General features: G+C 67.0%; 111 protein-coding genes (2 of these 111 running past the window's edge). 61 read left to right on the forward strand and 50 right to left on the reverse strand.

The features are described 5' to 3' along the window. The 5 genes in view from DWV11_RS11020 to DWV11_RS11040 are tightly spaced (at most 39 nt apart) and all read left to right on the forward strand, a layout consistent with a single transcriptional unit that may run on beyond the window. Positions 1-584: the 3' end of an NAD(P)(+) transhydrogenase (Re/Si-specific) subunit beta gene (locus DWV11_RS11020; RefSeq protein ID WP_115788931.1), read on the forward strand. 790 nt of this gene lie to the left of the window's left edge; only the last 584 of its 1374 coding nucleotides appear in the window; its start codon lies beyond the left edge, outside the window; its stop codon occupies positions 582-584. A gap of 23 nt (positions 585-607) precedes the next feature. Further along, entirely contained in the window at positions 608-955 is a 348-nt protein-coding gene (locus tag DWV11_RS11025; protein ID WP_115788932.1) for a hypothetical protein, read from the forward strand. A 30-nt stretch (positions 956-985) separates the two neighbouring features. Next, entirely contained in the window at positions 986-1690 is a 705-nt protein-coding gene (locus DWV11_RS11030) for an alanyl-tRNA editing protein (RefSeq protein WP_115788933.1), read from the forward strand. A 39-nt stretch (positions 1691-1729) separates the two neighbouring features. After that, entirely contained in the window at positions 1730-2161 is a 432-nt protein-coding gene (locus tag DWV11_RS11035; RefSeq protein WP_115788934.1) for a hypothetical protein, read from the forward strand. A 1-nt stretch (position 2162) separates the two neighbouring features. After that, positions 2163-3047, forward strand: a complete 885-nt coding sequence (locus tag DWV11_RS11040; RefSeq protein ID WP_115788935.1) for a diacylglycerol/lipid kinase family protein — start codon at positions 2163-2165, stop codon at positions 3045-3047. Positions 3048-3082: 35 nt separating this feature from the next. Here DWV11_RS11040 and DWV11_RS11045 read toward each other — a convergent pair whose 3' ends face one another. From DWV11_RS11045 to DWV11_RS20405, 12 genes are all read right to left on the reverse strand, one after another. Further along, positions 3083-3718, reverse strand: coding sequence for a hypothetical protein (locus DWV11_RS11045; protein ID WP_115788936.1), 636 nt, complete (start codon positions 3716-3718; stop codon positions 3083-3085). A 340-nt stretch (positions 3719-4058) separates the two neighbouring features. Next, positions 4059-4787: a maleate cis-trans isomerase family protein gene (locus tag DWV11_RS11050; RefSeq protein WP_115788937.1), complete on the reverse strand. Its 729-nt coding sequence runs from the start codon at positions 4785-4787 to the stop codon at positions 4059-4061. A gap of 9 nt (positions 4788-4796) precedes the next feature. Further along, positions 4797-6221: an amidohydrolase family protein gene (locus DWV11_RS11055; protein WP_115788938.1), complete on the reverse strand. Its 1425-nt coding sequence runs from the start codon at positions 6219-6221 to the stop codon at positions 4797-4799. A gap of 10 nt (positions 6222-6231) precedes the next feature. After that, a complete protein-coding gene (locus DWV11_RS11060; protein WP_115788939.1) occupies positions 6232-7035 on the reverse strand; it encodes an aspartate/glutamate racemase family protein in 804 nt (267 codons plus the stop codon). Continuing rightward, complete coding sequence (locus tag DWV11_RS11065; protein WP_245953558.1) at positions 7032-7718, reverse strand: GntR family transcriptional regulator; 687 nt, start codon at positions 7716-7718, stop codon at positions 7032-7034. Before DWV11_RS11065 ends, DWV11_RS11060 begins: the two co-directional genes overlap by 4 nt. Before the next feature lie 56 nt (positions 7719-7774). Continuing rightward, entirely contained in the window at positions 7775-9289 is a 1515-nt protein-coding gene (locus tag DWV11_RS11070) for an amidase (RefSeq protein WP_115788940.1), read from the reverse strand. 12 nt (positions 9290-9301) lie between these two features. After that, on the reverse strand, positions 9302-10717 hold the full coding sequence (locus DWV11_RS11075; protein WP_281269617.1) for an MFS transporter: 1416 nt from the start codon (positions 10715-10717) through the stop codon (positions 9302-9304). Positions 10718-10995: 278 nt separating this feature from the next. Continuing rightward, positions 10996-12342 (reverse strand): MFS transporter, encoded by a 1347-nt coding sequence (locus DWV11_RS11080; RefSeq protein ID WP_115788941.1) that lies wholly within the window; start codon positions 12340-12342, stop codon positions 10996-10998. 373 nt (positions 12343-12715) lie between these two features. Beyond that, entirely contained in the window at positions 12716-13585 is an 870-nt protein-coding gene (locus tag DWV11_RS11085; RefSeq protein WP_115788942.1) for an ACT domain-containing protein, read from the reverse strand. Positions 13586-13732: 147 nt separating this feature from the next. Then, positions 13733-14170, reverse strand: coding sequence for a large conductance mechanosensitive channel protein MscL (gene mscL / locus DWV11_RS11090; protein ID WP_115788943.1), 438 nt, complete (start codon positions 14168-14170; stop codon positions 13733-13735). Between the two features lie 169 nt (positions 14171-14339). Next, positions 14340-14678 (reverse strand): alpha/beta fold hydrolase, encoded by a 339-nt coding sequence (locus DWV11_RS20400; RefSeq protein WP_245953573.1) that lies wholly within the window; start codon positions 14676-14678, stop codon positions 14340-14342. Then, positions 14678-15127 (reverse strand): alpha/beta fold hydrolase, encoded by a 450-nt coding sequence (locus DWV11_RS20405; protein ID WP_245953559.1) that lies wholly within the window; start codon positions 15125-15127, stop codon positions 14678-14680. Before DWV11_RS20405 ends, DWV11_RS20400 begins: the two co-directional genes overlap by 1 nt. Before the next feature lie 86 nt (positions 15128-15213). On the opposite strand from DWV11_RS20405, the gene DWV11_RS11100 reads away from it, so the two are divergent. The 3 genes from DWV11_RS11100 (at position 15214) to DWV11_RS11110 (ending at position 17217) form a co-directional block, all read left to right on the forward strand. Then, complete coding sequence (locus DWV11_RS11100; RefSeq protein ID WP_115788944.1) at positions 15214-15600, forward strand: VOC family protein; 387 nt, start codon at positions 15214-15216, stop codon at positions 15598-15600. A 96-nt stretch (positions 15601-15696) separates the two neighbouring features. After that, a complete protein-coding gene (locus DWV11_RS11105) occupies positions 15697-16608 on the forward strand; it encodes a PhzF family phenazine biosynthesis protein (protein WP_115788945.1) in 912 nt (303 codons plus the stop codon). Between the two features lie 177 nt (positions 16609-16785). Next, on the forward strand, positions 16786-17217 hold the full coding sequence (locus DWV11_RS11110) for a universal stress protein (protein ID WP_115788946.1): 432 nt from the start codon (positions 16786-16788) through the stop codon (positions 17215-17217). Positions 17218-17297: 80 nt separating this feature from the next. Here the strand turns inward: DWV11_RS11110 and DWV11_RS11115 are convergent, their stop codons facing one another. From DWV11_RS11115 to DWV11_RS11135, 5 genes are all read right to left on the reverse strand, one after another. Further along, positions 17298-18326, reverse strand: coding sequence for a hydroxyacid dehydrogenase (locus DWV11_RS11115; protein WP_245953560.1), 1029 nt, complete (start codon positions 18324-18326; stop codon positions 17298-17300). Then, on the reverse strand, positions 18323-19291 hold the full coding sequence (locus tag DWV11_RS11120; protein WP_115788947.1) for a carbohydrate ABC transporter permease: 969 nt from the start codon (positions 19289-19291) through the stop codon (positions 18323-18325). The genes DWV11_RS11115 and DWV11_RS11120 overlap by 4 nt, the downstream gene beginning before the upstream one ends. Further along, positions 19288-20193, reverse strand: coding sequence for a carbohydrate ABC transporter permease (locus DWV11_RS11125; RefSeq protein ID WP_115788948.1), 906 nt, complete (start codon positions 20191-20193; stop codon positions 19288-19290). The genes DWV11_RS11120 and DWV11_RS11125 overlap by 4 nt, the downstream gene beginning before the upstream one ends. A 74-nt stretch (positions 20194-20267) precedes the next feature. Then, positions 20268-21578 (reverse strand): ABC transporter substrate-binding protein, encoded by a 1311-nt coding sequence (locus DWV11_RS11130; protein ID WP_115788949.1) that lies wholly within the window; start codon positions 21576-21578, stop codon positions 20268-20270. Positions 21579-21734: 156 nt separating this feature from the next. Next, positions 21735-22877 (reverse strand): substrate-binding domain-containing protein, encoded by a 1143-nt coding sequence (locus tag DWV11_RS11135; RefSeq protein WP_245953561.1) that lies wholly within the window; start codon positions 22875-22877, stop codon positions 21735-21737. A 32-nt stretch (positions 22878-22909) separates the two neighbouring features. On the opposite strand from DWV11_RS11135, the gene DWV11_RS11140 reads away from it, so the two are divergent. Together DWV11_RS11140 and DWV11_RS11145 are read left to right on the forward strand one after the other, a co-directional pair. After that, entirely contained in the window at positions 22910-24901 is a 1992-nt protein-coding gene (locus DWV11_RS11140; protein WP_115788951.1) for a DUF2264 domain-containing protein, read from the forward strand. A gap of 117 nt (positions 24902-25018) precedes the next feature. Further along, positions 25019-26281, forward strand: coding sequence for a hypothetical protein (locus DWV11_RS11145; protein WP_210725723.1), 1263 nt, complete (start codon positions 25019-25021; stop codon positions 26279-26281). On the opposite strand, the gene DWV11_RS11150 is transcribed toward DWV11_RS11145, so the two are convergent. Next, positions 26244-27539, reverse strand: coding sequence for an MFS transporter (locus tag DWV11_RS11150; RefSeq protein ID WP_115788952.1), 1296 nt, complete (start codon positions 27537-27539; stop codon positions 26244-26246). The two genes, DWV11_RS11145 and DWV11_RS11150, sit on opposite strands and share 38 nt — an antisense overlap. A gap of 144 nt (positions 27540-27683) precedes the next feature. Between DWV11_RS11150 and DWV11_RS11155 the strand changes: the two genes are divergently transcribed. From DWV11_RS11155 to DWV11_RS11170, 4 genes are all read left to right on the forward strand, one after another. Further along, complete coding sequence (locus DWV11_RS11155; protein WP_115788953.1) at positions 27684-28454, forward strand: IclR family transcriptional regulator; 771 nt, start codon at positions 27684-27686, stop codon at positions 28452-28454. Positions 28455-28533: 79 nt separating this feature from the next. After that, positions 28534-29718: a 4-hydroxybenzoate 3-monooxygenase gene (locus DWV11_RS11160; protein WP_115788954.1), complete on the forward strand. Its 1185-nt coding sequence runs from the start codon at positions 28534-28536 to the stop codon at positions 29716-29718. Positions 29719-29846: 128 nt separating this feature from the next. Next, positions 29847-30188, forward strand: a complete 342-nt coding sequence (locus DWV11_RS11165; protein ID WP_136017899.1) for a DUF7674 family protein — start codon at positions 29847-29849, stop codon at positions 30186-30188. Positions 30189-30222: 34 nt separating this feature from the next. Further along, complete coding sequence (locus DWV11_RS11170) at positions 30223-30645, forward strand: hypothetical protein (protein ID WP_115788956.1); 423 nt, start codon at positions 30223-30225, stop codon at positions 30643-30645. A gap of 45 nt (positions 30646-30690) precedes the next feature. Here DWV11_RS11170 and DWV11_RS11175 read toward each other — a convergent pair whose 3' ends face one another. Further along, on the reverse strand, positions 30691-32235 hold the full coding sequence (locus DWV11_RS11175) for an HNH endonuclease signature motif containing protein (RefSeq protein ID WP_115788957.1): 1545 nt from the start codon (positions 32233-32235) through the stop codon (positions 30691-30693). Between the two features lie 203 nt (positions 32236-32438). After that, positions 32439-33467, reverse strand: a complete 1029-nt coding sequence (locus DWV11_RS11180) for an ornithine cyclodeaminase (protein WP_115788958.1) — start codon at positions 33465-33467, stop codon at positions 32439-32441. 136 nt (positions 33468-33603) lie between these two features. Between DWV11_RS11180 and DWV11_RS11185 the strand changes: the two genes are divergently transcribed. Both DWV11_RS11185 and DWV11_RS11190 read left to right on the forward strand, forming a co-directional pair. After that, entirely contained in the window at positions 33604-34035 is a 432-nt protein-coding gene (locus tag DWV11_RS11185) for an Lrp/AsnC family transcriptional regulator (protein ID WP_115789087.1), read from the forward strand. 68 nt (positions 34036-34103) lie between these two features. Beyond that, entirely contained in the window at positions 34104-34997 is an 894-nt protein-coding gene (locus tag DWV11_RS11190; RefSeq protein WP_115788959.1) for an SDR family oxidoreductase, read from the forward strand. Positions 34998-35028: 31 nt separating this feature from the next. On the opposite strand, the gene DWV11_RS11195 is transcribed toward DWV11_RS11190, so the two are convergent. Continuing rightward, the gene (locus DWV11_RS11195; RefSeq protein WP_115789088.1) at positions 35029-35613 is read right to left on the reverse strand and encodes a histidine phosphatase family protein; all 585 of its coding nucleotides are present in this window, start codon (positions 35611-35613) and stop codon (positions 35029-35031) included. 105 nt (positions 35614-35718) lie between these two features. Here DWV11_RS11195 and DWV11_RS11200 point away from each other — a divergent pair, with 105 nt between their 5' ends. Then, positions 35719-36768, forward strand: coding sequence for an FUSC family protein (locus tag DWV11_RS11200; RefSeq protein ID WP_168404673.1), 1050 nt, complete (start codon positions 35719-35721; stop codon positions 36766-36768). A 177-nt stretch (positions 36769-36945) separates the two neighbouring features. Here the strand turns inward: DWV11_RS11200 and DWV11_RS11205 are convergent, their stop codons facing one another. Both DWV11_RS11205 and DWV11_RS11210 read right to left on the reverse strand, forming a co-directional pair. Further along, positions 36946-38850 (reverse strand): FAD-binding monooxygenase, encoded by a 1905-nt coding sequence (locus DWV11_RS11205; protein ID WP_115788960.1) that lies wholly within the window; start codon positions 38848-38850, stop codon positions 36946-36948. A gap of 277 nt (positions 38851-39127) precedes the next feature. Further along, positions 39128-39769, reverse strand: a complete 642-nt coding sequence (locus DWV11_RS11210; protein ID WP_115788961.1) for a DUF6226 family protein — start codon at positions 39767-39769, stop codon at positions 39128-39130. Positions 39770-40341: 572 nt separating this feature from the next. Between DWV11_RS11210 and DWV11_RS11220 the strand changes: the two genes are divergently transcribed. Both DWV11_RS11220 and DWV11_RS11225 read left to right on the forward strand, forming a co-directional pair. Beyond that, positions 40342-41190, forward strand: coding sequence for an IclR family transcriptional regulator (locus DWV11_RS11220; RefSeq protein ID WP_115788962.1), 849 nt, complete (start codon positions 40342-40344; stop codon positions 41188-41190). 244 nt (positions 41191-41434) lie between these two features. Then, positions 41435-42583: an FUSC family protein gene (locus DWV11_RS11225; RefSeq protein WP_115788963.1), complete on the forward strand. Its 1149-nt coding sequence runs from the start codon at positions 41435-41437 to the stop codon at positions 42581-42583. Between the two features lie 394 nt (positions 42584-42977). On the opposite strand, the gene DWV11_RS19930 is transcribed toward DWV11_RS11225, so the two are convergent. Next, a complete protein-coding gene (locus DWV11_RS19930; protein ID WP_136017900.1) occupies positions 42978-44228 on the reverse strand; it encodes a hypothetical protein in 1251 nt (416 codons plus the stop codon). 284 nt (positions 44229-44512) lie between these two features. Here DWV11_RS19930 and DWV11_RS11230 point away from each other — a divergent pair, with 284 nt between their 5' ends. From DWV11_RS11230 to DWV11_RS11255, 6 genes are all read left to right on the forward strand, one after another. Further along, on the forward strand, positions 44513-46006 hold the full coding sequence (locus DWV11_RS11230; RefSeq protein ID WP_115788964.1) for a fumarylacetoacetate hydrolase family protein: 1494 nt from the start codon (positions 44513-44515) through the stop codon (positions 46004-46006). After that, positions 45999-46652 carry a GntR family transcriptional regulator gene (locus DWV11_RS11235; RefSeq protein WP_115788965.1) on the forward strand — a complete coding sequence of 218 codons (654 nt, stop codon included), beginning with the start codon at positions 45999-46001 and terminating at the stop codon, positions 46650-46652. Before DWV11_RS11230 ends, DWV11_RS11235 begins: the two co-directional genes overlap by 8 nt. An 88-nt stretch (positions 46653-46740) precedes the next feature. After that, positions 46741-48255, forward strand: a complete 1515-nt coding sequence (gene hpaE / locus DWV11_RS11240; protein ID WP_115788966.1) for a 5-carboxymethyl-2-hydroxymuconate semialdehyde dehydrogenase — start codon at positions 46741-46743, stop codon at positions 48253-48255. Positions 48256-48300: 45 nt separating this feature from the next. Next, a complete protein-coding gene (hpaD, locus tag DWV11_RS11245; protein WP_115788967.1) occupies positions 48301-49404 on the forward strand; it encodes a 3,4-dihydroxyphenylacetate 2,3-dioxygenase in 1104 nt (367 codons plus the stop codon). Positions 49405-49449: 45 nt separating this feature from the next. Next, positions 49450-50235: a 2-oxo-hept-4-ene-1,7-dioate hydratase gene (hpaH, locus tag DWV11_RS11250; protein WP_115788968.1), complete on the forward strand. Its 786-nt coding sequence runs from the start codon at positions 49450-49452 to the stop codon at positions 50233-50235. Then, positions 50220-51038, forward strand: coding sequence for an HpcH/HpaI aldolase family protein (locus DWV11_RS11255; RefSeq protein ID WP_115788969.1), 819 nt, complete (start codon positions 50220-50222; stop codon positions 51036-51038). Before hpaH ends, DWV11_RS11255 begins: the two co-directional genes overlap by 16 nt. A gap of 304 nt (positions 51039-51342) precedes the next feature. Here DWV11_RS11255 and DWV11_RS11260 read toward each other — a convergent pair whose 3' ends face one another. The 7 genes from DWV11_RS11260 to purB all read right to left on the reverse strand — a co-directional run bounded on the left by DWV11_RS11260 (position 51343) and on the right by purB (position 57722). After that, positions 51343-52773, reverse strand: coding sequence for a TrkH family potassium uptake protein (locus tag DWV11_RS11260; protein WP_115788970.1), 1431 nt, complete (start codon positions 52771-52773; stop codon positions 51343-51345). A gap of 108 nt (positions 52774-52881) precedes the next feature. Beyond that, positions 52882-53241, reverse strand: coding sequence for a nuclear transport factor 2 family protein (locus tag DWV11_RS11265; RefSeq protein ID WP_168404675.1), 360 nt, complete (start codon positions 53239-53241; stop codon positions 52882-52884). A 61-nt stretch (positions 53242-53302) separates the two neighbouring features. Next, positions 53303-54184 carry a hypothetical protein gene (locus DWV11_RS11270; RefSeq protein WP_115788971.1) on the reverse strand — a complete coding sequence of 294 codons (882 nt, stop codon included), beginning with the start codon at positions 54182-54184 and terminating at the stop codon, positions 53303-53305. A 49-nt stretch (positions 54185-54233) separates the two neighbouring features. Continuing rightward, on the reverse strand, positions 54234-54668 hold the full coding sequence (locus DWV11_RS11275) for an acyl-CoA thioesterase (RefSeq protein WP_074588923.1): 435 nt from the start codon (positions 54666-54668) through the stop codon (positions 54234-54236). 68 nt (positions 54669-54736) lie between these two features. After that, positions 54737-55240: a GNAT family N-acetyltransferase gene (locus DWV11_RS11280; protein WP_115788972.1), complete on the reverse strand. Its 504-nt coding sequence runs from the start codon at positions 55238-55240 to the stop codon at positions 54737-54739. 131 nt (positions 55241-55371) lie between these two features. After that, entirely contained in the window at positions 55372-56028 is a 657-nt protein-coding gene (locus DWV11_RS11285) for a histidine phosphatase family protein (RefSeq protein ID WP_115788973.1), read from the reverse strand. Between the two features lie 254 nt (positions 56029-56282). Further along, entirely contained in the window at positions 56283-57722 is a 1440-nt protein-coding gene (gene purB, locus DWV11_RS11290; protein WP_115788974.1) for an adenylosuccinate lyase, read from the reverse strand. A 208-nt stretch (positions 57723-57930) separates the two neighbouring features. Between purB and DWV11_RS11295 the strand changes: the two genes are divergently transcribed. Both DWV11_RS11295 and DWV11_RS11300 read left to right on the forward strand, forming a co-directional pair. Beyond that, complete coding sequence (locus tag DWV11_RS11295; protein ID WP_115788976.1) at positions 57931-58236, forward strand: hypothetical protein; 306 nt, start codon at positions 57931-57933, stop codon at positions 58234-58236. Between the two features lie 14 nt (positions 58237-58250). Continuing rightward, positions 58251-59672 (forward strand): hypothetical protein, encoded by a 1422-nt coding sequence (locus DWV11_RS11300; RefSeq protein ID WP_115788977.1) that lies wholly within the window; start codon positions 58251-58253, stop codon positions 59670-59672. Positions 59673-59686: 14 nt separating this feature from the next. On the opposite strand, the gene DWV11_RS11305 is transcribed toward DWV11_RS11300, so the two are convergent. Continuing rightward, a complete protein-coding gene (locus DWV11_RS11305; protein WP_115788979.1) occupies positions 59687-60115 on the reverse strand; it encodes a phage holin family protein in 429 nt (142 codons plus the stop codon). Positions 60116-60189: 74 nt separating this feature from the next. Here DWV11_RS11305 and DWV11_RS11310 point away from each other — a divergent pair, with 74 nt between their 5' ends. From DWV11_RS11310 to DWV11_RS11325, 4 genes are all read left to right on the forward strand, one after another. After that, a complete protein-coding gene (locus DWV11_RS11310) occupies positions 60190-61308 on the forward strand; it encodes a histidinol-phosphate transaminase (protein WP_115788980.1) in 1119 nt (372 codons plus the stop codon). A gap of 144 nt (positions 61309-61452) precedes the next feature. After that, positions 61453-62649, forward strand: coding sequence for a pyruvate dehydrogenase (acetyl-transferring) E1 component subunit alpha (pdhA, locus tag DWV11_RS11315; RefSeq protein ID WP_115788982.1), 1197 nt, complete (start codon positions 61453-61455; stop codon positions 62647-62649). Next, positions 62649-63629 carry an alpha-ketoacid dehydrogenase subunit beta gene (locus DWV11_RS11320; RefSeq protein ID WP_115788983.1) on the forward strand — a complete coding sequence of 327 codons (981 nt, stop codon included), beginning with the start codon at positions 62649-62651 and terminating at the stop codon, positions 63627-63629. The genes pdhA and DWV11_RS11320 overlap by 1 nt, the downstream gene beginning before the upstream one ends. Positions 63630-63686: 57 nt before the next feature. Then, positions 63687-65210: a dihydrolipoamide acetyltransferase family protein gene (locus tag DWV11_RS11325; protein ID WP_115788985.1), complete on the forward strand. Its 1524-nt coding sequence runs from the start codon at positions 63687-63689 to the stop codon at positions 65208-65210. Positions 65211-65317: 107 nt separating this feature from the next. Here DWV11_RS11325 and DWV11_RS11330 read toward each other — a convergent pair whose 3' ends face one another. The 3 genes from DWV11_RS11330 to DWV11_RS11340 all read right to left on the reverse strand — a co-directional run bounded on the left by DWV11_RS11330 (position 65318) and on the right by DWV11_RS11340 (position 67655). Continuing rightward, positions 65318-65653 (reverse strand): hypothetical protein, encoded by a 336-nt coding sequence (locus tag DWV11_RS11330; RefSeq protein ID WP_115788986.1) that lies wholly within the window; start codon positions 65651-65653, stop codon positions 65318-65320. A gap of 263 nt (positions 65654-65916) precedes the next feature. After that, a complete protein-coding gene (locus DWV11_RS11335) occupies positions 65917-66348 on the reverse strand; it encodes a universal stress protein (protein WP_115788988.1) in 432 nt (143 codons plus the stop codon). Then, complete coding sequence (locus DWV11_RS11340; protein WP_115788990.1) at positions 66345-67655, reverse strand: aminotransferase-like domain-containing protein; 1311 nt, start codon at positions 67653-67655, stop codon at positions 66345-66347. The genes DWV11_RS11335 and DWV11_RS11340 overlap by 4 nt, the downstream gene beginning before the upstream one ends. A 244-nt stretch (positions 67656-67899) precedes the next feature. Here DWV11_RS11340 and DWV11_RS11345 point away from each other — a divergent pair, with 244 nt between their 5' ends. Together DWV11_RS11345 and DWV11_RS11350 are read left to right on the forward strand one after the other, a co-directional pair. After that, positions 67900-69006 (forward strand): hypothetical protein, encoded by a 1107-nt coding sequence (locus DWV11_RS11345; protein ID WP_245953562.1) that lies wholly within the window; start codon positions 67900-67902, stop codon positions 69004-69006. Next, positions 69003-69539 carry a hypothetical protein gene (locus DWV11_RS11350; protein WP_115788991.1) on the forward strand — a complete coding sequence of 179 codons (537 nt, stop codon included), beginning with the start codon at positions 69003-69005 and terminating at the stop codon, positions 69537-69539. The genes DWV11_RS11345 and DWV11_RS11350 overlap by 4 nt, the downstream gene beginning before the upstream one ends. Positions 69540-69608: 69 nt before the next feature. Here DWV11_RS11350 and DWV11_RS11355 read toward each other — a convergent pair whose 3' ends face one another. Both DWV11_RS11355 and DWV11_RS11360 read right to left on the reverse strand, forming a co-directional pair. Beyond that, positions 69609-70400 carry a GerMN domain-containing protein gene (locus DWV11_RS11355; RefSeq protein ID WP_115789091.1) on the reverse strand — a complete coding sequence of 264 codons (792 nt, stop codon included), beginning with the start codon at positions 70398-70400 and terminating at the stop codon, positions 69609-69611. A 327-nt stretch (positions 70401-70727) separates the two neighbouring features. Continuing rightward, a complete protein-coding gene (locus DWV11_RS11360; RefSeq protein ID WP_115788993.1) occupies positions 70728-71291 on the reverse strand; it encodes an NAD(P)H-dependent oxidoreductase in 564 nt (187 codons plus the stop codon). Between the two features lie 127 nt (positions 71292-71418). Here DWV11_RS11360 and DWV11_RS11365 point away from each other — a divergent pair, with 127 nt between their 5' ends. The 5 genes from DWV11_RS11365 to DWV11_RS11385 all read left to right on the forward strand — a co-directional run bounded on the left by DWV11_RS11365 (position 71419) and on the right by DWV11_RS11385 (position 75451). Next, on the forward strand, positions 71419-72036 hold the full coding sequence (locus DWV11_RS11365; protein WP_210725724.1) for a TetR/AcrR family transcriptional regulator: 618 nt from the start codon (positions 71419-71421) through the stop codon (positions 72034-72036). A 190-nt stretch (positions 72037-72226) separates the two neighbouring features. Beyond that, the gene (locus DWV11_RS11370; RefSeq protein WP_115788996.1) at positions 72227-73285 is read left to right on the forward strand and encodes a Gfo/Idh/MocA family protein; all 1059 of its coding nucleotides are present in this window, start codon (positions 72227-72229) and stop codon (positions 73283-73285) included. 137 nt (positions 73286-73422) lie between these two features. After that, positions 73423-74106, forward strand: coding sequence for a hypothetical protein (locus tag DWV11_RS20130; RefSeq protein ID WP_168404677.1), 684 nt, complete (start codon positions 73423-73425; stop codon positions 74104-74106). Positions 74107-74240: 134 nt separating this feature from the next. Continuing rightward, positions 74241-74792: an RNA polymerase sigma factor gene (locus DWV11_RS11380; RefSeq protein ID WP_115788998.1), complete on the forward strand. Its 552-nt coding sequence runs from the start codon at positions 74241-74243 to the stop codon at positions 74790-74792. After that, on the forward strand, positions 74789-75451 hold the full coding sequence (locus DWV11_RS11385) for a hypothetical protein (RefSeq protein WP_115789000.1): 663 nt from the start codon (positions 74789-74791) through the stop codon (positions 75449-75451). The genes DWV11_RS11380 and DWV11_RS11385 overlap by 4 nt, the downstream gene beginning before the upstream one ends. A gap of 141 nt (positions 75452-75592) precedes the next feature. Here DWV11_RS11385 and DWV11_RS11390 read toward each other — a convergent pair whose 3' ends face one another. Then, positions 75593-76255, reverse strand: a complete 663-nt coding sequence (locus DWV11_RS11390) for a 4'-phosphopantetheinyl transferase superfamily protein (protein WP_168404679.1) — start codon at positions 76253-76255, stop codon at positions 75593-75595. A gap of 42 nt (positions 76256-76297) precedes the next feature. Between DWV11_RS11390 and DWV11_RS11395 the strand changes: the two genes are divergently transcribed. From DWV11_RS11395 to DWV11_RS11445, 11 genes are all read left to right on the forward strand, one after another. Then, entirely contained in the window at positions 76298-77659 is a 1362-nt protein-coding gene (locus DWV11_RS11395) for an AMP-binding protein (RefSeq protein WP_115789002.1), read from the forward strand. Positions 77660-77662: 3 nt separating this feature from the next. After that, positions 77663-77923 carry an acyl carrier protein gene (locus tag DWV11_RS11400; RefSeq protein WP_115789004.1) on the forward strand — a complete coding sequence of 87 codons (261 nt, stop codon included), beginning with the start codon at positions 77663-77665 and terminating at the stop codon, positions 77921-77923. Positions 77924-77967: 44 nt separating this feature from the next. Further along, positions 77968-78342: an ectoine synthase gene (locus tag DWV11_RS11405; protein WP_115789005.1), complete on the forward strand. Its 375-nt coding sequence runs from the start codon at positions 77968-77970 to the stop codon at positions 78340-78342. 9 nt (positions 78343-78351) lie between these two features. Further along, positions 78352-79479: an acyl-CoA dehydrogenase family protein gene (locus DWV11_RS11410; protein ID WP_115789007.1), complete on the forward strand. Its 1128-nt coding sequence runs from the start codon at positions 78352-78354 to the stop codon at positions 79477-79479. Further along, complete coding sequence (locus DWV11_RS11415) at positions 79476-80141, forward strand: transglutaminase-like domain-containing protein (RefSeq protein ID WP_115789008.1); 666 nt, start codon at positions 79476-79478, stop codon at positions 80139-80141. Before DWV11_RS11410 ends, DWV11_RS11415 begins: the two co-directional genes overlap by 4 nt. 16 nt (positions 80142-80157) lie before the next feature. Continuing rightward, positions 80158-80931, forward strand: a complete 774-nt coding sequence (locus DWV11_RS11420; RefSeq protein WP_115789009.1) for a maleate cis-trans isomerase family protein — start codon at positions 80158-80160, stop codon at positions 80929-80931. Positions 80932-80964: 33 nt separating this feature from the next. Further along, positions 80965-81444, forward strand: coding sequence for a MarR family winged helix-turn-helix transcriptional regulator (locus DWV11_RS11425; RefSeq protein WP_245953563.1), 480 nt, complete (start codon positions 80965-80967; stop codon positions 81442-81444). 76 nt (positions 81445-81520) lie between these two features. Next, the gene (locus DWV11_RS11430; protein ID WP_115789011.1) at positions 81521-82141 is read left to right on the forward strand and encodes a DsbA family oxidoreductase; all 621 of its coding nucleotides are present in this window, start codon (positions 81521-81523) and stop codon (positions 82139-82141) included. After that, positions 82138-82605: a nucleoside deaminase gene (locus DWV11_RS11435; protein ID WP_245953564.1), complete on the forward strand. Its 468-nt coding sequence runs from the start codon at positions 82138-82140 to the stop codon at positions 82603-82605. Before DWV11_RS11430 ends, DWV11_RS11435 begins: the two co-directional genes overlap by 4 nt. Positions 82606-82652: 47 nt before the next feature. Beyond that, positions 82653-82973, forward strand: coding sequence for a DMT family transporter (locus DWV11_RS11440; protein WP_115789013.1), 321 nt, complete (start codon positions 82653-82655; stop codon positions 82971-82973). Positions 82974-82999: 26 nt separating this feature from the next. Continuing rightward, on the forward strand, positions 83000-83419 hold the full coding sequence (locus DWV11_RS11445) for a DMT family transporter (RefSeq protein ID WP_115789015.1): 420 nt from the start codon (positions 83000-83002) through the stop codon (positions 83417-83419). A 268-nt stretch (positions 83420-83687) separates the two neighbouring features. Here DWV11_RS11445 and ald read toward each other — a convergent pair whose 3' ends face one another. Then, on the reverse strand, positions 83688-84806 hold the full coding sequence (gene ald, locus DWV11_RS11450) for an alanine dehydrogenase (protein ID WP_115789017.1): 1119 nt from the start codon (positions 84804-84806) through the stop codon (positions 83688-83690). Between the two features lie 259 nt (positions 84807-85065). Beyond that, positions 85066-85320: a YegP family protein gene (locus DWV11_RS11455; RefSeq protein WP_115789018.1), complete on the reverse strand. Its 255-nt coding sequence runs from the start codon at positions 85318-85320 to the stop codon at positions 85066-85068. Positions 85321-85751: 431 nt separating this feature from the next. Between DWV11_RS11455 and DWV11_RS11460 the strand changes: the two genes are divergently transcribed. Then, complete coding sequence (locus DWV11_RS11460) at positions 85752-87479, forward strand: GAF domain-containing sensor histidine kinase (RefSeq protein WP_342767740.1); 1728 nt, start codon at positions 85752-85754, stop codon at positions 87477-87479. A 20-nt stretch (positions 87480-87499) separates the two neighbouring features. Here the strand turns inward: DWV11_RS11460 and DWV11_RS11465 are convergent, their stop codons facing one another. Continuing rightward, complete coding sequence (locus DWV11_RS11465; protein ID WP_115789019.1) at positions 87500-88189, reverse strand: response regulator; 690 nt, start codon at positions 88187-88189, stop codon at positions 87500-87502. Positions 88190-88683: 494 nt separating this feature from the next. On the opposite strand from DWV11_RS11465, the gene DWV11_RS11470 reads away from it, so the two are divergent. Together DWV11_RS11470 and DWV11_RS11475 are read left to right on the forward strand one after the other, a co-directional pair. Next, complete coding sequence (locus tag DWV11_RS11470) at positions 88684-90060, forward strand: cation:dicarboxylate symporter family transporter (RefSeq protein ID WP_115789020.1); 1377 nt, start codon at positions 88684-88686, stop codon at positions 90058-90060. 9 nt (positions 90061-90069) lie between these two features. Further along, positions 90070-91284, forward strand: coding sequence for a helix-turn-helix domain-containing protein (locus tag DWV11_RS11475; RefSeq protein ID WP_115789021.1), 1215 nt, complete (start codon positions 90070-90072; stop codon positions 91282-91284). A 36-nt stretch (positions 91285-91320) separates the two neighbouring features. Here the strand turns inward: DWV11_RS11475 and DWV11_RS11480 are convergent, their stop codons facing one another. After that, positions 91321-91542, reverse strand: coding sequence for a hypothetical protein (locus DWV11_RS11480; RefSeq protein WP_115789022.1), 222 nt, complete (start codon positions 91540-91542; stop codon positions 91321-91323). Between the two features lie 95 nt (positions 91543-91637). After that, positions 91638-92060, reverse strand: a complete 423-nt coding sequence (locus tag DWV11_RS11485) for a helix-turn-helix domain-containing protein (protein WP_115789024.1) — start codon at positions 92058-92060, stop codon at positions 91638-91640. Between the two features lie 488 nt (positions 92061-92548). On the opposite strand from DWV11_RS11485, the gene DWV11_RS11490 reads away from it, so the two are divergent. The 9 genes from DWV11_RS11490 (at position 92549) to DWV11_RS11530 (ending at position 106652) form a co-directional block, all read left to right on the forward strand. Continuing rightward, positions 92549-93565 (forward strand): substrate-binding domain-containing protein, encoded by a 1017-nt coding sequence (locus DWV11_RS11490; protein WP_115789095.1) that lies wholly within the window; start codon positions 92549-92551, stop codon positions 93563-93565. Between the two features lie 67 nt (positions 93566-93632). Next, the gene (locus DWV11_RS11495; protein ID WP_115789025.1) at positions 93633-95312 is read left to right on the forward strand and encodes an ABC transporter substrate-binding protein; all 1680 of its coding nucleotides are present in this window, start codon (positions 93633-93635) and stop codon (positions 95310-95312) included. A gap of 181 nt (positions 95313-95493) precedes the next feature. After that, complete coding sequence (locus DWV11_RS11500) at positions 95494-96471, forward strand: ABC transporter permease (protein WP_115789027.1); 978 nt, start codon at positions 95494-95496, stop codon at positions 96469-96471. Positions 96472-96479: 8 nt separating this feature from the next. Continuing rightward, complete coding sequence (locus tag DWV11_RS11505) at positions 96480-97469, forward strand: ABC transporter permease (protein WP_245953566.1); 990 nt, start codon at positions 96480-96482, stop codon at positions 97467-97469. After that, positions 97466-98464, forward strand: a complete 999-nt coding sequence (locus tag DWV11_RS11510; RefSeq protein ID WP_115789031.1) for an ABC transporter ATP-binding protein — start codon at positions 97466-97468, stop codon at positions 98462-98464. Before DWV11_RS11505 ends, DWV11_RS11510 begins: the two co-directional genes overlap by 4 nt. Beyond that, complete coding sequence (locus tag DWV11_RS11515) at positions 98461-99513, forward strand: oligopeptide/dipeptide ABC transporter ATP-binding protein (RefSeq protein WP_115789033.1); 1053 nt, start codon at positions 98461-98463, stop codon at positions 99511-99513. Before DWV11_RS11510 ends, DWV11_RS11515 begins: the two co-directional genes overlap by 4 nt. Further along, entirely contained in the window at positions 99514-101082 is a 1569-nt protein-coding gene (locus DWV11_RS11520; protein WP_115789034.1) for a glycoside hydrolase family 32 protein, read from the forward strand. A 35-nt stretch (positions 101083-101117) separates the two neighbouring features. Continuing rightward, positions 101118-104849: a glycoside hydrolase family 32 protein gene (locus DWV11_RS11525; protein WP_115789036.1), complete on the forward strand. Its 3732-nt coding sequence runs from the start codon at positions 101118-101120 to the stop codon at positions 104847-104849. A gap of 213 nt (positions 104850-105062) precedes the next feature. Next, a complete protein-coding gene (locus DWV11_RS11530) occupies positions 105063-106652 on the forward strand; it encodes a glycoside hydrolase family 32 protein (RefSeq protein WP_245953567.1) in 1590 nt (529 codons plus the stop codon). Here the strand turns inward: DWV11_RS11530 and DWV11_RS11535 are convergent. The 7 genes from DWV11_RS11535 to argH form a co-directional block, all read right to left on the reverse strand. Then, the gene (locus DWV11_RS11535; RefSeq protein WP_115789037.1) at positions 106639-108150 is read right to left on the reverse strand and encodes an MmgE/PrpD family protein; all 1512 of its coding nucleotides are present in this window, start codon (positions 108148-108150) and stop codon (positions 106639-106641) included. The genes DWV11_RS11530 and DWV11_RS11535 overlap by 14 nt on opposite strands. Further along, positions 108147-109073, reverse strand: a complete 927-nt coding sequence (locus DWV11_RS11540; protein WP_115789039.1) for a polysaccharide deacetylase family protein — start codon at positions 109071-109073, stop codon at positions 108147-108149. The genes DWV11_RS11535 and DWV11_RS11540 overlap by 4 nt, the downstream gene beginning before the upstream one ends. Beyond that, positions 109070-109915, reverse strand: coding sequence for a polysaccharide deacetylase family protein (locus DWV11_RS11545; protein ID WP_115789041.1), 846 nt, complete (start codon positions 109913-109915; stop codon positions 109070-109072). The genes DWV11_RS11540 and DWV11_RS11545 overlap by 4 nt, the downstream gene beginning before the upstream one ends. Before the next feature lie 3 nt (positions 109916-109918). Then, positions 109919-110764, reverse strand: coding sequence for an ABC transporter substrate-binding protein (locus DWV11_RS11550; protein ID WP_115789043.1), 846 nt, complete (start codon positions 110762-110764; stop codon positions 109919-109921). A gap of 65 nt (positions 110765-110829) precedes the next feature. Next, positions 110830-111606 carry an amino acid ABC transporter ATP-binding protein gene (locus DWV11_RS11555; RefSeq protein ID WP_115789045.1) on the reverse strand — a complete coding sequence of 259 codons (777 nt, stop codon included), beginning with the start codon at positions 111604-111606 and terminating at the stop codon, positions 110830-110832. Continuing rightward, positions 111603-112502 carry an amino acid ABC transporter permease gene (locus DWV11_RS11560; RefSeq protein ID WP_115789047.1) on the reverse strand — a complete coding sequence of 300 codons (900 nt, stop codon included), beginning with the start codon at positions 112500-112502 and terminating at the stop codon, positions 111603-111605. The genes DWV11_RS11555 and DWV11_RS11560 overlap by 4 nt, the downstream gene beginning before the upstream one ends. Next, a protein-coding gene (argH, locus tag DWV11_RS11565) for an argininosuccinate lyase (RefSeq protein WP_115789048.1) crosses the window boundary here: on the reverse strand, positions 112499-113310 show its 3' portion. 664 nt of this gene lie beyond the right edge of the window; 812 of the gene's 1476 nt are visible here — the last part of the coding sequence; its start codon lies off the right edge, out of view — the gene reads right to left on this strand; its stop codon occupies positions 112499-112501. The genes DWV11_RS11560 and argH overlap by 4 nt, the downstream gene beginning before the upstream one ends.

Genomic DNA, 113310 nt, shown 5'->3' on the forward strand with positions numbered 1-113310 from the left:
TCGGCGCCTTCCGGGGAGGCTCGACGGCGGGATCCACCGCCGTGAGCGAACGCCCCGTGCGCTCGTCCAGCGCTGAGGACGTGGCCGTGCTGCTTGGCTACGCGCAGCGGGTGATCATCGTCCCGGGCTACGGACTGGCCGTGGCCCAGGGGCAGCACACCGCGGCCGAACTCGCGGAGGCCCTCGAAGAGCGCGGGGTGGACGTCGACTTCGCCATCCACCCGGTGGCCGGCCGCATGCCCGGGCACATGAACGTCCTCCTGGCCGAGGCCAATGTGCCGTACGAATCGCTCAAGGAAATGGGCGAGATCAATTCCGAGTTCAAGACCGCGGACGTGGCCCTCGTGGTGGGTGCGAACGACGTGGTGAACCCGGCGGCGAAGACCACCGCAGGCTCGCCCATCTACGGGATGCCCATCCTGGAAGTCTCCCAGGCCCGGCAGGTGGTGTTCCTCAAGCGCTCCATGCGGCCGGGTTTCGCGGGGATCGAGAACGACCTCATGTACGAACCGCAGACCACCCTGCTATTCGGCGACGCCAAGGACTCCCTGGCCAAGGTGCTGGCGGCGGTCAAGGGGCTGTAAGCCAGGAACGAAGGAGTCATGCAATGACCGTGAAACTGAACAAGAAGGCCTTCGGCCACGCCAAGCGCCTGATCCGGGACGGGAAAACCGTCAAAGACGTCCGCGACGACTGGAGCGAGCACGCCCCATCCGCCGAGGATGAAAACAAGTTCCTCGAGAAGAACGGCTACGGCGAGTATTCCGAGTGGTATCTGGGTGTGGACGACGAGCATCCGGACGAGCAAAAAGGGCATTACAAATTTCCCTGCGGCGACTTCAAAAAGATCCACCGCTGCGCCGTGATCTCCGCCGAAAGCCGGGCAGCCCAGTACGACCACGACGATATCCGTGAGGCGCTGGGGCAATTGCTGGAACGCATCGACGCGGACTGAGGCACCTGCGCCACACCATAAGCTGAGTAGATGAGCACCAGCACCGCAGCCCCCGGAACCCAGCAGGAACAGGCGTACTACGGCGACACCTACCTCTTCGAAACAGCCGCCACGGTGGTGGCCACCGGAACCGACGGCACCGGTGCCTGGGCAGCGGTGAGCCCGAACATCTTCCACCCCAAGGGCGGCGGCCAGCCTTCGGACGAGGGCACCCTGAACGGTGCGCCGGTGGTTCCGTCGCGCAATGACGACGGACTGGTGATCCTGTCCGGCGGCCCGGAACTTGCCTCGCTCGAGCCGGGTATCGCCGTCGACTGCTCCATCGACGCCGCCCTCCGCAAGCGCCACGCCGCGCTGCACACGGCCGGCCATGTGCTCGGCCACCTGGGCGAGGCCCGCGGCTGGACCAGCACCGGCCACAGCCACTACCCCGGCCAGGCCCGCCTGGACTTCTCGCCCGAGGGCCTCGAAGCCGAACTCGCCACCCCGGAGCAGCGCGAGCAGGTCCGCGCCGAACTGCAGGAAGCGTTCGACGCCGTCCTGGCCCGCGGCGGTGCGGTGAGCGCCGCCACTGACGAGGCCGGGCACCGCGTGGTCACCATCGAAGGCGTCAACAGCGAACCCTGCGGCGGCACGCACGTGGCCCGGCTCGAGGACCTGGCCGGCGTCCGTGTGCTGGACCTGAAGATCAAGCGCGGCGCCCTCAAGGTCCGCTACGAGGCCGAGCATGTCTAAGCCGAGCCGTAGAGGCTCCCGAAAGGTAGGGTCGGAACCATGAGCGCACCGGAAACCGCACACGACTGGAAGCCCCTCTGGGCACGGCTCAGCGACGGCGAGGAAACGCCGCCCGCGGGCATCCTCATGACCGCCCCGCCGGGCGAGGTCAACGACGCCCCGGCCCTGGACTCCGAGTTCGGCGTGTTCGAGGCGCCGTTGGACGATTACGACGTCGTGGAGCTGGTCCGCTTCGACCGCCCCGTGGCGCGTGGCCGGGTGGCCTTCGGTGAAGGTTTCGCAGTCTTCGGCCCGGTGCGCGCAGTGGATGGCGACGAGGTTGCCGCCGATCACGAAGCCGTGGTGCTGGCCAGGCTGGCGGAGGAAGCCTTCGTCGAGGGTGCGGCCGTTGTCTACGCTCCCGTGGATGCCGCCGCCGCGGCCCGCTACGAGGCTCTGGGCTGGACCCGGGCCGGCGAGCTGGCTCCCTAGCATGCGGGCCGCCGTCGTCATCAACCCCTCCAAGCCCGCCGCGCAGGACATCCGCGAGGTTATCGCCCGGCTCGGCAGCGAGCACGGCTGGGAGGAGCCGCTGTGGCTGGAAACGACGGCGGAGGACCCGGGCGCCGGCCAGGCCCGGGAAGCGCTCGAAGCGGGGGCCGACGTCGTGATCGCCGCCGGCGGCGACGGAACCGTCCGCTGCGTGGCCGAAGTCCTGGCCGGGACCGAAACCCCGCTGGGCCTGGTCCCGCTGGGCACCGGCAACCTGCTGGCACGGAACCTCGGCGTGGACGTCACCGACGCCAAGGGGGCGGCGAAGGCGGCGCTGCTGGGGCAGGAGCGGAAGATCGACGTCGTGCGCTCCGTGCGCGACGGCGGCAGCGAACAGACTTTCCTGGTGATGGCCGGGCTCGGCTTCGACGCGAGCATCATGGCCAGCACCGATTCGGAGCTCAAGGACAAGGTCGGCTGGCTTGCCTACGTGGACGCTGCCATGCGGAACCTGCAGGGCAAGCCGGTCAAAGCGAAGATCATCGTGGACGGCAAACCGGTGGCGGACCGCCGCGTGCGCAGCGTGATGGTGGGCAACTGCGGCAGGATCCAGGGCGGCGTCGAGATCTTCCCAGGCGCCGCCATGGACGACGGCATCCTCGACCTCATGGTGGTGGCGCCCGGGAAGCTGGGCTGGCTCGGCGTGCTCGCGGGCATGATCGGCAGGGGCCGCAGCAAGGATCCCGCGGTGGAATACTTCCGGGGCACGTCAGTGGACGTCACCCTGGAGCATGCCGACGATTTCCAGCTCGACGGCGACCACGAAGGCAAGGGTTCCCGGCTCAGCGTGCGCGTGGATCCCGGGGCGCTGCTGGTCCGGGTGTAGGGCTGCCGCGGGTGTAATGCCTGCGGCCGGTGCGGTCAGGCCTTCGTCGCTGCGAACAGGCTGCGGAGCGTGAAGAAGCAGCCGAGGGCGCCGAACAGCAGGGCCATGAAGAAGTCGCCGGCGTAGGCCTTGACGAAGTCGGGGTTTGTGGCGAGGTTGTAGCCCATGAGGTCCCACGGTTCCGGGTCCAGGATCATTGCCAAAGGTGAGCCGCCGATGTAGGAGACGCCGCCGATGTAGGAGACGGCGTCCAGCCACACCCCGCCAAGGAAGGACAATAGCGTTGTGGCTGCGGTGATGGACGCGACGATCCAGACACCCTTGCGGCTGAGGGTCCCTGCCGTGCCCATGACGTAGAGCCGGGCCGCCAAGGCCGCGACGCCGAAGGTCACGAACGAGGTGATCCAGCCGAAGTTCCAGATGACCATCCAGACAATGATTCCGAGGGGCATCGCAGCCAAGGCGAAAATGGCTCCGCGGCCGATATCTTCGCCCTCGGAGGCCTGCTGCGGCCGGGGGAGCGGAGCCTGCGGGGTGGCTTCGGGGTGCCAGGCCGGGCCCCAAGCAGGAGGCTGGCCGTTGCCTTCGGGGATCCGCATGCCGTATTCGGGCCCGGTGGAGTGGTTGCTTGCGGGCTGCGGCTCGTTGGGCGCAGCGGTGTTCTCGGACAAAAATACCCCCAAATTTTGAGTGTCCTGCGACGGATGAGGCTCACATATTCGCATGGCGGCGGCGCTTTGGCCATAGGGGTTTTCCGCTGGCCGACGCTCCTTCCCTTTGTTGCGCGAACTGCCAGCACTTGCCCGTTGAATCGCGTCCAGAGGTCATCTGCTGCCGGTTCGCCCGCAAGCCACCGCGCCCCATGCCCAGACGAAAGCGGCCCGCCCCCGGCTCCAAACAGAGCACAGGGACGGGCGGCCGTTGGTCTTCCCGGATGCCCCGGCCCCGCACTCTGCATAGTGCGGGGCCGGGGCAGGTTCAGCCCGGGTGCCGGCGGGTCTGATGCGAAATTCAGTCGGCCAGCAACCGGCCCCACCTTGGGGCGAGCAAGGGGGCGCCGGCAAGCTTCAGGCAGTGCCACAGGGTCACGGCCACGGAATCGAGCACGGGCACGTCGGTGCGCGACTCCACCTCCGCCGTGATGTTGGCACCGTAGAGGTTGGTGCAGAGGTAGATCAGGGCGTCGGGTTTCAACGAGGCCAGCTCCAGGGAACCGGGCAGCATCTCCTCGTCGGTGACCCGGGCGAAGGACTCGTTGTCGCTCAGGTCCAGGTGCCGGTGGTCCACGGTCTTGATGCCCTCGCGCTCATAGGAAGCCACCACGGCCTCGTTCACATCCGCGGTGTACGGGGTGAGCATGCCGATCCGTTCGGTGCCGAACTCGGAGAACGCGGCCAGGTACGCCAGCGTGGAGGTGGTGGCGGGGATGCCCGTGGCATCGGTGATTTCCTGCACCAGTTCCTGGTCGTGGGCGGCGCCAAGCCAGGAACCGGAGGTGCCGTTCCAGGCGATGACATCCACGTCGGCCGTGGCGAGCAGTTCCGCGGCGGCGCGCATGCCGGCGGCGTCGAACTGCTTGTCCGAGGAGTCATCCAGGGCGATCCGTGTGACGTTGATGCGGGTGAAGTGCAGCGTGACGTCCGTGCGCCCGCCGAGGATCCGGTAGCTTTGCGGCTCCAGGCACGTGTTGGAGGACGGCACGATCATGCCGATGCGGACAGGGCGGTTTTCGGAAGGCAAGAGTAACTCCTAGACAGAAAGAACGGGGGAAGCGGCCAGGGCGTCGCGGTGCTCGGTGAAGCCGTTGCGGGCCACGAAGCGGCCCACGGGGCCGGGATCGTGGAAGCCTTCTTCGTCCAGCACCACGCGTCCGGCGGAGACGACGACGGCGGGCCAGCCGTTCAGTGCCTTCCCCTCGAAGGGCGAGAAGTCAGTCCCCATGTGCAGCGCGCCGCCGTCGACCTTGCGTTCGTCTGCGGGGTCGAAGATCACAAGGTCGGCGTCGAAGCCTTCGGCGATGGTGCCCTTGCGCGGTACCGCGTTGATGCGGGCGGGGCCGGCGGCGAAGACCTCCACGAAGTCCTCCACGGAGCCGCCGGACTCGGTGACGAGGGCGGTGAACGTCACGGGCATGCGGGTCTCGACGCCGGGCAGGCCGTGCGGCATGAAGCGGATGTCGTCGGTGCGTTCGCGCTTCTGCGAGAGGTCGTAGCAGGAGTGGTCCGAGGACACGGTGTGGATGGCGCCGGCGGCGAGCCGTTCCTTGAGGGCGGCCACGGTTTCCGGGGAGCGCATGGGCGGGCAGCAGGCGTACCACTCCGGAAACTCCGTGCCGTAGACGGTGTCGTCCAGGGTCAGGTAGTGCGGGCAGGTTTCCGAGTAGGCTTCCTGGCCGTCGGCCCGGGCCTCGCTGACCAGGTCCACGGCGCCGGGGGTGGACTGGTGCACGAAGTACACGGGCGCTCCGGTGTACCTGGCCAGGGCCAGGGTTTCCTTGACGGAGACTTCCTCGGCCAGCTCAGGGCGGGTGCGGTGCAGGTGCTCGATGCCGATCAGGCCGTCCGCGGCGTGCTGCTCGGTGCAGTCGGCGATGATGGCGTCGTGCTCGGCGTGGATGTAGGTGAGGCCGTCCAGGCGGACCATCTCGCGCATGACCTTCAGGATGGTGTCCCCGTCGGCCATGGTGGAGCCGCGGTTGGTGGTGTACATCTTCACGGAGCGCACGCCCTCGGCGACGAGCTGCTCCAGCTGCCACGGCACGGTCTCGTCCCAGCTGATCACGGAGCCGTGGAGGGCCACGTCGCAGCGGGATTCGGCGGCCAGGCGCTTCTTGTTGAGCACGGCCTCCAGCGGGGTTTCCTGGGCGTCCCGCGGGATGCCGAAGTCGATGATGGTGGTGGTTCCGCCCCACAGTGCGGCGGTGGAGGTAGTGGCGAAGTCGTCCAAGGTACGGAAACGGCCGGTCACCTGGGCCACGTGGCAGTGGCCGTCGATGCCGCCGGGGATCACCAGCTTGCCCTGGGCATCGATGGTGCGGGCTGCTGCCGGGACGGGCTGCGATGCGTCGATCAGTTCAGCGATGCGTCCGTCCTGCACGATGATGTGCGCTGCCTGCCGGCCGAAGCTGTTCACCACGGTGCCGTTGGCGATGACGAGTTCAGGGATGAGGGACATCGGTGTCCTCCTACTTCTGTGAAACGGGTGCGGCGGAGGCGGCGGCCTGAGCGGCGGATTGGGCGATGGCGAGGGCGGCGTCGAGCTTTTCGGAGAGGCCGCGGCGCTTCTTGGCCGGCGGCGGCGCGAACGCGCCCTGGCGGTGGAAGCCGGACTGCAGCTCCACCACGGCCTCGGTCATCCGGATACCGGCGGAGATGCCGTCCACCACAGGAACGGGGATCTGCCCCTCAAGGTCGCGGGCAAGTCCGGCGAGCGGCGCACCTGCCAGGATCACGACGTCGGCCCCGTCCTCTTCGACGGCCTGCCGGCTCAGCGCCAGGAGGGTGTCCTTGAAATCGTGCTGCACGGATCCGATGCCGTGCAGGCTTTGCTTGATGGAGCGGATGGAGGCGAGCCGGCCGCCGAGGCCGAAGTGCTCAACGCAGTCCCGGTACCAGGCGGTGATGCGGTCCGAGATGGCGATGATCGAGAAGCGCTGGCCCTGCAGTGCCGCGGCGCAGAGCGCGGCTTCGGTGATGCCGATGACCGGGACATCCACGAGTTCCTTCAGTGCCGGCATGCCGGGATCGCCGAAGGCCGCCACCACGACGCCGTCCACGCTGCTGCCCTCAGGGCTGGCGTATTCGGCGATCAGCTCGGCGACGGCGCCGGCCGCGATGAGCGATTCAAAGCGAGTTTCGATGTACTCGACCCCGTGCGGGGCGGTGCGCACGATCAGCTCGGTGTCCGGACCGGCCGAGCGCAGCGCCTCGGCCTGGATCAGTGCGGTGACGTCTTCGCTGATGTTGGGGTTGATGACCAGTAGTTTCATGTTCGTTTCCGTTGCAGGGTGAGTTCGGTGGCGGGGGAGTCTTCGGGGAACTGCTCGCGGTACTTGCCGATGTGCGACGCCGACTGGGCGGCGGCGCGCTCCGGGTCTCCGCTGGCGATTGCCGCGTAGAGCTCACGGTGTTCCTGGATCAGTTCGGGCAGGTCGCTGACATGGCGGAAGAGCCAGTGCATGCGGCCTTGGAGGGGCTCCAGTGCCGAACGGAGGAAGTTGTTGTTGGCGATGGCCGTGATGGCGTCGTGGAATTCACTGTTGGCCCGGTGCGCTTCGAGGATGGACCCCTTGGCGAGGAAGCGTTCGGCGTCGTCCAGGAGTCCGGAGAGCCGCTTGAGGTCCTCCTCTCCGGCCCGGCTCGCGGCCAGCCGGCAGGCTAGCACCTCGAGCGATTCGCGGACGTCGAACAGGTCCTCCACATCCTTGGCGCTCAGGCCTGCCACCTCGGAGCCGCGCGAGGCGCGGTCCCGGATGAGGCCTTCCTGGCGCAGCATGCGCAGGGCCTCCCGGATGGGCAGGCGCGACACGTTGAATTCGGCCGCCAGGTCACGTTCCACCAGGCGGGTGCCGGGTGCGTAGTGGCCTTCGAAGATCCGTGAACGGAGGGTGTCCCGCACGGCCTCGCGGAGGGGGCGGTCGGAGGCGGGGGTTTCTTCTGCTGCCAGCATCATTGCTCCATTCGTGGGGTTTTTAGCGACTCTACGTCCTCAGTGCTGTGCATCGCGGTTCAGTCCCGCACTGTGGTGCTGAATGACGTGGTGCTGAATGAGGTGCTGCTGAACGATGGAGGGCTGAAGCGGCCGAAGGCCTTTTCCAAGGCCTCGGCCACGGCCAGCACTTCGCGGTCGCGGTAGGGCCGGCCCACCACCTGGATCCCTACGGGCAGGCCCTCTTTGGACAGTCCGCACGGCACCACGGCCACGGGGAAGCCCAGGATGCTGATGGCCCGGCAGCAGGAGCCCAGCTCGGTCCACGGGATCTCCTTGCCTTCCACGGTGAAGCTCTGCTCCCGGGGATCGGCAGCCGGAACACAGGCCACGGGAAGCAGCAGGATGTTGTGCTCCTCCATGGCGGCCAGCACCTCGGCCCGGATGGCGTCCCGTTCCGCCGCGGCCTTGCGGTACTCCACCACGGTGGCGGGCGCTCCCAGCAGGCCGTGGAGATGGGCGCCGAGTTCGTCCTCGCGGCCCGCGGCCAGTTCCGCGACCTCCGGCATGCCCTCGGCAGTGCGCAATGCCACGAAGGCGGCGGCGGCGCGCTCCAGTCCCGGCGGGCGGCCGTGCGTCACCGGAAGGCCCAGGCCCGCAAGGGTTTCGGCGGCCGAACGCAGCACGGACACCAAGTCGGCCCGTACCGGGTGGGTGCCTTCGTCCTCGAACCAGGCGGCACTCAGGCCGTCCAGGCTCTCAAGCGGGGCGCCGACGGGCACCGGGACGGTAGAGGGGTCCACGCCGTCGGGCCCTGCGAGGATCCCCAGCAGCACGCCCAGGTCCTCCGCGCTGCGGGCCAGCCAGGCCACGCTGCCCAGCCGGTGCAGGGCGGACATCGAGTTCGGGGCGGGCAGGCTGCCGTCCGAAGGCGGGACGTACGGGAGCAGGCCGGTTTCCGGGACGAGGCCGACGGTCGGGCGCAGGCTGGTGATGCCCGTGCAATGCGCGGGCCAACGGATGGACCCGCCGAAGTCCGTGCCCAGGCCGAAGGCGCTCATCCCGGAGGCGACGGCGGCGCTGTCGCCTCCGGTGGACCCACCGGACGTCAGCGCGGTGTCCCAGGGGTTCCAGGTTTCGCCGAAAAGCGGGTTGCGGCTGTGGGTCTCCACCGCGAATTCCGAGCAGTTGGCCTTGCCGAGCAACACCGCACCTGCCTCCCGCAGGCGGCGGACCGCCGTCGCCGATTCCGCCGGGACGTAGTCCCCCAGAAGGGGACTTCCCGCCGTCGAGCGCAATCCCTTCACCGCCAGGGTGTCCTTCACGGTGAAGGGGACCCCGTGCAGGGGGCCGAGGAAGCGGCCCTCCGCTGCGGCGGCGTCGGCGGCCTCGGCCTCTTCGCGCGCCTGCGGATTGGGAGTGACGATGGCATTCAGGCCCGGATTCGCCTCGGCGATCCGCGCCTGGTGCAGTTCCAGGCACTCGACGGCGGTCAGCCGGCGCTCCCGCAGCGCCGCGGCCCACTCCACCATCGAGAGTCCGGTCAGGCCGGCCAGCCGGCTGCTGTCCACGGAAGGCAGGACGGTGTTGTTCATTGTCAGGACTTTCTATCGGGTGGCCGCGGGGGCCTTGGCGCCGGCGTCGGCCATGGCGATCTTGGAGGTCTCCTTGGCAATGAAGACGCAGTAGACCATGAGCAGCAGGGTGGCGGAGAGGTAGCCGGCCACGGAGAAGCCGGAGGTGGTGAGGGCGATGAGTTCGACGGCGATCAGCGGGGCGAAGCCACCGCCGAAGACACCCGCCAGCTGGAAGCCCACGGCCGCACCCGTGTAGCGGACCTTGGTGGGGAACAGTTCTGGGATGAAGGACGCCACCGGGGCGTACATCGCGGCCACGACCACCAGGCCGATGGCCGGGGCGATCAGCACCAGGAACGGCACCTTGGAGTCGAGCATCGCGATGAACACGAAGCTGTAGATGATGCCGCCGATGGCGCCGCCGATCATCACCGGGCGCCGGCCGACCTTGTCCGACAGTGCACCGAACAGCGGGATGGCGATCATCTGCGCGACGGCGGAAATGGTCGAGGCGGCCAGCGCCAGGCTCTTGGGGAGGCCGAGATGTTCGGTGCCGTAGACCAGGACGAACAGGGCGAAGATGTAGAACGCGATGTCGCTGCCGATGCGGGCACCGACTGCCACGGCCAGGGCCTTCTTGTAGTGCTTGAAAACGTAGAGGAGCGGGGCTTTGGTTTCGCCCTGTTTCTGTTCTTCGGCCTTCTTTTCGGCAGCTTCGAAGACGGGGGACTCAGCGAGCTTCATGCGGATGTAGAGGCCGATGGCCACCAGCAGGAAGCTGATCAGGAAGGGGATGCGCCAACCCCAGGCGAGGAAGGCGTCCTTGGCCAGGATGGATGTCATGAGCGTGAAGATGCCGGTGGCCAGCAGCAGGCCGGTGGGGGCCGCGCTCTGGACGAGGCTGCCGAAGAGCCCGCGGCGTCCGCTCTTGTCCGACTCGGTGACCATCAGGGCGGCACCGCCCCATTCGCCGCCGATGCCGATGCCCTGCAGGAAGCGCAGGGAGACCAGCAGGATCGGGGCCCAGATACCGACGTTCTGGTAGGTAGGCAGGAGGCCGACAGCGGCGCTTGCCAGGCCCATCAGGAGCAGGGTGGTGACAAGGACGTTCTTGCGGCCGATCTTGTCGCCGAAGTGGCCGAAGATCGCGGCGCCGAGCGGGCGGACCACGTAGCCGACCGCATAGGTGGCCAGGGCCAGGAGGAGGCCGGTGGCGGGATCCGAGCCGGGGAAGAACAGGGCGGGGAAGACGATGGAGGCTGCGGTGCTGTAGGCGAAGAAGTCGTAGTACTCGAGGGTGGTGCCCACGAAGCTTGCTGCGACGACCCTCTTCATTGAGTTCCCGCCGCCCTTCTTCGTGGAGCCGGGCTGGGTGGAATCGGAACTGGAGTTGCGGGTCTGCTTGCCTTGGGTCTGGCTGCCTTGGGTTTGGGAGTTGATCGACACTGGCCCTCCTGGGCGTTTTGCGACTGGCTCATCGGATGAGCGTTTACTTGCTAAAGGCGGTGGGCGAGGCGGTGGCTCTCGGTGCCCTTACATCTGCTTCCGGGTGAACGGTCCTGAAGCGTTCGCGGTGAGGAGTTCGTCCTCGAGGTGCCTGTTTGGGATCCCAAATATGACGGTAGATTCTGGCGACTCCACTGTCAATGGTTTTGGGATCCCAAACTGTGTTGCAGTGCGGAATTCCGCGGGAATTGCGGGGTTTGCTGCCCGCTGCTCCGGCCCTAGACCGGGAGGCGCTTGCCGTAGTCGAGCGTCAGGACCGAGATGCCCATGATCACGGCGGACGCCACGAAGTAGAGCAGTGCCCAGGTGTAGCCGCCGGTGGCGCCCACGATGAAGCCGACTGCGATCGGGGTGACCATGCCGGCAATGTTGCCGCTGAGGTTCATGGCGCCGCCCAGGATGCCGGCGTTGCTCCGGCCGCCCAGGGTTGCCGGAACGGCCCAGAAGAGGCCCACCCAGCGGAGGAAGAACAGCACCACGGAGAGCAGGACGACGGCAGTGATCGGGTCCGGGACCACGGTGACGCCCACGAGGCCGCCGACGACGACCACGCTGGAGATGCCCAGCAGGGTGCGCATGACCTTGTTGGCCGAAGCGCCGGACTCGCGCCACTTGTCGGCGATGGTGCCGCCGAGGATTTCGCCGATGAAGCCGGCGCCGAAGATCACGAAGGTGGACCAGCCGATGGTCTTCAGGTCGAAGTGCTTGGCCTGGGACAGGTACAGCGGACCCCAGGTGAGCAGGCCGTAGAACACGCCGTTGAAGCCGAGCCAGCCGAAGCACATGGCCCAGAAGGAGCGGAACTTCATGTAGGGGAGCAGGCCGCGGCGCGCGGTGGACGCGCCCTGGGACTGGGCAGCCTCGTCCTCGGCGCGGTGCGAGGCCTCGATGTACTCGGCCTCGGCGTCATTGACGGCCTTGTGGTCGCGGGGGTTGTCCCGGACGTACCACCAGATCGCCAGGCCGAGCACCACCGTAGCGATGCCGGCAATGATGAAAGCCATGCGCCAGCCGCCGGTGGCCGCGATCAGCCACGTGATGAGGATGCCGCCTACGCCCGCGCCGAGCGGTGCGCCGGCGTCGAGGATCGTGGCGCCGCGGCCGCGTTCCTTGGAGTGCATCCACAGGGCGTTCAGCTTGCCGCCGGCCGGCATGACGCCGGCTTCGGTGACGCCGATGGCCATGCGCGCGATGAACATGCTCAGGAATCCGCCGGCCATGCCGGAGGCGGCGGTGGCCGCACCCCAGCCGACGCAGGAGGCCGTGACGACCTTACGGGGACCGAAGCGGTCGATCAGCCAGCCGACCGGGACCTGCATCAGTGCATAGGTCCAGAAGAAGGCCGAAAGCAGCAGGCCCACAACCTCGGGGCCCAGGTTGAATTCCTTCTGGATGAGGGGCAGGGCCACCGAGATAGACCCGCGGTCGATGTAGTTGACCGCGACTAGCACCAGCAGCAGAAGGAATAGCCGCCAGCGGACGTTGGTGCGGCGTTTGCCGGCAACACTGCCTGCTTGCGGACGCTCGGCTTCCGTGGTGGTGGACGGGGAATTCTGGAGAGACACGCTTCTCCTTAGTTTGGGGGACTGGAATGCGGAGGAGTTTTGGGGATTCGCGTTCGCGATGCGGCAGGCGTTCGACTGCCGGAGGGTCGGCGGCAAGACGGCGGTTCTGCCGGGCAAGGGATCCATATCATTTGGGATCCCGATTTGGGATCCCAAAACAAAAGTAGGTGTGAGCTGTCCCACTGTCAAGGGTTTTCTGTGCGCTGCCTCACCCAACCAAATGTGACCGAAGTGCCCGCCCGCCGTTTCCCGCGAGCCGTTCGCGCTGCGTTCCCTCCCGTTTGCTTTCCGGTTCACCGGCTCCGCGCCGCGGAATTCTGCGGATCGTCGCGGCGCGTGCCCGGGGCCGCGGGCGGGCAAGCGGGAAGGAACGTCACACCGCGCCCCTGTGCCCGTGGGCCAGGATCTCGGCGAGCTCGGCCAGCCGGTGGGCCCGGGCGGACTCGGCCGGGGTGAATGGCGCGCCCGGGCGGGAAAAGACGAGCGGCCCATGCCATGCGGTGGGGATCTTCAGCAGCGTGCCGGGTTCCGGGGCTGTGCCGGAAGGCCGGACGCCGGCATCCGCCTCGGGCGCCTGTGTTGCGCTTCCAGCCAGGACCACCTGCGCGGACACTAGTTCCGCGACTGCGAGGGCCAGTTCGTCCGGGTTCCCGGCCACGCGGGCGGCGATGCTCAGCGCTTTGGTCTGGCCATCGGCCATGGCCAGCGCGGTGGTGGGCCAGACGTGGGAGTCCCGCCCGCCGCCGTCGGACAGTGCTTTCAACAGTTCCTGTTCGCCGAGCTGACCCGGCGCGGAGAGCACGAACTCATCCAGTACCTGGCCGTCCATCGGATGGACGTGGATGCTCAGGATGTTGGTGTCCAGGCGGGCCAGTTCCTGAGTGAGTTTCTGCAGGGCGCCTGGCTGGTCGTGCACCAGGGTGCGGGCCCGCCAGAGCGCCGGGGCCGAGTGCAGCCTGCGGCGGTGCCGGAGCGCGGGGGCGTGGAGCCAGCCGCGCAGCACCCGGGCGGCGGACGGCTCGGCCACCCAGATCACCAGGGCCGTGGCCGTGACGGTCAGGAGCAGCACCTTGGCTACATAGGGGAGATGGGTTTCCACGACGAGCGCGTGGACCAGCAGTTCGATGGGGAGCATCGCGGCGATCTGGGCAACTGTAACCCTCGCCTTGGGAGGTTCGGGCATTCGGCCGCAGACCTCACAGCTGAGCTCAGCGGAAGCGGACGTCTGCTGCTTGGCTCTCATGCCCCCATGGTGCACGGGCGGTGTTTCGCTTCCGTTGCCGCCCGGTCACGAATATGGGGCTTTAAGCGAAGGGGCCGGCAGCGCCCCTTGAGGGGGCTGCCGGCCTGTTCTCGCGTGATCCGTTCTGGCGTGCTCCGTTTTGGCGTGCTAGCGGGTGAGGTCCGAATCCCGGGAGGCGCGGTTGGCCGCGGCCAGCTCGCCGAGGAAGTCCCGGATTTCGACCAGCAGTTCGGTGTCCGTGGGTTCCGGAGCAGCTTCCTCTTCGCTGCCGCGGCGGTTCTTGATCATCGCGTTGAACTTGTTCATGGGTGCCACGAAGATGAAGTACACCACGCCGGCGGTGATCATGAAGGTCACGAAGGCGGTGATGACGGCCCCGAAGTTCACGAAGGTGGCGGGGTTGTCCGGCCAGATCCGGAAGCCCAGTCCGCCTGCATTCACGCCGCCTGCCGCCGCGATGACCGGGTTGACGATGTTGCTGGTGAATGCCGACACGAGCGCGGTGAAGGCGGTGCCTACCACCACGGCGATGGCCAGTTCGATCACGTTGCCGCGAAGGATGAAGTCCTTGAATCCCTTGAGCATGAAGAGTCCTCCGGTCTTATTGGGTGTTTGCGCGCCGGCTTTGGATCGGCTGCTGGATGCGGGCACTGCGGCGTGCCGGGGCGCGGACGGCGGCCCCTTGGGCGCCCCGCGCAACAGATACCAAAATATCATTTTTGCCGGGGCTTCCGGCCGGCTCTCCGCCCGGTCCTCAGGCCGATCTGGCTCCGATGAACTGGCGGACCCAGGCCACGGTTTCCGGGTGGTCCAGGTGCAGTCCGTGCCGGGCTCCAGGAACCTTCACCAGGGTGGAGCGCCGGATGGTCCGGTGCAGCAGGACGGCGTCTGCAAGGGGAGCGAGCGCATCCTCGGTGCCGTGCAGGAGCAGGGTGGGTGCCCGGATCGCGCCGAGCGAGGCCCAGGCGTCGTGTTCGCGGCTCGCCTGGAAATGCCGCGCCTTGGCCCAGGCCGACGCCGTGGTTCCGAAGAAGCCGCGGACCGCTTCGGGGTGCTCCCTGGCCCACGCCGGATCGAAGAACAGCGGAGCCATCAACACCGGGTCGCCGCCCAGCAGTGTCTTGAGGGCCGCGTCGAAGGTGCCGGCGTCCACCTTGGCATCCGCCCGCCGTCCGCCGCTGGTCGCGGCCAGCACCAGGGCCCGGACCCTGTCCCCGGGCGGTCGATCGCCAGCCATTGGGCGATCCGGCCGCCCATGGAGTGCCCGTACAGGTGGGCCGCGCCGACCCCGGCGGCATCGAGCACGGCGGCCGCGTCCTCGGCCAGCAGCCGGGTGGTGTAGCGCTCAGGATCGCCCTTCGTGCTGCCGCCCACGCCGCGGTGGTCATAGCGGATGACGCGGAAGTGGCGGGCAAGGGCGTCCGCCGTCGGCCCCCAGCCAGCCATGCCGGTTGCCTGGCCGGCGAGCAGGAGGAGCGGGTCGCCGTCGCCCGCTTCGTCCCACAGCAGTTCGGCGCCGTCCGGGGCTGCGGCAATCTTCACCCGGACACTCTAGCCGCCGGGCGCCGGGTGCGCCGTGGCGCAGCACACGCCTTGATTCGGCCCGGGCGCGATCCTAGGGTCGGGGCATGCTGATCGTTGGTTCCATTGTCATCCGCGTGGACGACCTCGCGTCCCAGATCAGGTTCTGGACGCGCGCCCTGGACTACGTCCTGCGGGAACCGCCGGAGGATGACTTTGCGCTGCTGCAGCCGCGCACCGGGCAGGGGCCGAATGTCTCGCTCGACGCCGTTCCCTCCCGCCGCGTCCTGCCGCCGCGCATCCATCTGGACCTGTACGCCGAAGACCAGGCCGCCGAGGTGCGGCGCCTGACGGGACTGGGTGCGCGCGAAGTCGAGTGGAGCCGCAAACCCGCGGACGCCGACTACGTGATCATGGAGGACCCCGAGGGCAACCGCTTCTGCGTGGTGGACGCCGCGGACTGGCCGGGCTGGGCGAGGATCCAAGCCACTTAGGGTCCACACCAGTTGGTCAAACTGGCTATGTTTTTCAAGGCCACTCTGCGCCTACTGTGAAGGCTGATCCCGATCACAAACAGGAGGAACAGCACCGTGGCCAGCTATGAATTCTCACAAGTCGACGTTTTCGCGCCCGGACCCAAGGCGGGCAACCCGGTGGCGGTGGTTCACGATGCCGACGGCCTTAGCAGCGAACAGATGCAGGCCTTCGCCAACTGGACGAACCTGTCCGAAACGACCTTCCTCCTCAAAGCTGAACACCCGGAGGCCGACTACCGGCTCCGGATCTTCACCCCGCGCAGGGAACTGCCCTTCGCCGGGCATCCCACGCTCGGTTCGGCCCACGCCTGGCTGGAAAACGGCGGCGCCGTCCGGGACGGCGAAGTGTTGGTCCAGGAATGCGGAGCCGGCCTCGTGCCGTTGCGGCGCTCTGGGGAGGGCCTGTCCTTCGAGGCGCCGCCGTTGGTGCGGTCCGGTGAGCTTGAGTCGGAGGTGCTCGCCACCGCGGTGGCGGCCTTGCGCATCGATCCGGAGCAGGTGCTCGGTAGCAACTGGATCGACAACGGGCCGGGGTGGCTCGGCATCCGTTTGCGGTCCGCCCAGGAAGTGCTGGACGTGCGGCCGGATTACGCCGGGATGGGTGAGCTCGCCGTTGCGGTCATCGGGGCGCACGACGGCGGGGCGCACGACGGCGGAGCGGCCGACGGCGGGGCGGATGGCGGCGGCACGGTTCCGGGAGGCTCCGCTGCGGGCGGCGTGCCGGCCGACTTCGAGGTCCGGGCCTTTGTGCCGGGCTTGGACGTGAATGAGGACCCGGTGACCGGCAGCGCCAACGCCGGCCTCGCGCAGTGGCTCCTCGCCGAGGGCGTCACCGACGGGAACTACACGGCCCGGCAGGGAACTGTCCTCGGCCGCGGCGGCATCATCGAGGTCAGGAACGAGTCGGGGGCCATCTGGGTGGGCGGACGCAGCCGCAGCGTCATCAAGGGCAGCGTCAGCTTCTAGCTTCCCGGCCGCAGGCGCCGCCCGATCAGTGCAAGGCACCCGAGCGCCCGACGACGGAACCCGTCGGCAGGAAACAGGAACCATGACGCTGTTCACGGTTCCGAGGGATTCCGCGTGTGCGGCCCGCCCCACGCGGTAGCTTTGGAGCGGGAACCCACCACCATGAAGGAGAAACACATGCCGGAAATCGTTGTCGTCGGAGTTGATGGAAGCGAAACCGCAGTCAAGGCGGCGCAGACCGCCAGGAACCTTGCCGCGGCCCTCGGCGCCAAGCTGCACGTGGTCACGGCGTTCGAAGGCGACCGGGTATCACTGCACGGCGCAGGCAGCGAGCGGGCAATCGTGTTCGGTGATCCGGGCCGCGAAGCCAAGGCAACGGCGAGCAAAGTGGCAGCCCTCCTGGACCAGGAAGGCGTGGAGATCGAGGCGTTTTCCGCCGTCGGCAACCCTGCCCAGGCACTGATCGCCCACGCCGAAAACCACAACGCCAGCGTGATCGTCGTGGGCAACCGTCGGATGAAGGGCCTGGCCCGGGTACTTGGCAGCGTGGCCAACACCGTGGCCCACAAAGCCCCTTGCGACGTGTACATCGCCGACACCGTCGAGTAAACACCCGCGCGAACGTACAGTTGGGGCCCTGAAGGCGCCCCCGCGAAATCGGGGCCCCAGTGTACGTTCGCGCTTGGCTTTTAGGCGGTGAATGCCAGCTCTTCGGCCGTCACCTCGAAGCGCAGGGCCTCTCCGCGGGCTGCCCGGTAGGCCTCCTCGATGGCGCTCGCGGCGAGGCGTTCGAGCTCGGTGCCGAGGGACCCGGCCAGGTGCGGGGTGAGGAGCACGTTCGGGTTCGAGTAGAAGCCCGAGTCCGCGGGCAGCACCCAGGGCGTGGTGACGTCGAGGACGGCGTACACGTCGCCTTTCTCGAGCCGGTGCAGCAGGGCGTCCTGGTCCACGAGTTCGCCTCGGGAGGTGTTGATGAAGGTGGTGCCGGGGCGCAGCCGGGCGATCAAGCCGGCGTCGAACATGTGCCGGGTGGCCGGCAGCGACGGCGCGTGCAGGGACACGACGTCGGAGGTCGCCACGAGTTCCTCCAACCCCACCAGCTTCACGCCGAGGGCGGCGGCCTGCTCCGGTGTTACGAAGGGATCGGCGAGGACCACCTCCAGTTCGTAGGACCTGAGCAGGTGGATGACGTGCCGGCCGATCTTGGATGCGCCGATGATTCCCACGCGCTTGCCGTAGTTGCCCATGTCCGGGAAGAGCCCCTCGGGGTCGACGGCGGCCCGCGCCCCGTGCAGCTCCCGCGCGATCTGCAGCACCCGCTTGTTCGCCAGCAGGATCATCGCCAGGGTGAATTCGGCCACCGGGATGGCGTTCGCGTCCGCGGCGGTGCTGACCTTGATGCCGCGGCTCCAGCATTCGGGCCCCACGTGGTGCTTCACGGATCCCCCGGCGTGCAGCACGTACCGCAGCCGCGGCGCGGCGCCGAGCACGGCGCCGTCGATCATCGGGCAGCCCCAGCCGGTAAGCAGCACGTCGGCCTCGGCCAGTAGCCGCCGGGCCTCCGGGGTGGAAAAACCGGTGATCGGCTCCGGGCTGAGCAGGCGCAGCGGCCCGGTCACCGTGGCGAGGCGCTGGGGCGGGAAGACTTTATGCCCGACGTCGGCGGCCATGGCGAGTGCGACGTTCAGCGGGCGGGCGGCCGGGTCAGCTGTGCTCACTTCACGCTCCCTGCGGTGAGGCCGGACTTCCAGAAACGCTGGAGGAGGATGAACGCGAGCAGCAGCGGGATCACCGATAGCAGGGACGCCGTGATGACCATCGGGGAGAACTCCGGTTGCGGCACGGAGTAGCCCTGCCAGATGGAGATGCCGACGCTTACGGGGAGCAGCTGCTGGTCCTGCAACATCACGAGCGGAAGCATGAAGTTGTTCCATACCCCGACGAACTGGAACAGGGCGATGGTGATGAACCCGGGCATCATCATCGGCAGGCCCAGGGAGAAGAAGGACCGGATGGGACCGGCGCCGTCCACACGGGCTGCTTCCAGGGTTTCATCTGGAACATAGGAAGAACTGTAGACCCGTGCCAGGTAGACGCCGAAGGGGTTGCACAGGACCGGGATGAGGACGGCCCAGACGGTGTTGGTGATGCCGAAGACGGAGGCGAGCAGGTACATGGGCAGCACGGTGGCGGTGTTCGGGATGAGCACCCCCAGGAGCACGAGGCCGAACCAGGTCTTCTTGCCGCGGAAGGTGAATTTGTCGAAGGCGTAGCCGGCCATCACCGAAATCAGTCCGCCGAGCACGGCCCCGAACGCCGCATACAGCACGGAATTGGCCATCCAGCGGAAGAAGATCCCGCCGTCCTGGCCGATGACGGCCCCAATGTTCCCGAGGAACGCGAAGCGGCCCAGCGAGTACGCCGGTGTGCCGTAAAGATCGGCGGTGTCCTTGGTGGCGGCGAAGAAGAGCCACAACACCGGAAGGACCATATAGGCGCAGCCCAGGACCAGCAGGGCATTGACGGTGAAGGCGCTCGCGAAGCCACCCTCGCGGGAGAGGCGGTTGCGGCCCGGACGCAAGGGGCGCGTGCCGCCGTCGTGGTTCTTGTTCTGCCGGGAACTGTTCGCGCGGGTGGCGCCGCTGCGCGGGCGGGGCGCGACACTGACGGTCTCGGTGCTCATGCTTTGTTCATCCTGGAACTGAATCGGGTGACGGCCAGCGAGAGTCCGGCGGCCAGGAGGGCGATGATGATGGACGCGGCAGCGGCCTGGTTGAGGTTGTGCCGGTTGAAAGCCGCATCGTAGGCCCACAGGTTGGGGACCCAGGTGCTGGTTACGGATGCGGTGGCCTTGGAAATGATGGAGGGTTCGGTGAAGAGCTGCAGGGTCCCGATGACCGTGAAGAGGATGATGACGCTCAGTGCGGGCAGGATGAGCGGAAACTTGATGCTCAGGGCTGCCCGGATTTCCCCGGCGCCGTCCACGCGGGCGGCTTCGAGGATTTCGCGGGGCACGGACTGGAGGGCTGTGAAGAGGATGATCACGTTGTAGCCGGTCCATTCCCAGACGGCGATGTTCACGATCGAGGGCAGCACGAGGTGGGCGTCGAGGAAGTTGAGCTGGATGCCGCCACCCTGGAGGGCCTGGACGAGCGGGCTGACGCCGGGGGTGTAGAGGTACGCCCAGATGAGGGCCGCGATCACGCCCGGCACGGCGTGCGGCAGGAACACCAGCAGCTGGAAGAGTTTGCGGGCCCGCGCCACCGTGGCGTCCAGCAGCAGGGCGAAGGCGACGGCGCCGCCCACCATGCAGGGAATGTAGATGAGGCAGTAGAGGGCCAGGCGGCCCAGGCCGCCGGTGAAGGTTTCGGACTGGAAGACCTGGACGTAGTTGTCCAGGCCGACGAAGGCGGTCTTGGTCCCGCCGAAGCCCAGGCCCGACTTTTGCTGGGCATAGAAGCTCAGCACCAGCGAGTACACCACGGGGGCGACCATCGCCACGGCGAACACTCCGAAGAACGGGACGAGGAACAGGGCGGCGGTGCGGCCGCCGGTGCCGGACGTGGAGCGGGTCTTTCTGGCCATGGGTATCTCCTGTGGGGGTGGCGGCACCGCGGGATGTTTGCCCGCGGCGCCGCCGGGATGCTGTTTACGGGCGCCTAGTCCTTGACGGACAGGCCGCTCTGCTTGAATCCGGACAAGGTGGCGTCGCTGGAGCTGTCCAGGGCGGCGTCGATCTTTCCGCCGGTGGTCAGGGCACCGAAGGAGTCCTTGAGGGCCGTGTTGGTGACGTCCCAGTTCGGGCCCCACTGCCAGCCGGGAAGGATCGTGGCGTAGGCCTTGTCGAAGACGCCGTAGATGTCGTTGCCGAAGTAGCCGGCATCGAAGGCTTTCCGGGCTTCCTTGGTGAGGCCCGGGTAGGCCAGGAAAGCCGAGCCGGTGTTGCCGCGTGCCGCGATGGCCTCGGGGCTCGTGGCAAGGAACGCGATGAACTTCGCTGCGGCCGCGGGGTTCTTGCTGCTCTTGGTGATGTTGAAGCTGGAACCGCCGTAGAACGCGCCGGCCGGGGTGCCCCAGTTGGGAGCTTCGGCCGCGATCCACTTGCCCTTTTGGCCTGCGGCTTCGGTGCGCTTCTGGATGCCGGTGGCGCTCCAGTTTGCTCCGAGCACGCCGCCCAGGGTGCCGTTGGCCAGGTCCGCGCTCCATTCATCGCTGAAGGCCTGTTCAACCTTGACGATCTTCTCATCGATCATGCGCTGCCAGAAGGAGGACACCTTCTTGGTGGCGTCGTCTTTGAGGCCCAGCTTCCAGCTGTCGCCCTCGGTGCTGAACCACTTGGCGCCGGCCTGCCAGGACAGAGCGGCCATCAGGGTGGGTTCGTTCGGGTAGAAGCTGGCCAGGTAGGACTTGGGGGATACGGCCTTGAGCTTCTTGCCGGCGGCCTCGAATTCCTCCCAGGTTTTCGGAACCTCCGCGCCCGCCTTGTCCAGCAGGTCCTTGCGGTACCACATGATCATCGGGGCGGCGTCGTAGGGCAGGCCGTAGCTCTTGCCGTCGAACTGCACCAGCCCACGGACCTGGTCGCTGAGTTTGTCCACGGTGCTGGCTTTGTCGATGTAGCCGTCCAGCGGGACCACCTGGCCGTTGCTGACGAACTGGGGCAGCTGGGCATACTCCACGGTGGAGACGTCCGGCCCGTTGCCCGCGGTGATGGCGGTGGACAGCTTGGCGTAGCCGCCGTTGCCCCCGTTGGGGATGGTTTCGAACGTGACCTTGATCTTGTCCTGGCTGGCGTTGAACCTCTCGGCAACCTTGTCCATGCCGGCCAAGGAGGACCAGAAGGTGACGGTGCCGCTGGCGTCACCGGACTGGGCGGACGGGGTGGTGGCAGGGCCGGTGCCGCAGCCGGTCAGCAGGGCCGCGCTGGTGAGCAGGCTGGCTGCGCCGAGTAGTACGTGGCGTCGCTTCATAGTGTTCTCCCTTGAATTCACGATGCGAAGGAATGCACACCATGAAATCCACAAAAGTGAACAGACTCAACGAAGTAAACAGAAGTGAACACCAAGTGCTGCGCGGGGCCGCGGACGCCCGGCCGCGGCCGCTGGGCCGCGGCCGCCCGGCCGCCCCTAGGCGCGGGTCGAGTCCCGGACCACAAGCGTGGGCGACAGGCTGACCCGCTGCAGGGCGCCTGTGCCGCCGCGGCGACCGCCGATCCGGTTCACGCACATCAGCAGGGCCTGGTACCCGACGTCGAACTTCGGCGGTGCCACCGCACTGAGCGGAACGGCCCCCAAAGCGGCGATCTCGTCGTCGTACGCCACGATCGCGAAGTCCTCCGGCACCCTGAGCCGGCGCTCCTGGCAGGCGGTGGTGAACTGCAGGGCGTCCTCGTCCGTGTGGATGACCGCAGCGGTGACGTCTTCGGCGGCGAATCGGTCCAGCAGCGATTCCACGACGGCCCGGTGTCCAGCCGGATCGGTCCGCGGCCGGGCCAGGGCCTGCACCAGGGACTCGTCCCGCGGCATGCCCGCCCGCTTCAACGCAAGGTGGTAACCCTCAATGACCGACGGCGCCGTGGGGCTGCCCTCGCGGACGCACAGCGCCACCTTCCGGTGCCCGAGCGAAAGCAGGTGGTTCACGGCGATCTCCGCCCCGCGGACATGGTCGCTGCGCACGGACTCCAGCTCGCCGTCGTCGAGGGCGTCCTCGATGGACCGTTCGACCACCACCACCGGGACCCCGGCGCCGGCCAGCAGCGCGAGCGTGTCCGTGCCCGCCAGTGCGGCCTCGCTGGGGGTGACGAGGATGCCGTCGACGCCGTTGTCCAGCAGGCGCCGCAGCTGCCGTTGCTCCTCCTGCACCGAGTAGTTCGAGACGCCCAGGACCAGCCTGACGACGGCCTCCTGCGCGGCGGCTTCGGCGCCGCGGATCACCCCCGGGAAGTAGTACGACGCCGAAGGGACCACCATGCCGATGGTCGCCAGGGGCATGCGGCGGGGGCGCGGTGCCGTGGGGGTGCGGTGCGGCCCCGGCGCGCTTTCGGGTGCGGCGACCGCGCCGCCGTGGACCCGGACCAGCAGGCCTTGGCCGGCGAGTGCTGCGAGGTCCCGGCGGACGGTCATTCCGGAGATGCCGGCCTTGGCCGCGAAGGCGGCGGCGTTGAGGGAACCGCGCATGGCCAGTTCACGAAGGATGAGCTCTTTTCGGTCCTCGGGGAGCATTGGTCCGTCCTGGAAGTGGTGTTCAGTAATGTTCAGATTGTTCACCATGAACTAGAGCGGACCTAGAGTGTGGAGTCAAGATGACTGCACACGAATCGCCCCGGAAGGCAGGCGGCCCTTTCGCGATGCCGGAACCCGACTTCGGGCTCAGCCCGATCACCGGCTGGACCCGGGACCACTGGCTCGCCTTCGCCGACCAACAGCTCCTCGCGGCCCGCCGCCACTTCACCCCCGGCAAGGCGCAGATCGTGCTTCCCGGCCGGCCGTCCTGTTCCGGCGGACTATCCGACGGCCTGGAAGGCTTTGCCCGGACTTTCATGCTGGCCGCCTTCCGCGTGGCCGGCGAACAGGGCGACGATCCTTTCGGGCATCTCCCCTTCTACCGTGCCGGCCTCCTGGAGGGAACCCGTCCCGGCAGCAGCGAGGCCTGGCCGGTCATCGTGGACCGCAGCCAGCCGATCGTGGAGGCCGCCTCCGTGGCACTGGGCCTCCAGCTGACCAAACCGTGGTTGTGGGACACATTCCCAGCAGGGGAGCAGCGGCAGGTGGCCGCGTGGCTCCAAGGCTCCTCGCGCAGCGAGGCCTGGGACAACAACTGGGTGCTCTTCCAGGTATTGATCGCCGAATTCCTGGCCGGCGCCGGCCTCGACCACAACGAGGCGCAGATCGACTATGGGCTGTCGCGGCTGGAGGACTGGTACGTAGGCGGCGGCTGGTACCGCGACGGCGACAACGACGGCACCGGCGACTTCTACGACTACTACTGCGGCTGGGCCCTGCATCTCTACCCGGTGCTCTGGGCGGGCTTCGCCGCCGGCCGGCGTCCGGAGGCCGGAACGCTCGGCGAGCGGTATGCCGGGCGGCTGGCTGCTTTCCTGCAGGACCACGCGCTGTTCTTCGGCGGGAGCGGTTCGCCCGTGTTTCAGGGACGGTCGCTGATCTACCGCTTTGCCGCCGTCGCGCCCTTGTTCTTAGGGGCGGGGTTCCTTGCCGGGTCTGGCCCGCTGACGCCCGGCCAGACCCGCCGGATCGCCAGCGGGGCGGCGAAATTCTTCCTGGACGGTGGTGCTTATCCGGAAGGGCTGCCCACGCTGGGCTGGCTGGATTCGTTCGCGCCCATGGTGCAGTCCTACTCCGGGCCGGCCTCTCCGTTCTGGACGTCCAAGGCGTTCGTGGGGCTGCTGCTGCCGGCCACGCATCCGGTATGGACCGCGGTCGAGGAGCCAGCGCCCATCGAAACCGCCGAGCAGCTCCGGCACAGCGCCGCCCCGAACTACCTGCTGCACAGCACGGCGTCGGACGGGATCGCCCGCCTGCTCAACCACGGCAGTGACAAGTACTACGCTCCCGGCCCCGATGATCCGCACTACCGCCGGCTCGCCTACTCCAGCCATACGGCACCGATGTTCACGCAGGCTCCGGTGGATAACCACTTTGCCGTCATGGATTCCCGGGGCGTGCCCAGCCGGCGGTCCCGCATCCACCGGCTGGGCGCCGACCCCGGCCCAGGTGCGTCACCGCAGGCGGCGAGCTGGCACGGTCCGGTGTGGTCCGACGTCGAAGACCAAGCCGAATCGCCCTGGCGGGTGGCGAGTGCAACGACGGCAGCCGGCGGCTATGAGCTGCGGGTGCATGTGGTGGACCGCCTTGGCGGGGTGCCCGAGGGGACGGTCCGCGAGGGCGGCTACGCGCTGGCGTCCGCCGTTCCTCCCGCTGCTGCTCCGCCCGTGGACGAGGGTGCGCTCCTCAGCACAGCCAAGCTCCATTCCGCGATCTGGCCACTGCATGGCTACTCCCGTTCGGACGTCTTCCGGGCAGAGGGGGTCTCGCCGCTGGGCAACCACGCGGCGTGCGGCATCCTGGAGGGCGGGCTGGACGGGGACCGCAGCATGTTCGCGTCCCTGGTGTACCTGGGCGGCGCGGCACCGGCGCTGCGGGCGGGACGTTTCGAGATCCACGACGCCGGCACCCGCGTCACGGCGTCGCTGGCCTTGGAAGGTTTGGCGGGAGAGCCCGGTCCGGACGGGGAGCCGGCGCGGATGCTGGAGCTTGCCTTCGACTTCCCCGGGTGACGCTCCCTCACGGTCCTCCAGTCACAATCTGCTGCCAACCGCCCCGGCGTGAGCCTTGGCGGGTGCGCGGTTTACGCTGCTCGGTGTTACGCCCCGTCGCACCCTGAAGAGCCACCAATGACGCTTGACTCTGCCCTGTCCGGGCCTGCCCGCTGCCCGAAGCAAACACGGGAACCGGACGTCCGTGAACGCGGCTTCCTTGGCACGGCGGCCGGGGCCTTGGGTGTTGCCGCGTTGTTCGGCGGCTTCGCGCTGTTGCTGGGCTTCCTTGTCGGTCATTCACCCCGGATCGGTGCGGTGTCCGAGGGCTGGGCCGCCGCCGTACCGCAGGATGCGTTCGCCGCGCTGCGCTGGTTCCTGGGCGACATGAGCGAGCCGCAGTTCTACAAGTCCGAACTCGCCTCCTTGGCGCTCCTCGCCGGCGCCGGCCTGGCCTGGTGGGCCGGCCGCCGCCGGAAGAAATGGGCGGGCGCGGCGCTTTCGTACGGGACCGGCCTGTGGCCGTGGCTGCTGGCTTCCGCCGCGCTGGGCCTGCTGGTCTCCAACCTCGCCTTCGGCTGGATGCTCGACGACGGGTGGCAGCCGACGTTCGTGCCGTTCGTTTCCGTGGCCCCGGCCGTGGTCCTGGTGTACGGGCCCGGCTGGAAGGCGTGCCTGAGCGGCGCGGTGCTGGGAGCGTTGACGACGACGCCGCTGGCCTTGCTGCTGGTTGCCGTGGTTTCCCGGCCTTTGGGCCTGCCCACGGTGGTGGCCTGCGTCCTCGCCATGGCGGCGGGCTCGGCGTTGACGTTTGCCATCGCGCGGAAGCTGCCCTGGCTGCTCCTCCCGGCGGAACCTTTCCGGGCGGACTCCTTCCAGGACGGTCGCGCGGGAGCCCGGCAGTCGCCGTCGTCCGTTCCGGGGTTCCGGAGCGACGCGCTCTGGGCCGCCCGCAGGGTCCTCTGCGACTTCAGCGAGGCGCCGTTCTTCGCCAACGAACTCGCCAGTGCCGGGCTCCTTCTGGGCGTCGCCGCGGCGTTCGTCCTCAACCCGGCGCTGCCCGCCTACGGTTCCAGGCTGCTGCCGCAGATCCTGTTCGCGCAGGCGCTGGGCTCCGCGGTCGGCGTCGTCCTCTGGCGCGGCTGGTTCCGCGACGGCGGCTGGGCGGCCACGTACGCCTCGGTCGTGTCGGTGGCGCCCGCGGCGGTGCTTGCAACCGGCGGATCCTGGACCGGGATCGTCGGCGGGGCCGTGCTGGGCGCGGTCCTCGCACCTCCCGTGGCCCGGGCCGTGGCCGCCCGGCTCCCGGCAGGGTTCCATCCGTCCATCGGCAACACGGTGGCCATGGCGGTGGCGACGGCGGTCAGCCTGCCGGTTCTCGGACTGCTTCCGGCGCGATAGCTGCCTGGGTGGTGCGGGGAACCAGCACCAAGGCGGCCAGGCCCAGCAGAGCGGCGCCGCCGAACACGTAGAACCCTGCCGGGTACGCGGTCCCCGTGGCCACCAGCGTGCCGGTCACGGCCGGGCCCACGATCGCCCCGAGCCGTCCGACGCCGGCGGCGAAACCGAGTGCGGTGCCGCGGAGCCGGGCCGGGAACAGTTGGCTCACCCAGGCGTACACGAGCACCTGGGAACTGAACACGAAGACGCCGGTGACGAACACGGCTGCGTTGAGCAGGACCTCGCTTTCGATCCGGATGCTCAGCCCGCCCAGCAACACGGCGGAGAGTCCGAACCACAACAGCACCACCCGCCGGGTTCCGTGCCGGTCGGCGAGGATCCCCGCGAGGACCAATCCGGCGACGGCGCCGAGGTTCAGCACCAGCAGCAGCGTCAGCCCGGTGCTCACCGGGTAGCCGGCGGCGGCCATGAGTTGCGGCAGCCAGGTGTTCAGGCCGTAGACCAGCAGCAGTCCCATAAAGGATGCGATCCCGATTCCGAGGGCCACCAGCGGGTAGGGCTTGTGGAGCAGCTCGCGGAAACCGGCTTTGGGTGCGGGTGTTTCGGCGGGTGCTTGCGTCCCGGTTGATCGCCCGACGGCGGAAGCGGGCTTAGTGGCCAGGCCCGGCTTCGCGGCGAGGCCGGGAAGGGATTCGGGCAGCTTCGCCCAGAGGAACGGGAGCAGGAGCAGGCCCGCCGCGCCGCCGATGATGAACATAAGCCGCCAGTTGGGCACCACCATGATGGCGAGGAACGCGGTGGCCACGGCACCGGCGTGGTAGCCGGTCATGGTCCGGGTGGTGGATTTTCCTGCGGAACCGGCCGGTGAGTAGTCGTTCATGTAGGCCAGAGCGGCGGGCAGGCAGGCGCCCAGCCCCAGTCCGGCGAGCAGGCGCAGCACGGAGAACACGGCCACGTTGGGGGCGAAGGCGATGGCGATCGTGAACAGGGAGAAGCCGGCCACGCAGGCGATGAGCAGCTTCCGCCGGCCGAACTTGTCCGACAGCGGCGCGATGAACAACGCGCCCAGCCCCACGCCCACCAGGGAGATGGTGGCCGCGAAGGTGGCTGCCACGGCGTTGAAGCCGAGGTCGCCGCTCTTGATGAGGGTGGGAATCACGGTGCCGAGCACCACCAGGTCGAAGCCGTCCAGGACCATGGCGAGCCAGCAAAGCCACACAGGCCATGGGGAGCGGCGGGAAGATGGCAACGTTGACATGGCGACCTCGGCATTGCTTGGGGGAATCCGGCCCGGCGGGCTGGCAAGAGATTTCTACCACCGCGGAGTGTGGCCTGTGACACGCCGTACCATTGAATGGAAGCCGGACCGCTGCAGGTACGGCCGGTGCAAAGGAGCGCGGCAATGGCCAATTCGGCATCCGGGGACTCGGTGGTGGACCGCGTGGTCCGGGTCATCGAAGCCTTCCCCGAGGGGGCCGACGCGCTCCCGCTGTCCGAACTGGCCGAACGCTCGGGGCTCCCCCTGTCGACCGCGCACCGCCTGGTTCGCCAGCTCGCGGGTCACGGCCTGCTGGAGCTTGGCGCCGGAGGCAACGTCCGCCTGGGCCTGCGTTTCTGGGAATTGGTCAGCCGTAACTCGCCCGCCCTCGCGCTGAGGCAGGCGGCCATGCCCTTCATGGAGGACATCCAGCAGGTCCTGAAGCAGAACGTGAACCTCGGCGTGCTGGAGGGTTGGGAGGTCTTGTTCGTGGAGCGGCTGTCACGGAGGGGCTCGGTGGCGAACCGGGCCCGGGTCGCCGGGCGCATGCCGGTGCACATTTCCTCCGCAGGACTTGCCTTGATGGCGCACCAGACCCCGGCGCTCCAGGCGGAGTACCTCACGCAGTTCCATGATCCGGCAGGGAAGGTGACGGCCGGCGTCGTGCGCCAAATGCTCGCCGAAACCCGCCGCCAGGGGTTCGCCGAACTGGCGGGGGTGGTGGACCCGGACACCTGGGGCATCGCTGTCCCGGTGCTCGACGGCGGGAGGCGGGCGGTGGCGGCCCTCGGCGTCGTGGTGCCGCTGGCGGAGGTGCGGCTGCAGGCGCTGGTGCCGGCGCTCCAAACGGCGGCGCGGGGGATCGGGCGGCAGCTCGCCGATCTGAGCGAATTCCGTTCAACGGAATCCGTGTAACGCCGCTCACCTGCTTCGGTCCACACTGTTGCCAAGCTGGGCGGCACGCCGCCGCACACCGCAACGAAGCGAGGAACACGTGGCACGTACACGCATCACCACCCAGGTGGCCATCATGGGCGCCGGACCCGCCGGGCTTATGCTCTCGCACCTGCTGGCGAAGCAGGGGATCGAGTCCGTGGTGGTGGAAATCCGCAGCCGGCAGGCCATCGAGGAGACCGTCCGGGCCGGCATCCTCGAGCACGGCACCGTGAACCTGCTGGTGGACTCGGGCGTCTCGGACCGGGTGCTGCGCGAGGGCGACCGGCACGACGGCATCGAGCTGCGCTTCAACGGCGAGAGCCACCGCATCGACTTCAAGGAACTCGTGGGCGAGTCCGTCTGGCTGTACCCGCAGACGGACGTGTTCATGGACCTCGCCGCGCGGCGAGAGGCCGACGGCGGCGACATCCGCTACGGCGTCACTGACACCAGCGTCCACGAGCTTGAGGGCAGGCCCAAGCTGTGGTTCACGGATGCCGAGGGGCAGGAGTTCGAGGTCGAGGCGGACTTCCTGGTGGGCGCGGACGGTTCGCGCAGCCACTGCCGGCGCCAGATCCCCGAAGCCGCACGGACGCAGTATTTCCACGAGTATCCCTTCGCCTGGTTCGGCATCCTGGCCGAGGCGCCGCGCAGCGCGGATGAACTGATCTACGCCAATTCCGAGCACGGCTTCGCGCTCATCAGCCAGCGCACAGAGACCGTGCAGCGAATGTACTTCCAGTGCGATCCCGCGGAGGACGTGGCCGACTGGGACGACGAACGGATCTGGGCCGAGTTCCGGAAACGGGTCAACGGCAACGGCTTCGAGCTCAAGGAAGGGCCCGTGCTGGAGAAGGTGGTGCTGCCGTTCCGCAGCTTCGTGCACGCGCCGATGCGCCACGGAAAGCTGTTCCTGGCCGGCGACGCCGCACACACCGTCCCGCCCACCGGGGCCAAGGGCCTGAACCTGGCCATCAATGACGTCCGGTTGCTGGCCGAGGGCTTCGAGTCGTTCTATGGTTCCCGTTCCAGCGTGCTGCTCGATTCCTACAGCGACCGCACCCTGGAGCGCGTATGGAAAGCCCAGCACTTCTCGTATTGGATGACTTCCATGCTGCACACCCTGCCCGGCGCCGACGATTTCAGCCGGGCCCGGCAACTGGGCGAACTGCGCTCCGTGGTGTCGTCCCGGCACGGCCAGGCGTACCTCGCGGAGGCGTACACGGGGTGGCCGGGGCGGTAAGGGGTCCCGCCTCGCGCAGACCTGCGGGGCGAGGGGGTTGAGGCTTCCGCGGAAACTTTGCCTAGCGGTAGCATGGCACCCTTCTTGCTCGGGCGTGGCCGACGAGTTGTCGTTCTTGGGGGTGCTGAATGAGTGATGCAACCGAGGAAGTGATGTTGCAGCTTGTTGGGATGTACCCGGGTTTCGGCCCCGTCCTGGCCGAGCATCTTGAAGATTTCGACGTAATGCTCCCCCACCTCGCAATGTCGGATTTCATCCGGTGGCTGGTGGAGCAGTACTACTTGAATCCAGCAATTTGTGAATCCGCCTGGACTTGGTTGGAGCAGGCATTCGACGAGGGGTCCGAGGATGTTCGAAATCTCATTGCGGTCAGCGCAGTCGAGATGATTCCTAACCCAGGGGATCCTGGCTCGGAAATGCGTGACATGCTTGGGCCCTCGCTCCGTGAAATGGATGACTGGCTCCAATGATTGCGCGCACGGACGTTCCGCAGAGGGAGCCGAGATGGAGATGATGGCGCGCTTCCTGATATTCCTTTCGATCGTCCTGATTGCCGCCTCTCTCGCCACGGCTGGCAGATTCCGTTTTCCCTTGAAGGAAGGCTCACGGACAGACCTGTTCTTTCAACGTCTGCAATTGCTGGGCATTGTCATCGCTTCTGTCGTGGAACTCGCTCTTCCGACGGCGACCGGTTGGCTGGGCCTTCCGGTCCTCGCTCATACGGCTGCGGCGCTCCACTTGGCTTCCTTGGCGGTCTATCCAGTAAAACTCCGTGCCGTTCAAGGCATCCGGCCAGGAACGACGGGTAGCCATTCAGTCAACGAACAGGACCTCCGCAGGACCCGGTGGCCGCATCAGGCCCTGTTTGCGATCGCCTACATCACGCTGCTGGTCTACATATTCACGATCTACCGGTTCTTCTTCTAGTTGCTTCGCTTGGCTCGCGGGTGCGGACGTGTAGGCACTCCGTGTTCATGTCCTCAGCGGGACGTGATGGTGGTTTCGCCGGGGAGTTTGGCGGGGGTCGACGTGGGGTGGTGGGATGAACCAGGGGACACCGGCCTTGACCGTGATTATCCACTGTTCCTTATGAATGACGTGGTGATGGTGGCTGCACAGCAGGGTGCCGTTCTCCGTGCTTGTGGCGCCGCCGTGCGACCAGTAGGTGATGTGGTGGGCTTCGCACCAGGGCGCCGGCATGGTGCAGTCGGGGAAAGCGCAGCCTTGGTCCCTCGCGGTGAGTGCTTGGCGGATGCGGGGCGGGAAAATCCGGCTGCTGCGGCCGACGTCCAGGACGCGGGAGTCTCTGCCAAGCAGGACGGGAATGATGTCCGCATCGCAGGCGATTTTGCGGATGACGTTGGGGTGAATCGGGCCTTGGAAGGTTGCTGAACCACTGCTGGTACGCGGGCTCGCAGGGGGGCTCGCGGTGGTGGATGCTTGGTTGAGCTGTTCGAGGAGGTCCCGGTAGTTGATGGTCACCATGACCTGGGGCCGAAGGCCGCCGTTTGCCGGCAGTTCGCCGGTGGTCAGGGCGACCCCGCAGGCGCCGATCAAGCCGTCCAGCAGTTTCTGTGCCCGGGAGCGGCGATCCAGTTCCGCGTCCCCGCCCGCGGTGTCCTGCAGCCGGGGGTTGGCCGCAACGTTCATGACCGTGGTGAGGGTTTCGAATTGTTCGGCGGTGGCGAAAATCTCCAGGTGGCGCAGGCCGTGCCGGGGCTTGCGGATGAAAGCGCCCTGGAGTTGCCGTAGAGCTTCCTCGCTGGGTTCCGCTCCGTCCTGGTCGATCGCGTCGGTCCAGCGCCTGGCCGTCTTCACAAGGAAATCGGGATCGGACTCGGCCGCCACGGCGGTCAGTTCCTGTTCCAGCCGGACGATCGCGTCCGCTGTGATGAGGTGGCGAACGCTATCCAGGGTGGCGCTGACGACAGCCGCGGAGCGGGACGGCACCTGCGCGGAGGTCACAGCCTCTGCGAGTAATTCGCGCCGCGGTGGAATGCCCTGGCCGGCCATGCCAGCGCTGGGCAACACGTCCGGAGCGAGCGCAAGCCGGCGCCGGGCTTCGCCGATGCTGATCCGGAGCCTTGCCCGCAGGAACTCGGCTGCGTTCCGGTACCCATCGTCGAACGTCACGGCCACCGAATGGTTTACGGGCGGCGAAGCGCCAGTACCGGCCTCGGGTTCGGTCCACCCGGTGCGCCAGCCGGGCGTCGGCGTTGGTTTCTCCTGCCGGGCCTCGTGCCAGGTCCGTTCAACGGCCTGGGCTGCGACGAGCTGCAGGTACTCCACCGCCCGTGAGAGTTCCTCGACCCTGCCCGCGAAATCCGCGGCTTCCGTGAATCCGAACAAGCGTGCTTCCGCGGCGGCGTCGAGGCGAAGGGATGTCAGTGCGTCGCCTGCCTGTTCGAGCGCATCTTCCATGTCCGGGGCCGTGCCGCCCGCGGGACGGGCGCTCAGATGCATCACCGCCGCCGACGTCGCCGTCCGCGGAGCCGTGAGCTGAGCAATCCCTTCCATGCATCAACTCTGCCAAAGGGGTCTGACAATTTAAGGTCCCCGGCGGCGTCCGGGAAACTGCCAGAACCCGCGCACTTCCGCGCATCCGGGTTTTCCGCGGGCGCTTCTGTCACGGGCGGCGCGCGCCCACGGTGCGCCCCCAAGGCGCCCCCAACGAGTGGGACCCAATGAGCGCCCTCAAGCTGCGCCCTCGCCCACCAACCTCACCCCACCGGCGCCAGCGCAGCGACCAGGCCGAACAGATCCTTGGGGTCATCGGGATTGGCCACGAGGTCGATCTCCTCGAAGAAGGCCGTACCGGCAATGGAATCCCGGACGTACCGCAGCGCGGAGAAGTCCTCGATGGCGAAGCCCACCGAGTCGAAGATGGTGATCTGCTCCGGCGAGGTCCGGCCAGGCTTGGTGCCCGCAAGGACCTCATGGAACTCGGTCACGCGGAAGTCGGCCGGGAGCTGCTGGATTTCCCCTTCGATCCGGGTCTGCGGGGTGAATTCGACGAACACCTCTCCGGCGCGCAGGATGGCCGGGTCCAGTTCGGTCTTGCCGGGGCAGTCTCCGCCGATCGCATTCAGGTGCACGCCTTCGCCGATCAGCTCCGCGGTGAGGATGGTGGCCTGGGCCTTGTCGGCCGTGCAGGTGGTAATGATGTCGGCGCCCGCCACGGCATCCGCGGCCGAAGCGGCGACCGTGACCTCGAACCCCAGCGGCCCGACGTTCCTGCGGAGCTTCGCGATGGCTGCTGGATCGGTGTCCCAGGCCCGCAGTTCGCGGATGCCCAACGCTTCACGGAATGCCAGAGCCTGGAATTCGGACTGGCTGCCGGTTCCGATCATGGCCATCACACGGGAGTCGGGGCGTGCCAGGCGGCGCGCCACCATGGCCGATGTCGCCGCCGTGCGGAGGGCGGTGAGCACGGTCATCTCGGCCAGGAACGTGGGGTAGCCGTTGTGGACGTCGGCCAGCACCCCGAAGGCCGTTACGGTCTGGAAGCCTCGCGCCGGGTTGGACGGGTGGCCGTTGACGTATTTGAAGCCGTAGCTTTCGTGGTCGGACGTGGGCATCAGTTCGATGACGCCGAACGGGGTGTGACTGGCCACGCGCGGGCACTTGTCGAACTGCTCCCAGCGCCGGAAGTCGTCCTCGATGTATTCGATCATCTCGGCAATGACCCGCCCGGGGCCGCGCTCGGCAACCCAGCGGACCATGTTCTGAACGTCGATAAAACGCGCCATGGCGTCCTCTTTCCTGTAAGCAGCACTTTGCTGCCAGCCACAGTACGGAGGGACGGTTTGCATGCTCAAGGGCGGAAATGCCGACTTTTCGACTGAAGACGATGCAAAGTGCTGACGTTGGCAATACATTGTGTTCATGGCTGAACTTGATGACCTGGATCGGCGGCTCATTTCGGCCCTCCGTGAGGACGGCCGCGCCCCGGTGGCTGCGCTGGCCCGGAAGCTTGGGGTGGCGCGGGCCACCGTGAACAGCCGGCTTGAACGGCTCGTGTCCTCGGGCGCCGTGGTGGGATTTTCGGTGCGGGTGCGCGACGAACTCGATCCGCTGACCATCCGCGCCGTCTCCCTCATCGCGGTGGAGGGCCGCTCCACGGACAAGGTGATCCGGCAGCTCCGCGGTTTCCCTGAGATCAGCGCGTTGCACACCACCAACGGCGGTTGGGACCTGGTGGCCGAGCTGCGGGTCGAAGACCTGCCCGCGTTCGACGCCGTCCTGGGCCGCATCCGCTCGATCGACGGCGTGGTGAACAGCGAAACGAGCCTGCTCCTCAGCTCGGTGCTGCGGTAGGCCGGCCCCTATCGACATACTTCCGTCCGTGCTACGACTGGAACCAGGAACAACCCCCGGGAGAAGCCATGACTGAAGAACAACCCGTCCTCGTCGTTGGAGCAACTGGATACCTCGGCGGCCAGGTGGTGGACCAACTCCTCAGCCGCGGCAAGCGGGTCCGCGCGCTGGTCCGTCCGAAGTCGGACGCCGGCACGCTGGAAGCCAAAGGCGTGGAGATCGCGCGCGGGGACATGCTCGACGCCGGGTCGCTCGTCACGGCGATGACCGGCGTCGCGGCCGTCATCTCGACGGCGGCCGGCTACACCCGGAACGACAGGAACGCCGAGGCGATCGACACCTTCGGTTACGCCAACTTCGCGTTCGCCGCGAACCTTGCCGGGGTTCCGCGCGTCGTGCTGATCAGCATCCTCACCAGCGACCGGACGCCCCAGGTACCGCACTTCTGGCACAAGAAGCTCGCCGAGGACAAGCTCGAGGAGCTCGGGGTCCCGTTCGTGGCGCTGCGGCCGGGCGCCTTCTTCGACATGGTCACGCGGATGGGCGACCCGTTCGAGAAGGGCCGCGTCATGTGGCTCGGCTCAAAAGAGACCCCGTTGAGCTTCGTCCTGACAAGCGACCTCGCCGGGTACCTGGCCGACGCCGTCGACGCCGACATCGCTTCCGGGGAGCGCATCGACATCGGTTGGAGCCGGCCGCTGAGCATTCTGGAGGCCGCGAAACTGATGTCGGCGCACACGGACAAGGACATCAAAGTCCTCGCCATGCCCACCGGCGCCCTGCAGGTGGCAGGAAAGGTCACGGGCAAATTCGCCCCGCTGACGGCCGACATGGCGGCCATGGCGGCCTGGTTCGATACCGGCAAATACGTCGCCGACACCAGTCGCCAGGCCGAGCTCTTCGGACCTCCGCCGACGCCGGAAGATGCCATTGCGCGCCTTGCCGCCAGGATGGGGCACTAGCACCAGCCCGCTGAGGCTCGGGCCGGATGAATCAGGCGTCGACGCCGGCCAACAGCGGCTCGCCGTTGAAGAGTTCCAGTTCCCAGCCGTCCACCGGGTGATGGTGGGCCAGGTTGAGCGCGGCGTTCTCGACGCTGGGGAGGGTCCGGCCCGTGGCGCGGTCCATGGCCAGGCGGATCAGCGTACCGTGCGACACCACCAGGACCCGGCGTCCGCGGTACTCCTCGGCGAGGCTTTCCAAGGCGGCCAGCCCACGGGCAGCCGTGGCCTCTTCGGTTTCGGCGCCTTCGAAGCCGCCCGGAATGCGCAGTGCGTTCAGTTCCGGGCCATCCTGCAGGCCTTCGGCCTTTCCGTAGCCGCGCTCGATCAGGCCGGGCACACGGCGCGACACGCTCAGTCCGAGGCCGGCCGCGATGAGGTCCGCCGTCTCGGCAGCGCGGCCCAGCGGCGAGGATACGACGGCGTCCCATTCGTACGCGGACAGGACGGCGACGGCGTCACGCGCCTGGCCGCGGCCGACGTCGTTCAGTGGAATATCGGTGGATCCCTGCAGCCGGCGTTGCGCATTCCAGTCGGTCTGGCCGTGGCGGACGAGGGCAAACGTCGTAAGGGTCATGCCTTCCATTCTGCCTGAGGCCCATCCCCGGGCGTAAAATCCGAGACGGACGCCAGCGCCGCCGTCGTACTTAATTGATCCTGCGAGGAAAGGCGGAGCGCCCGCGTGAAGGCCGTAGCGGAAATGTTCACCATGGCCCCTGGAAACAAGGACCACCACCCCGCCCTCCGCTGCGCCATAGGTGTCTTCGTCCCGCTCATCACGCTGACGCTGATCGGCCGCCTGGACCTGGCCGCCTTCGCTTCCTTCGGCGCGTTCACGGGGATTTACGGCCGGAACGAGCCCCACCACCTCCGTTTCCGCAGCCAGCTTCGTGCCGGCGGCCTGATGCTCCTGGTGATCCTGTCGGCCACCCTCATCGCGCGGGTGGCGCCGGCATGGGGGCTTGGGCCGGCCGGGTACTCCTGGCTCCTGGTCGCCGCCACCACTGGTGTTGCCGGGGCCTGCTCCGTGGCCATCGCGTACTGGCGGCTCCGACCCGCGGGCTCCCTGTTCCACATCTTCGGCTTCGCGGCCATCGCGTCGATTCCCGTGCAACCGCCGTTGGGTGAGGCGATGCTGACCACCGTGCTGACCACCGTGCTGTGCCTGCTGATCGGGATGTCGGCCCGGGTGGCCAAGAGCCACCGCACACCGTGGAAACGGCCTTCGCCCATCAGGCACACCGTGGCCGAGCGGCGCGCTGCCTGGCTGGAAGGCGGCGGCTACCTGGTGGCGGCCGGCCTCGCCGGAGTCCTCGCAACGGTGGTGGGCGAGCGGCTCGGCTTTGGCCACAGCTACTGGGCCATGGTGGCCGCCGTCGTCCCCTTGGTGGGACATTCAACGCGGCACCGGGTCCGCCGCGGCATTCAGAGAATCGCCGGAACGGTGATCGGGCTCGTCCTCATGGCAGGCATCCTGTGGCTGAACCCCGCGCCGTGGGCCATGGTCCTGGTGATCGCCCTGTGCCAGTTCGGCGCCGAGATGTTCATCGCCCGGCAGTACCTTGTTGCCCAGGTGTTCGTGACCCCGCTTGCCCTGATTTCGACGCTCCTGGCCGCAGCCGTCGACCCCGGCCTCCTGCTGCGGGACCGCATCGTGGAAACGGTGATCGGTGCCGCCGTCGGTGTCGCGGTGGTGGTGGCGCCGGGGCTGTGGAGGCGGCTGCGGGGGTGAGGAATCCGCCCTGCGCGCAAAGGCTCTTGAACCCGGCGACGCTCCCTCCCGCTTGCACATGGAAATGCCCGGCACGCGTGGTCCGTGTGCCGGGCATTTCCGGGCTTTGCTCCGGGTGCCTGCAGAAGCAAGCGGGAAGGAACGTCGCCTTCTGCCGGGGAACCTAACCCAGGAAAGCTAGGCCGGGAGGCGCGTGCCGCGAACCTTGTGCCCCGACAGGAGCGGCGCGAAGAACGCGGCGAGTTCCGCCGTCGCGCTCACAGGCAGCACGTTCGCCACGTACTGGTCCGGCCGGACCACCACCACGACGCCCCCGCGGTCCAGGCCGCGCAGCTCGAAGATGTCCGCCTTCGGGTCGGTGGCGTAGACCTTCTCGTAGTCGGTGAGCTTGAACGGGCCGACGCTCGGCTTGAATACCGCCGGCACCTTGCCGATGTCCACGCCGGTGTGCGGCTGCTGGTAGATCACCTTGAGGTCGAACCATGCGTCCGGGTCAGCGTCCGACGGCGTTGCGGACAGCGGCGAGTCCGGCGCCGTCGCGATCCACTCGGCGAAGTCCGCCACGGGGCCGGGCGCGCCCGCCTCCGCTGCGTCCGCGAAGACGTAGATCCGCCAGCGGCCATCCGCCTTCGCGTGGTGGCCGAGGTGCATCGGGTTGGTGTCGCAGACGCGGGCCACGGGCGCCGACTTGAAGCGCTTGCCGATGGTGAATCCGCTGGCGAGGTCCTGGTGCCTGACCTCGCCGATAATCAGCGACGGCGTGTACTGGGTCATGAAACCGGCGGGGAATTCGGCCGTGCGCACGTAGAATTCCTCGAGCTCCGAGGGGTCATCGAATTCCTCGGGCTTCTTGGCCATCATGGACGACCATTCCTTGTCGAAATCGATGAGGTTCTTCGCAACCACCTGGCGCTCCGCGGAGTAGGTGGAGAGCAGGCTTTCCGGGCTGCGGCCCTCCAGCACATGCCCGAGTTTCCAGCCGATGTTGAAGCCGTCCTGCATGGAGACGTTCATGCCCTGGCCGGCCTTGGCGCTGTGGGTGTGGCAGGCGTCGCCGGTGATGAAGACGCGCGGTGTGCGGCTGCCGAGCTCCTCGGGCAGGACGTCGTCGAAGCGGTCGGTCAGGCGGTGGCCAACTTCGTAGACGCTGTGCCACGCGACGTTGCGCACGTCCAGGGTGTACGGGTGCAGGATCTCGTTGGCCTTGGCAATGATCTGCTCGATGGTGGTCTGGCGGACGGCGTGGTCCTCGCCCGCTTCGCCCAGGTCGACGTACATGCGGAAGAGGTGGCCGCCTTCGCGGGGGATCAGCAGGATGCTGCCGCTTTCGGCCTGGATGGCGCATTTGGTGCGGATGTCCGGGAAATCGGTGACGGCCAGGGTGTCCATGACGCCCCAGGCGTGGTTGGCCTGGTCGCCGGCCATGGTGCAGCCGATCGATTCGCGGACCTTGCTGCGTGCGCCGTCGGCACCCACCACGTACTTGGCACGGACGGTTCGCTCCTGGCCCTCCAGGGGACCCGCGGTGTGGAGGAGGGTCACGGAAACGGGGTACTCGCCGTCGTCGTCGACCGTGAGGCCGCGGAACTCGTAGCCGTAGTCGGGCTTCATACGGCTGGGCGAGTTCGCCATGAATTCGGCGAAGTAGTCCAGCACGCGGGCCTGGTTCACGATCAGGTGCGGGAATTCGCTGATGCCGGTGGGGTCGTCGACGGCGCGGGCCGCGCGGTGGATGCGCGACGGGTCCGCGGGGTCCGGCTTCCAGAAGGCCATTTCGGTGATGTGGTACGCCTCGGCGGTGATCCGCTCGGCGAAGCCGAAGGCCTGGAAGGTTTCGACGCTGCGGGCCTGGATACCGTCGGCCTGGCCGATCGCGAGTCGGCCGGGGCGGCGCTCGATGACCCGGGTGATGACATCGGGAAACTGGGAGAGTTGGGCCGCGGTGAGCATGCCGGCGGGGCCGGTGCCCACGATCAGCACGTCGACCTCGTCGGGGAGGTCTTCGGGGCGGTTCAGCCCGACGCCGGCGGCCGGCTGGACCCGCGGGTCGCCTGATACGTATCCGTGGTGGTGGAACTGCACGGGAGTGCCTCACTTCTTTGTGGGTTGTTCTAATATAGAACACAAAGTTCTTTATTAGAACTCGAATCTTGCTCAAGACTGTATCGCGGTGTGACGGAGCTGACAAGATGCGGGGCCCTGGGCGCGCTTTGTGCTGGGTGGCGGAGTGGAGGCGGATTCGCGCACATTCTGCTGGATCACCTCGCGTCCAGCTCCTGAAAACTCTCGGGTTTCCGGGCCCGGCGCCGTTCTCGGCAGAGGTGATCCAGCAGAATGTTGCTGCCGTCGTTCCCGGTCGCTATTCGGCCCGGAGTGGCCACGGTGCCCAGCCGTTGGGAAGGGCAGCCAGCCGTGCCCGGGCGTTCTCGAGCCGCTCCTTGGGAATGGCGCTAACGTTGCCGCCGCCCCCGGTGTAGCCGCCGTCGAACTCCAGCCGCATGCCCGCCGTCGCATGACGTCCCACCCATTCGCTGTAGCTACCGGAGGTGACGCCCTGGATAAGGTGCTCCAACTCTTCCGCTTCGCCCTCCGCCGTTTCGTCGCAGGCATCGCAGCCGCAATCCGGGTAGATGAAGTCGTGCAGCGCGCCGGCGTGGACGGCGAGGCCGGGGAAGTCCGTGAACACGAAGGTCAGTGGCGCGGCATCGCGTTCCCGGGGCGTCACCCGGACGGCGCGCACAACCGTGATGCCCTGCCGTACCAAGTCGCCGGCATGCTCCGGCGCGGAGTCGACATCGGCGTCGAATGTCCTGGTGAGGTAATCGATGAGCGCATCGGCCACCGCGTGAAGCGGGGCGAAGCGTTCCGGATGGGTGACCGTGCTGTACGCGTCCGCCGACGGCCCGTCCGTTCCCCAGCGCTCGCCGTAAAGGATGGGCGCGCCGTCGGCGTCACGGAAAACCTGGGTCGGCAGTGCGGGGCGGACGAAGCGGGGCGTCATGGGCACAGCCTAGGCCCCGGAGTGTGCGACGCGTTGCGTCGGATTCCGCGCGATCATTCGAGGACGACGCATCAGCGCTCCCGGAAATGCGGTTTCGGAGGGTCGTTGCAAAGGAATGATGACGCGGAATCCGACGACCTTCGGGACTGTTTCAGCCGGGGGCCGGTGGCAAGAGGTCGCCTGCGCTTGGTGCAGGGAACAAGGGGGAGTATCCAGGAAGTGGTGGGCAATTGGTGCCGGAGCCATAGGCGCGGTGATCATCGCGGCCTGCGCAGCGGTGTTGCAGGTCCTCGAGTGGAATCCGCTTGCTGCGATCCCTGACGTGCGGAGCGGTGGCGCAATGGTTGGTCTCGTTTCCCGCCGGATAGGCATCGCGGACACCTTCGCCACGACTGGCGGTGACCACGCACCGTGGGGCGCCGTTCCACACGACGTGGAGGGTGCATCGACCGTCAGAACGGCTGGCCTTCCCTGTTCGGCTCTTAGGGGTCAATCGCCTGCCAACGCCTACGATAAGTGTGGCAACGAGTCGGAGCGGCCGGTCCCGGACCGGCGACGAAGCAGGAGCATAAATGGCAGCGGGACGTAGCACTGCACAGGATGAAACTGCGCCGGCCAAAACCGTGCCGGACGAGGCCGTCGGCGACGAGGAACAGGCCTCCGCGGAGCCCTTGGACCTGACCAACAAGTCCGTGGTCAAGGCGACGGTGCTGCTCAGCGAGCTCGGCCGGCACCGCCAGGGAATTACCGTCACGGAAATCGCCCAGCTGGTGGGGATGACCCGCCCCACGGCCTTCCGCCTGCTCCTGAGCCTTGAGCAGAGCGGTTTCGTGGCGCGTGTGGACAACCGCTACATGCTCGGCTGGCAGATGGCCCGCCTGGGCCGCCTGGCCGATCCCTACGCGGGCGTTGTCTCAAGGATCCAGCCGCTCCTGAACGACTTCGCCACGAAATTCAACGAGACCATCACTTTCGTTATGGTGACTGGGGAAGCCAGTTACGACGTGGTGGCCGAGGCCTCGGCGTCGCGCTTCCTGAACGCTAGCGCCATGTGGGTGGGCGGGCACTACCCGATGCATGCCAGCGCCGCCGGCAAGGTGGTCCTCGCCGAACTGAGCGACGAGAAGGTTGTGGCCGCCCTGCCGAAGCGGCTTGAATCTTTCACCCCCAAGACCATCACCAGGCGCGACGCCCTCCTCGAGGAACTGCGCCGGGTGCGGGAACAGGGTTACGCGATCCTCGACGACGAACTCGAGGAAGGCCTCTTCGTCATCGCCTGCCCGGTGCGGGATACTTCCGGGCAGTTGCTCGGCGCGCTGACCCTGAACGGGCCGACGCAGCGGATCAAGGCCGACGACCTGGGTTCCTTGGCGGCGAAGCTGCAGCAGGCGGCGGACAAAGTGGGAGACGCCCTGGCGTAGCGGCCTTTACGCACGGCCCGCTCGGCTGCGCGGCTGGTTGAGGCAGCGGCGGGCGAGGCTCTTGCGCGGCCCGGCGCGTGGAATGATCCCAACTCACTGCCACGTGGTTAACTCCGCCGCAACGTGGGCGAAATGATTCCCCGATACGTTTTTGGAGCTGCTCCTGCGCCCGCAGGGCCGGCGCGTCGGTGTCGCCGCCCCGATGTGCATCGCATGCGGGGCAAGAAGAAAGTAGCTCTTCCTCATGCTTGGCCGTTTGCTGGCTTATTTCCACACGGGATTCCACCGCTGCAAATCCTCCGCAGGTGAGGCGTTCAAGATGGCCTTCTGTGCGGTCGCCGCATACGTGTTTGCCGAGCGTGTCCTTGGGCATGCGAACCCCGTCTTCGCGGCGATCGCGGCCCTTCTCACTTTGCAGTTCTCCGCTGATTGGCGTACACGCCGGGCACTGGAGGTTGCCGTTGGTTGTGCGCTTGGTGTTGCGGCCGGCGTCTGTCTCACGGGCATGCTCGGGGCGGGGCCGGCGCAGGCGGTGCTGATCGTTTTTGTCGCCGTGCTGATCGCCAGGTTCTTGAACAAGAGCCCGGTCTTCGCAACCCAGATGGCGATCCAGGCCGCACTCGTTGCGATGATTCCTTCGTCGCCCGGCTCTTTCCTCCACACGGTCACTGACGCCTTGGTGGGTGGCGCCGTTGCCTGGCTCATTACCGCAGTTGCGCCGCAGCAGCGCCTGCGGGGGCAGCGGAAGGCCATTCGAAACCTGGCTTATGAAATCTCGGCCATCCTTTACGGTGCATCCAGGGCCCTTGATGTGAACGATTCCGCACTGGCGTGGCATGCCCTGGTCCGGGCGCGAAACAGCCATGCCGTTGTTGCGGAAGCCAATGAGGCCTTGGGGCGGGCGCTGGAAACCACCACCATCTCCCCGCTTCACTGGCGCCACCGGGAGCACATCCGGAATTCTCGGGCGGCGGTGGAGAAGCTCGACCTGGCGCTCAGGAACAGCCGGGTCTTCAGTCGGCGTCTTACCCACGCCATCAATGCCGTAGCGCTTTCGGACAGGGGCACCGTTCGATTTTCGGCGTTCTTGAAGCGAGTGGCCCGGGCGCTGACCGTTCTGGGCGACGGCTACTGGGAACGGGACCGGCAGTTGAGGGACGAGAAGGTTTCCCAGGCCCTCGGGCAATTGACACAGTTGGCTGCGGAACTTGAGCCCGGCCGCTTCGAGGCGACAACCATTGAGGGGCAGGCGCTGGTCGTGACGTTCCGGCCGCTCATGGTTGACCTGATGGAGGCTGCGGGTGCTACGCATGCGGTGGCCTTTGCCGCCCTTCCCAGTCTTCTTGCTCCCCGGCAGGGGTTGCCTGCGGCGCCGGCCGGTTGGGCTATGTGATTTAGTTCATTCCATCACGCCTTCGCCAGGAAGCCGGCCGACGGGTCGCGCCCACTCCCTCTTCGCGCCTTGAGTAAGGGCGGTATCCGAGCGTACCGTGTCGTGCGGTCCAGCTTCCCGAAGGCGATGACGGCGGTCGAATTGGAGGCGATCGCCGCTGCGTCGTCGTTGGGGTTTTCGGCGGGCGCTGGGATGCATAGGCAACGCCCCAGCGGCTGTCCGCTTTTGCGGCGTGGACTTCGGCGAGACCCGGCGATTGCGTCTGGCCTGCCGCGATGAGGTCCCGAGTCCGCCGGATTGACCCGGGTCCAGGACTGCGCTCGCCGGGGATCCCCGTGGCCGTTTGCCATTAGGGAGACGATGCCGTGGGCGGATAAATTCGTGAACGGTCTCGTTATCGCCTCCGTTCTTCGAGTCTCCAATCAGATGCATTGTTTAAGGATTCCCATTTTGAAATTTCGCGCATCATTTTTCGGCGCCTCCGCGGAGAAAATCGATCAAGCCGCCTCTCCAGTCCTTCTTCAATGTCCTTTAGTTGATGTTGCGCGAGCCCGAAGATGATCTCCTGTATCGGAAGAACTATCGGGCGAAAGGGTCCGAGAAAGGGCCCTTTGGGTGCTCGTGTTACGAGAATCGAGGTAATGCAGGCTGCATGAATCACCGAGAGGATCCCGATAATCATTATAAAAGGTGCGTACCACTCCCCTGCCGTTGCGAATATCGCTGGGAAAGCATAGGCGATGCCAGTTAGTATGCGAGATGTCCCTATGAATCCTCGTGAGTTTGCTGCGAGCGCTAGTCTCGCCGCTCCGACTCCGAGGCTTAGCATCATGGGAATGAATAGGCCAAAAATGATGGACATGAGAACAAAGATCCATCCTGCGGAGCTCCAACTCAGTCCCGCTGTCTCATCTGCTAAGGTCAGCGAAACGAAAAATGCACTTGAGGCGACTGCAGTGCTTCCCAAGTGGAGAGCCAAGCGCAGCATCGGCCGTAGCAGACGTTGTCGTGTATTTGTAAAGTTCCTGCCCCATCTTCCTGAGAACTGGTGCTCTAGTACGGTGGCGCGGTATCGCATATGCCGCAACCCCCATTCGTCTCTGGCGTCTTTGAGGCCCAGTGACGAGTCAGGTACGGCCAGTATCAGAACGAGCCACAAACCCAAGCACTGACCGGTGATAGAAATTGTCGCTCTTTCCCACCCCGGTTCTCCTGCATGAAGCACAATCCACAAGAGTCCAAAAACAGGCGCGGTCGCGGTTCCTAAAACTCCAAGGAACTGGAGAGTCTCACGGAACTCCGTTATCGCCAGTAGCCTGAAGGTGAGTGCTTTGTCTGTGAATGCGCTTCGGCCTAAATCTAGTTTATGAACGGCGAGGAGTAGGCCGCCGAATGCCACGAATCCGCCGAGTGCTGAACTGTCGAGCGCGAGTATCCTAAGAGTTCCTGCTGTAAGTTCGACAAATGCGCGCGAATCTTTGACAAGCAACTCGACTGATGTGGGGTTTACTAGGACGAGCAGCAAGAGGAAAGCGACGACGAATGGTCCGCTCAGAATTACGGCCGCTACGCCCGTGACCAATGTGCGCCGCTGCCGGAGCCCTTCCGCGTGGGCTTCATCTGGCGATGGTGCTGAAGTAATCACGGGTCGTCCTCGAGTCGGTTGCAGTCGTAGAAATATTTCCTTTGGGGGTGTGGGCGATTCAAGTCATATTGAGGAAGGTGACGAGTCTAGTCGCGTGTGTCATGCCAACCTGAATACTGCCGCAGCGTGGCCTGTAGCGGGGGTGCGCCATCCTAGCCGCGACCGCTGGACGTTCGAATGTTTTGCCATGAAGCAGGGGTTGACGCAGCTCACATCCCGCGGCATAGTTTTCGTATACGATTTCGTACCTGATAGATGCTCGACGACGAGGAGACGCTGTGTCGATGGAACCCGGAACCCCGGAACCCAGCCCGAAGCTCAGCCCGGAGCTGCTGGCCCGGACGCGCAAGGTGATCGCCGTCCACATCAACTACCCCAGCCGTGCCGCGCAGCGCGGCCGCACTCCTGAACAGCCGTCGTACTTCCTGAAGCCGGCGTCGTCCCTGGCGCTGGGTTCCGCGGACAAGCCCGGCACGGTGGAGCGTCCGGCCGGCTGCGAACTCCTCGGCTACGAAGGCGAAATCGCCCTCATCATCGGCAGGAACGCCCGTCGCGTCAGCATCGAGGACGCCTGGGGCCACGTCGAGTGGGTCACCGCCAGCAACGACCTCGGCGTCTACGACCTCCGTTACGCGGACAAGGGCTCAAACCTGCGCTCCAAGGGCGGGGACGGTTTCACCCCGGTGGGCCCGGCACTCATCCCGGCCAACGCCGTCGACCCCGCCGCGCTGCGCATCCGCACCTGGCACAACGGCGGACTCGTCCAGGACGACACCACCGCGGACCTGCTCTTCCCCTTCGCCCGCCTCGTCGCGGACCTCTCGCAGCTCCTCACCCTGGAAACCGGGGACATCATCCTCACCGGCACGCCCGCCGGCGCCTCCGTCGCGGTGCCGGGGGACGTCGTCGAGGTCGAGGTCAGCAGCGGTGACCTCAGCAGCGGCCGCCTGGCCACCGCCGTCGTGGAAGGCACGACGCCGTTCGCCACCTTCGGCGCGCAGCCCACGTCCGATGACACCCAGCGGGAGGAAGCGTACGGTTCGCGCGAAGCCGCCGGACTGGCGCCGCTGGCGAAGCCGGGGCTCGATCCCGAGCTGAAGAAGAAGCTCGAGTCGGTCGCCACGGCCACCCTGTCCTCCCAACTGCGCAAGCGCGGGCTGAACAACGTCAGCATCGACGGACTGCAGGCCACCCGCCCGGACCGCCGCGTCGTGGGCCTGGCCCGGACGCTGCGCTACGTGCCCAACCGCGAGGACCTCTTCAAGACCCATGGCGGCGGCTTCAACGCCCAGAAACGCGCCGTCGAATCCGTCAACGAGGGGGAGATCCTCGTCATGGAGGCCCGCGGCGAGAAGGGCACCGGCACCGTGGGCGACATTCTGGCCCTGCGCGCCCAAGTGCGCGGCGCCGCGGCGATCATCACCGACGGCGGCGTGCGGGACTACTCGGCCGTCGCCGGGCTGGAGATCCCCACCTACTTCGCCAGCCGGCACCCGGCCGTGCTGGGACGCCGCCATGTTCCTTGGGACACCGACGTCACCATCGCCTGCGGGGGCACCACCGTGCAGCCGGGCGACATCATCGTGGCGGATTCGGACGGGATCCTGGTGATCCCGCCGGCCATCGCCGCCGAACTGGTGGAGGAGTGCATTGCCCAGGAACGCGAGGAGGAGTTCATCTTCAAGATGGTCGAGCAGGGCCACAGCGTGGACGGGCTCTTCCCGATGAACGCCGAATGGCGAGCCAAGTACGAGGAATGGGTGAAGGACAATGACTGAAACCGTTACGGGCAGCAAGTCCGAGCAGGCCTACGCCGCGGTGAAGGCCCGGATCGTGGATGGCGCCTACACGCCGGGCTACCGGCTGGTGCTGGCCAAGATCGCCGAGGACCTGGGCTTCAGCGTGGTCCCCGTCCGGGAGGCCATCCGCCGGCTCGAGGCCGAGGGCCTGGTGACCTTCGAACGGAACGTCGGCGCTACGGTGTCCGGGATCGACCCCACCGAGTACCTGTACACGATGCAGACCCTGAGCATCATCGAAGGGGCGGCGACGGCGTTGTCCGCGCCGCTGATCGGCGCAGCGGACATCGCACGGGCGCGTGCGGTCAACGAGGAGATGCGCGACTGCCTGGAACACTTCGACCCTGTGCGCTTCACCCAACTCAACCAGGACTTCCACAGCGTCCTGTTCGAACGCTGTCCCAACCCGCACATCCTGGACCTCGTCCACCGCGGCTGGAACCGCCTCGCCTCGCTGCGGTCCTCCACCTTCCGCTTCGTCCCCGGCCGGGCCCGGGACTCCGTGGATGAGCACGAGGCCCTGCTCCGGCTCATCGAGTCCGGAGCCGACGCCGACACCATCGAAAAAGCCGCCCGCCAGCACCGCGCTGCCACCCTGGACGCGTACCTCGCCCAGACCACCTAGAACCAAGCAACGCGGGGTCACTTACGGCCCATGTCAGGCCCGATTATGGGCCGTAAGTGACCCCGCGTTGGATGAAAGGAAGACAACAATGACGTTTGCAGCCCCTGAAACCAGCACCCACTACGTCCCCGAGAACCTGCCCACCCACCTCCAGCACTACATCAACGGCGAGTTCGTCGATTCGGTGTCCGGCAAGACCTTCGACGTCCTGGACCCGGTCTCCAACAAGAACTACGCCACCGCCGCGGCAGGCCAGAAGGAAGACATCGACCTCGCCGTCGCCGCTGCCCGCGAAGCCTTCGTGAACGGTCCGTGGCCGAAGATGAAGCCGCGCGAGCGTGCCCGCGTCCTGAACCGGATCGCCGACGCCGTCGAGGCCCAGGAGGACCGCCTCGCCGAGCTCGAAACGTTCGACACCGGCCTGCCGATCACCCAGGCCAAGGGCCAGGCCCTGCGCGCGGCCGAGAACTTCCGCTTCTTCGCGGACCTGATCGTTGCCCAGTTCGACGACGCCATGAAGGTCCCCGGCTCCCAGATCAACTACGTGAACCGCAAGCCCATCGGCGTCGCTGGGCTCATCACTCCATGGAACACCCCGTTCATGCTGGAGTCCTGGAAACTCGCCCCGGCCCTGGCCACCGGCAACACCGTGGTTCTCAAGCCCGCCGAGTTCACCCCGTTGTCGGCCTCGCTCTGGGCGCAGATCTTCAAGGACGCCGGCCTGCCGGACGGTGTGTTCAACCTGGTCAACGGCCTCGGCGAAGAAGCCGGCGACGCCCTGGTGAAGCACCCGGACGTACCGCTGATCTCCTTCACCGGTGAGACCACCACGGGCCAGACGATCTTCCGCAACGCCGCGGCCAACCTCAAGGGCCTGTCCATGGAACTCGGCGGCAAGTCCCCGTGCGTGGTGTTCGCCGACGCCGACCTCGACGCCGCGATCGACTCCGCCCTGTTCGGGGTGTTCTCCCTCAACGGCGAACGCTGCACCGCCGGCTCCCGCATCCTCGTGGAACGCGCCATCTATGACGAGTTCTGCGAAAAGTACGCCGCCCGCGCCAGGAACATCGTGGTGGGCGACCCCCACGATCCCAAGACCCAAGTCGGTGCGCTCGTCCACCCGGAGCACTACGAGAAGGTGGCCTCCTACGTGGAGATCGGCAAGTCCGAAGGCCGGCTCCTGGCCGGCGGCGGCCGCCCCGAGCACCTGCCCGAAGGCAACTACATCGCACCCACCGTGTTTGCCGACGTCGCGCCCGACGCGCGGATCTTCCAGGAGGAAATCTTCGGTCCCGTCGTCGCGATCACGCCGTTCGAGAACGACGACGAGGCCCTCGCCCTGGCGAACAACACCAAGTACGGCCTGGCGGCCTACATCTGGACCCAGAACCTGACCCGGGCCCACAACTTCTCGCAGAACGTCGAAGCCGGCATGGTGTGGCTGAACAGCCACAATGTCCGCGACCTGCGCACCCCGTTCGGCGGCGTCAAGGCTTCCGGCCTGGGCCACGAAGGCGGCTACCGCTCCATCGACTTCTACACCGATCAGCAGGCCGTCCACATCACCCTCGGCTCCGTGCACACGCCCAAGTTCGGCGCCTAGGCCGGCGGCACCCAAACAGACCCCTTTCAACGAAGAGAGACCATCATGAGCAACCCCTTCACCGGCCCCATTCCGACGCCGACAGTCCCGGCCCCGGACATCGTCCGCTGCGCCTACCTCGAACTCGTGGTCACCGACCTGGCCAAGTCCCGCGCGTTCTACGTGGACCTGCTCGGCCTGCACGTCACCGAGGAAGACGAGAACACCATCTACCTGCGCTCCTTCGAGGAGTTCATCCACCACAACCTGGTGCTGCGCAAGGGCCCGGTGGCCGCAGCCGCTGCCTTCGCGTACCGGGTCCGCACTCCCGAGGATGTGGACGCCGCCGAGGCCTACTACAAGGAACTGGGCTGCCGCGTGGAGCGGCGCAAGGAAGGCTTCACCAAGGGCGTCGGCGACTCCGTCCGGGTCGAGGACCCGCTGGGCTTCCCGTACGAGTTCTTCTACGAGGTGGAGCACGTGGAGCGCCTCACCCAGCGCTACGAGCTCTACTCCGCCGGCGAACTGGTCCGCTTGGACCACTTCAACCAGGTCACCCCGGACGTCCCGCGCGGCCGCAAGTACCTGGAGGACCTCGGCTTCCGCGTCTCCGAGGACATCAAGGATTCCGACGGCGTCACGTACGCCGCGTGGATGCACCGCAAGCAGACCGTGCATGACACCGCCCTGACCGGCGGCAACGGCCCGCGCCTGCACCACATCGCCTTCTCCACGCACGAGAAGCACAACATCATCCAGATCTGCGACAAGATGGGCGCCCTGCGCATCAGCGACCGGATCGAACGCGGTCCCGGACGCCACGGCGTCTCCAACGCCTTCTACCTGTACATCCTGGACCCGGACGGCCACCGCATCGAGATCTACACCCAGGACTACTACACCGGCGACCCGGACAACCCCACCATCACCTGGGACGTCCACGACAACCAGCGCCGCGACTGGTGGGGCAACCCCGTGGTCCCGTCCTGGTACACCGAGGCCTCCCTCGTCCTGGACCTCGACGGCAACCCGCAGCCCGTCATCGAACGCACGGACGCCTCGGAAATGGCCGTCACCGTAGGCGCCGACGGCTTCTCCTACACCCGCAAGGCCGACGACGGCGCGCCGGGTCCCGGCGTCGAAGGCTTCAAGCTGGGCGCGCAGGTCTAGGCTGCCTTGCAGGCGGCGTCGGAGAGGACGGGTGAAGGGAACGGCATGCTGGATGCGACAACGATCGAGGCCATAGCGGACGAACTGGTGGAAGCCGGCCGGAACCGGACGCCGGTTCCGCGGCTCACCGCGCGCTACCCCGAGATGACGGTGGAGGATTCCTACGCCGTGCAGCAGCTCTGGCGGCGCCGGAACGAGGATGCCGGGCGGACGCTGGTGGGCCGCAAGATCGGGCTCACGTCCAAGGCCATGCAGGCCGCCACGGGCATCACCGAACCGGACTACGGCGCCATCTTCGATGACATGGTCCTCGAAACCGGGTGCTCCGTGGAGTGGGACCGCTACACGCACCCCCGGGTGGAGGTGGAACTGGCGTTCGTGCTGAAGCAGGACCTCACCGGCCCGGGCTGCACCCTCTTCGACGTCCTCAACGCCACCGACTACGTGGTCCCGGCCCTCGAGATCCTGGATTCCCGGATCGAAATGGAGGGCCGGACCATCGTGGACACCATCGCGGACAACGCCGCCATGGGGGCCATGGTGGTGGGCGGGCGCCCAGTGCGGCCGGACGCCGTCGACCTCCGCTGGGTATCGGCCATCCTGTACAAGAACCAGACGGTGGAGGAGACCGGCGTCGCGGCCGGCGTGCTGGACCACCCGGCGGCCGGCGTGCACTGGCTGGCCAACAAGATCGCCCCGCACGGTGACGGGCTCAAGGCCGGGGAGATCATCCTGGCCGGCTCCTTCACCCGCCCGCTCTGGGTGTACAAAGGGGACACCGTCCACGCCGACTACGGACCGCTGGGAGCCATCACATGCCGATTCGAGTAGAACCGACGTTCGCTGAGGTCCTTGCCACCGCGGGCCGGCCCCTGGCCGGGATGTGGGTCTGCTCCGGCAGCCCGCTGGTCGCCGAGATCTGCGCCGGGTCCGGCCTGGACTGGCTCCTGATCGACGCCGAGCACAGCCCCAACGGGATCGAGTCGATCCTCGCGCAGCTGCAGGCCGTACAGGGCTACCCGGTGCAGGCCATGGTCCGCCCGCCCGTCAACGACGCCGTCCTGATCAAGCAGTACCTCGACCTGGGCGTGCAGAACCTGCTCATCCCCATGGTCAACTCCGCGGCCGAGGCGCGTGCCGCCGTCGCCGCCGTCCGCTACCCGCCGCACGGCGTCCGCGGCGTCGGCTCCGCGCTGGCCCGCGCTTCGCGCTGGAACCGGATCCCGGACTACCTTGCCCGCGCATCGGAGACGGTCAGCGTGACGGTCCAGATCGAATCTTCCGCTGCCGTGGCGGCGGTCGAAGAGATCCTGGCGGTCGACGGCGTCGACGCGGTCTTCCTCGGACCGTCCGACCTGGCCGCCTCCATGGGACTGCTTGGCGAGCAGGAACACCCGAAGGTGCGGGCCGCCGTCGAACACTGCCTCGAAGCCGCCACAGCGGCCGGCAAGCCCGCCGGCGTCAACGCCTTCAATGAGTCGACGGCGAAGGGGTACCTCGACGCCGGTGCCTCCTTCGTGCTGGTGGGCGCCGACGTCGCGATGCTGGCCCGGGGGAGCGAGGCCCTCGCGGCGAAGTTTGTGCCGGACGAGTCGGGCGAAGAGCCCGACGGCGGGGCGCGCCCGAGTTACTGAGCCGCGCTCCCGCCGCGGTGACGTTCCTTCCCGGTTGCTTTCGGGGGCACCATCGTCGGGGCCCCGAAGACCGGGGTTCTTCGCCGACGCAGCTTGCTGCGATGCGAAGCAACTGGGCAGGAAGGTCGTGCCGGCTCGCGTACTGTCGAGGCACAACGACAGCCTGAGGGGGCAGCACCGAATGAAACGCCACACTTTTCCCATCTTGACGACGGCGCTCAGCGAAGTGAAGAGTCCGAAGGCTGGACCAAGATCCACGACAACCTGCTGGTCAGAGGCAAGTCAGCAAGCGACCGGCCAAGCCCTACCCGATGATCGGCCGCTCCTCCGGTAGCCGGAACAGCCGGGGGTGTGAGGACAAGGCCAGGGCCGAGGCCAGGGTGACCGAACCGAGACGGCCCGTGAACATGAGGACCATCAGCACCCATTGGGCACCGGCCGGCAGGTTGTACGTGATGCCGGTGCTGACGCCCACGGTGCCGAAAGCCGAAATGGCTTCGAACAGCACCTTCTCCAGGCTGTAGTCGGTCAGCATGAGCAGCAGCATGGTGCCGCCGATCACCGCCGCGACGCCGAGCAGGGCGACGGTCAGGGCCTGCCGCTGCACGGTGGGGCTGATGGAACGGTGGGCGATGGTCACCTGCTCGCGGCCCCGGATTTCGTTCCAGATGGCAAAGCCAAGGACAAAGAAGGTGGTGATCTTGATGCCGCCGGCGGTTCCGGCGCTGCCGCCGCCGATGAACATCAGGATGTCCGTGGTCATGAGCGTGTCCGACGACGCCGCCCCGTAGTCGATGCTGTTGAAGCCGGCCGTGCGCGGGAAGACGCTGCCGGCGAAGGCGCCCAGGACCTTGCCGCCGGTGCTCAGCGGTCCCAGGGTTTCCGGCCGGTTCCACTCGAAAGCTGCGAACGCCACGAAGCCGACCACCAGGAGCAGGAGAGTGCCGAAGACCGTCAGGCGGAGGTGCACGGTCCAGTCCTTGAGGCGGATGCCCTTGAAGAGCTGGATGATCACGGGGAAACCGAGGCCGCCGGCGATTACGGCCAGGCAGACCGGCACGATGATCCACGGATCCTCGGCGAAGCCCATCAGGCTATCGCTGTACAGCGCGAAGCCGGCATTGTTGAACGCGGATACCGCGTGGAAGACACCGTGCCAGAGGGCGACTCCGGGATTCTGGTCGTAGGCGAGCCAGAACCGGATGGACAGGACAACGGCGGTGGCTCCCTCGACGGTGAACATGATCCGCGCGACGCGGAACAGCACCGAACGGACATCGCCGAAGTTCAGGGTGTGGGTCTCGGACTGCGCCACCAACTGCCCGCGCAGCCCGAGGTTCTTCCTTACGACCAAGGCGAGCAGGGTCGCGAGGGTCATGATCCCGAAGCCGCCCACCTGGATGAGGCCCAGGATCACCACGTGCCCGAACGGCGTCCAGAACGTGGCCGTATCCACGGTGACCAGGCCGGTGACGCAGACAGCGGAGACCGCTGTGAACAGGGGAGCGAGACCGGCGTCGGTGCCCGGGTCCGTCCGGGCGAACGGCAGCATGAGCAAGGCCGAGCCGGCCAGGATCACCAGCAGGAACGCCAGGGGCAGTGAACGAACGGGGTGCAGGAGCGCCCGGGCGATGGCGCTCTCCCTCTTCGCACGGGGAACCAGCTCGGGTGTGGCCTCGTCCCGCGGCGGCCCGTTCCGGCGACGCCCGGATGCCGGCTTCCGTACTGTCGACATCTGCGCTTCCCTCCGTTGACACGCCAGCGCAGGTGCCCGTACCGGCGCCCGGCGCTCAGGGAGCCTACCACCGCCCGTGCCGGAGGGGACGGGGTCTTAACGAAACCTTTACGCGGGTTTCCGCGCCATGTACCACTCGGTGAATTCCGAGGCCCTGCCGTCCGGGGCGAAGCGGATCACCCAGAGGTTGTCATAGGTGGGCTGGCCATTGAAGTAAGTGGTGAGGCCCTGCACGAACGCCAGGTTGCCGTCCTGCCCCAGAAGGGTCCATTCGAAGGTCCAGGCATGCGGCATGTCGCTGGCGTCGGTCCAGCCGTCCACGATTTCGTTGTGCCCGCGCCACGGCGACTCGGTGTCCGGCCGGGTCGAGTAGACGGCATCCTCGGTGAACAGTGCCCGGATGTCATCGGGGTCGTTCGAGGTCCAGGCAGCGATGTACTTGTCCATCCACGCGTTGACGTCGTTCATGCTCCCGTTCTACGCCCCGACCGTGCAGCCATCAAGGGTTCAGCCGCCGGTCATCAAGGCATCAGCCGCCCGCCCCCGAGTAGCGCTCCAGCCATCGCCGGGCCTGCCCGGCGATGCGCCGCTTCTGCGCCGCCAGCTTCTCCGCGGACTCGGCAGTGCGGGACGCCCGGCGGGCGTCCTGTTCGGCCGTCGCCAGTGCCTCCTCGAGGGACGCGAGGCGCTCCCGGGTCTCCTTCAGGGCTGCTTGGAGTTCCCGACGCCGGTGCGTGGCCTCCGCCAGTGCCAGTTCCGCCTCCGCGAGGTCGGCTTCCGCCTGCCCGGCCGCGCGCTCCGCGTCCTCGGCCTTGGCCCGCAGGCTTTCGCGGGCGCCGGCGTCGCCGTCGTCGGCTTTCACGCCTGTCTTCAGCCTGGGCGCGGCAGGAGCGGCAGGCACCGCGCCGCCTTCAACCGCGACTGCCCCGGACAGGTCCACCGCGTCCACACCGTCGCCCGACAAGGCCCGCACCAGCAGGCCGCTCCGGACAGCCGCGGCCGCATCCATGTCACCAAGGGCAGCGCGCAGGGTACCCGTGACCTCGCTCGTCGCGGTGCTGCCCAGCCGCACCCCAAGGCCGGCGGCGATCTCATCGGCCTTCCCGACGGCGGCAGCCAGCAGATGGGGGCGTTGCTGCCCGAGTTCGCGCAGCCTGGCCGGATCCAGGTCCGTTTGGGCGTTCCGCAGCGCGGCACCGAGCCGGAGCAATTCCTCCAGTTCCGCGGCACCGCTGCGTGCCAGCATGTTGACCGCCCAGGCGGCCGCCGAGGGCTTCGGCAGCCGGCCGATCAGCGCCGCCAGCCCGGCGTCGCCGGAGCCTTTCGCTTCCTTCACGCGCGCACCGCGGGCCGCGACGAACTCGGAGGGCAGCAGCGAGTACAGTTCCACGGCCACCGTGCTCAGCTCCATGCGGGCATCTTAGCGGCACGGGCTGACAGCCGGAACGACGCCGGAGGGTTCAGTCCTGCTGCAGGGTCTGGGTCAGGTGGTGGGCCGGGATGCGGTCACGGTCGTAGGTGATCTCCGTGTAGCCGTGCGGCTGCGGGGTGCCGTCCTCGCCGAGGTTCACGAAGACGAGTTCCTCGATGGTCAGGATGCTGCGCCGGGTGATCATGTTCCGCACCTCGGCCCGCATGGTCAGGGACGTCCGGCCGAAGCGGGTTGCCGTGATCCCCAGCTCGATCAGGTCTCCCTGTACGGCCGAGCTCACGAAGTTGATCTCTGAGATGTATTTGGTGACGGCCCGGCCGTTGCCCAGTTGGATGATGGCGTAGATCGCTGCTTCCTCGTCGATCCATTTCAGCAGGCTTCCGCCAAACAGCGTGCCGTTGGCGTTCAGGTCCTCCGGGCGCACCCATTTGCGGGTCCGGAACGTGATGTCTGCTTTTTCCATAGGGCGAGATTAGCCGAGCCGCACCGGGAACACCCGTGGCTGACTGATTTGGGAAAAAGATTAAGACTTCAGGCCATGGCGGTGTGCGCGGCGCTGTGGGAATCGAGGGCCTTCGAATAGCACTGGGACTCGCTGATGCCGATGTAGGGCCCGAAATTTGGAATCGGTGCGAAGCCTGAGCTTTCGTAGAAGCTGCGTCCGTCCGTCTGCGCCGAGCCCGCCTCGGCCGTGATCACCTGGAAGCCGCGCGAATGCGCCAGGCCTTCCAGGCTGGCCAGGATGGAACTGGCCACCCGGGACCCCCGGGCGTAGGGCACGACGTAGAGGCGCTTGATCTCCACCGTGCAGTCGTCCACGATCCGCAGCCCGCCGCAGCCCAACGGCTGTCCGGAACACTTCTCATACGCCACTACGAAGACCGCGGTATCGGCCTCCGACGGCGCCGGGCCGGGTTCGTGATCGGACGTGCCGAAACGGGAATCCAGTTCAGACTGCTGGGCCGCGCGGAGGTCTGCGCCCACGGGGTTTGCCCAGCTGACCTGACGGATGTTGAGCCGCGGGTTGGTCTGCATCGCTACCTCTTTCTCCGGAGGGGGTTATGCAAATCAAGCCTAGGAATCAGCGGTTACCGCCGTGTTTCCTGTGCGTAAGGGTCCGGAGAACTGCCGGTGGACCGGCCGATGGACCTGCCGCTTGGCGCCCGCTACACGGCTTCGCCGGTGGGGTCCTCCGCCGTCGGATCGGCCAGGGCGCGGCCGCCTACGGGGATGCTGTCCCAGTGGAGGACGCTCCAGCCCGAGTCCGGGTCGCCCTCAAGCGCCACGATTCCGGTGTTGGGCAGCTGGTGGGTTTCGGCGAACAGGGTGTCGATGTCCTCGGCCCGGCGGCCCGCCCAGCAGCGGATGGCCGCGCCGTGGCTGACGATCGCCGCCGTCCCATGGCCCGCCGCGACCACCTTGTTCACGGAGGCGTCGAAACGTTCGAAGAAGTCGTGGCCCGTGAACGCGCCCGGCATGCGCAGGTCCAGGTTGCCGTCGCTCCAGGCGAAGACAGTGCCCATGTAGCGCATGTGCGATCCGTGGTCTGTCTTCTTCTCCAGCGACCCGGCTTCGATCTCGTGGACGCCGTCCAGGATTTCCGGGTCCAGGCCGAGCGCCCGGGCCAGCGGCGCCGCGGTGAGCTGGGTCCGCAGCAGGGTCGACGTGTAGATGGCCTCGATGGCTTCGTCCGCCAAGGCTTCGGGCAGCGCCGCGGCCTGGCGCTCGCCGAGCCCGGTCAGCCCAGGGCCGGGAAACGCGGTGTCCAACTGGCCCAGGACGTTGCCGGGAGTCTGGCCGTGACGGATAAGCAAAAGCCTCATGCTGGCACCTTACTAGCCGGGACGGACATTGAGGCACAGACGATGACCAGTGCAACGGACTGGCGGCGCCGGAACGGCTGCGGGGTGATGCGGCGGGGTGACGCGGCAGAATTCGGCTGCGGGGTGATGCGGCGTCCCGGGACGGCCGCCTCAACGAAAACGACGACGGCGGTCCGGGACACCCCGTCTGTGAGGCTGTGTCCCGGCCCGCCGCCGTCGTGATCTCGGTGAACGGATGGCGCTCGCGCGGCGTCCTACTTGAGGTGGTCCACCAGCTCGTCCGCGATACCGGTGTAACCGCCGGGGGTGAGTGCCAGGAGGCGGGCTTCGGCGTCGGCCGAGAGGCCCAGGCCGGAGACGAATTCCTGCATGCGGGCTGCGTCTACGCGCTGGCCGCGGGTGAGGTCCTTGAGGCGCTCGTACGGGTTTTCCATGCCGGCTACGCCGGCGATTGCCTCGGCGCGCATCACCATCTGGATAGCCTCGCCCAGGACTTCCCAGTTGGTGTCGAGGTCGCCGGCGAGGACGTCCCCGGCGACATCGAGGGCCTTCAGGCCCTTGGCGACGTTCGAAATTGCCAGCAGGGAGTGGCCGAATGCCACGCCGATGTTGCGCTGCGAGGAGGAGTCGGTGAGGTCGCGCTGCCAGCGGGAGGTCACCAGGGTGGCGGCGAGGGTGTCCAGCAGGCCGTTGGAGATTTCCAGGTTCGCCTCGGCGTTCTCGAAGCGGATGGGGTTGACCTTGTGCGGCATGGTGGACGAGCCCGTAGCGCCTGCAACCGGGATCTGGCGGAAGTAGCCAATGGAGATGTAGCTCCAAATGTCCGTGCAGACGTTGTGCAGGATCCGGTTGAAACGTGCGATATCGGAGTACAGCTCGGCCTGCCAGTCGTGGCTTTCGATCTGCGTGGTGAGCGGGTTCCAGGTGAGGCCCAGACCCTCGACGAAGGACTTGGACACGGCCTGCCAGTCGGCGCCCGGAACGGAGGCGACATGCGCGGCGTAGGTGCCGGTGGCGCCGTTGATCTTGCCCAGGTATTCGGTCTTCGCGATGCGGTCCAACTGGCGGCCCAGGCGGTGCGCGATCACCGCCAGTTCCTTACCGAGTGTGGTGGGGGTGGCCGGCTGTCCGTGGGTGCGGGAGAGCATCGGCACGGCGCGGTTTTCTTCGGCCATGGCTTCGATCTGCTGTACCAGCGCACGGGCGGCCGGCAGCCAGACGTCCTCCACGGCACCCTTGATGCCCAGGGCGTAGGACAGGTTGTTGATGTCCTCGGAGGTGCAGCCGAAGTGCACCATGGCGGTCAGGTTCTCGATGCCAATGGCCGGGAGGCGGCGGCTGATGTAGTACTCGACGGCCTTGACGTCGTGCACGGTGACGGCTTCGATCTCGGCCAGTTCGGCCACGGCGGCGGCATCGAACTCGGTGACGATGCTGCGGAGCTTGTCCTGCTGTTCGGCGGTCAGGGGGCCCGCGCCGGGCAGCACGCTGTTGCTGGTCAGGTGGATGAGCCATTCGACCTCGACGGCCACACGGTCGCGGTTGAGGGCGGCCTCGGACAAGTAATCGACCAGCGGGGCGATGGCGGACTGGTAACGGCCGTCCAGGGGGCCGAGGGCAATCTTCTCCGGCGACGCGGCAAGGGCCAGGCGTCCGGAGGGCGTACGGGTAACAGCGGCGGCGGTTTCAGGCATGGGCCAATTCTTTCATGAACTGCGGCAGGCACCTTAAGCGGACTCCGCTATGTGAATACCGCCGCGGCCTGTCCTCCACAGCGGCCCCGCAGGCCGGTTGTCCACATAGCGCCCGACGGCGGTTCCGCGCCGCGGGAGCGCGCCGTAGCTTCGGTGCATCAGGGCGGGCAGCCCGGTGCCCGTACCGCGTTGGGAGACAGGAGCTGAAATGGGCGATACGTTGTTTGCGGCGAAAACCTCGTTTGATGCGGGGCAATGGACCCGGCAGGGCGTCGAGGTCCGGCAACTGGCCACACGGATGGCCCGGTGTGCGGATGAAGCGGATGCCGCGTTGTCGCAGCTTGGTCAGGCGCAGATGAGGCAATGGCAGTCGCCGGCGGGCCGGGCCTACCGGAACGTCGTCGCCAGCCACCTGACCGAGCTGCGAAGGGCGCGCGATACCCTACGGGAGGCCTCTGCCTTGGTGATGCAGGAGGCGGCGACGGCGGCGGTTGCTGCGGGGCAGGGCTACTGATGCCCGGCGTGCGTATGCAGGACGGCGGGCTTGGGCCTGTTGACCCGCCGGCGGACGAGGTATTGAAGGTCCGTGGCGGTGTGGGTGGGATCAGTTTCCAGTTCGAGGAACTCCTGGCCGGAGCCAATGCCTTGGACGGCGTGGTCCGGATGCTGGATTCCGTTGTCCTCGAAGCCGACGCAGTCCGCCGGGACCTCTTCGTGTCGGAACTGAGCACGTTGACCGCCGGCGGCCCGGCCATCGTCACCGTCGGGGACGGTGTGCGGGCCGCTTCCGCCATTCGTGACGCGATCCGGGCCACCGCGGAACAAGTTCGGGCGAGCCATCGCGAGTATGAATACACCGAATCATGGAATGCGATCGCCACCCGCGTGGGGCTGCTGCACCCGCCTCTCCTTGAGGCGACCATGCTCCTCGGCGGGGCCAAGCCAGGAACCCACCATGGCGACCGGGACCGGGTTGAACATCTTGTGGCCCAGCTTCCCCTCATTGTGGGATCCCTTTCGCTGCCGACCTCCGTGCTGGCCGCGCTGAGCGCGGCCTTGGGAGGCCAGACGGATGTCCGGGCCATCCTCCGGACCATCGTCGAAGTGCCCGGACTGGCGTACCTGAAACCGCGGCCTGTCGCGGTGCAGAAAATGGAAACCACGGAGGAAAGTGTCGATCTGTCCCTCGCGGCCCTGCTGCGCCGGACCGAGGATCTGCATGGCGAAGGAAAGGGGGAAATCGCCGTCATCAAAGTGGAACCCCCGGGCAACAAGGTCGCCTGGGTGGTGCTCATTCCCGGTACCCAGAAGGGTGAGCCGACGGGCGGAAGCAACCCGATCGACGAAGGCGGCAACGTCGACAGCCTCGGCTATGACTCCGCCTACCTCGCCCCTGCCATCCAGGAGGCACTGCGGGAGGCGGGTGCCGAGGCCGGACAGCAGGTCGCAGCAGTCGGTCACAGCCAGGGCGGTGTCCACGCGATGAACCTCGCGGCCAACAAAGCTTTCCTGGCCGAATACGACCTCAAGTACGTTTTCACGGCCGGATCCCCGGTCGGCGGCGTGAAGCCCGAGCCCGGGATCAGCAGCCTGCATCTGGAGCACACCCAGGATATGGTTCCGGGCCTCGAAGGCGCCCCGAACGCCGACACGAAAGACCGGGTGACAGTGACGCTCGAGAACTCGGTGGAAACCCCGGCGGGTCAGGATCCCGGCCTTGGCCCAGGGCACAGGCTGGAGATGTACGCGGAAGGCGCAGAACGGGTCGCCGCAAGCCGCGACCCGTCGTTGGTGGCATCCGCGGCCGTCCTCTCGGGCGTGCTCGGGACGCGCGGGCGCACCGCACAAGTTCCAGCCAAGGTGACCAGGTTCAAACTCACCCGCCAGGCAATGCCCGGCCCACCCGAGCTGCGGCTCCCGGCGAACCGCTCCGAAGCGGGGTGGCGTTGAAAGCCCACGTGCAGTCAGCGGCGGCGCGCCCCCGGGATCCAGCTGGCCACCATCGAAATCACGCTGATGATGATCGCGGCCAGGATCGCCGTCCAGAAGAACGAGTCGATCGTCAGGTGCACCGGTGTGTAACTGCTCAACCAAGCGGTGAGGAACAGCATGGCCGCATTGATGATGATCGTGAAGAGACCCAGCGTCAGGATGGTGATAGGCAAGGACAAGAGTTTCACGAGGGGCCGGACAAAGGCGTTGACCACTCCGAAAATCAGGCCGATGAACAAGTATGCAAGGACCACGCCCAGGGTGTCGGCGCCCTGGGTGATGCCGGCATTGTTCACAGCGTTGCTGGTGGCCGTGGTGGAAATATCCAGGCCGGGAAGAATCCAGTTGGCCACCCAGAGGGCCAGGCCATTAATCAGGACACGGACAATGAATGCACCCATGCGCCCATGCTTTCACACAGTGCTTCAAGGAGTGTCCATACGGACCCAAAAAGCCGACCAGTAGGCTTGGAACCATGACTTCTTCTGACATGGCACAGGAGGGCGTCCGGCCCCGCCCGGTGGTGGACAGCCTTCCCAAATACGCCGCCGGGAAACCACCGGCGGTAATTGCGGGGCTGACCAGCTACAAGCTGTCCTCGAACGAGAACCCGCTGCCTCCGATTCCCGCGGTGCTGGAGGCAATCGCCGATCAGAGCGACATCAACCGTTACCCCGATCCACTCGCCACCAAGTTGCGGACCGCGCTCGCGGACTTTCTCGGGGTCCCGGCCGACGACGTCGTCACCGGCGCCGGGAGCCTGGGCGCCCTGAACCAGATCCTCGCCGCCTTCGCCGGCCAGAACGCCGACGGCAAGGCCGACGAGGTGATTTACGCCTGGCGCTCCTTCGAGGCCTACCCCATCTGCGTCGGACTAGCCGGGGCGGAAAGCGTGAGGATTCCGCTGCTGTCCGACGGCCGGCACGATCTCGATGCCATGGCCGCCGCTGTTACCGTGCGCACGAAGGTCATCCTGCTGTGCACCCCGAACAACCCCACCGGACCCATCCTCACTGCGCAGGAAACGGAGCGCTTCATCCAGTCCGTCCCGGCCGGCGTCGTGGTCGTCATTGACGAGGCATACCAGGAGTTCGTCCGCGATAGGGACGCGGTGGACGGCATCAAGCTGTACCGGAAGTACCCGAACGTCGTCGTCCTCCGGACGTTCTCCAAGGCGCACGGCCTCGCCGGACTCCGCGTGGGCTACAGCATCGCTGGCGCGGAAATCACCCGGCACCTCCGTGTCGCCGCCACGCCGTTCGCGGTCTCGCAGATCGCCGAACGGGCTGCCGTCACGTCCCTGGCACACTTCGACGAGGTAGTGGAACGTGTGCAGGGTCTCGTCGACGAGCGTGAACGCGTTGTGGCCGGCCTGCGGGAGCTTGGCTGGTTTGTCCCGGAAGCGCAGGGGAACTTCGTCTGGCTCAACCTCGGCGAGCACAGTGCGGAGTTCGCGGAGCTTGCCGGGGAGCACGCATTGTCCGTCCGTGCCTTCGCAAATGAAGGAGTCCGGGTCAGCATTGGAGAGGTCGAGGCCAACACCAGGTTCCTGGAACTCTGTGCTGGTTATACAAATGTGCCGCGCCCTTTGTAGGGGTTAACAAATGTCCTTGCGTCCCTTACTGAGGATAAAGTTAGGGACGCAAGCCAAATATTCCATTTGAGGAATACATTCCCCAAGCGGAATATATCAGCGAAAAAATGCTCAGCGTCGGCTGTGGCAGGCAAAGGAGACGGAATGGGCTCAACCCAATTGCCCACCCCCCGGATCAACGGGGCCGGACAGCAGTTCCTTGAGGGGACGGAGTCCGGCGACCCCGCAACGGGGATGGTCCAATTGCTCGGGCCGGATGGAACGCTCGGCACGGATCCCGTGTTTTCGGACTACGCCAAGCGACTGGAACCGGAGCAACTGCGCGGGTTCTACGCGGACATGGCCAAGATCCGGCGCTTTGACCAGGAAGCCACTGCCCTGCAGCGTCAGGGAGAACTGGCCCTTTGGGTTCCCCTCACTGGCCAGGAAGCCGCACAGATCGGCTCCGGCCGGGCCAGCCAGCCGCAGGACTACATCTTCCCGACCTACCGGGAGCACGGCGTCGCCTTGACCCGGAACGTGGACCTCTCGGAACTCCTCAAGCTCTTCCGTGGCATTTCCAACGGTGGATGGGACCCTACCGAGAACAACTTCCACCTCTACACCCTGGTGCTGGCCGCCCAGATGCCGCATGCCGTGGGTTATGCCATGGGCATCCAGCGCGACCAGAAGCTGGCAGAAGCAGCAGGGTCCAATGACCCCAAGGCGGCAGTGCTGGCCTACTTCGGCGACGGCGCCAGCTCCGAAGGCGACGTTCACGAATCCATGGTGTTCGCGGCTTCCTACAGCGCGCCGGTGGTGTTCTTCTGCCAGAACAACCACTGGGCCATCTCGGTTCCCACCGAGGTCCAGACCAAGGTCCCGCTCTTCAACCGTGCCAAGGGTTACGGTTTCCCGGGCGTCCGGGTGGACGGCAACGACGTCATCGCCGTCCATGCCGTCACTGAATGGGCCCTCGAACATGCGCGCGAGGGCCGCGGCCCCGTGCTGATCGAAGCCCACACCTACCGGCTCGGCGCCCACACGACGGCCGATGACCCCACCAAGTACCGCGGTTCGGACGAAGAAACCGAATGGCGGGGCAAGGATCCCCTGGACCGGCTGGAGAAGTACCTCCGCGCCGAGGGCCTGGCCGACGACTCCTTCTTCGACCAGGTCAAACTGGACGGGGACGAACTGGCGGCCTACGTCCGCAGGACCGCCCTCTCGCTGCAGGCGCCCGACATCCACGACGCCTTCGCCGGAGTCTACGCCGAACCGCACCCCTTGGTCGCGGAGGAGCAGGCGTGGTTCCGGACGTACGAGGCAGGTTTCGAAAGCGAAGAGGAGGCAGGTCACTGATGGCCACCATGACCGTTGCGAAAGCCATCAACGAAGGCCTCCGCGCGACCCTCAACAACAATGCCAAGTCCCTGCTCATGGGCGAGGACATCGGCGCCTTGGGCGGCGTCTACCGCGTCACGGACGGGCTCCTCAAGGACTTCGGCCCGGACCGGGTGGTGGACAGCCCGCTCGCCGAGTCCGGCATCGTCGGCACCGCGATCGGCCTGGCCCTGCGAGGCTACCGCCCCGTCTGCGAAATCCAGTTCGACGGCTTCGTCTTCCCGGCGTTCAACCAGATCACCACCCAGCTTGCCAAGATGCACTTCCGCAGCAGCGGCAAGCTCACCGTGCCCGTGGTCATCCGCATCCCGTACGGCGGCGGCATCGGCTCGATCGAACACCACTCTGAATCCCCGGAAGCCCTCTTCGCGCACACCGCGGGCTTGCGGATCATCACCCCGTCCAACGCCCACGACGCCTACTGGATGATCCAGCAGGCCGTCGAATGCACGGACCCCGTGATCTTCTTCGAGCCCAAGCGCCGCTATTGGCTCAAGGGCGAGGTCGACACCGAGAACCCGGGCCCGGCGTCGGACCCCTTCAAGGCTCACGTGCTGCGTGAAGGCAGCGATGCCACGATCGTGGCGTACGGCCCCCTCGTCCCCGTGGCCCTCGCGGCCGCCGCCGCGGCGGCCGAGGACGGGCACAGCATCGAGGTCATCGACCTGCGCTCGATCTCGCCGATCGACTTCGACACCGTCGAGGCGTCAGTACGCAAGACCGGGCGCCTGATCGTGGCCCACGAGGCTCCCACGTTCGGTGGTATCGGCGGCGAAATTGCGGCCCGGATCAGCGAACGCGCGTTCCTGCACCTGGAAGCCCCCGTCATCCGTGTGGGCGGCTTCCATATGCCCTACCCCGTGGCCAAGGTCGAGGAGGACTACTTGCCGGACATCGACAAGATCCTCGAAGCCTTGGACCGTTCGCTGGCCTACTAGCCGCTCCTGCCTGCATCGCGCCCCTGCCGGGCCGCCTGCTGAAACGTAAGGACCGAAGTGACTGTAAAGAAATTCAACCTCCCGGATGTCGGCGAGGGCCTGACCGAGGCCGAGATCGTCTCCTGGAAGGTCAAGCCGGGCGACGCCGTGGCCATTAACGATGTCATCTGCGAGATCGAGACGGCCAAGTCCCTCGTCGAGCTCCCGTCGCCGTACGCCGGCACGGTGGCCGAGCTCCTCGTGGCCGAGGGCATCACAGTGGAAGTCGGAACGCCCATCATCGGTATTTCCGACGGAGCCGAGGCAACCGCCGGTGAGGCGACCGCCCCGGCTGCTCCCGCCGTCGTCGAGCCCTCAACGCCAGAGACGCCGATGTACGGCAAGCTGCCCGAGGACACGCCCGACGGCGGTGGCTCCGACTCCGGACCGGCCGGCGGTCCTCTGGTCGGCTCCGGTCCCAAGGCCGACGCCGTCAAGCGGCGCCCGCGGCGGCATGCCCCGGTGGCGTCGGCACAGTCCGCCGCGGCCGCTGCAACCCCGGCTGCTCCCGCCGCCGTCGAGACCCCTGCGCCCGCGCGGCCTGCCGCCGCTCCGGCTCCCGCAGCCCCGGTGGAAACTCCGCAGGCTCCTGCCGCCGCAGGCCTCGGCGGGGCCCTTGGTGCAACGGTCAGCGGCATTGTCAGCCGCGTGCTCGCCAAACCGCCGGTGCGGAAGATCGCCCGCGACCTCGGCATCGACCTTGCCGACGTCACCGCCACCGGCGCCCGCGGCGAGGTGACCCGCGAGGACCTGGTCAGCTACCAGGCCCAGCGCGACGCCGAACTGGACCAGGCCGACACCTTCTGGGGCGCTTCGCGCAAGCCCCAGGACCAGCGCGTGGAGCGGATCCCGGTCAAGGGCGTGCGCAAGGCCACGGCCAAGGCCATGGTGGATTCCGCGTTCACCGCCCCGCACGTGAGCATCTTCGTGGATGTGGATGCCAGCCGCACCATGGAATTCGTCAAGCGGCTGAAGGCCTCCCGCGACTTCGAGGGCATCAAGGTTTCGCCGCTGCTGATCCTCGCCAAGGCCGTCATCTGGGCCGCCGCACGCAACCCCAGCGTCAACGCCAGCTGGGTGGAAAACGCGGACGGCAAGGGCGGCGCGGAAATCCAGGTCAAGCACTTCATGAATCTGGGCATCGCGGCCGCCACCCCGCGGGGCCTGATGGTGCCGAACATCAAGGACGCCCAGGACCTCTCCCTCAAGGAACTCGCCCTGGCCTTGAACGAGCTTGCCACCACCGCGCGCGCCGGCAAGACGCAGCCCGCGCAGATGCAGGGCGGCACCCTGACCATCACCAACATCGGCGCCCTCGGCATCGACACCGGAACGCCGATCATTAACCCGGGTGAGGTGGCGATCGTCGCCTTCGGCACCATCAAGCAGAAGCCCTGGGTGCTCGACGGCGAGGTCATCCCGCGCTGGATCACCACCCTGGGCGGATCCTTCGACCACCGCGTGGTCGACGGCGACCTGTCCGCCCGTTTCATGGCCGACGTCGCTGCCATCCTCGAGGAGCCGGCGCTGCTGCTGGACTAGTCTGCGGGCCCGGAAGGGCCCCTTAGACGGCAAGAGCCCGGCGGCGCCATCCGGCGCTGTCGGGCTCATCTGCGCGCTGGGCCCAGGCTTTCAGCGGGCCAGCGGGATCAGTACAGGGAAGTTGAGTAGGAGAGCTGGGCCAGCTGCTCGTCGCTCATGTTGCCGGTCAGTGCGATGGACGCGGCTGCAGCGAGGAGGCCGATGGCCAGCATCATTGCCGAACCCATAACCAGGGCGCGCCAGTCCGAACGCAGCACGCTGCGGAGGGTTTCCGGCATCTCCAGCAGCGGGGAAATGAGGTTCGGGGCGCTGTCAGTGGTTCCGTCGTTGAGGACGGCGACGACGCGGTCATTGCTCCGGTCGAAACGCATGGAGCTGATGAGGTTTCCGTGGCGGGCGAGGAGGATGTCGTGCCCGACGCGCTGGCGCTGCAGAGTAAGCAAGATGAGGTCCTGGAGGTCGTTGTGGTGGGCGGCTCGCGCCTTCGGGGGCCTTCCTCAATTTTATCGGCGGGGACCTTCCGGACCGGCCGAGAACGGGGTGAGAACGCCCACCACGCCGCGTGATTCGCGTCAAGGATGGCAGTGCGGCGCGTCATACCAGCACCGCGGCAGGACCTCACCGCGGCACAGAAAAAAGCCGGCCGGTTCCCGGTTTTCACCAGGGAACCGGCCGGCTCTGCGAGCACGCGGTTCGGGAACCTGCCTTAGGCGGGTTCGTCCGTCTTGGCGATGTACACATCGCAGGGGGCATTGTGCGCAACGGTGTTCGCGACGCTGCCCAGGATGCGGGCGAGGCCCTGCATGCGGCGGTTTCCGACCACGATCAGCTGGGCATCCACACGCTCGGCTTCCCTGACGAGTGCTTCGCCGGCCTTGCCGCGGACGGCGCCGTAGCTGGTCTGCAGCCGCTCGGAGGCGAGTTCCCCGGCGATGGTGCGCGCAACCTTTTCAGCGGCGTCTGCGTCGGAAAGGACCCATTTGTCGGCGCCGCTCTCGACAATCTCGACGCGGTCGCTCTCAAATGCCGTGACGACGCGCAGTTCGGCTTCCAAGGCCGTTGCCAGCCGCTTGGCCGATTCGGCCGCCCGGCGTGCCGTTTCGCTTCCGTCGACGCCGACGAGGACTACACCGCTCATAGACCTGCTCCTTTGCTGGATCTGTTTTCAATCGCTTCCGTGAGTACGTTCGAGAGTCTCCGGACGCCTTCGGCAATACTATCGGGAGGCACGGCGCTGAACGCCAAACGCAGTTTGTTTGATGGACCGTCCGACGGCGTGAAGGCCGCGCCGGGGATGAACACGACGCCGGCATCGATCGCCTTGTGGAGCAGCGGATAGGTGTCTACGCCCTGGGGCAGCGTCACCCAGACGAAGAAGCCGCCGTCGGGCCGCGTCCAGCTCAGGCCCTCGGGCATGTACTTGTCCAGAGCCGAGAGCAGGGCCGCGCACCGCTCCTGGTACAGCGTCCGGTACGTTTCGATCTGGCCACGCCAGTCATAATCGCGCAAGTAGGCCGAGATGAGCATTTGGTTGAGCGTCGGAGGGCACAACGTTACGGCCTCGGACGCCAGGTAGAAGCGCCGCTGCAGGTGTTCCGGAACGAGGGCCCAGCCGATGCGAAGCCCGGGCGCGAAGATCTTGGAGAAGGAACCCATGTAAATGACGTCGTGGGCGTTTTGGGCCCGCATCGGCGCCAGGGGCTTGCCGTCGAAACGCAGCAGGCCGTAGGGATTGTCCTCCAGCACTAGAATATTCGCCTTGCGGCATATATCGACGATCCGCTGGCGGCGCCCGGCGGCAAGGGTGATCCCGGAGGGGTTGTTGAAGTTGGGGATCGTGTAGAGGAACTTGATGTTCTTGCCCTGGGCCTGCAGCTCCGCGATACGGGATTCGAGGATCTCCGGCACCAGGCCGTCGCCGTCCATGTCCACGGCTTCAACCTGGACCTGGTACGCCTCGAAGGTGTTCAGGGCGCCGACGTACGTGGGGTTTTCCACGAGCACCACGTCGCCAGGATCGCAGAAGACCTTGGTGGCGACGTCCTGCGCCGACTGGGAGCCCGCCGTGATGACCACATTCTCCGGCCGGGCATCGGTGATGCCCTCGGCCGCCATGATCTCGCAGATCTGGGTGCGCAGTTCCTCGGTGCCCTGGCCGCCGCCGTATTGCAGGGCGGTCATGCCGTCCGTGGCGATGATCCGGGCTGCGGTTTGGCCCAGCTTTTCCAGGGGCAGGGACTGAAGGTAGGGGTTTCCGCCTGCAAGGGACACGAGGCCCGGCCGCATGGAGATGTCGAAGACGTCCCGTACGGCTGACTGCTTGATGTTGGCGGCGCGCTCCGAGAACAGTTCCTCGTGGCGGTGGGCGGCGGTGGCCGCCCTCTCGATGGCGTCGATCGCTTCGGCGGGCAGCTCCGGCCCGGCGTCCAGTGTTTCGTGGGTCACAGTGAAAAGGATACTCCCCGGAGTTGCCAATTGGGCAACAATTGTTTTCGAAAGCGCTCCGCTGGCTTGCACGAGCTGGCGGCACATGCCCTCTGGAGGCGCCACTGGGGCCATGTGCTGCCAGTTCGCGCAGCGGAACAGGGAATGGCCGACGCCGGTGCGAATGTCGGTGCCCCGGCGTAGCTTTGGCGCAAGGCAGTTTGATGGCGGACGCGAAGCGGACAAGGCACAGGATGGTGGGCTGGTGAAACGAAGCGTGCAGTTCTGGCGGATCGACACGGTGAACGGCGACGGGTTGTTCCGGCCGTTTCCCGTGCGCCGGGTGGCGGACGTGCTGCGGCAGGCAGAAGCCGACGGCGTTGACCGCCACTTCCGCTGCGCCGACGGAACCGTCCTGCTCGCCCAGGCGGCCGCCGTCGCACCCGTTCCGGTGCTGCTGCTGGACCGTGTGCGTGGCAGGGACCTGCCGAGCGTGGGGGACAGCGCGGGGCGCCGCAAAGCGCTGCCGCTCGACGCCGGCGACCGCCTCCTGGAGACCACGTACTTCGCCTTCCTGAAGCGCAATGTCGTGGCGGTGCTGGGAAGCGGAAACGGGCCTCGGGCTGCGCGGCTCGGGGAGTATCTTGGCGGGATGCTTGGAGTGGAGCCGGGCCTGGTTCCCGTTGTCCGCGAAGACGTCGAAGACATCCTTGACCGTCTGGACGTCAGCCGCTTCGAATTCTCCCTGCCGGCTGGCCGCCTGTCCGGGACATCCATGGACGGCGAATGGGCAGATGTGCTGGACAGCGCTTCGCGCCTCATGAGTGAAGGCACGTTCAGGGTGTCCCTCAGCGTCGGCCGCAGCGGCAGCGCGCGGGACAAGCAACGCATCAGGGAACGCATCCAGCACCTGATTGACGTGTTCCGGCGTGCCGGATCCATGGAGCAGTTCGACCACGTGGTGGCCGAGGGCAAGAACTCCGTCAGCGGCGACCGGGAAGTGGTGGACCTGCTCAAGGAGCGGTTCATTTCATACGTGGACGTTGACGCGGGCGCCTTCAACGATCCAGCCCGCGCCGCGGCCGAGGCCATGGATATCCTGCGCAAGCAGGCGCAGACCCACGAGGACTTCTTTGCCAGGACGCTGCCGGAGGTGACAGGAACGCCGGACAATTCCGTGGTCCCGGCCTTCGCCGCGGCCACCGCCGTGCAACTGGCAGCCGAAGCGTCAGCCAGGACGGAGCCGGTAACCGGAGCGGAGCCGGCACCTAGAGCGGAACCGGCACCAAGAGCGGAGCCGGCACCAAGAGCGGAGCCGGCGGAGCGGTTGACCGCGGAGGAGCGGGTCCTGACGGGAGGTTCCGCGCGATGAGCCTGTACAACGTCGAGATCGGCCGCCCGCGCCGCGCCGCCGCTTGGCGCTGGTTCCTCGAGCATCCCCGCGCAGACCTGCTTTGGGGGGCCTTGGCGCTGGGTGCCTGGCTGGCCGTGTCCGCCGTCTTGGCGCAACCGTTCCTGATCGAAGGTGTCGCCGAAGACCCGCGCCGGACCCTGTTCCAGACCCTGGCCACCCTGTCCGGCGCCGTCGCCGGCCTCATCCTCAGCAGCGTTTCCATGCTGGTGAACGTGCTGGGAAAGAAGGCGCCACCGGGGCAGCGGGCACTACCCTTGGAGCGGCTGGCCCCGGACCATCGGCGGCAGATCGGCGAGGCGTTCCTTTCCGTCATCCCGGTCCTGGCCGCCCTCCTCGTGGCAGCGTTGGCGGCAATCCTCGTGGAGGGCGACGGTGTCACTGGCGTCTGGCCCATTGAAGCGGTGGTGTTCGGGCTCGGCTTCGCTGCAGCGCTCGGGTTGGTGCGGATGGCCTGGGCCTTGCGGCGCCTGATTGCGATCGCCACGTCATGAGCCGCCTCCCGGAACCGGCGCCGGGGCCGGAACCGGGCCCGGGACCGGCGCGGAATCGGGCGCGTGCCGTTACCGCAGATCCAGGAGCTCGGCCAAGGGGCGCCCGTTGATCCGGATGTCCGCCCGGGATGCGCCAGTGGCCGCGATAGCGGTCTGCGTAAGCTGGGCATCGATCCTGGGACTGTCGCACACTCCGCCCTGACGCAGTTCTCCGCGGAGGTCGACCACGGCCGTGGCTCCGTCCAGTCGGCCGGAAACATAGGTCAGGCCCGAGGCGGCGAGGGCGTTGTACAGGTTTGAGCCCGCCGGAACGCTGTCAGCGCCCAGCAGCCGGGCAATCGCGACCGCCATCGGGTCCTGTGGGGTGATTGCCGAGCCGGCGGATACCTGCCTTCCGGAGGCGCCGGAGCGCACTGCGACCAGGCTGTCGTTGCAGCCGAAGCGGGCGCCGCGGCGGCCGCCGTCGTCGATTGCCACGAGGTAAATGGCGGGGCCGGTGAGCGTCGCCAGATCCTCATCCGTGCCCGGCGCGCCGGAGCCTGAACTCGCAGCAGGCGTCCCAGTGGAAGACGGCGGCACGGGCGGCGCCTGAACTGAGGCGGGCGGAACCGCAACCGGCGCCGGCGTCGCCGGAATGACGTAGCCGTCCGCGCCGGGGGAGGTGGCCCCCGGCGCGGCGGGCTCGGGAGCCGGCGGGACGGTGGACGACGTCGCCTGAACCGGAGGGGTGGGCAGCCCAGAGGGCGCGGCGACCGCGGGACTGGGCGCCGGGACAGCCTCCCGAAGGGCCGGTCCGGGTGCCAGGCTTGCGGAATGCGCACAGCCGCCAAGCCCGAAAACCAGGCTGCATGCGAGCAGCATGCCGAAAGCCGGACTGCCGAAAGCCAGGGAACCAGGCGACGAACCGGCCGACACGCCGCGTGGCGGGGCGACCGCCGTCGAGCGTCCGAATCCGCGCGTACCCACCATGACAGCCCCCGAGCTACCCGGCAGCCCCATGGTCGCTGCCCATGGTTGCCGCCCCTTGCTTCAACCGTAAGGCCGGCAAATCAGCCGCGAAATGCCCCGGCGGTGACAGTTCGGCGTCAGCTCCGTCACGGATTGGTAGCGCGCCGGAGAGCCGCAGAAGGCTCCGTTCCGCGCGGAAATCCGGCGGAACGGAGCCTTGGAGCTAAGACCTCAACAGGGTCAGGCTGCCGCCTCTTCGGCGACGGCGGTGAGGGGCTCGAAGATGGCCTTGATCTGGTCGACGATCTCGGCGTCGTCCTTCGGGTGCAGTTCGGCGAAGCGGATCATGGAACCGGGAACGGCCAGCTTGACGTCTTCCAGCACCTTGGCGCCGGCGATGCCGACGGCCTTGCGGGCCTCGTCCTGTGCCCAGACTCCGCCGTACTGGCCGAAGGCGGTCCCGACGACGGCGGTCGGCTTACCGGCGAGGGCGCCGGCGCCGAAGGGACGGGACAGCCAGTCGATGGCGTTCTTGAGCGAGGCGGGCATGGTGCCGTTGTGCTCCGGGGTGACCAGCAGCAGGGCGTCGGCCCCTGCCGCGGCGGCGCGCAGGGCGGCGGCTTCGGCCGGAACCTGGCCTTCGACGTCGATGTCTTCGTTGTAGAACGGGATGTTGCCGAGGGAGCCGTAGACCTGGACATCCACGCCCTCCGGCGCGTTCAGGGCAATGGCTTCGGCCAGCTTGCGGTTGTGGGAGTCGGCGCGAAGGCTGCCAACCAGGGCGAGAACGGTGTTCGTGGTCATGGGAAACTCCTTGCTTCTGTCCCGCGGCCGGAGCCGTCGGACGCTTGTTCTGAGGCTGGATGCCTGCCTTTCACTAGACTAAACGGACTACGGTCCGGTTTGTATTCCCGCGACTAGAATGTTTCTTGTGAGCCTCATCCCAATCCGCCCGGAGGGTTCTTCGGGGCCGCCGTCCGAGCGCAGCGACGCCGCCCGCAACCGCGAGCGTCTCCTGCAGGCTGCCAGGGAACTCGTTGCCGAGCGCGGCGTGGACGCCGTCACCATGGACATGCTCGCCTGCCGGGCGGAGGTGGGCAAAGGGACGGTCTTCCGCCGCTTCGGCAACCGCGCAGGCCTGATGATGACCTTGCTGAGCGACGCCGAAGCCGAGTTCCAGCAGCGGTTCATCTTCGGACCCCCGCCCTTGGGTCCCGGCGCGCCGCCGGTGGAACGCCTCATGGCCTTCGGCGAAGCCCGGATCAGGTACATCGACAAGTACGGCGAGCTCGCCAGGGCCGCGGAGCATTCCCCGCACAACCGCCACGCGGCCCCGCCCGCCCTGCTCTGGCACCGCCACCTCGAAATGCTGCTGCGCGAGGCCGGCGTCGACGATCCCTGGCTCATGGCATCGTTCCTGCTCTCGACCCTCGACCCGGAGCGCGTGCTCTATGCACTGCGCAGCCAAGGGGTCGAGGCTGCCCGCATCGAGGCCGGCTGGCGCGAATTTGCCGGCCGCCTCCTGGGCTGCCCGCCTGGTGCGAAGTGACTGGCTCTGACGATTGTGAACTGCCGTCATCCGTTGATAACGATCCGGACGCCAGCTGCCGCCTGACTTGGCGCAGAACCATTCTGGAACGCCGGGCCACCGAAGGATGGGGGAGCGCCGTGGGGCACATCCGAACGATCCTGGATAAGACCCGGCCCGCGTGCGGCTCCGCCGGAGTAGCCTTGGCAGCATGACGCCAGCTTCCCGCACCCCCATCCGTGCCGCCGTCGCCGGCTACGGCCTCTCCGGCAGCGTCTTCCACGCCCCGTTCCTCGCCGCGGACCCGGCCTATTCGCTGGACGTGATCGCCACTTCCGACGCCGGTCGCCGCCGGGCGGCAAGCGGGCGCTATCCGGGCGTGAAGCTTGTCGACCGGCCGGAGGACATCCTCGCGCTCGCCGGGGACCTGGACCTGATCATCCTCGGTACGCCCCCGGCAAGCCACTATCCGCTCGCGAAAGCTGCGCTGGAAGCCGGGCTCGACGTCGTCGTGGACAAACCGTTCACCGTGCACAGCGCGCAGGCGCGGGAACTGATCGGGCTGGCGGCAGGGCTCGGCCGGGTGCTCACCGTGTACCAGAACCGCCGCTGGGACGGCGACGCCCTCACCGTGAAGAAACTGCTCGACGCCGGCGTGCTGGGCCGGGTGCTGCGGTTCGAAAGTTCCATGGAGCGCTGGGCCCCGGAGATCAGCAAGGCGTGGAAGGCCGGTGCCGGCGTGGATGAGGGCGGCGGGGTCCTCTACGACCTCGGCACCCACGTGCTGGACCTCGCGCTGCGGCTGCTGGGACCTGCGACAGTCCGCTACGCGGAAATCACCGCGCGCCGCGCACAGGAACGCGCCGACGACGACGTCTTCCTGGCGCTCCGGCACGACTCCGGCGTCATCAGCCACCACGCCCTGAACCTGAGCAGCCGCCTGCACGGCCCGCGCTTCCGGATCCTGGGCAGTGACGCCGGCTTCGTCAAGTACGGAGTCGACCCGCAGGAACCGTTCATCCTGGGCGGCGGACTGCCCACGGACCCGGCCTATGGCCTGGACGCCCAGGAACACTACGGCATCCTCGAGCGCGACGGCGTGCAAACGCCGGTTCCCACCGAACGCGGCGCCTACCAGGAGTTCTACCGGATCCTCGCGGACAAGATCGCCGACGGCGGAGCCTCCTCTGCGCTGCCGCTGCCGGTGGATCCTGAGGACTCGGCCGCGGTGCTGGAGCTGATCGAACAGGCGCGGAAGATCGCCCCCTGAGAGATTTTTCCGTGAAGGAGTAACTTTTCCGGAACCGCTGGCGATGTAAGGGTCGTGCGGGCAGCGCCCCGCGCCACTGACCACCGGCAGCCGACCGTTGCTGCCGTGCCAAAGCCAGACATCTGTCGGAGGGTTCCATGTCCATGTTCACTGTCCTTGCCACCAGCAAAGTCGCCGCTGGCCTGCTCGCCGCCGGAGCCGTCACCGTGGGCGGTTCCGGCGCCGTAGCCTTCGCCGGAGTGCTTCCTGCAGACCTCCAGCAGAAGGCCCACGATCTGATCGGCGCACCCGCTCCGGCCGTTCAGGACGTCGAGGGCGAAGCCGCTGCCGCGAAGGCGAAGGCTGCCGACGCGGCCGGTCAGGCGCAGTCCAAGGCGTCCGCCGCCGTCGACGTTGCGCAGGCGAAGATTGCGGACGCTATCGAGGCTGCCAAGGCCAAGGCGGCCGACGTCGCCCTGCCCGAATCCTTCGGCCTCTGCAAGGCGCTGCTCAGCGGCGGGCTGAACGCTGATGCAAAGATTCCGGGCTACCAGTCCCTGGCGGTGGCCGCCGGCGGCGAAGGCAACGTCGGAACCCATTGCGAGCACCTCGTGGCGGGTGTGGAAGCCGAGTTTGCTGCCCGCGGTGCGGCCGACGCCGAGGCCCACGCGAGTACAAACGCTGCAACGCCGGCAGTGCCTGCAGTCCCGGCGGCGCCCGCGGTTCCAGCAGTTCCAGCAGTTCCTGCAGTGCCGGCAGCTCCTGCAGTGCCCGCCGTTCCGACGGCCCCGGCTGAGCTGCCCGGCCATGTTGACGGACCCATCGATTCCGTCCGTCCCTAGCCCCACGGCTAGGGTTTAACGACGTGGGGTTCCCTGTTTTCGGGCAGGGAGCCCCGCCACGCAACAGACGGCGGCGCCGGTCCCCGCATTATCGCAAGGACGGAACGGGCGCCGCGTGGGATGGAGGGCCGCGGGTGCTTGACCCCTTGGCTGAGGAATATGTGCAGACGGACGCGGAAGACCCCGCGCTGCTCTTCACGGCTGCCTACAACAGCTTCTCCGGCCAGGTCCTCGGATACCTGCGTGCCCGTGGCGTCAACGATCCCGAGGCGGTCACTCAGGACGTCTTCCTCGCGCTCTACCCGAAAATCCCGGCCCTCCACGGGGGACTCCAGGGGGCCAAGTCCCTGCTTTTCTCTATCGCGCACGCCCGCCTGGTGGACCACTACCGGAAGCGGGAGCGTGAGCCGGCCTTCAGCCCCTTCGAGCCGGGGCTGGACGAGCGCCGCACACCGTCGGCCGAGGCGCAGGCCTTCGGGCACGGGGACGGTCTCGGCGTAACCGAACTGCTCGACGGACTCAGGGACGACCACCGCGAGGTGCTGGCACTACGGGTCGTGGCCGACCTCTCACTGGAAGAAACGGCCGCCATCATGGGCAAGACACAAGGAGCCGTGAAACAACTGCAGCGCAGGGCCTTGCTCGCACTCCGGGAGTGCGCGCAACAAAGGAATGGCACATCATGAGCGAACACCGCCCCGACGGCAGTGCCGCGGGCATCAACCGGCTGCTGGCCGAGTCCGGCTTGGAGGACGCCGCGGACATCCGGGCTGGACTGCTGGAACTCCGCTCACTGGCGGACATCCCCCCGGAGCCTTCCGCCCAGCTCCGTGCCCTGATGGTGCCTGCCACGCCGGCCGCTGGTGACGCCGGCGGCACGGCGCCTGTCGACGAACTGGCCGCCCGCCGGAGGAAGCGCCGCCTGGCGGTGACCGCCGTCGCCGTCGCTGCTTCCCTTGCCGTGGGAGCCACCGCGGCGGCAGCGTCCGGCGGCGGCATCCCCGCTGTGTTGAGCCACCTCGGCAATGCGGTGGGCACCGCCGTCTCCCGGGTGCTCCCGAGACCGGCCGCTCCCCCCGCGGCTCCGCCGGCACTACACCGCAGCCCCCGGCCAAACGACCCGACAGACGCCCCCGCGGCAACCCCGGTTCCTTCGGTCAACGCCACGCCTGGCGCCGGGAACCTCGCCCCGGTTCCGCATCGGTCCGGCGCATCTCCCGAAGGTAGCATCCCCGGCCTCCCCGGGAACCGGACCGTCAAGCTGCCCGTGCCCGTACCTACTGTGCCGTTACCGCTTCCGGCACCAAGGCTGACGGGAGGTCCGGCAAACCCTGACAGGACCTAGTACTGCGTCTAACCGTCGCCGGGTTCTCGTCTTCAGCCGGGACCCGCCGTCGCTGGCCACAGGCTCCCTAAGGTTCGTGCGGGCACCCAAGGACCATCGGCAGCCAACCGTTGCTGCCATGCGAAGGCTGGACGCTTGTCTTTAATGGGCATTGTCGGTGTCGGTCGGCCAGGCAATCCGGAGATGCTGGTCTCCCTGCCACGACCCGCAGGTCGTGAATTCAGCGGGACCGTCACTGGAATCGGGAACCCAAGCGGACCGATGGCCTGGCAACTCGGATATGGCCATCGTCAGAATCCCCGCAGGAGTCGGTTGAAGTCCCACGCCGGCAGCTTTGCCGGCCGCTTCCTTCGCTGTCCAGATCTCGGCCAGCTCCTCAGGCCCACGCCGCGCAACCTCGGCTCGCTCGGTTTTCGAGAGTGCCCAGTCCATCAGCGCAACAGCATCGGTGGCAATTCGGCATTCGACATCAATGCCGATCGGAACCGTTGAGACCGCTAAGGCTGTCATGGATGCAGTGTGAGAGACGGAGAAGTAGGCACCGTTGAACGCGAGCGGAAACTGCCTGTTTGGACTGCGGAAATACCGGCGGGCGGATGCGCCGAGGACACGTGCCACCAGTTCGGCGCCCACATCTTTGTCCGGCCCCGATGGCGCGGTGAAGATCTCGGTCTTCATGAACGGTGGGTGACAAATTCCAAACAATTGATATTTCTCAAAATTCCGACTTGATGCATGCACATGCACTAGTTTATATTGTTGCATGTACATCAAACGACATGCGTCGGTGGGGGTGGTGTGCACCAGTCCTTGGCTACCCCTGCGCATGTCCAAAAGGGGGAATGCATGGGCTCGACAACGAAGAGCACGATCGGCACGGGCCGGTTGGCGGTGTCTGCGGGCAAGGTCGTCGACGCGGTTGCCGGGATTCGGGAAGGCCGCGCTGGAGACCGATTCGGCGTTTACAGGGCCGTCAAGAGTGGTCGACTCGTCGATGAATGTGCGGAATTGCTCAACCGCGGCGGCGTCGTGGCGCTTGTGCCCGCCGCCTCGTCAGAGTCTTATGTAGAGGCGATTGCGGAGCAAATCGAGTTTTTTGTCCGCTCACAGGCAGAGGCCGAACCGGCCGAGCGTGGCGGGATTCTTGCGCTTCCGACCTCGGGCTCGACCGGGGCGCCGAAGCTGGTGGCTCTTCCCGTTGCAGGGATCGAGCGGTTTGTCCGTTGGGGTGCGGCCTACTTCGGTTTTGGGCCCCTGACGGTCTCGCTGAGCTTGAGCCCGTGGAACTTCGATGTTTCCCTGCTTGACACGTGGGCCGTCCTCGCAGCGGGGGGCTCTGTAGTCGTGGCCGATACCGCCCGTTTGCACGATACTGCCTACCTTGCCGGACGTCTTCGTGACCACTGTCCGACGTTCGTCCAAGTGGTGCCGTCGACTCTGGACGCGTTGGTGAACGCCGCAGACGGTGCGTCGTATGCATCCGTTCGCGATGTGGTCCTTACCGGTGGTGTCGCTTCCAGAGCTAGCCGCATCTCCGCCGCCCGGATGTTCCCCAGGGCCAAGTTCCATAACGTGTACGGTGCGACCGAGATCAACGACTGTCTCATCGAGACGATGTCCGCGGTACAGTTCGCGGAAACGGAGACGCTGCCGCTGGGATCCCCGATCGATGGCTGCGAAGTCTTCTTAGACTCTGACGGCGGAACCCAGTCTGTCGGGCACCTGCATGCCGAGGCCGAAGGGGAGTTGCTGGTACGTACGCCGTGGATGGCGCTCGGCTACATTACCGACGGGGCACTCCGTCCGCTGACAGCCCCCGGCGATGACTTGTACCCCATGAAGGACCAGGCTTCTTGGTCGGACGGGCACCTTCACTATCTGGGGCGCCGGGACCGGACACTTAAACTCCGGGGCCAGCGCATCAATCTCGACGAGATCGAGCAAGCGGCACGCCGGACCGAGGCCGTCGGGATGGCCTGCGCCTGGGTCGAGGAGACGGGCGGTGCGCAGCAACTTCACCTGGCGTACACCGCGCCCGGCCCCGAACACCAGGTGCCGTCGGGACTTCGGCTCCGTCTGGCGATGAGTGCACGGCTGCCCGCCTTTGCCATGCCGAACCTTCTTCACCCCTTCACTGCGCCCTTTCCGCTCAATGGAAACGGCAAACCAGACCTGTCCAGCATCAAGTCACGCATCGAAAGCGAGTAACCCATGCCCATCCTCAATGACGTCAAGAACTACATCGTCGAAAAGTTCGCCACGGACCTCACAGCGGAAGAGCTGCCATCGGACCTGGACTTGCTGGCCACAGGAATCCTGACCAGCATCACCACAGTCCAGCTGCTCGGGTGGTGCGGGCGGACCTACCAGATCCCGATCAACTCGATCTCCATCAATCCCGATGACCTGAAGACTCCCGAAGGTATCGCGTGTTTCATCGAGGCGAACCGAAGCAACGTCGTCGCGTCCTAAGACACTCAGCCGTCAGCACCCACAAGAGAAAAAGAGAAAACCGCATGTTCACCAGGTCCAAGAACGAAGTCGCTGCCGTCGAGTGGGGCAACGGCACCAGCCACCGCCTTCTCGTTGAGGCCGACAATATGGGCTTCGCCGTTGCCCACACCCTCGTCCGTGCCGGGACAGAGTCCAAGCTTGAGTACAGGCGCAACCTCGAAGCCTGCTACTGCATCAAGGGTTCGGGCAACGTTGAGGACACCGAAGGAAACCTCTTCGCGATCACGCCCGGGGTGATCTACGCCTTGGACGGCAACGAGCCACACTTTCTTCGCGCATCCGAACACGAGGATCTTGAACTCATCAGCGTCTTCAACCCGCCCATCCGAGGCGATGAGAAGCATGTCCTCAGCGACAGCGGATTCAGCACTTATTAGGAAGCCAGAATGACGACAATAACCGAAGACCGGTGGTCCGGCTTCATCAAGGAACTCTCCAAACCGGCTCACGAGTCGGAAAGGACTCAGCCCGGGGATTTTGCTGCAGGGCTGTGGGAAGCGGCGTCGGACAGCGGGGTATTCGCCACCTTTGCCGAGGCCGGAACCCACGCCACGGGGATGAAAGCTGCCATCAGCCGGATGCGTGAGCTGGGGAGGACCAGCCCGGACCGCGGGCTGACCTTCTCAGCTGTCACACAGCTCGCCAGCACGATCTACTGCCTGCGCGCATTCGCCGACAAGGCACTCTGCGACCGCTATCTGCCAGGAGCCGAGTCTGGAACGGCAATTGGCGGGCATGCCATCACCGAGCCCGACGCCGGCTCGGACGTGATGAACATGACCAGCACCGCGACACTTTGCGGGGAGCACTATGTCCTGACCGGCGCGAAGTGCTTCATCACGAACGCGCCGGTCGCTGCGACCCTGATTGTCTACGCCAAAACCGTCGAAGACGGGGTCGACAAGGGCATCTCAGCCTTCCTGGTGGAGACCAACTGGCCAGGCGTGGACACGTCGAAGACCATGGAAACCGCCGGGCTCCGGACATCGCCCATCGGCGAAGTCACCTTCGATAATGTCCACGTACCCGTCACCCAGAGGGTGGGGCACAGCGGCGCCGGGCTCCTGATCCTGGACCAGGTCATGAAGCGCGAAATCCTCCTCGCCTTCGCCGGAAACATCGGCGAGATGGATCAGTTGGTTGCCCGCTCCGTGCATTACGTGAACAACCGCAAACAGTTCGGAACCAGCATCGGCAGCAACCAACTGGTCGCGAACCGCATCGCGGAGACCCAGATCGCCATCGAACTCGGCGCCGCGCTCCTGGACTCGGTCGCCGACCGACTCGACGGCTTCGATGACGTCACGGTCGCGATCGCCGCGGCCAAGATCTTCATCAGTGAGGCCAACGTGGACTCGGTGGTCAACGCCATGCGGGTCCACGGCGGGAACGGCTACCTGGATTCCTCGCCCTTGGGCGGGTACCTGCTCGACGCTGTTCCGGGCGCCATCTATTCGGGATCAAATGACCTGCTGCGGACCAAGATCGCCACGATGTTGGGAATCCACTCATGACCGGACACAACCCCGCCCTGACGGCAGATACACCGGTGTTCGATTACGACAACCCGGCAGTCGCCCGGTTCGTCAACGACGCCGGATGTTACCAGGCGCCGAGCATTGCCAAAGCCGTCGAGCGGCTCCATGATGCGGTCCGCGACACCATCGACTACAACGTTTTCAACGTTTCGCTGCATCCGGACCTTCGAGCCTCCGGCGTCGTCGCTGAAGCCTCCGGCTTCTGCCTGCACAAGAGCATCCTCTTTGTCGCGGGCTGCCGGAAGCTGGGCGTTCCTGCAATGCTATGTTCCGATGTCGTCACCAACCATGTCGCGGACGCCGCGATGCTCGAACTCGTTGGCGGCGAAGAATTCCTGCACTGGTATGCCCGGATCTACCTGAACGGACGATGGATCAAGGCAGCGCCGATCTTCAACGCCCTGCTGTGCGCCCTCTACAACGTCGATGTCCTTCGCTTCAACCCGAATGGGGACTCGATCGAGCAGTCCAACGGCGCCAGCACGAAGATGCTTTATCGCGGCGAGCAGCGCAGTTATCCCGAGCCGGAAATGGTCGAGTTGCTGCAAATCATCCAAGACAAGCACCCGAAGATGGTCACCGATCACGGGCGCACGCCGACCTCGATGGCCCTGAGTGCCGCGGCAATGGCACGTTAGAAAGGAAAACAGGCATATGTGGAACTACGACGGATGGGAATCCGAATTCAAACTGGGCCTCGTCACCCCGCACGCGGACATCGGCCCCGAGGCCGAAGCCCAGGCGATGCTTGACGGAATGCGCGCCACGGTCCACGGGGCGCGTGTGGATTTCAGCCCGATGCACCCTGGCGGCACCATCGATGAGAAGATCGCCCACGACCCGGTGCTCCAGTTCATCGCGCCTGAAGTCATTGACCGGACAGTCGAGAGCCTCTCAAGTTCTCCATTGGATGCCATCGGTCTGGCATTCACGAGCTCTTCGTTCAAGATCGGTCCTGCCCGGGAGCAGGAACTCCTCGCACGACTGGCCACGGTTAGCCACGGTATCCGGCTGAACACCACGGCCACCGCCGCCGCGGCCGCGGTCCGACAGTTGGACCTCGACAGGATCGCGATAATGGCTCCGTCGTGGTTCGATGATGAGCTTTGCCAGGCCGGCGAGGCCTACTTCAAGGAACTCGACCTCGACATCATTTCGGCAACCCCGAGCGGGCCCACGGGCGGACCGCTCGCGATCACCCCTGCCACAACCACCGACGCCGTCGAACATTTGGTTCGCAGCACCGGGGCACAGACGATCTTCATTGCAGGCAACGGCCAACGGGCCATCGGCGCCATCGAGACCATCGAGGAGAAGCTCGGCATTACTGTCCTGACTGCCAACCAGGTGCTCCTTTGGGCCAGCTTGGAAGGCAGCGGGCTCCGGAGCAGGATCGCCGGTTACGGGAGGCTATTCGCCGAAGGGTGACGCAAAGGACCGTCACCTGCTATGGTTATGTGCATGTACATGGAATTTTCGGAGGGCAAGGCAGAGGCCGGCGCGCGCAACCTCAGTGCATCCTGGGCCCAGGTGGTCGCAGTCGTTGCTGCCGTGGACACCACGCTCGGCAAGTGGCTTGTCGACAACTACGGCCTAGGCCTGACCGAATACCGTGCCGCACTGCTCCTGAGCAGGGCATCCGGCCGCGAACTGCGGATCACCGAGCTCGCGCAGCGCGTGGGCCTCAACCAGAGCTCCGTGACGCGCCTGGTTGGCCGCATGGAAAGTAAGAAACTGGCGTTCCGCGACACCTGCCCGGACGACAAGCGCGGCGTTTACGCGGTCATCACCGAGCATGGACTGGACACGATCAAGAGAATTCGTGAGCCCTACGAGGCGAAGATCTGCGAACTGCTTGGAAACGCGGCAAAGCAGTACCCCCAGCTTGACCTGGTCGATCTGGACCGATCCTTCGCAACCCTGAGCGGGCTTATTTCCTGAGGCTCCGCGCCTTCACGGTGTTTTTTTACCTAAGTTCATGCATGCACATACAGAATAATGGAAGGGAGTGCCACCCATGACCATCAAGGTTGACGTTTTCGTTGACTATGTTTGTCCGTTCTGCTTCCTGGCTGAAGGAGCGTTGGACGAGCTCCGGCGGGACCCCGGAGTGGAGGTGACGATCAGGCCGTTCGAACTCCGTCCGGACCCGGTTCCTACACTTCGGCCGGAGGACGAGTATCTTCCGCGGATCTGGAAGGACGCTGTCTACCCGATGGCTGAACGGCTCGGCATCGATGTGGCGTTACCAACGGTCTCGCCCCAGCCCCGCACCGAGAAGGCGTTCATCGTGCTCCAGCTGGCCCAGGAGCACGGGAAGGCAGAAGGCTACTCGGAAGCAATGTACAAGGCGTTCTTCCAGGACGACCGCGACATCGGGCAGGACGAAGTGATCCTGGATGTTGCGGCCTCCGTTGGGCTGGACTCCGCCGACGTCATGATCGCCCTGCAAAGCGTCGAGCGTCGTGCCCGGCAACGCTCCGACCAGGACTACGCCGCCAACACGGTGGGAATCACTTCGGTCCCCGGCATCGTGGTCAATGGCCAGGTCCTTCCCGGTGTTCCCAGCGCGACCCGCCTGAAGAAGGTCATCGACCAGCTCCGCGTCGAAGCAGGCACCCTCGGAGCTCTGCGGTGAATACCTCGGTTTTCCAGAACGTCATGGATGAAGCTGTAAGGAAATGCCTTGCGCATGTCCAGGCCGGAGGGCTGCCCTTTGTCGGCGTCGTCGTGGACGGTGCGGAAGTCATTTCCGGGTTCGGCGTAAACCGGGTCCGCGAGACCCGGGACCACACCGCGCACGCCGAGGTTGTCGCAATGAGGGATGCTATGGCTTCCCGGGGCCGGACCGAGCTCAGCGGAGCTACTCTCCTGGCCACGGGGGAGCCTTGCGGATTGTGCTACCGCTTCGCGCTCGACCATGGCATCGAGTCGATCCATGTCGCGGTCGACCGGGACGAGGCCGCAGCATGGGGCTTCGATTACCGCGCCAGCTACCCGGCCTTTGGGATCTCCGACACGCGACGCGCCGAGGTCTATCACCACCTCCCAACCGAGCACGGGCTCGAGCCGTTCGCCCGCTACCGCCAAACAATCATCTAATACGGGCACTGACTTCGCCGCCCGTCACCCACGAAAGGATTTTCAACATGAGTTGGCTCTACCTCGGCATTGCCGTGATCTTCGAGGTCGCCGTCGGCATCTTCGCCGGAAAAGCACAAGGGTTCACCAAGCTTTGGTGGACGATCGGCACCCTCGTCGCCGGTGCAATCGGCACGTTCTTCCTCAGCCTCGCGCTGCTGACCTTCGACGTCGGCGTCGGCTATGCCATCTGGACGTCTGTATCCGGTGTCGGGATCGTCATCGTCGGCGCACTCTTCTTCTCGCAGCGCCTGACCCTGAAGAAACTCCTCGGAATTGCCCTCATCATCGGTGGCGTAGTCGGCCTTAACCTGGCCGGAACCGCCTAACCCGATCCTGCCGCGAAAGGAACCTCATGACCACCACCACGCCCATCAAGGAAACGCCCGTTGCAGTCAGCGAAAGGAAGGCCGGCCCTTGGGCTTCCTTGCTCCTGGCCGGAACATTTGAGGTCGGCTATGCGCTCAGCGTCAATGGCAGCCGGGGATTCACCGACCTCGTCTGGTCGCTCGTTGCAATCGTGTTCTTCCTGTTCACGCTGTTCTTCCTTAGCGTTGCGCTGAAAAAGATCGATGTCGGGATCGGCTACGCCGTGTGGGCTGGCTTGGGCACGGCCGGCGCCGCCCTGCTGGGCCCAGTCTTCTTTAGCGAGACTCTCACCCTGGCCAAAGCATTCTGGCTCATCGTCATAGTCGTTGGCGTCGTATGGCTCAAGCTGGCCGACAGCCCCGTGCTTGAAAGGAAAAAGCCCGCCAAGGCGGCAGAACCTCATTAGACACACGGATTTGGTTCTTATGCCGACCCGCCCGATTACCTCGGCTTGAGTCCAAGCGGGCTGGCAAACTGTGAGACTCGAGGCCCCGCACGCCGGATGCGTGCGGGGCCTTCCATATTCTGCGCCGTGCGCTTTTCCTCGTGATCGCCACCCGAAGTCTAGCCCCGCCCCGAATACCGCGGGTCGAACACCCCGGTTAAAGCCCGACGGCGGGTTCCCGTCTTCTGCAAGCCGGGAACCCGCCGTCGGAGTCGGTACCGTGTGGAGGCTACGCGGAGACGAGCTCGTGCCAGTCGGCCACCAGGGGCAGGCCGTGGGCCTCGGACACCGAGTGGTGCGCTACGTGGCCGGCGGCGATGTTGAGGCCGGCGGCCAGGGCCGGGTCGCGGTCGAAGGCGGCCTTGACGCCCAGGTTGGCCAGGGCCACGGCGTAGCGCAGGGTGACGTTGGTGAGCGCGTAGGTGGAGGTGTTCGGAACAGCGCCGGGCATGTTGGCGACGCAGTAGAAGATCGAGTTGTGCACCTTGTAGGTGGGTTCCTGGTGCGTGGTGGGGTGGGTGTCGGCGAAGCAGCCGCCCTGATCCACGGCGATGTCCACCAGCACGGAGCCCGGCTTCATGCGGGAGACCAGTTCGTTGGAGACCAGCTTCGGTGCCTTGGCACCTGGGATCAGCACGGAGCCGATCACGAGGTCGGCATCCACCACGGCCTTTTCGATCTCGTAGGCGTTGGAGGCTACCGTCTTCAGGCGGCCTTGGTATTGGGCGTCCAGTTCGCGCAGGCGGTTGATGTTGATGTCCATGATGGTCACGTCGGCACCGAGGCCGAGGGCCATGGCGGCGGCGTTGGTGCCGGCCACGCCCGCACCGAGTACCACGACCTTGGCGGGGCGGACACCCGGGACGCCGCCCAGCAGCACGCCCTTGCCGCCGGCCGGGGCCATGAGGGAGTTGGCGCCCACCTGCACGGACAAGCGGCCGGCTACCTCGGACATCGGGGCCAGCAGCGGCAGTGCGCGGCCATCCTGCACGGTTTCGTAGGCGATGGCGGTGACGCCGGAGTTGATGAGCTCCTGGGTCAGTTCGGGCTCCGCGGCCAGGTGCAGGTAGGTGAAGAGGATCAGGCCCTTGCGGAAGCGGTGGTATTCGGCGGCAATGGGTTCCTTGACCTTCATGACCATGTCGGCGCGGGCCCACACGTCATCGGCTTCGGGAACGATCTCGGCGCCGGCGATCGAGTATTCCTCGTCGGTGATTCCCGAGCCCAGGCCTGCGCCGCGCTCCACCAGCACGGTGTGGCCGTGGGTGCGGAACTCGTGAACTCCGGCCGCAGTGATGGCTACACGGAATTCGTTGTTCTTGATCTCTTTGGGGACACCGATGATCATTCTTGGGCTCCATTTTCGAAAGGCTTGTTGGGCCTTTGGGCGGTGGGGGACTGTGATTCCAGAATAGATCCGCTGTGAGCCACCAGACAGGAAAGCGCTCGACGGCGGCGAGCGACTTCCGCGTGATTCCGGGGTTTTTGGGTTCCGTAGCTCGACAAATGTCGAGGTGGTGAGCGGCAGGTGTCGCCTGATGTTGGACTGGCGGGGGAGGGGTCCCGGTGGGCCAGCCTTCAAGCTATTGCTGGTCTGTTTACGGTCATCACTTGCCCGGACGCCCCATGATGATGCGAGCGTCCTGATGCATCGCTTCGGCAAACCCGGGATTCCGGACCGCGGTACTGTGGTCTTCGACCAGGCCGGTGCCTGCGCATTCGCGCACATCGAAGATCGCGGCAGCTACCGCCCGCTTGTCCTTGTATGGCCCGGACTCGAGCAATATGGCCCCGGTCGTTGCGATCAGGCGGAAGCGCAACTGGAGATGGTCATCGGTAAAAACTTCAAAGTGTCCAGCCATGACTACGACCTTTCAGTCCTTCGTTCGGGAGCATGCATCCCGGATTGGACCGTCCTGCGCCAATCCCGGGACCCGGCTCACTGATGGCCTGCCAGTCCCTAAGACTGGCTTGTGGACGAGGGAGTCCAACAGAAGTCAAAAGCGATTCGGAAGCACTGACAACACCAGAGCTTGCCCGGTTGTGGGTATCATTATCGGTTTTCGGAATGGATGGCTTTAGGGACCAAGGTCCTTGTCATGTGGCCCCTGACGAATGCCCAAATCGGAGACGCGGGCCCGCCACTCTTGCAGGCCGCCGGTCCGCGCATCCGCCGCTCAGAAGGCAGGCATGCAACCGGTTGACGATTCGAAGATCTCATGACTCACCGGCGTCGGAATGGGTAGCATTAACTGGAAAGATGCTGGTGGGCTTTCACTCAAGGGGACCTGGAGTGAAGCAGGCAGCCGCGGGTGAAGCTGGCCGATTATCGAGGTGCTTTCTCGTGTGGCGTGAACCGATGCGGCGGCGGAATCGCGAACTTCTGCGTGAGTTCGTGGAGCTGGCAGATGGACTCGTGCAAGCTCAGGAAAACATGGTGGGCTTGTTAGGGGCAGTCGTTTCCCTGGCGGAGGACCTGAGCCTGGAAGCGGTGCTGGACCGCCTCCTCCGGTCCGCATGCGAACTTGTCGGTGCACGGTATGGAGCGCTGGGCATCATCGGCACTGACCAGGGTCTTAGCCACTTCATCACCGTCGGTATCGACGAGGAAGGGGTCCGGAGCATTGGTGATCTTCCGTCCGGCCACGGAGTCCTCGGACAGCTGATCCGTGATCCCCGCCCGTTGCGGCTCCACGACCTCGGTGAGCACCCCATGGCCGCCGGCTTCCCGCCGGGTCATCCGCCCATGCGAACCTTCCTTGGTGTTCCGGTGCGCGTTCGGGATGAAGTGTTCGGGATCCTTTATCTGACGGAGAAGACTGGCGGCAGGGACTTCACAGAAGAGGATGAAGACCTGGCAGTTGCCCTTGCCGCTGCTGCCGGACTGGCGATCCAAAACGCGCGGGTGTTCGAGGACATTAACTGCCGCCAGCTGTGGTTGGAAGCGGGCATGGAAACCAGTGATCAGTTGAGGGCAAGCCCTCGATCTGACCTCGAAAACTTCGAGATCATTGCGGAGCGCGCCCAGCGGGTATCGGCCTCGACGTTGGCCCTCGTCGCATCACTGGCGGACGACGGGAAGGTGCGCTGCGAGGCCTGCGTGGGTGCTCAGTCACCACCGGGCGGCCAGGAAATGCCTGCTCGGGCAGTGTTGCTTGAAGTTCTCAAGAGCCGCGGACCCAAGGCTCTGCCGGACCCGCTGCAGGTGTTCGGCCCGAAGTCAGCCGAGAAGCTCGGGCCTGTGCTGATCGCACCTCTGGCGGCCAGTAACCACGGACACAGCGGGACGCTGCTCATCCTCGCCAGGCCCCCTGGCGGAACACGCTACACGCAGGCCGAGATCGAATCGAGCGCGGCCTTCGGCTCGCGGCTGGCCTTGACGCTGGATCTGCTGCGGGCAAGCCGACTTCGCGAGGAACACACATTGTTTGTCGACAGGGAAAGGATCGCGAGGGACCTCCATGATCTGGTGATACAACGGCTGTTCGCGGCGGGGCTGAACATTCAAGGTCTGCGCCAACGCACCTCGGATCCGGTTTCCCAAGAGCGGATGGACAGCGTGACATCGGAACTGGATGACTGCATCCATCAGCTGCGGGACACCGTATACGCTCTCGAGTCAAGACCCCTGGGCCAGGAGGTCCTCAGTGGCCGCATTCTCCGCGTTGTTCAGGAGGCTGCCCAAGCCGCTGGCTTCATACCGAGAATCGATTTGTCAGGCCCTGTCGATGACGTCGTGGAAGGCGACATCGCCGAACAGCTGATCCCGGTGCTGCGCGAAAGCGTCTCCAACGCCGTCCAACATTCAGGATCCCAAGAAATCCAGATCCGCCTGGCGGCCCAAGATGGCGAAGTCGTGCGCACGGTGAGCGACGACGGCCGAGGTTTTGCGAACCCCGTGAAAACCCGTGGACTGGATAGCCTGAAGAACCGGGCAGCAGGCTTGGGCGGAACCTGCACGATCGACAGCGTGCCGGGAAAAGGCACGGTCGTGACTTGGACCGTGCCCGTTATGCACTGACCAGTGGTCCGGTCTTTCTCCTATCTCCATAGGGTTAGGCTCCTGCCGGTCCGCATTGCGGGTTGCAGCTTCCGGTGGGGGCGGAATCCCAGCTTCTGCAGCACAGATGACACACGCGTATCCACCTCCGCTGCCGGGAGGTACAGATCGCGACCGATCTGCTCATTCGTCAATCCTTGAGCCATCGACGAAAGTATGGTCCGTTCCTGCCGCGTCATTGACTTCAACCACGGAGCGGAAGACACCAGCCGCAGGTTCTCGGCAACCCGCTGCCTGAGTTCCGGCTCCATGAGCGGATGCCCGGCAGCAGCAGCCCGGATCTTCTCGATCAGGCCCGCAGTGTTGCCGAGTTCCTTGCCCACGTAACCTGACGCCCCTGCAAGAACTGCGGCCCGTGCGGCGTGTTCCTCATCCCAACCAGTCAGCAGCAGGCAGTGCACCCTTGGCGCAGCCGTCCGCAGATCACGGCACACCTCGATTCCCGTGCTGTCACGAACGATGTCCTCGATCACTGCAACGGATGGTTCCAGCCCGGGGATCAGGCGCCGTGCTTCTTCGGCTGACGCACCTTCACCTGCGACCTCCAATCCATGCACTTCGCAGAGCTCCCTGAGTCCCTGCCGGAGCATCCCGTGGCCGCTCAGGATGAAAATCCGCGCAGGAAGCACGGGAAGCGAAGCCTCGTTCGAGTCTCTGACTTGTGCATCCATGACAACGCTCTCATCGGAAGGGATCCCTCGGCAGCCACTGCATCCATCCCGCGGCTGGGGGCCGGAAGGAACCCGATTTCATCTTCCAGCGCTTCCGGTCCGGCCATCAGGGCCAAAGGTCCGTTACCTGCCAGCGGCAGACGGCGACCTGGACGCGAGTACGTCCGGGTCAAGAACCTTCGTGTTGCCTTCTCCGATCGCACCCCTGGCACGTTCCGCCTGGAACGGCCCCACTGGGTTTCTTGACCGACTGGGTTTCTTGACCGCGATCAGCCCTTTCGGAACTGAACCAAGCCTCAAGGGGTCTTGGTCTGCTCCAAAGTGCAGCCACCGATGCTCCCTTGGGTACAGTGCGCGAGGGTCTCAGGCCCGCTGAGACCCGCCATCCGGGGGCTGGCCGCGCACTCGCCATTGGAACGAATGTTTCAAGAATGATTCGTCATGTGATGTTTGTGCCATATGGCTGAAACCAAGCGTCCCTATCCTCGACTTCCATGGATCCCAATGCCTCCCTGACCGCCCAATCCACCGGCCCCACTGCCTCCCAAGCCACCCGAAAACCTGCCGGCCCGGCCCGCGGAACCAAGGCTCCGCCGTCGGGCCCGTTCTACAAGTCCCTCTTCCTGCAGATCCTGCTTGCCGTGGTGGCCGGCGTACTGATCGGCCACTTCTGGCCGGATCTCGGCGCAGCGCTGCGGCCCCTCGGTGACGGCTTCATCCAGCTCATCAAGATGATCATCGCCCCGCTGATCTTCCTCGTGATCGTCACCGGAATCGCTGCCGTGGGCGACGTCAAAGCGGTGGGGCGCGTGGGCGTCAAGGCCCTCGTCTACTTCACCGCGGCAACGCTCTTCGCGCTGGCCTTCGGGCTGCTGGTGGGCAACCTGGTGCAGCCCGGCGCCGGGCTCAACATCGATCCGAACTCGCTCAGCCAGGACGCACTGAACGCCAAGACCGGCACCGCCCCGCCCAAGGACGCGGGCCAGTTCCTGCTCGGCATCATCCCCACCAGCGTGGTGGGAGCCTTCGCCAACAACAGCCTGCTCCAGGTGCTGTGCTTCTCGGTGTTCTTCGGATCCGCCGTGGTGGTGATCGGCCGGGATCGCTGCGCCCCGGTGCTGACCCTGATGGAGACCGTGCTCGAGATCTTCTTCAAGATCATGGCCTGGGTCATGAAGGTGGCGCCGGTCGGGGCGTTCGGCGCCATGGCCTTCATCATCGGCCAGTACGGTCTCGACTCCCTGGGTACCTACGCGGTGCTGATCGCCGCCTGCTACGGGGCCGCCGTCGTCTTCATCGTCCTGCTGTTCCTGGTCGCCTGGGGCGTGGCCCGCGTGCCACTGTGGCAGTTCATGAAATACACCCGCGAAGAGTTCCTGCTCGCGCTGGGCACCGCCTCCACCGAGTCGGTCATGCCGCGCATCATGGCCAAGCTGGCCAATGCCGGCTGCCCGCGCAGCACCACCGGTCTGGTCATTCCCACCGGGTACTCCTTCAACCTCGACGGCGCCGCGATCTACCTGTCCATTTCGCTGCTGTTCCTGGCCCAGGCTTTCGGGCACCACCTCGACCTCGGCCAGCAACTCGTCGCCCTCGGAATCCTCATGCTTACCTCCAAAGGCATGGCCGGCGTCCCCGGCTCGGCGTTCCTCGCCCTCTCCGCGACGGCGGGTGCGCTGGGCATCTTCCCGGTGGCCGGCGTCGCCCTCCTGCTCGGGGCCGACCGCCTGATGGATTCCATGCGCGTGGTGGTCAACCTGCTCGGCAACTGCGTGGCCACTTTCGTGGTGGCCAAGTGGGAGGGCGGCTTCGACCGCGAGGCGATGCTTCGGGCCTTCCGTGGAGAGGAAGCGGAGCTTTCCCGGCAGTAGTCTTGCAGCATGCAGCAGGACGTGGAACAGCTTGTCGAGGAAGTCGCGCTGAAGCTCGGCCGCGGCCTGTCTTTGGAAGACCTCGACGGCGTGCTGCTCGCCTACAGCTCCAACCAGTCCCACGCCGACCGTGTCCGCGTGAACTTCCTGCTCAGCAAGAAGGTCCCGGCGGACGTCAGCGCCTGGCAGCTCTCCCACGGCATCGCCACGGCGGTGCGCCCCGTGGTGGTCCCGGCCAACGACGAACTGGGCATGCTGGGCCGTGTGTGCGTCCCGCTGCTGGTGCGCGGCTTTCGGGTGGGGTACCTCTGGGTACAACAGGACGTTGAAGAGCAAAGCGCGACGGCGATCCTCGCCCAGCTGCCCGGCGTACGGAACGAACTGGACCTGCTGGCCGGGCTGCTGCTGGAATCCAACACCGCCGAATCGGAGTTCCGGCGCCGCCGGGAACGGGAGTTCCTGGCCGCCTGCGACGGCGAATCGAATGCGCTCGCCGCGGTGGCCGGCTGGAAGGAAATCCAGGGCAAAGCCCCGTGGCAGTTGGTGGTGGTGCTCGACGCCGGGGGAGGCGACGGCGTCGGCGATCCCCTCGCAGCGACCCTCATTCACCGCTCGGCCGCGCTGCAGTCCACCATCGGCGTCGACTCGGTGCTGTTCAGCGCCGGAACCGAGACGCATGCCGTGATGCTCTTTCGTGAAACCGCCGGGCGCGCCATCCACGCCCAGGTCCTGGTGCACTATCAGCTGGAACTCGCCAAGCGGGCCGGCCGCAAGGTGGAGCGGGTGATCCTCGGCATCAGCGAACCCCTGCCGGTGATCCGCGGCCTCGGCCCCGCCTACCGGCAGGCCAAGCTCGCGGCCCAGGCCGCCGCCGTCGACCCCCGCCTCGGCGAGCTGGTGGACAGCCGTGCCACCGGCATCTACCAGCTGTTCGACCGCCTGACGGCGCCGGGCGGCTGGGACGACCATGGCTCAGTGCACTTCAACACCCTTGAAGCCGCGGACCGCAACGGGGAACTGCTGCCGGTGCTCGAGCTGCTGTACGACAGCGACGGCTCGGTGCAGGAAGTCGCGAAGGAACTGCACCTGCACCGCAGCAGCATCTACAACCGGTTGACGCGGATCCGGCAGCTGATCGGCGTTGACCCGCTCAACGGGGGAGTCCGGCTGGAACTGCACGCGGCGCTCAAGGCCAGGAGATGGGCGGCGCGGCCGCGGATCTGAAGCGCGGTCGTTCAACTGTCGGGGTTCAGCCGGGGCTTAGCTGTCGGCGGGGTCGCGGAGCGGGATTTCACCGGCGTCGGGCTGGGCGGTGCGGCGCCGGGCGAGCCGGTTGTCCACCCAGAAGGCGACGGCCACGAACGCCACACAGGCGAACATGAAGGTGGCCACGAAATTCAGTCCCATGAGGGAGCCCAAGGGTGCGGCAACGGCCATCGCGGCCAGGCCCGCCAAGATATGCCATCCCTTGAAATTTCGCACGGGTTAAGGGTATCGCCGGGGGTGCAATCCAAGGCCCGCTTCGCTGGGATTGTTGCTTGATCCTTATCACGCCGTCATGTGTCGCGGGGCGGGCGTCATTCTTGCCCGGCAGGCTCTCCGGCTGCGGGGGCGGCCGGATCCGCGGCCTTTTTCCGGGCTTTCTGGGTTTCGAGCCAGGCCATGATGTCGCTCAGCCGGATGCGCCGGTGCGAGCCGCGGTATTCCACGGGGATTTCGCCGCGGTCGGTCATATTCCGCAGGTACGTGTGCGAGATGCCTGCGAGCTCCGCAGCCTGGGAGGTGGTGAGCATTTCCTCGACGCTGCTGACGCTCACGGCATCGCCGCGGCTGAGCCTCTGGAGCATGTCGACAACGGCGTCCCGCGCTGTGGCCGGGAGGCGGTGGACGGTGCCGTCCACGAACACCGTGATGTCGTTGCTGTCCTGGAGGGAGCGGGCCAGGTTCCGGGCGTCCCCGGCGGGCAGGCCGGGAGTGATGCGGGGTGCTCTCAGTGCCATGGGAGAAGCCTAATGCCACTGGGCGACCGGCTGTGGCCCGGGTTGGTTGCAGCACGGGTACGCGGAAGGCTTGCGGCTGTTCCCGGGTCGTGGGTGAGCTGCGGGGTCGCTGGAGCGTTCCGGCGACCCCGCAGCTCTCCGGCGAATTCAGCGGGAACTTCCGGCCGCCGCAGCCTAACGGCGGGAACCGTCTCATCGGAGGAGTCGCCTTCGGAGTGCCTGGTGTAACCCCGTTGAAACTCCTCGTTGACACCTCCGACTAACGCGCGTAACCTAAATCACACCTTCCAGATAACGCGCGTTACCAACGTCATCCGGAAGTGCAACCCAAAGCAGCACCCCAGAGCAAGCAGCAGGCTTTGTTCGACGAAGAGCAAGTGGAGCATTCAATGGCGAGAAGCACCGCCGAGAGCAAGGCCGCCACGGCCGCCAAAGCTACAGGCGAGGCCGCGAACGCGTCAGGCAAGGCCCGGCAGCGGGGCGTCACCATGACCGACGTCGCGCAGCGCGCCGGGGTTTCCCGCACCACGGTCTCCTTCGTCCTGAGCAACCGGGAAAACACCAGCATCTCGGCCGAGACCCGCATCCGCATTGCCGAGGCCGTCCAGGAACTCGGGTACCGGCCCAACGCCGGCGCCCGGGCCCTGGCCTCCCAGCGCAGCGACTGGTACGGGATCGTCACGGAGATCGTCACGGCCCCGTTCGCCGTCGACATCATCAAAGGCGCCCAGGACCAGGCCTGGCTGGACCGCCGCTTCCTGCTCATCGCACCCTCCGACCAGGCCGATGCGCACGGACCCAACCAGGGCCTGGAAGACGCCGCCATCGAAAAGCTCCTCGAACAGCGCGTGGAAGGACTGCTGTACGCGGCCACGTACCACCGCGGCGTGCACGTACCGGAAAGCGCCAACGAGGTTCCCACGGTGCTGATCAACTGCTTCGACGCCGACGGCAAGCTGCCCTCGATCGTCCCGGACGAACGCACCGGCGGGCGGGTCGCCGTCGAACGGTTGCTCCAGGCCGGCCACACCCGGATCGGCGTGATCAACCTGGACCCGGACATCCCGGCCGCGATCGGGCGTTTGGAGGGTGCCCGCGAAGCGCTCGCCGCGGCCGGCCTGGAGCTGGATCCGGAACTCGTCGTCTCGGGACACGCGACGGCGGACGGCGGCTATGCGGCCGCCTGCACGATTCTTGACCGGTATCGGGAAGGGCAGGGCCGGCCGACGGCCCTGTTCTGCCTCAATGACCGGATGGCGATGGGCGCCTACGACGCCATCAAGGAACGGGGACTGACCATCCCCGGAGACATCGCAGTGATCGGCTTCGACAACCAGGAATTGATTGCGGCCTACCTCAGGCCGAAGCTCACCACGGTTGCGTTGCCTTTCGAGGAAATGGGGGCCCTGGGCGTCCGGACGCTCGCAGCCCTCACAGCAGGACAGCCGATCGCTGCCGACCAGCAGCTGGTCGACTGTCCGCTGCTTGAACGTTCTTCAGTCTGACCGCGAAATCACCACTGAAGATCTGCCCCAACCCACCTTTCAGCAAGATAGGAATGAGATAACCATCATGACACAATCCCGGTTCTTGAGGTCTGCGCGCATCACCGCCGCCGGCCTGGCAGTGGGGGCGTTGCTCCTCACCGGTTGTTCGGCCACGGCAAACAAGCCGGCCGATTCCTCCTCATCCTCGGCGAACCAGAACGCCCTGCTCACCATTCCCCGCGAAGACATGGGCACGTTCACCCGCAACTTCAACCCCTTCGCCCCCACGGTGAACCCGATGGTGCAGCAGTCCATCTACGAATCCCTGCTGATCTTCAATCCGGCCCAGGGGAACACGACCCCGTGGCTCGCCACGTCCTGGGATGTGGCCAAGGACGGCAAGTCCATCACCTTCACCCTGCGCGACGGCGTGAAGTGGTCCGACGGCAAGCCGTTCGTGGCCGACGACGTTGCCTACACCTTCCAGCTGCAGAAGAAGATCAAGGGCGGCTTCGACTACCTCAAGGCCGTCACCCCGGAGGGCACCAACAAGGTCACCTTCACCTTCAACACCCCGTGGTCGCCGGCCCTTTACGACGTCGGACAGCTCACCATCCTGCCCAAGCACATCTGGTCCGCGCTCAAGGACCCGGAAAAGGACGCCAACGCCAAGCCCGTCGGCACCGGCCCCTACACCGAGGTGGACAACTTCCAGGCCCAGTCCTTCGTGCTGAAGAAGAACCCCAACTACTGGCAGCCGGAGAAGCAGAAGATCGCCGGCATCAAGATGCTCGCCTTCGCCGGCAACGACGGCGCCAACCTCGCCGCCGCGAACGGCGACGTGGACTGGGCCCCGCAGTTCATCCCGAATATCGAGAAGACTTTCGTCGCCAAGGACAAGGCACACCGCAACTACTGGTTCCCGGCCACGGGCGCCATGATCAACTGGCAGCTGAACACCGCCAAGGCTCCGTTCAACGACCCGACGGTCCGCAAGGCCCTCAGCATGGCCGTGGACCGCGACCAGGTCACCAAGATCGGCATGAGCGGCTACGCCAGTCCCGCCGACTGCACCGGCCTCTCCGGCAACTACGAGAGCTGGAAGAACCCCGCCGTCAAGGACAACTGCAGCTGGACCAAGCTCAACGTCGAGGAAGCCAACAAACTGCTGGACGAGGCCGGGTACGCCAAGGGCTCCGACGGCAAGCGCACCCTGAAGGACGGCAAGCCCTTCGAATTCAAGATCTCCGTGGGCGCTTCGTCCTCCGACTGGCTGTCCGTGGCCAACGTGATCTCCCAGAACCTGCAGGCCGTGGGCGTCACCGCCAAGGTGGACTCCCCGGACTGGGCCGCCGTGGTGGCCGGCTACGAGCAGGGCACCTTCGACTCCGGCATCGTCTGGAGCGCCAACGACCCCAGCCCGTACAAGTACTTCAACACCTCCATGGGCACCGCTACGGTCAAGCCCGTAGGCACCAAGACCTTCGACAACTACCACCGCTTCGGCGATGCGAAGGCCGACGCCCTCCTGAAGGAGTTCGTTGCCGCCGGCGACGAAGCGAAGCAGAAGGACATCGCCTACAAGCTCCAGGAAGAGTACAACGACGTCGCACCGCTGGTGCCGCTGTTCTCCGGCCCGGAATGGGGCGCCTACAACGACACCCGCTTCACCGGCTGGCCCACCCAGGACAACCCGTACGCCACCCTCTCGGTCCGCGCACCCACCACGGTGCTGGTCCTGACCACGCTGGAACCGCGCAAGTAGCAGCCCCGCTGCCCCCCTCGCCTCGCTTCGGCCAGGGAACCCGGGCAGCGTGGGACCACTTCCTACTCCGCCCGGCGGCGCCTTTTGCGCCAAGTATGCCGCCGCCGGGCGGGCACCATCTCTTTCCGGCCGTGACCCCTCACGGTTCCGGCCACCCGCAATTCCCGAATGGAGGGAAACCGTGCGCTTCATCCTGCGCCGCCTGGGTTTCTACCTGATTGCCTTCTGGGTATCCATCACACTGAACTTCCTGCTCCCGCGCTTCATGCCCGGCGACCCCGTCTCGCGCATGTTTGCCCGCTCCGCCGGCCAGATGCAGCCCGAACAGATCGAGGCCCTGCGCAAGCTCCTGGGCGTGGACAGCCGCCCCATCTGGGAGCAGTACGCCGATTACCTGCACAACATCGTCACCGGCAACATGGGCGTGTCCATCACCCGCTTCCCCACCCCCGTCACCGAGGTCATCGCCTCCCAGATCGGCTGGACCCTCCTGCTGGGCGGGACCGCCCTGGTGATTGCCGCCGTCGTGGGGAACCTGCTGGGGATCCTGGCCGCCTGGCGGCGCGGCGGCGCGATCGACTCGGCCCTGCCGCCGCTGCTGGTCTTCATCGGCTCCTTCCCGTACTTCTGGCTCGCGATGGGTGCGCTGTACCTGTTCGGCGTGATCCTGGGCTGGTCCCCGCTCCGCCACGCGTTCACCGACGGCCTGGAGCCGGCCTTCAGCTGGGAGTTCATCGGCGACGCCGGCGCCCACCTGGTGCTGCCGGCCCTGACGATCGTGCTGGTCTCGATCGGCGGCTGGATGCTGGGCATGCGCAACACGATGATCGCCACCAACGCCGAGGACTACATCACCATGGCCGAGGCGAAGGGCCTCAAACCGGGACGCATCATGTTCCGCTACGCCGCCCGCAACGCCATGCTGCCCTCGGTGACAAGCTTCGGCATGGGCCTGGGCTTCGTGGTGGGCGGGGCCCTGCTGACCGAGGTGGTGTTCGCCTACCCGGGCGTCGGCTACCAGCTGCTGAACGCGGTGCAGGGCCTGGACTACCCGCTCATGCAGGGCCTGTTCCTGACCATCACGGCCGCCGTGCTGCTGGCCAACTTCCTGGTGGACATCCTCTATGTCCGCCTCGACCCGCGCGTGCGCGCCAGCTAGGGGCTTCGATGACTACTTACATTGATCCGTCACCTTCCGCGGCGGCTGCTGCGTTGGAGAGCCCGACGGCGGCACCCGCCTCCGGAGCTCCGGCACCGGGTTCCGCTGCCGCGCCCGCGCCCCGCAAGCCGAGGCAGGGCCTGGTCCATGGCCTCCTGAGCAACTCCAAGGCCATGGTGGGCGCCGCGATCCTGCTGGTGTTCATCGCGCTGGCGCTGCTGGCCCCGGTGCTGTTCCCTGGCGATCCTTCCCGCATCACGGACATGGCCGGCCTGGAACCCTCTGCCGAGCACTGGCTGGGTACCACCGCCAAAGGCCAGGACGTCATGGCCCTGACCATCCACGGCGCCCGCAGCTCCCTGCTGGTGGGCCTCACCGTGGGCTTCGCGTCCACCTTCGTGGGCATCCTGGTGGGACTGGCGTCGGCGTACTTCGGCAAGTTCATCGACGAGGCCCTGTCCCTGGTCACCAACGTGTTCCTGCTCCTGCCGGGCCTGCCGCTGCTGGTCATCCTGGCCGCGTTCCTGCCCCCGGGGCTGGGCACCGTGATCCTGGTGCTGATCGTCACCGGCTGGGCCGGCTCGGCCCGGGTGCTGCGTTCGCAGGCGCTGTCCATCCGTTCCAAGGATTTCGTGGCCGCGGCCGTGGTGTCCGGCGAGCGGGCCGGGCGGATCATGTTCCGCGAGATCCTGCCGAACATGGCCTCGATCGTGATGGGCACCCTGCTGGCCTGCGTGATCTACGGCATCGGCGCGCAGGCGGGCCTGGAGTTCCTGGGCCTGGGCGATGTCAGCACCGTCTCCTGGGGCAACAACCTCTTCTGGGCCGGCAACGAGGGTGCCCTGATGACGGGCAGCTGGTGGGTGTTCGTGCCCTCCGGTGTCTGCATCGCTTTGGTGGCCTTCGCCCTGGCCCTTATCAACTACGCCGTGGACGAGGTCACCAACCCCCGCCTGCGCAAGATCAAGCCTGTTTCGGAAGGGAAGGCAGCGAAATGACCGTCTCCCAAGTCTCCTTCGGCTCGCACGAGCCGGTCCTGGAGGTCAAGGACCTTACCGTGAAGTACGTGGGCGACACCCGCTCCACCACCGCCGTCGACCGTGTTTCGTTCAGCATCGGCACCGGGGAAATCTTCGGCCTGGCCGGCGAGTCCGGCTGCGGCAAGTCCACTATCGCCAACACGATCATGCGCCTGCTCAAGGACCCGGCGAAGATCGCCGGCGGCAGCATCCGCTTCGGCGGCAAGGACGTGCTGGCCATGGGCCCGGAGGAACTGCGCCGCTTCCGCTGGCAGGACGTGGCCATGGTGTTCCAGTCGGCCATGAACTCGCTCAACCCGGTGCTGACCATCGGCGAACAGATCACGGACATCTACACCACCCACGCCGGCTACTCCCGCAAGGAATCGCTGCGCCGGGCCGCGGAACTGCTGGAACTGGTCCGGATCGATCCGGTGCGGCTGAAGTCCTACCCGCACCAGCTCTCCGGCGGCATGCGCCAGCGCGCCGTGATCGCCATGGCGGTGGCCTTGAAGCCGTCGCTGCTGATCCTGGACGAGCCCACCACGGCGCTGGATGTGGTGGTGCAGCAGGAAATCATGGCCCAGATCAAGGAACTGCAGCACGAGCTGGGCTTCTCCGTCCTGTTCATCACGCACGACATGTCCCTCATGGTGGAACTCTCGCACCGCATGGCCGTGATGTATGGCGGCCGGATCGTGGAAACCGCCAAGGCCGCGGACATCCACACCGCCCCGCAGCACCCCTACACCCAGGCCCTCATGGGCGCCTTCCCGCCGCTCACCGGCCCGCGGATCCCGCTCACCGGACTGGCCGACGGCGTGAAGTTCCACAACATCCCGGACCTCGCCGAGGTGACACCCGGCCATTTCGTGGCACCGTTCGCTGCGACCGACACGGCTTCGGCCCATAATTCCGCCGCTGCCTGCGGTCCGGCCACTAGTCCGGCACTCCTGGAAGGAGCGGCACGATGAGCAGCACTATCCTGGGCGCCGCGGCGCCCGCCGCCGGAACCGCAAAAGCAGCCCTGGAAATCCGCGGCCTCAGCAAGAGCTTCCCCATCGGGGGTTTGTTCTCCCGGGAGTTCGTTCGCGCCCTGCACGGGGTGGACCTGAGCCTGGGGCGCGGCGAGATCGTGGCCCTCGTGGGCGAGTCCGGTTCCGGCAAGAGCACTCTGGCCCGCTGCGTGGCCCGCCTCGAAAAGCCCAGCTCCGGGCAGATCCTGTTGGACGGCGTCGACGTCTTGAAGCGCGACCGCTTCCAGGCCTCCCGGGCGTACCGGTCCCAGGTGCAGATGGTGTTCCAGGACCCCTTCGGCTCGCTCAACCCGGCCCACCGGATCGAGCACTTCCTGCGCCGCTCCCTGGCCATCCACGGCAAGGCAGGCTCCGCCACCGCAACGCAGGCACGGCTGGAAGAGCTCATGGCCACCGTGGGCTTGCAGCCGGACATGCTCAACTCCTATCCGCACGAACTCTCCGGCGGGCAGCGCCAGCGCGTGGCGATCGCCCGGGCCCTGGCCGTGGAACCGCAGGTGATCCTCGCCGACGAGCCCACGTCCATGCTGGACGTCTCGGTGCGGATCGGAATCCTGAACCTGATGCGCACGCTCCGCGACGAGCAGGGCATCTCCATGCTCTACATCACCCACGACCTCGCCTCCGCCCGCTACCTCGCCGACCGCACGGCCGTGATGTTCGCCGGGGAACTCGTGGAGGAAGGCGAGTCCCTGGACCTGTTGGCCAACCCCGCCCACCCCTACACCCAGCTGCTGGTCTCCGCCGTGCCGGACCCGGCGCGTTCGGGCTCCTATGACCCCGTCCGCAGGGCCGAGCTGCGCGCCGCGGTGATGAGCCCGGCGTCGTGCGCGTTCCACGGCGACCCGGAACAGCCCTGCTCGGCCGAGCAGCCCGTCCGCCACCGGGTGGGCAGCCCCGAAAACCGTCACTGGGTGCGCTGCCACCTGTACCGTCCCGCCGCCGGCACGGCCGGCCACGCCCTCGCAGAAGCCAAGGTCTCCTGAATGACTGAACTGACCCACCCGCTGGCCACCGTCCCCCGCGACGAACTCGTGGCCCGCGCCGAAGCCGACCCGCACCGGCCCCGCTTCCACTTCGTCTCCCCCGCCGGCTGGCTCAACGACCCCAACGGCGTCAGCCAGTGGAACGGCAGCTACCACCTCTTCTACCAGTACAACCCCGAAGGCGCCTTCCACCACCGCATCCTCTGGGGCCACGCGGTCTCCACGGACCTGGTGCACTGGGAGGACGCCCCCGTGGCCCTGGAACCCGGGCTTGGTTCCGCCGACCCGGACTCCGCCAACTATCCGGACCGGGACGGCTGCTGGTCCGGCGTGCTGGTGAACGACGGCGGTGTGCCCACCCTGGTGTACTCCGGCCGGCACGGCGAACGGGAACTGCCTTGCGTGGCCGTCGGCTCACCGGACCTGCTGTCCTGGACCAAGGCCCCGGAAAACCCGGTCATCGCAGCCCCGCCCGCCGGCGTCGACATCACCGCCTACCGCGACCACTGCGTCTGGCGCGAAGGCTCCGTATGGCGCCAGCTGGTGGGCTCGGGCATCCGCGGCCGCGGCGGCACCGCATTCCTCTACGAATCCGCCGACCTGCGCTCCTGGGACTACGTGGGCCCGCTGTTCATCGGCGACGCCTCCGGCGACCCCGAGGCCAGCGACTGGACCGGGACCATGTGGGAATGCGTGGACCTGTTCCGCGCCGGTGCCGGTTCCCTTGGCGGCCCCGGCGGCCCGGCGGAGGACGCGCTGGTATTCTCCGCCTGGAACGACGGCGACACCCGCCACCCGCTGTACTGGACCGGCCGGTACTCCGGGGACTCCTTCGAAGCCGCCGCCCTGCACCGCCTCGACTACGGCGGCCGCTACTTCTACGCCCCGCAATCCTTCCTCGACGAGTCCGGCCGGCGCATCATGTTCGGCTGGCTGCAGGAAGGCCGACCCGAGGAAACCGCCGTGGAAGCCGGCTGGTCCGGGGTCATGAGCCTGCCCCGCGTCACCACCCTGGCCGCGGACGGCACGCTGTCCTTCACGCCCGTGCCCGAACTCGAACGGCTGCGCACCGGACATGTCCACCTGCCCGGGCAAGTACTGGTCGCCCCGGCCGCACCCCTGGACACCGGAATTTCCGGCAAGCAGCTGGACCTGGAACTCGAACTGCAGCTCTCCGCCGGCTCCACAGTGCGGCTCGGGCTCCTGGGATCCGACGACGGCCGCGAGGAAACCGCCGTCGAACTGGCCCTGGACACGGACGGCGCCTCCGGAACACTGCGCCTGGACCGCAGCCGCAGCAGCATCACCGCCGAGGAAGAAGGCCTGGACACCGAACCCAAGGAAGGCCCCGTAACCATGCCCGGCGGCCGCGTCTCGCTGCGCGTCCTGCTGGACCGCTCCGCCGTCGAAATCTTCGCCAACGGCAAACCGCTCACCGCCCGCGCCTATCCCGTGCTCGACGGCGGAAACGTCACCCTCGCAGCCGCCGAAGGTACCGTGCGGCTGCTGTCCTTCGATGCCTGGACCATGGGGGAGATTTTCGGAGGTGGCCGCGTCCTCTTCCCGTAAGCAACCCATTCATCCGTTGATCAAAGGCGATCTGAATGCACAAGAGAATAGTTGCCGGCCTTGCGGCCGCCGTCCTTGGCGTGGGCTTCGTGGGAACGGGGGCCGTGGTTCCCGCGGCGGCCCTCGGCCCGGGCCCCGTCACCCTCAACAGCACCACCAGCACCATGCCGGACGTCGTGGGCGTCACCGGCAGCTGGACCCGGACCGCGCAGGGCGGGTATACCGCCGTCGCGCAGTCCGGGCAGAACGCGGCGGCCATCAGCGAGCAGCTCGTGGCCGGCACCGCCCGCTACACCGCGGGAGTGAAGGTCGACGCCGGTACCCCCTTTGGCGTCGGAGCGCTCCTCTTCCGCGCCACCCCCGACGCCGGGGCCGGGTACGCGGCCACGATCGACCCGAACCTGGACCGGGTGCGGCTCTTCGACCTGGCCACCGGACTGGACGTTGCCGCGCCGGCGTCTGTGCCCCTGAACACCGGCCAGAGCTACACCGTGGACGTGCACGTGGACGGGCCGCGGATCTACGTGGCCGTGGACGGCGTGGAACGGATCGACGCCACGGATTACCGCTACAACTCCGGCCACGTGGGCCTGCACGCCTACAACGGCACCGTGGACTTCGGTACTCCGGGTGTGCGGACCATCGACGCCAACGTGGACGGCTGGTCCGTGTCCTCCGCATCCGCCTGGCAGGCCACGGCTACCGGATTCCGGGGAGCGGCCCCGGCGGACACGAACATCCGCGCCATCGCCACCGGGCAGTCTCCCGCCGATGTGGACTTCACCACCGACATCCAGTTGACGTCCACCTATGGGGTGGGGGCGGTCCTGTTCCGCAGCAATGCCGCCGGCACCTCCGGCTACGCCGCCGAGGTGGATCCGAACGCGGGCAGGCTGCGGCTCTATCGGGTCTCGGACAACGCCACGCTGGGGACCTTCACCACGGCCATCACGCTGAACAAGGTCTACCGGCTACGGATCACCGCCATCGGCACCCAACTGGCCGTGTACTGGCAGACCGACTTCCTGGACCCCAACGGGGCCACGGCGTCCATCACCGCCACGGATTCCTCGGCAGCTTCCGGGAATGTGGGGCTGCTGTCCTACAACGGCACCACGGTCTTCCAGGGCATGACCCTGCGCGGCCTCGAGTCGTCATTGCAGGGCTGGCGCGTTTCGGCCGGCTCCTGGGAGCCGGACGCGCGCGGGCTGCGCGGGACTGGCTCGTCCGGCACTGGTTCTCCAAATACAGCGGTGCGTTTTGTCCCGGCGGTGGCGTCCGACGTCGTCGCCTCCCTGGACCTGAACGTCGCCTCCCCGGCGACCGCCTCGGTGGTGGTCCGGAGCAATGCCGACGGCAGCGGCGGCCCGGAACTGAGGATCGACCCCGGGGCCGGGACGGCGAAGCTGTACAACCGCGCCACAGGCAGCCTGCTGCTTTCCGGTACCCTGCCCGCGGGGAGCTTCAGCACGGCACAACAGGCATCCCTGTTCCCGTTCAACCGGGTCCAGCTCACCCTGCAGGGAAGCGCCGCGAGCGTCCTGGTGAATGGCACAACCGTGCTAAATGGCAGTGCGGGCACGGCCTCAGGGACCGGCGTCGCATTGCTGGCGACCGGCGGGTCCGCGACGTTCCAGAATGTGCGGGTGGACCCTGTGGAGGAGTACATGAACGGGCTCTACCAGCCCGGCTACCACTACAGCCAGACCTCGGGCAGCAGCTCGGACCCCAACGGACTGGTCTACTTCGCCGGCGAATACCACCTTTTCCACCAGGACCGCGGCCGCTGGGCACATGCCGTCAGCACGGACCTGGTCCACTGGAAGCAGCTGCCCATTGCCCTGCCGCACTTGGCCTCGGGGGAGTCCTGGTCCGGTTCGGCCGTGGTGGACGCCGCGAATTCGAGCGGGCTTTTCAACGGGGTGCCCGGCGGAGGACTGGTGGCCTTCTTCACCTCGTTCAACCATGACGCCCCCAACGGCAATCAGTCCGTCCGGGCCGCCTACAGCTCGGACAAGGGCCGCTCCTGGCACGTGGTGCAGGACGCCCCCGTGGTGGAGAACCCGGGCGGGGCGAACGGCGGCTGGGATTTCCGCGACCCGAAGGTCAGCTGGGACGCTGTTGCGGGCACATGGGTGATGGTGGTGGCCGGGGGCGACCACATCCGCTTCTACACCTCCACCAACCTGCTGTCCTGGACCTTCGCCAGCTCCTTCGGCTACGGCGACTGGGTGCGCGGCGGCGTCTTCGAGTGCCCGGACTTCTTCTCCATGCCTGTGGAGGGACAGCCCGGGACCTCGCGTTGGGTGCTGTACTGGAGCACCGGCGCGGTCCGCGCCACCAACGGCTCCGCGGCGCAGTACGTCACCGGGACCTGGAACGGCGGCAGCTTCACCCCGGACACCGCCGCTTCGCAGGTGCTTGAGGCCGATCACGGCCGGGACTACTACGCGGCCATGAGCTTCTTCGGCGCACCGGACGGCCGCCGGATCATGATCGGCTGGATGAGCAACTGGGACTACGCGTTCAGTCCGCCCACGGGCCGCTGGAACGGCCAGCTCAGCATCCCGCGCGAGCTGAAACTGGCGGACGTCCCGGGAGCCGGGCTGCGCCTGACCCAGGCCCCGGTGGTGGAGGAGGAGTCGCTGCGCGCCTCTACCTGGCAGGCCTCGGACGTCACCGTCACACCGGCGTCGGCCAATCCGCTGGCCGCGGCGTCCGGGCGGTCCTTCGAGCTCGAGGCCGAGGTGGGCCTGCCCTCTGTTGGGGGTGCCGCGTCCTTTGCCTTCGGCCTCCGGAAGGGGAACGGTTCCACGGGGGCGCAGGAAACGTCCGTGAAGTTCGACGCCGGACCGGGCACCGTGACGGTGGACCGCGGCAGTTCCGGCCGGGAAGACTTCACGCGCTACTTCGCCGGTACGGCCGCGGATAACTCCTCGGCGCCGTGGAGTTCCACGGTGGTGGGTTCCGAGCGGCGGGTGAAGCTGCGCGTGCTGGTGGACGCGTCCTCGGTGGAGGTCTTCGGCGGGGACGGGACGGCGTCGATCTCCTCCCTCGTGTTCCCGGACCCCTCCTCCACGGGGTTGTCCTTCGCCGCAGCGGGCGGCACCGCCCGGCTGGTCTCGGTCAAGGTCCACCAGCTTTCGGACACCGCCCGCCTGGGCGGCTCCCCGCAAAGCACAGCTCCGCCGTCGGCACCGCTGCCGGCCGCCACGGGAAGCGCACGGCACAACCTGGGCGCGTACACCGTGGTGCCCGGCGGGCGCTGGGAAAGCACGGGCGCGGGCCTGGCCGGAACCTTCGACAAGGACTCCACCGCCATGAGCCCGGCGTCGTTCACGGATGTGCGGGTGCAGGCCACGGTGCGCTTCGGCGGCGAACCGTTCGCCGGTGCCATGCGCAACCGCGACCTCGCCCCGGAACATGGCTATGGCGGCGCGGGCTCGGTGCTGCTGCGCTCCTCCGCCGACGGCTCCAGCGCGTACTACGTGAACCTGGACCCGAACCTGCGCGAAGTCCGCGTGTTCGTGCTGGTCAACGGCGTGTTCAACCCCACGACAGGCATCCTCGCCAAGGTCCCGGTGGCCCTCTCGCAAGGCGTGAGCTACCGGCTGGACACGGCGGTCCAGGGGAACCGCATCACGGTCTCCGTGGACGGCGCCCAACTGATCGATATCACGGACACTCAGTTCAGCTCGGGCAAGGTGGGCGTGAACGTGTTTGACGGGCGCGCCGCGTACCAGGACCTCGTGGTCACTCCTCTCTGAGGCTGCGCTGGCCCGGCCCGGCCCGGCCCCCGCGGGTTCCGCCCGGCAACAGCCCCCGGCCCGGCCGCCGCGGGTTCCGCCCGCCGAAATGTTGTTTGCCCGCTGAAATTTGAGCGGGCGAACCACATTTCGGGGGGCTGGACCGCGCCCTCTCCCCATTACTGCTCCCACAGGCCATGTGCGAAGAAGCACTCCACACAAGAAAGCCACAGAATGAACACACCCAGCATCATGCAGGACACCGCTGTTCCCGGATCCCGGGTCAGCCGGCGCTCACTGGTCACCGGCGCCGGAGTCGCGGCGCTGGGCTACCTGGCAGCACCGGCAACGGCCGGGCCCGCAGCGGCGGCACCGCTACTCGTCAATGGAGGCGGAATGCGTCAGCGTCCTGAGTACCACTTCAGCGTCCCGGACAACTGGAAGAACGATCCCCAGCGGCCCATCTACGTCAACGGGGAATACCTGTACTACTACCTGTACAACGCCGATTACCTTGAGGGCGGGGCCGGCACTGCATGGCGCCTGGCCACCACCCGGGACCATGTGTCTTTCCGCGACGAGGGCGTCGCCATCCCGAAGTTCTCGAACGCGAACGGCGACTGCTGGTCGGGGAGCCTTGTGGTCGACGAACGGAACACCGCCGGCTACGGCAAGGGCGCGGTGATCGCCGTCGTCACGCAGGCTCCCGGCGGAAAACAGGCGCCGTACCTGTGGTATTCCACCGACGGCGGCCGCAGCTTCACGCCGGGCGGCAAGGCCCCGGTCCTCCCGAACCCCGGCGTGCAGGACTTCCGCGACCCGAAGATCATCTGGGACGGTGACCGCCGCCGCTGGTTCCTGGCGAACGCGGAAGGCCGCACGCTCGGGTTCTACGTTTCGCCGGACCTCCATTCCTGGACCCGGGTGGGCGAGTTCGTCCGCACCGACCTCGGCCTGCTTGAGTGCCCCGACATCTTCCGGATGACCGCGGACGACGGCACCACCCACTGGATCCTCGGTACCAGCGCGAACGGGAATGGCCGCGGGCTGCCTGCCACCTACGCCTACTGGACCGGCGCCTTCAACGGCTCCGCTTTCGTCCCCGACCACGACGAGCCGCACTGGCTGGACTGGGGCTTCGACTTCTACGGCGCCGTCACCTACCCCGATCACTTTGCTTCGTGCGCCGAAAACCCGGCCTTGCGCCGGGCCATCGGCTGGGCGAACTTCTGGGATTACCCGCACAACACGCCGACCCTGGCCACCGACGGCTACAACGGTGACGACATGATCGTCCGCGAACTGCGGCTCATCCGTGCCGGAAACGGGTACCGGCTAGCTTCGGCACCCCCGGCCGCGCTCTCTGCTTATGTAGGCAGCACGCACCGCCTTGGTGATGTGTCAGTTCAGGGCACCAAGGACCTGACCCTCCGTTCCGGGGCCTACGATCTGTCCTGCGAGCTGGCCTGGGACCCGGCGGCACCGCCAACGAACATCGGCTTCGAATTGTGCCGGGCCCCGGGCGGCGGCCGCCATGTCGCCGTCGGCGCCTATCTCCCGGGCCGGTACAGCTACGTCAATCGCCGTCCGACCATCAACCCCACAGGAGGGGAATCCCAGACGCCGTTCGACCCCGCTGCGGGGAAGCTGCAAGTCCGTGTCCTGGTGGACCGCAACAGCGTGGAACTCTTCGTGGGCGACGGCACGGTGGTCCACTCGCACCGGGTCTTCCCCCTGGAAGGCGACAACGGCATCCGCCTCTACTCCAACGACGGCCGTGCAACCTTCCGGCGGCTGACCATCCGGGAGATCACGATGAGTTAGGGGCACCGGGCTCCTGACTGGAGCCCGGATTACGCTCCGACGCTTTCGCCCCGGCAAATGTTGTTTGCCCGCCCAAATGTGAGCGGGCAAACAACGTTTCCGGGGGCAGTTTCCGGGCAAATGCTATCCACTCCGCCTGCTGCGCCGCGCCGAGACGGTCCGCAGTCAGCCGGCAGAACTTCTTCTCCACCTCGGCGGGACTCAGGGGGTGCCGTGCCCCGCCCCGGGCATGCTCCACGCGCGCGGCGAAGGTGCCATGGGCCGTGATCACCTCCACCAGCGGCTCCCGCCCGCCTTCCGGCTCCCGCCCGCCTTCCGGATCCCGCACAACCTCGATGCGCGCCAGCCGCTCCAGCACCCCGGGGCTGTCGAAGAGCCTGAAGTCCTCGGGCATCAAGTCCTTGCCCTCCAACAACAAAGCCAGCGACACCGGCAGGCTCATCCGGGCCTGGGCGGCGTCCGCGGGCGCGGGCGGGCAGATCATGGGCCGCAGGAAGCCGCTGACGTGCACCCGCACGGCCCGGACATCCGCCGGAGAAAGGCCTTCCGCCGCCAGGACGCCCAGGAAGGCGTCGATGGCCGTGTGGGCGCTGCGGCAGCTGGCGTAGGGCTTGATGGCGGAATGTTCGAAGTGCCAGGTGGAGCCCAGCCCATCCACGAGGAGCCCGGGTTCCACCTTGTCGAAGCCGGCGCCGTCCGGGCCGCCGTGCGTGGCGAAGAAACCACCCCACACCGGCTCGAACACCTGCCGCGGACCGTTCGCGCCCGCCTGCGCGAGGAGCGCGGCCTCAAGCCCTGCCCGTGCGGCCTGCCCGGGATGGAACTGCTTGGTCATGCTGCCGTCGGCGGAAAACGCCCAGCCGCCGGCACTGGAACTCGCCGCGATGCCCAGGGCCGACGCCGACTGCCCGCCGTCCAGCCCCAGCATCACCGAGGCCGCGGCCGCGGCTGCGAACACCCCGCAGGTAGCCGTCGAATGCCAGCCGCGGGCGTTGTGCTGCTCGTATCCACCGAGCGCGAGCTGCACCCGGCGTCCCACCTCATAGCCGGCCACCAGCGCGGGGAGGAGCCGCCCGCCTGGGCGCGCACCGCCGTCGGGCGCGCCGCCGTCGGGCGCTCCGCAAGAGGGCAGGAGCGAAAGCAACACCGGCACCACGACCGCGCCGGAATGATCGCAACCTTCGGTGTCGTCGACTTCGAGACAGTGGGCGGACACGGCATTGACGAAGGCGGCGTCCAGCGGATCCAAGGCGGCGTGGTGATGATCCAAGCCGGCGACACCGGCCAGCGGTACGGGGCCGGGCCGTCGGAACACCGCCCGCGCGGCCTGGGCCGGGAGTTCGTCCTGGCCCGCGACCATGGCGCCGAGCGTGTCCAGAAGATGGTCGGAGGCCTTCTGCGCAAGCCTGGGGGAGAGCGTATGGTTTGCCATCCCGGCCACCCACTCGCCCAGACGGGCGGCCAGTGGCGGTGCTTGGGTGCGGGCCGCCGTCGTCATGATTCCCGTGCAGCCAGGTCCACGAACCGGCGGTAGGGATGGTCCGTTTCCACCGGCTGCCCGGCCCAGTGCGCGGCAAGCCGGCCGCACGTCGCGATCCAGGCCTCCCCGGAAGCGATGGTGGAGGACAGGAAGTCCTCGAGCAGCCGCGCCCGTCCAGGAGTGCCCATGATCTCGGCATTGAGCCGGAGCATGAGCATGGTCCCGAAGCGCCGGGCGGCCGCGAATTCGATGTCCCAGTTGTCCCGGACGGCCTCCAGGCTCTGGATCCGTGACTGTCCCGGTGGGAAGGGCGGGTCCAGGTTGAAGCCCAGGTACTGCAGGTCCTCCAACTCGTAGCGGAACGGCAGTTCCAGGACGCCGGTGTCACCCAGCGGGAAGGGCCTGTCGTCGCCCGGCAGCGAGGACGACCACTCGAACCCGGCGGCGGCCATGGCCTCCGGGAAGCCGGGCTTCCACTCGCCGGAGGGCGTGCGGAACCCGCGGACCGGGGCGCCGGAAACCTCCTGCAGCGCGCGGGCGCCGTCGAACATTTCCGTCGCTTGGCCATCAAGGTCCAGGCCGTCGAAGTCCAGGTGGTGCATGCCATGGCAGGCGAGTTCGTGCCCGCCATGGACCACGGAGCGGACCAGCTCCGGGTACTGCTGTGCGATGGCGCCGGGGATGAACCAGCTGGCCGCCACGCCCAGCCGTTCCAGTACGCGCAGGAGCCGGCCGGCGCCATGGTCCGGGCCGTACTGCCCCACGGAACGGGACTTCAGGCGGTCCCGGTGCGCCGGGTCGAGAGCCAGGAAGGGCAGGTCGCCGTCGACGTCGATCGTGACGACGACGGCGCAGCGCGCCCCGTGCGGCCAGAGCGGCAGGTGTGGACGGCCGCCCGCGGCAGTGCCCGCCGCCGTCGGGAATCCGGAAGTGGGTGTCATCGCAGGAGCCTTTCGTTCCAGTCCTCGGCTACGGCCCGGCAGGTGGTTATCCGGGCCCGGCCCGAGTCCAGGATCGTGCCGAAGAACTCGTCCAGCAGCAGGGCCCGGCCCGGGGTGCCGATGACCTTGGGGTGCCAGATGGTGCTGACCATCAGGCCTTCGTCCGCTGCCGCGAGGATCTCGTCCCGCCAGCCGTTGAAGACCGGCCGATAGGCCGCCACCCGGTCCAGTCCGGACGGGAAGTTCGGGGAGCGGTGGTAGGCGAAGGCGGTGTAGTCGTCAAAGAGGGATTTGGCGGGCAGCTCGATCAGCCCGTTGTCCGCGTGCCGGAAGGGCAGGTCGCCGTTCCGCAGCGAGCTGGAATACAGCAGGCCTTCCTCGGCGAGGAGCTGCGCTGTCTGCGGGTGCCAGTCGCCGGAAGGGGCACGGAAGCCCGCCCCCGGCGCGCCGAGGAGCTGCCGGAAGATTTCCCGGCTGCGGCGGATGATGGCCCGCTGCTCCGCTTCGGGTTTGCCGAAGAACACTTCGTGGCGGTGCCCGTGGTGCGCCATTTCGTGGCCCTCCTCCAGGACCCTCCGGCAGAGTTCCGGCCACTGTTCCACCACCCAGGACGGGGTGAAGAAGGTGGCGGTGAGTCCGTGTCCGGCCAGGATGTCCAGGATCCGGGGCATCGCCCGGTGCGGGCCGTAGGCGCCCAGGGTGAAGTAGCCGGGTTTGCGCCAGAGGGCTCCGCTGAGCATGGCATTGCCAGTGGGTCCGTCAAGGTCGAAGGCCAGGGCCAGTGTGGCGCTGTCCGGTGTGGTGGGGGCGTCCACACCGGCCCTGGCGGTATCAGGCTTCACCGCTTACTTGACCCCGTTCAGGACCGGATCCGTGAGGCCGTAGCCCACATTGTGGGAGTCCAGGATCTTCTTCAGGGTGCCGTCCGTCTTCATGTCCTGGAAGGCCTTGACCACCTTGTCCTGCAGCGCCGTGTTGCCCTTCTTGGTGGCGGCGCCGAACGGAAGTTCGTTGACGTTGCCCAGGACCATCGCGTACTTGCCCGGGCTCTTCTTTTCGAAATAGACCAGGTTCTCTGCGCCCTGGATGGCTACCTGGGCCCGGCCCTGGTCCAGCTGCAGGCGGGCCGCGGCGCCGGAGTCGGTCGGGACAATGTTCACGGCCGGCTTGCCGGCGCCTTCGCACTTTTCCTTGCTGAAGCGCTGCAGGGCCGGGTAGTAGTCGGTCTTGGAGCTCACGGCCACGCTCTGGCCGCAGACATCCGTGTCCTGGGTGTACTTGGCCTTGTTGGCACCGAGCACGTAGAAGCGGCCCACGGACTTGAAGTAGTCGATGAAGTCCACGGTCTTCTGGCGTTCCACAGTGTCGGACATGCCGGAGAAGACGATGTCCACCCGTTCGGTCTTTACCGAGTTGATGAGCTGGTCGAACTTCTGCTGGGTGTACTCGACCTTCAGGCCCACGCGTTTGCCGATTTCGGTGACGATATCCACGTCCACGCCCACCAGCTGGTTGCTGCTTTCGTCCAAGTACTCCATGGGCGGGAAGTCGGGGGACAGCCCGACGTTCAGGACGCCGTCCTTGATGGTGCTGGGTTTGCCGTCGGCGCTCTTGGCGGGCGCGCCGCAGGCGGTGAGTGCGAGGGCGAGGCCGAGGACGGCGGTGCCGCCCTTGAGGAGGTTCTTCTTCATGGTCTTCCTTCGGGGGAGGGGATGTTTTTCGAGGGAGTTACTTGGGGGGAGTTACTTGAGGGGAGTTACTTGAGGACCCTGGACAGGAAGGCCCGGGTCCGGGGGTTCTGCGGGTTGTCGATCACTTCGGATGGGCTGCCCTGCTCCACGATCACGCCGCCGTCCATGAACACCACGCGGTCCGCCACTTCACGTGCGAAGCCGATTTCATGGGTGACCACGATCATGGTCAGTCCGCCGGCAGCGAGTTCCTGCATGACCTTGAGGACTTCGCCCACCAGTTCCGGGTCGAGGGCGGAGGTCGGCTCGTCGAAGAGCATGAGCCGGGGCTCCATTGCCAGTGCACGGGCGATGGCTACCCGCTGCTGCTGCCCGCCGGAGAGTTGGCGCGGATAGGCCGTGGCCCGGTCCGCGAGGCCCACCTTCTCCAGCAGGGTCATGGCCGCCTCGTTGGCCGCGGCCGCGCTGTGCCCCCGCACCAGGCGCGGGGCGTGGGTGATGTTCTCCAGCACTGTCATGTGCGGGAACAGGTTGAAGCGCTGGAAGACCATGCCGATCTCGCTGCGCTGGCGGGCGATGGCGTTCTCGTGGACCTGCTGGAGGACCTCGGGGTCTTCCGTGCGGCGGTGCCCGATGACCTCGTCGCCAACGAAGACCAGCCCGGAGGTGGGCTGCTCGATGAAGTTGATACAGCGCAGCAGGGTGGACTTGCCGGAACCGGAGGGGCCCAGGATGCAGACAACTTCACCGCTGCTTACTTCCAGGTCGACGCCCTTGAGGACGTCGTTGGGGCCGAAGCTCTTGGTGATGCCCTCAAGCTGGACAAGTGGCTGGATGCTCATGCGACGCTCCTACGGCTGGTGAAGAACCAGACCACCTTCTGCCAAGGGGTCAGGGGGAGGGCCTTGCTGGAACTGCCCTTGGCGAAGCGGCGTTCCACGTAGTACTGGATGACGGACAGGACGGAGACGGCCAGCAGGTACCAGATGCCGGAGACAATCAGCAGCTCCATGATCATGTTGTTGACCAGGTAGACGTGCTGGGCTTCGTTCAGCACTTCCGAAGCGCCGATGGCGGACGCCAACGACGTTGTCTTCAGCATGCCGATCGTTTCGTTGCCGATCGGGGGCAGGATGACCCGCATGGCCTGGGGAAGGACCACGGTCCGCATGGTTGCGGTGCCGGGCAGGCCCAAGGCCTTGGCCGCCTCGCCTTGGCCTTCGTCAACGGACAGGATGCCGGCACGTACCACCTCGGAGGTGTAGGCGCCCTGGTTCAGGCCGAGGCCAAGGATCGCGGCCACGAAGGGCGAGACGACGTCCACGGTGCGGCCCTCGATGAGCCCGGGGATGCCCACAACGGGAAACACCAGGGCGATGTTGAACCAGAGCAGCAGCTGCAGGTAGACCGGGGTGCCGCGGAAGAACCACACATAGATCCACGCGATGCCGCTCACTACCGGGTTGGAGGAGAGCCGCATGACGGCAACGAGCACGCCCAGCGCAATGCCGATGAGCATGGAAACCACCGTCAGGACCACGGTGATGCCCATGCCGGACACGATGGCCGGGAAGGTGAAGTATTCGCCCACAGTGGGCCAGTCGATCTGGGCGCCCGCAAAGGAGGCGACGATCCAAAGCAGCACGGCCGCCGTCGCGATCGCGGCAATCCAGCGGGCCCAATGCTTGACCGGAACAATCCGGTAGGTGATGCGTGCCGTTACCTGGGTAGGCGTCATGCCGGAACCTCCTGGGGGTCGGGGGTGGCGGGGTCGGGGGTGGCGAAGCCGGCCAGGCTGCTGGCCAGCGCGTCGCGCAGGGCGCTCGCCTGCGGGTCAATGTTCGACGGCGCGGTGCCGCCGGGTCCTGAACGCCGGGCCAGTGCGGACTCGATGCTGAGCCGGTGCAGCGCTGCTTCGGTGATGCGGGCGTCGATGGCCTGCGCCTGGGCCAGGTCCAGGTCCTCCAGCCCGATGCCTTCGGTCTCACAGAAATGCACCACTTCACCCGCGACGTCGTGTGCCTGGCTGAAGGGGATGCCCTGTTCCGCGAGCCAGTCTGCCAGTTCGGTGGCCAGCGTGAAGCCCTGCACGGCCTGGCGGCGCATGGTCCCGGCCTGGACGGTGAAGGTCCGCACCATGCCGGTGATGGCAGGCAGGACCAGTTCGAGGGTGTCCGTGCTGTCGAAGGAAAAGTGTTTGTCCTCGGCGAGGTCGCGGTTGTAGGCGAAGGGCAGCCCTTTGAGCACGCCCAGCATCCCGCTGAGGTTGGCGTTCAGGCGGGCTGCCTTGCCGCGGGAGAGCTCGGCGATGTCCGGGTTCTTCTTCTGCGGCATGATCGAGGAGCCCGTGGACCAGGAGTCGTGCAGTCCGATCCAGCCGAATTGGGTAGTGGACCAAAGGCACAGCTCTTCGCTCAGCCGGGAGATGTCCGTGGCCAGCATCGCCGTGGCGTAGAGGAAATCGGCAACATGGTCCCGGCTGGAAACGCCGTCGATCGAGTTGATCACCAGGCCGGAGAAGCCCTGCTCGCGGGCTGCCGTCAGCG

The sequence above is a fragment of the Arthrobacter silvisoli genome, from assembly GCF_003369445.1.
Lineage (GTDB): Bacteria > Actinomycetota > Actinomycetes > Actinomycetales > Micrococcaceae > Arthrobacter > Arthrobacter silvisoli.

Bases quoted from the DNA above. Each gene is read 5' to 3' on its own strand.
- DWV11_RS11025 (WP_115788932.1), top strand. From the start codon at position 608: ATGACCGTGAAACTGAACAAGAAGGCCTTCGGCCACGCCAAGCGCCTG.
- DWV11_RS11030 (WP_115788933.1), top strand. From the start codon at position 986: ATGAGCACCAGCACCGCAGCCCCCGGAACCCAGCAGGAACAGGCGTAC.
- DWV11_RS11035 (WP_115788934.1), top strand. From the start codon at position 1,730: ATGAGCGCACCGGAAACCGCACACGACTGGAAGCCCCTCTGGGCACGG.
- DWV11_RS11040 (WP_115788935.1), top strand. From the start codon at position 2,163: ATGCGGGCCGCCGTCGTCATCAACCCCTCCAAGCCCGCCGCGCAGGAC.
- DWV11_RS11055 (WP_115788938.1), bottom strand. From the start codon at position 6,221: ATGTCCCTCATCCCTGAACTCGTCATCGCCAACGGCACCGTGGTGAAC.
- DWV11_RS11060 (WP_115788939.1), bottom strand. From the start codon at position 7,035: ATGAAACTACTGGTCATCAACCCCAACATCAGCGAAGACGTCACCGCA.
- DWV11_RS11065 (WP_245953558.1), bottom strand. From the start codon at position 7,718: ATGATGCTGGCAGCAGAAGAAACCCCCGCCTCCGACCGCCCCCTCCGC.
- DWV11_RS11070 (WP_115788940.1), bottom strand. From the start codon at position 9,289: ATGAACAACACCGTCCTGCCTTCCGTGGACAGCAGCCGGCTGGCCGGC.
- DWV11_RS11085 (WP_115788942.1), bottom strand. From the start codon at position 13,585: ATGAGAGCCAAGCAGCAGACGTCCGCTTCCGCTGAGCTCAGCTGTGAG.
- mscL (WP_115788943.1), bottom strand. From the start codon at position 14,170: ATGCTCAAGGGATTCAAGGACTTCATCCTTCGCGGCAACGTGATCGAA.
- DWV11_RS20400 (WP_245953573.1), bottom strand. From the start codon at position 14,678: ATGGCTCCGCTGTTCTTCGATCCGGCGTGGGCCAGGGAGCACCCCGAA.
- DWV11_RS11100 (WP_115788944.1), top strand. From the start codon at position 15,214: ATGCTGATCGTTGGTTCCATTGTCATCCGCGTGGACGACCTCGCGTCC.
- DWV11_RS11110 (WP_115788946.1), top strand. From the start codon at position 16,786: ATGCCGGAAATCGTTGTCGTCGGAGTTGATGGAAGCGAAACCGCAGTC.
- DWV11_RS11120 (WP_115788947.1), bottom strand. From the start codon at position 19,291: ATGAGCACCGAGACCGTCAGTGTCGCGCCCCGCCCGCGCAGCGGCGCC.
- DWV11_RS11125 (WP_115788948.1), bottom strand. From the start codon at position 20,193: ATGGCCAGAAAGACCCGCTCCACGTCCGGCACCGGCGGCCGCACCGCC.
- DWV11_RS11130 (WP_115788949.1), bottom strand. From the start codon at position 21,578: ATGAAGCGACGCCACGTACTACTCGGCGCAGCCAGCCTGCTCACCAGC.
- DWV11_RS11135 (WP_245953561.1), bottom strand. From the start codon at position 22,877: ATGGTGAACAATCTGAACATTACTGAACACCACTTCCAGGACGGACCA.
- DWV11_RS11140 (WP_115788951.1), top strand. From the start codon at position 22,910: ATGACTGCACACGAATCGCCCCGGAAGGCAGGCGGCCCTTTCGCGATG.
- DWV11_RS11145 (WP_210725723.1), top strand. From the start codon at position 25,019: ATGACGCTTGACTCTGCCCTGTCCGGGCCTGCCCGCTGCCCGAAGCAA.
- DWV11_RS11150 (WP_115788952.1), bottom strand. From the start codon at position 27,539: ATGTCAACGTTGCCATCTTCCCGCCGCTCCCCATGGCCTGTGTGGCTT.
- DWV11_RS11155 (WP_115788953.1), top strand. From the start codon at position 27,684: ATGGCCAATTCGGCATCCGGGGACTCGGTGGTGGACCGCGTGGTCCGG.
- DWV11_RS11165 (WP_136017899.1), top strand. From the start codon at position 29,847: ATGAGTGATGCAACCGAGGAAGTGATGTTGCAGCTTGTTGGGATGTAC.
- DWV11_RS11170 (WP_115788956.1), top strand. From the start codon at position 30,223: ATGGAGATGATGGCGCGCTTCCTGATATTCCTTTCGATCGTCCTGATT.
- DWV11_RS11175 (WP_115788957.1), bottom strand. From the start codon at position 32,235: ATGGAAGGGATTGCTCAGCTCACGGCTCCGCGGACGGCGACGTCGGCG.
- DWV11_RS11180 (WP_115788958.1), bottom strand. From the start codon at position 33,467: ATGGCGCGTTTTATCGACGTTCAGAACATGGTCCGCTGGGTTGCCGAG.
- DWV11_RS11185 (WP_115789087.1), top strand. From the start codon at position 33,604: ATGGCTGAACTTGATGACCTGGATCGGCGGCTCATTTCGGCCCTCCGT.
- DWV11_RS11190 (WP_115788959.1), top strand. From the start codon at position 34,104: ATGACTGAAGAACAACCCGTCCTCGTCGTTGGAGCAACTGGATACCTC.
- DWV11_RS11195 (WP_115789088.1), bottom strand. From the start codon at position 35,613: ATGACCCTTACGACGTTTGCCCTCGTCCGCCACGGCCAGACCGACTGG.
- DWV11_RS11210 (WP_115788961.1), bottom strand. From the start codon at position 39,769: ATGACGCCCCGCTTCGTCCGCCCCGCACTGCCGACCCAGGTTTTCCGT.
- DWV11_RS11220 (WP_115788962.1), top strand. From the start codon at position 40,342: ATGGCAGCGGGACGTAGCACTGCACAGGATGAAACTGCGCCGGCCAAA.
- DWV11_RS11225 (WP_115788963.1), top strand. From the start codon at position 41,435: ATGCTTGGCCGTTTGCTGGCTTATTTCCACACGGGATTCCACCGCTGC.
- DWV11_RS11230 (WP_115788964.1), top strand. From the start codon at position 44,513: ATGGAACCCGGAACCCCGGAACCCAGCCCGAAGCTCAGCCCGGAGCTG.
- DWV11_RS11235 (WP_115788965.1), top strand. From the start codon at position 45,999: ATGACTGAAACCGTTACGGGCAGCAAGTCCGAGCAGGCCTACGCCGCG.
- hpaE (WP_115788966.1), top strand. From the start codon at position 46,741: ATGACGTTTGCAGCCCCTGAAACCAGCACCCACTACGTCCCCGAGAAC.
- hpaD (WP_115788967.1), top strand. From the start codon at position 48,301: ATGAGCAACCCCTTCACCGGCCCCATTCCGACGCCGACAGTCCCGGCC.
- hpaH (WP_115788968.1), top strand. From the start codon at position 49,450: ATGCTGGATGCGACAACGATCGAGGCCATAGCGGACGAACTGGTGGAA.
- DWV11_RS11255 (WP_115788969.1), top strand. From the start codon at position 50,220: ATGCCGATTCGAGTAGAACCGACGTTCGCTGAGGTCCTTGCCACCGCG.
- DWV11_RS11260 (WP_115788970.1), bottom strand. From the start codon at position 52,773: ATGTCGACAGTACGGAAGCCGGCATCCGGGCGTCGCCGGAACGGGCCG.
- DWV11_RS11265 (WP_168404675.1), bottom strand. From the start codon at position 53,241: ATGAACGACGTCAACGCGTGGATGGACAAGTACATCGCTGCCTGGACC.
- DWV11_RS11270 (WP_115788971.1), bottom strand. From the start codon at position 54,184: ATGGAGCTGAGCACGGTGGCCGTGGAACTGTACTCGCTGCTGCCCTCC.
- DWV11_RS11275 (WP_074588923.1), bottom strand. From the start codon at position 54,668: ATGGAAAAAGCAGACATCACGTTCCGGACCCGCAAATGGGTGCGCCCG.
- DWV11_RS11280 (WP_115788972.1), bottom strand. From the start codon at position 55,240: ATGCAGACCAACCCGCGGCTCAACATCCGTCAGGTCAGCTGGGCAAAC.
- DWV11_RS11285 (WP_115788973.1), bottom strand. From the start codon at position 56,028: ATGAGGCTTTTGCTTATCCGTCACGGCCAGACTCCCGGCAACGTCCTG.
- purB (WP_115788974.1), bottom strand. From the start codon at position 57,722: ATGCCTGAAACCGCCGCCGCTGTTACCCGTACGCCCTCCGGACGCCTG.
- DWV11_RS11295 (WP_115788976.1), top strand. From the start codon at position 57,931: ATGGGCGATACGTTGTTTGCGGCGAAAACCTCGTTTGATGCGGGGCAA.
- DWV11_RS11300 (WP_115788977.1), top strand. From the start codon at position 58,251: ATGCAGGACGGCGGGCTTGGGCCTGTTGACCCGCCGGCGGACGAGGTA.
- DWV11_RS11305 (WP_115788979.1), bottom strand. From the start codon at position 60,115: ATGGGTGCATTCATTGTCCGTGTCCTGATTAATGGCCTGGCCCTCTGG.
- DWV11_RS11310 (WP_115788980.1), top strand. From the start codon at position 60,190: ATGACTTCTTCTGACATGGCACAGGAGGGCGTCCGGCCCCGCCCGGTG.
- pdhA (WP_115788982.1), top strand. From the start codon at position 61,453: ATGGGCTCAACCCAATTGCCCACCCCCCGGATCAACGGGGCCGGACAG.
- DWV11_RS11320 (WP_115788983.1), top strand. From the start codon at position 62,649: ATGGCCACCATGACCGTTGCGAAAGCCATCAACGAAGGCCTCCGCGCG.
- DWV11_RS11335 (WP_115788988.1), bottom strand. From the start codon at position 66,348: ATGAGCGGTGTAGTCCTCGTCGGCGTCGACGGAAGCGAAACGGCACGC.
- DWV11_RS11350 (WP_115788991.1), top strand. From the start codon at position 69,003: ATGAGCCTGTACAACGTCGAGATCGGCCGCCCGCGCCGCGCCGCCGCT.
- DWV11_RS11355 (WP_115789091.1), bottom strand. From the start codon at position 70,400: ATGCTGCTCGCATGCAGCCTGGTTTTCGGGCTTGGCGGCTGTGCGCAT.
- DWV11_RS11360 (WP_115788993.1), bottom strand. From the start codon at position 71,291: ATGACCACGAACACCGTTCTCGCCCTGGTTGGCAGCCTTCGCGCCGAC.
- DWV11_RS11370 (WP_115788996.1), top strand. From the start codon at position 72,227: ATGACGCCAGCTTCCCGCACCCCCATCCGTGCCGCCGTCGCCGGCTAC.
- DWV11_RS20130 (WP_168404677.1), top strand. From the start codon at position 73,423: ATGTCCATGTTCACTGTCCTTGCCACCAGCAAAGTCGCCGCTGGCCTG.
- DWV11_RS11385 (WP_115789000.1), top strand. From the start codon at position 74,789: ATGAGCGAACACCGCCCCGACGGCAGTGCCGCGGGCATCAACCGGCTG.
- DWV11_RS11395 (WP_115789002.1), top strand. From the start codon at position 76,298: ATGGGCTCGACAACGAAGAGCACGATCGGCACGGGCCGGTTGGCGGTG.
- DWV11_RS11400 (WP_115789004.1), top strand. From the start codon at position 77,663: ATGCCCATCCTCAATGACGTCAAGAACTACATCGTCGAAAAGTTCGCC.
- DWV11_RS11405 (WP_115789005.1), top strand. From the start codon at position 77,968: ATGTTCACCAGGTCCAAGAACGAAGTCGCTGCCGTCGAGTGGGGCAAC.
- DWV11_RS11410 (WP_115789007.1), top strand. From the start codon at position 78,352: ATGACGACAATAACCGAAGACCGGTGGTCCGGCTTCATCAAGGAACTC.
- DWV11_RS11415 (WP_115789008.1), top strand. From the start codon at position 79,476: ATGACCGGACACAACCCCGCCCTGACGGCAGATACACCGGTGTTCGAT.
- DWV11_RS11420 (WP_115789009.1), top strand. From the start codon at position 80,158: ATGTGGAACTACGACGGATGGGAATCCGAATTCAAACTGGGCCTCGTC.
- DWV11_RS11425 (WP_245953563.1), top strand. From the start codon at position 80,965: ATGTACATGGAATTTTCGGAGGGCAAGGCAGAGGCCGGCGCGCGCAAC.
- DWV11_RS11430 (WP_115789011.1), top strand. From the start codon at position 81,521: ATGACCATCAAGGTTGACGTTTTCGTTGACTATGTTTGTCCGTTCTGC.
- DWV11_RS11440 (WP_115789013.1), top strand. From the start codon at position 82,653: ATGAGTTGGCTCTACCTCGGCATTGCCGTGATCTTCGAGGTCGCCGTC.
- DWV11_RS11445 (WP_115789015.1), top strand. From the start codon at position 83,000: ATGACCACCACCACGCCCATCAAGGAAACGCCCGTTGCAGTCAGCGAA.
- ald (WP_115789017.1), bottom strand. From the start codon at position 84,806: ATGATCATCGGTGTCCCCAAAGAGATCAAGAACAACGAATTCCGTGTA.
- DWV11_RS11455 (WP_115789018.1), bottom strand. From the start codon at position 85,320: ATGGCTGGACACTTTGAAGTTTTTACCGATGACCATCTCCAGTTGCGC.
- DWV11_RS11465 (WP_115789019.1), bottom strand. From the start codon at position 88,189: ATGGATGCACAAGTCAGAGACTCGAACGAGGCTTCGCTTCCCGTGCTT.
- DWV11_RS11470 (WP_115789020.1), top strand. From the start codon at position 88,684: ATGGATCCCAATGCCTCCCTGACCGCCCAATCCACCGGCCCCACTGCC.
- DWV11_RS11475 (WP_115789021.1), top strand. From the start codon at position 90,070: ATGCAGCAGGACGTGGAACAGCTTGTCGAGGAAGTCGCGCTGAAGCTC.
- DWV11_RS11485 (WP_115789024.1), bottom strand. From the start codon at position 92,060: ATGGCACTGAGAGCACCCCGCATCACTCCCGGCCTGCCCGCCGGGGAC.
- DWV11_RS11490 (WP_115789095.1), top strand. From the start codon at position 92,549: ATGACCGACGTCGCGCAGCGCGCCGGGGTTTCCCGCACCACGGTCTCC.
- DWV11_RS11495 (WP_115789025.1), top strand. From the start codon at position 93,633: ATGACACAATCCCGGTTCTTGAGGTCTGCGCGCATCACCGCCGCCGGC.
- DWV11_RS11505 (WP_245953566.1), top strand. From the start codon at position 96,480: ATGACTACTTACATTGATCCGTCACCTTCCGCGGCGGCTGCTGCGTTG.
- DWV11_RS11510 (WP_115789031.1), top strand. From the start codon at position 97,466: ATGACCGTCTCCCAAGTCTCCTTCGGCTCGCACGAGCCGGTCCTGGAG.
- DWV11_RS11515 (WP_115789033.1), top strand. From the start codon at position 98,461: ATGAGCAGCACTATCCTGGGCGCCGCGGCGCCCGCCGCCGGAACCGCA.
- DWV11_RS11520 (WP_115789034.1), top strand. From the start codon at position 99,514: ATGACTGAACTGACCCACCCGCTGGCCACCGTCCCCCGCGACGAACTC.
- DWV11_RS11525 (WP_115789036.1), top strand. From the start codon at position 101,118: ATGCACAAGAGAATAGTTGCCGGCCTTGCGGCCGCCGTCCTTGGCGTG.
- DWV11_RS11530 (WP_245953567.1), top strand. From the start codon at position 105,063: ATGAACACACCCAGCATCATGCAGGACACCGCTGTTCCCGGATCCCGG.
- DWV11_RS11535 (WP_115789037.1), bottom strand. From the start codon at position 108,150: ATGACGACGGCGGCCCGCACCCAAGCACCGCCACTGGCCGCCCGTCTG.
- DWV11_RS11540 (WP_115789039.1), bottom strand. From the start codon at position 109,073: ATGACACCCACTTCCGGATTCCCGACGGCGGCGGGCACTGCCGCGGGC.
- DWV11_RS11550 (WP_115789043.1), bottom strand. From the start codon at position 110,764: ATGAAGAAGAACCTCCTCAAGGGCGGCACCGCCGTCCTCGGCCTCGCC.
- DWV11_RS11555 (WP_115789045.1), bottom strand. From the start codon at position 111,606: ATGAGCATCCAGCCACTTGTCCAGCTTGAGGGCATCACCAAGAGCTTC.
- DWV11_RS11560 (WP_115789047.1), bottom strand. From the start codon at position 112,502: ATGACGCCTACCCAGGTAACGGCACGCATCACCTACCGGATTGTTCCG.